Source organism: Rhizobium sp. BK529 (genome assembly GCF_014194105.1).
In the GTDB taxonomy this organism is placed as follows: Bacteria; Pseudomonadota; Alphaproteobacteria; order Rhizobiales; family Rhizobiaceae; genus Rhizobium.
Window position 1 is genome coordinate 3248686 of the sequence record NZ_JACIAU010000001.1, and the last position, 114706, is coordinate 3363391.

At 60.5% G+C, this 114706-nt stretch carries 105 protein-coding genes, 2 tRNA genes, 1 other RNA gene and 2 pseudogenes (2 of these 110 running past the window's edge); 63 read left to right on the forward strand and 47 right to left on the reverse strand.

From position 1 onward, the window contains the following. The 4 genes from FHX08_RS16310 to FHX08_RS16325 all read right to left on the reverse strand — a co-directional run. Positions 1-1018: the 5' portion of an ABC transporter permease gene (locus tag FHX08_RS16310; RefSeq protein WP_132653046.1), read on the reverse strand. The gene continues 86 nt to the left of window position 1, outside the view; only the first 1018 of its 1104 coding nucleotides appear in the window; its start codon is at positions 1016-1018; its stop codon lies off the left edge, out of view. Positions 1019-1025: 7 nt separating this feature from the next. Beyond that, positions 1026-2537 carry an ABC transporter ATP-binding protein gene (locus FHX08_RS16315; protein WP_132653047.1) on the reverse strand — a complete coding sequence of 504 codons (1512 nt, stop codon included), beginning with the start codon at positions 2535-2537 and terminating at the stop codon, positions 1026-1028. 72 nt (positions 2538-2609) lie between these two features. Next, positions 2610-3602: a BMP family protein gene (locus FHX08_RS16320; protein WP_132653048.1), complete on the reverse strand. Its 993-nt coding sequence runs from the start codon at positions 3600-3602 to the stop codon at positions 2610-2612. Between the two features lie 334 nt (positions 3603-3936). After that, positions 3937-4254: a hypothetical protein gene (locus FHX08_RS16325; RefSeq protein ID WP_132653049.1), complete on the reverse strand. Its 318-nt coding sequence runs from the start codon at positions 4252-4254 to the stop codon at positions 3937-3939. A 222-nt stretch (positions 4255-4476) separates the two neighbouring features. Between FHX08_RS16325 and FHX08_RS16330 the strand changes: the two genes are divergently transcribed. Together FHX08_RS16330 and FHX08_RS16335 are read left to right on the forward strand one after the other, a co-directional pair. After that, positions 4477-4566: transfer RNA gene (locus tag FHX08_RS16330), tRNA-Ser, on the forward strand. Positions 4567-4901: 335 nt separating this feature from the next. Continuing rightward, positions 4902-5108: a hypothetical protein gene (locus FHX08_RS16335; protein ID WP_132653050.1), complete on the forward strand. Its 207-nt coding sequence runs from the start codon at positions 4902-4904 to the stop codon at positions 5106-5108. Between the two features lie 184 nt (positions 5109-5292). On the opposite strand, the gene chrA is transcribed toward FHX08_RS16335, so the two are convergent. The 3 genes from chrA to FHX08_RS16350 form a co-directional block, all read right to left on the reverse strand. Beyond that, positions 5293-6699 carry a chromate efflux transporter gene (chrA, locus tag FHX08_RS16340; RefSeq protein ID WP_132653051.1) on the reverse strand — a complete coding sequence of 469 codons (1407 nt, stop codon included), beginning with the start codon at positions 6697-6699 and terminating at the stop codon, positions 5293-5295. 5 nt (positions 6700-6704) lie between these two features. Next, positions 6705-7517 (reverse strand): chromate resistance protein ChrB domain-containing protein, encoded by an 813-nt coding sequence (locus FHX08_RS16345; protein WP_132653052.1) that lies wholly within the window; start codon positions 7515-7517, stop codon positions 6705-6707. A gap of 524 nt (positions 7518-8041) precedes the next feature. Further along, entirely contained in the window at positions 8042-8299 is a 258-nt protein-coding gene (locus FHX08_RS16350; protein ID WP_132653053.1) for a hypothetical protein, read from the reverse strand. Between the two features lie 13 nt (positions 8300-8312). On the opposite strand from FHX08_RS16350, the gene FHX08_RS16355 reads away from it, so the two are divergent. Continuing rightward, complete coding sequence (locus tag FHX08_RS16355; RefSeq protein WP_184327325.1) at positions 8313-9293, forward strand: DUF72 domain-containing protein; 981 nt, start codon at positions 8313-8315, stop codon at positions 9291-9293. A gap of 1 nt (position 9294) precedes the next feature. Here the strand turns inward: FHX08_RS16355 and pncB are convergent, their stop codons facing one another. The 8 genes from pncB to FHX08_RS16395 all read right to left on the reverse strand — a co-directional run bounded on the left by pncB (position 9295) and on the right by FHX08_RS16395 (position 18724). Further along, positions 9295-10599: a nicotinate phosphoribosyltransferase gene (gene pncB / locus FHX08_RS16360; RefSeq protein ID WP_132653055.1), complete on the reverse strand. Its 1305-nt coding sequence runs from the start codon at positions 10597-10599 to the stop codon at positions 9295-9297. A 176-nt stretch (positions 10600-10775) separates the two neighbouring features. After that, positions 10776-11069 carry a hypothetical protein gene (locus FHX08_RS16365; protein WP_132653056.1) on the reverse strand — a complete coding sequence of 98 codons (294 nt, stop codon included), beginning with the start codon at positions 11067-11069 and terminating at the stop codon, positions 10776-10778. Positions 11070-11157: 88 nt separating this feature from the next. Further along, a complete protein-coding gene (locus FHX08_RS16370; protein WP_132653057.1) occupies positions 11158-12117 on the reverse strand; it encodes a 2-hydroxyacid dehydrogenase in 960 nt (319 codons plus the stop codon). A 23-nt stretch (positions 12118-12140) separates the two neighbouring features. After that, entirely contained in the window at positions 12141-13769 is a 1629-nt protein-coding gene (locus FHX08_RS16375; RefSeq protein ID WP_132653058.1) for an ABC transporter ATP-binding protein, read from the reverse strand. After that, complete coding sequence (locus FHX08_RS16380) at positions 13766-14911, reverse strand: ABC transporter permease (protein WP_132653059.1); 1146 nt, start codon at positions 14909-14911, stop codon at positions 13766-13768. The genes FHX08_RS16375 and FHX08_RS16380 overlap by 4 nt, the downstream gene beginning before the upstream one ends. Further along, positions 14911-15999, reverse strand: a complete 1089-nt coding sequence (locus FHX08_RS16385) for a microcin C ABC transporter permease YejB (RefSeq protein ID WP_132653060.1) — start codon at positions 15997-15999, stop codon at positions 14911-14913. The genes FHX08_RS16380 and FHX08_RS16385 overlap by 1 nt, the downstream gene beginning before the upstream one ends. A gap of 149 nt (positions 16000-16148) precedes the next feature. Then, positions 16149-17981 (reverse strand): extracellular solute-binding protein, encoded by a 1833-nt coding sequence (locus FHX08_RS16390; protein WP_184327326.1) that lies wholly within the window; start codon positions 17979-17981, stop codon positions 16149-16151. A gap of 107 nt (positions 17982-18088) precedes the next feature. Next, positions 18089-18724: a TetR/AcrR family transcriptional regulator gene (locus tag FHX08_RS16395; RefSeq protein ID WP_132653062.1), complete on the reverse strand. Its 636-nt coding sequence runs from the start codon at positions 18722-18724 to the stop codon at positions 18089-18091. A 39-nt stretch (positions 18725-18763) separates the two neighbouring features. On the opposite strand from FHX08_RS16395, the gene FHX08_RS16400 reads away from it, so the two are divergent. The 7 genes from FHX08_RS16400 (at position 18764) to FHX08_RS16430 (ending at position 25718) form a co-directional block, all read left to right on the forward strand. After that, positions 18764-19336, forward strand: a complete 573-nt coding sequence (locus FHX08_RS16400; RefSeq protein ID WP_132653063.1) for a hydrolase — start codon at positions 18764-18766, stop codon at positions 19334-19336. A gap of 96 nt (positions 19337-19432) precedes the next feature. Further along, positions 19433-20521: a penicillin-insensitive murein endopeptidase gene (gene mepA, locus FHX08_RS16405; RefSeq protein ID WP_132653064.1), complete on the forward strand. Its 1089-nt coding sequence runs from the start codon at positions 19433-19435 to the stop codon at positions 20519-20521. 99 nt (positions 20522-20620) lie between these two features. Further along, positions 20621-21001 carry a methylglyoxal synthase gene (locus tag FHX08_RS16410; RefSeq protein WP_132653065.1) on the forward strand — a complete coding sequence of 127 codons (381 nt, stop codon included), beginning with the start codon at positions 20621-20623 and terminating at the stop codon, positions 20999-21001. 28 nt (positions 21002-21029) lie between these two features. After that, on the forward strand, positions 21030-22046 hold the full coding sequence (locus FHX08_RS16415; protein WP_132653066.1) for a glucokinase: 1017 nt from the start codon (positions 21030-21032) through the stop codon (positions 22044-22046). A 383-nt stretch (positions 22047-22429) separates the two neighbouring features. Beyond that, positions 22430-24217 (forward strand): ABC transporter ATP-binding protein, encoded by a 1788-nt coding sequence (locus FHX08_RS16420; protein WP_132653068.1) that lies wholly within the window; start codon positions 22430-22432, stop codon positions 24215-24217. Positions 24218-24235: 18 nt separating this feature from the next. Next, on the forward strand, positions 24236-25060 hold the full coding sequence (dapB, locus tag FHX08_RS16425; RefSeq protein WP_132653069.1) for a 4-hydroxy-tetrahydrodipicolinate reductase: 825 nt from the start codon (positions 24236-24238) through the stop codon (positions 25058-25060). A 22-nt stretch (positions 25061-25082) separates the two neighbouring features. Then, positions 25083-25718, forward strand: a complete 636-nt coding sequence (locus tag FHX08_RS16430) for a 2,3-bisphosphoglycerate-dependent phosphoglycerate mutase (RefSeq protein WP_132653070.1) — start codon at positions 25083-25085, stop codon at positions 25716-25718. Between the two features lie 55 nt (positions 25719-25773). Here the strand turns inward: FHX08_RS16430 and phnF are convergent, their stop codons facing one another. Continuing rightward, positions 25774-26511, reverse strand: coding sequence for a phosphonate metabolism transcriptional regulator PhnF (gene phnF, locus FHX08_RS16435; RefSeq protein WP_132653071.1), 738 nt, complete (start codon positions 26509-26511; stop codon positions 25774-25776). Positions 26512-26629: 118 nt separating this feature from the next. Between phnF and phnG the strand changes: the two genes are divergently transcribed. The 15 genes from phnG to FHX08_RS16510 all read left to right on the forward strand — a co-directional run bounded on the left by phnG (position 26630) and on the right by FHX08_RS16510 (position 39360). Next, the gene (phnG, locus tag FHX08_RS16440; protein ID WP_132653235.1) at positions 26630-27106 is read left to right on the forward strand and encodes a phosphonate C-P lyase system protein PhnG; all 477 of its coding nucleotides are present in this window, start codon (positions 26630-26632) and stop codon (positions 27104-27106) included. After that, complete coding sequence (gene phnH, locus FHX08_RS16445) at positions 27106-27714, forward strand: phosphonate C-P lyase system protein PhnH (protein ID WP_132653072.1); 609 nt, start codon at positions 27106-27108, stop codon at positions 27712-27714. The genes phnG and phnH overlap by 1 nt, the downstream gene beginning before the upstream one ends. 4 nt (positions 27715-27718) lie before the next feature. Beyond that, entirely contained in the window at positions 27719-28825 is a 1107-nt protein-coding gene (locus tag FHX08_RS16450) for a carbon-phosphorus lyase complex subunit PhnI (RefSeq protein WP_132653073.1), read from the forward strand. Next, positions 28822-29697, forward strand: coding sequence for an alpha-D-ribose 1-methylphosphonate 5-phosphate C-P-lyase PhnJ (locus FHX08_RS16455; protein WP_132653074.1), 876 nt, complete (start codon positions 28822-28824; stop codon positions 29695-29697). Before FHX08_RS16450 ends, FHX08_RS16455 begins: the two co-directional genes overlap by 4 nt. Further along, positions 29694-30470, forward strand: a complete 777-nt coding sequence (gene phnK / locus FHX08_RS16460; RefSeq protein ID WP_132653075.1) for a phosphonate C-P lyase system protein PhnK — start codon at positions 29694-29696, stop codon at positions 30468-30470. Before FHX08_RS16455 ends, phnK begins: the two co-directional genes overlap by 4 nt. 12 nt (positions 30471-30482) lie before the next feature. Continuing rightward, positions 30483-31193, forward strand: a complete 711-nt coding sequence (gene phnL / locus FHX08_RS16465) for a phosphonate C-P lyase system protein PhnL (protein ID WP_132653076.1) — start codon at positions 30483-30485, stop codon at positions 31191-31193. Next, positions 31190-31807: a DapH/DapD/GlmU-related protein gene (locus tag FHX08_RS16470; RefSeq protein ID WP_132653077.1), complete on the forward strand. Its 618-nt coding sequence runs from the start codon at positions 31190-31192 to the stop codon at positions 31805-31807. Before phnL ends, FHX08_RS16470 begins: the two co-directional genes overlap by 4 nt. A 118-nt stretch (positions 31808-31925) precedes the next feature. Then, entirely contained in the window at positions 31926-32771 is an 846-nt protein-coding gene (gene phnC, locus FHX08_RS16475) for a phosphonate ABC transporter ATP-binding protein (protein ID WP_132653236.1), read from the forward strand. Between the two features lie 87 nt (positions 32772-32858). Further along, complete coding sequence (gene phnD, locus FHX08_RS16480; RefSeq protein ID WP_132653078.1) at positions 32859-33767, forward strand: phosphonate ABC transporter substrate-binding protein; 909 nt, start codon at positions 32859-32861, stop codon at positions 33765-33767. A 165-nt stretch (positions 33768-33932) separates the two neighbouring features. Continuing rightward, a complete protein-coding gene (gene phnE, locus FHX08_RS16485; protein ID WP_132653079.1) occupies positions 33933-34898 on the forward strand; it encodes a phosphonate ABC transporter, permease protein PhnE in 966 nt (321 codons plus the stop codon). 7 nt (positions 34899-34905) lie between these two features. Further along, the gene (gene phnE / locus FHX08_RS16490) at positions 34906-36252 is read left to right on the forward strand and encodes a phosphonate ABC transporter, permease protein PhnE (protein ID WP_132653080.1); all 1347 of its coding nucleotides are present in this window, start codon (positions 34906-34908) and stop codon (positions 36250-36252) included. A 138-nt stretch (positions 36253-36390) separates the two neighbouring features. Further along, complete coding sequence (locus FHX08_RS16495; protein ID WP_132653081.1) at positions 36391-37086, forward strand: DUF1045 domain-containing protein; 696 nt, start codon at positions 36391-36393, stop codon at positions 37084-37086. Positions 37087-37098: 12 nt separating this feature from the next. Beyond that, entirely contained in the window at positions 37099-38238 is a 1140-nt protein-coding gene (locus tag FHX08_RS16500; RefSeq protein ID WP_132653082.1) for an alpha-D-ribose 1-methylphosphonate 5-triphosphate diphosphatase, read from the forward strand. Further along, on the forward strand, positions 38235-38834 hold the full coding sequence (phnN, locus tag FHX08_RS16505) for a phosphonate metabolism protein/1,5-bisphosphokinase (PRPP-forming) PhnN (protein WP_132653083.1): 600 nt from the start codon (positions 38235-38237) through the stop codon (positions 38832-38834). The genes FHX08_RS16500 and phnN overlap by 4 nt, the downstream gene beginning before the upstream one ends. 19 nt (positions 38835-38853) lie before the next feature. After that, on the forward strand, positions 38854-39360 hold the full coding sequence (locus FHX08_RS16510; RefSeq protein ID WP_132653084.1) for a GrpB family protein: 507 nt from the start codon (positions 38854-38856) through the stop codon (positions 39358-39360). A 15-nt stretch (positions 39361-39375) separates the two neighbouring features. Here FHX08_RS16510 and FHX08_RS16515 read toward each other — a convergent pair whose 3' ends face one another. Next, on the reverse strand, positions 39376-41742 hold the full coding sequence (locus FHX08_RS16515; protein ID WP_132653085.1) for a DNA translocase FtsK: 2367 nt from the start codon (positions 41740-41742) through the stop codon (positions 39376-39378). Between the two features lie 174 nt (positions 41743-41916). Further along, the gene (gene polA / locus FHX08_RS16520; protein WP_132653086.1) at positions 41917-44916 is read right to left on the reverse strand and encodes a DNA polymerase I; all 3000 of its coding nucleotides are present in this window, start codon (positions 44914-44916) and stop codon (positions 41917-41919) included. A 437-nt stretch (positions 44917-45353) separates the two neighbouring features. On the opposite strand from polA, the gene FHX08_RS16525 reads away from it, so the two are divergent. Next, positions 45354-45770: a MarR family winged helix-turn-helix transcriptional regulator gene (locus FHX08_RS16525; RefSeq protein WP_132653087.1), complete on the forward strand. Its 417-nt coding sequence runs from the start codon at positions 45354-45356 to the stop codon at positions 45768-45770. Here the strand turns inward: FHX08_RS16525 and FHX08_RS16530 are convergent. After that, positions 45767-48166 carry an EAL domain-containing protein gene (locus FHX08_RS16530; protein WP_184327327.1) on the reverse strand — a complete coding sequence of 800 codons (2400 nt, stop codon included), beginning with the start codon at positions 48164-48166 and terminating at the stop codon, positions 45767-45769. The two genes, FHX08_RS16525 and FHX08_RS16530, sit on opposite strands and share 4 nt — an antisense overlap. 186 nt (positions 48167-48352) lie before the next feature. Here FHX08_RS16530 and FHX08_RS16535 point away from each other — a divergent pair, with 186 nt between their 5' ends. The 6 genes and pseudogenes from FHX08_RS16535 to FHX08_RS16560 all read left to right on the forward strand — a co-directional run bounded on the left by FHX08_RS16535 (position 48353) and on the right by FHX08_RS16560 (position 57367). Then, complete coding sequence (locus FHX08_RS16535) at positions 48353-49741, forward strand: dipeptidase (protein ID WP_184327328.1); 1389 nt, start codon at positions 48353-48355, stop codon at positions 49739-49741. Positions 49742-50205: 464 nt separating this feature from the next. After that, positions 50206-50628: pseudogene (locus tag FHX08_RS16540) on the forward strand (SH3 domain-containing protein); the annotation flags it as partial. A 588-nt stretch (positions 50629-51216) separates the two neighbouring features. Beyond that, entirely contained in the window at positions 51217-53523 is a 2307-nt protein-coding gene (locus FHX08_RS16545; RefSeq protein WP_184327329.1) for a transglycosylase domain-containing protein, read from the forward strand. Positions 53524-53828: 305 nt separating this feature from the next. After that, positions 53829-55739 carry a molecular chaperone DnaK gene (gene dnaK / locus FHX08_RS16550; RefSeq protein WP_132653091.1) on the forward strand — a complete coding sequence of 637 codons (1911 nt, stop codon included), beginning with the start codon at positions 53829-53831 and terminating at the stop codon, positions 55737-55739. 79 nt (positions 55740-55818) lie between these two features. Further along, on the forward strand, positions 55819-56952 hold the full coding sequence (dnaJ, locus tag FHX08_RS16555; RefSeq protein WP_184327330.1) for a molecular chaperone DnaJ: 1134 nt from the start codon (positions 55819-55821) through the stop codon (positions 56950-56952). Positions 56953-57160: 208 nt separating this feature from the next. Continuing rightward, positions 57161-57367 (forward strand): hypothetical protein, encoded by a 207-nt coding sequence (locus FHX08_RS16560; protein WP_184327331.1) that lies wholly within the window; start codon positions 57161-57163, stop codon positions 57365-57367. A gap of 30 nt (positions 57368-57397) precedes the next feature. Here the strand turns inward: FHX08_RS16560 and FHX08_RS16565 are convergent, their stop codons facing one another. Continuing rightward, a complete protein-coding gene (locus FHX08_RS16565) occupies positions 57398-57763 on the reverse strand; it encodes a helix-turn-helix domain-containing protein (protein WP_132653238.1) in 366 nt (121 codons plus the stop codon). An 829-nt stretch (positions 57764-58592) separates the two neighbouring features. On the opposite strand from FHX08_RS16565, the gene recF reads away from it, so the two are divergent. From recF to FHX08_RS16580, 3 genes are read left to right on the forward strand one after another with little or no spacing between them, the layout of a single operon-like run. After that, on the forward strand, positions 58593-59723 hold the full coding sequence (recF, locus tag FHX08_RS16570) for a DNA replication/repair protein RecF (protein WP_184327332.1): 1131 nt from the start codon (positions 58593-58595) through the stop codon (positions 59721-59723). Next, positions 59713-60537 (forward strand): molybdopterin-synthase adenylyltransferase MoeB, encoded by an 825-nt coding sequence (locus tag FHX08_RS16575; protein WP_184327333.1) that lies wholly within the window; start codon positions 59713-59715, stop codon positions 60535-60537. Before recF ends, FHX08_RS16575 begins: the two co-directional genes overlap by 11 nt. Next, a complete protein-coding gene (locus FHX08_RS16580; RefSeq protein WP_184327334.1) occupies positions 60534-61007 on the forward strand; it encodes a GNAT family N-acetyltransferase in 474 nt (157 codons plus the stop codon). Before FHX08_RS16575 ends, FHX08_RS16580 begins: the two co-directional genes overlap by 4 nt. Positions 61008-61028: 21 nt before the next feature. Here FHX08_RS16580 and FHX08_RS16585 read toward each other — a convergent pair whose 3' ends face one another. Next, on the reverse strand, positions 61029-62030 hold the full coding sequence (locus tag FHX08_RS16585; protein WP_132653096.1) for a 2-hydroxyacid dehydrogenase: 1002 nt from the start codon (positions 62028-62030) through the stop codon (positions 61029-61031). Between the two features lie 176 nt (positions 62031-62206). On the opposite strand from FHX08_RS16585, the gene FHX08_RS16590 reads away from it, so the two are divergent. Further along, positions 62207-62749, forward strand: a complete 543-nt coding sequence (locus tag FHX08_RS16590) for an SH3 domain-containing protein (RefSeq protein WP_132653097.1) — start codon at positions 62207-62209, stop codon at positions 62747-62749. On the opposite strand, the gene FHX08_RS16595 is transcribed toward FHX08_RS16590, so the two are convergent. Further along, entirely contained in the window at positions 62742-63734 is a 993-nt protein-coding gene (locus FHX08_RS16595; RefSeq protein WP_132653098.1) for an adenosine kinase, read from the reverse strand. The two genes, FHX08_RS16590 and FHX08_RS16595, sit on opposite strands and share 8 nt — an antisense overlap. 407 nt (positions 63735-64141) lie before the next feature. On the opposite strand from FHX08_RS16595, the gene FHX08_RS16600 reads away from it, so the two are divergent. Continuing rightward, entirely contained in the window at positions 64142-65089 is a 948-nt protein-coding gene (locus tag FHX08_RS16600) for an AEC family transporter (protein WP_132653099.1), read from the forward strand. A 56-nt stretch (positions 65090-65145) separates the two neighbouring features. Here FHX08_RS16600 and FHX08_RS16605 read toward each other — a convergent pair whose 3' ends face one another. Next, positions 65146-65718, reverse strand: coding sequence for a cytochrome c family protein (locus FHX08_RS16605; RefSeq protein WP_132653100.1), 573 nt, complete (start codon positions 65716-65718; stop codon positions 65146-65148). A gap of 154 nt (positions 65719-65872) precedes the next feature. Between FHX08_RS16605 and FHX08_RS16610 the strand changes: the two genes are divergently transcribed. Next, positions 65873-66628: a 3-deoxy-manno-octulosonate cytidylyltransferase gene (locus FHX08_RS16610; protein ID WP_132653101.1), complete on the forward strand. Its 756-nt coding sequence runs from the start codon at positions 65873-65875 to the stop codon at positions 66626-66628. Between the two features lie 12 nt (positions 66629-66640). Next, positions 66641-67495, forward strand: coding sequence for a prephenate dehydratase (locus FHX08_RS16615; RefSeq protein WP_132653102.1), 855 nt, complete (start codon positions 66641-66643; stop codon positions 67493-67495). Positions 67496-67568: 73 nt separating this feature from the next. Here the strand turns inward: FHX08_RS16615 and FHX08_RS16620 are convergent, their stop codons facing one another. From FHX08_RS16620 to FHX08_RS16635, 4 genes are all read right to left on the reverse strand, one after another. Further along, the gene (locus FHX08_RS16620) at positions 67569-67937 is read right to left on the reverse strand and encodes a VOC family protein (RefSeq protein WP_112542837.1); all 369 of its coding nucleotides are present in this window, start codon (positions 67935-67937) and stop codon (positions 67569-67571) included. 432 nt (positions 67938-68369) lie between these two features. Continuing rightward, a complete protein-coding gene (locus FHX08_RS16625; RefSeq protein ID WP_132653239.1) occupies positions 68370-69065 on the reverse strand; it encodes a YafY family protein in 696 nt (231 codons plus the stop codon). A gap of 61 nt (positions 69066-69126) precedes the next feature. After that, on the reverse strand, positions 69127-70086 hold the full coding sequence (gene nudC / locus FHX08_RS16630; RefSeq protein WP_184327335.1) for an NAD(+) diphosphatase: 960 nt from the start codon (positions 70084-70086) through the stop codon (positions 69127-69129). Continuing rightward, positions 70083-70493 (reverse strand): HIT domain-containing protein, encoded by a 411-nt coding sequence (locus FHX08_RS16635; RefSeq protein WP_132653104.1) that lies wholly within the window; start codon positions 70491-70493, stop codon positions 70083-70085. The genes nudC and FHX08_RS16635 overlap by 4 nt, the downstream gene beginning before the upstream one ends. Positions 70494-70582: 89 nt before the next feature. Here FHX08_RS16635 and ffs point away from each other — a divergent pair. The 4 genes from ffs to FHX08_RS16655 all read left to right on the forward strand — a co-directional run bounded on the left by ffs (position 70583) and on the right by FHX08_RS16655 (position 73584). After that, positions 70583-70680: signal recognition particle sRNA small type (gene ffs, locus FHX08_RS16640), an RNA gene on the forward strand. Between the two features lie 43 nt (positions 70681-70723). Further along, the gene (locus FHX08_RS16645) at positions 70724-72592 is read left to right on the forward strand and encodes a DNA polymerase III subunit gamma/tau (RefSeq protein ID WP_132653105.1); all 1869 of its coding nucleotides are present in this window, start codon (positions 70724-70726) and stop codon (positions 72590-72592) included. Positions 72593-72611: 19 nt separating this feature from the next. Further along, the gene (locus FHX08_RS16650) at positions 72612-72935 is read left to right on the forward strand and encodes a YbaB/EbfC family nucleoid-associated protein (RefSeq protein ID WP_132653106.1); all 324 of its coding nucleotides are present in this window, start codon (positions 72612-72614) and stop codon (positions 72933-72935) included. A 37-nt stretch (positions 72936-72972) separates the two neighbouring features. Beyond that, positions 72973-73584 carry a LysE family translocator gene (locus tag FHX08_RS16655; RefSeq protein WP_132653240.1) on the forward strand — a complete coding sequence of 204 codons (612 nt, stop codon included), beginning with the start codon at positions 72973-72975 and terminating at the stop codon, positions 73582-73584. A 1-nt stretch (position 73585) separates the two neighbouring features. On the opposite strand, the gene FHX08_RS16660 is transcribed toward FHX08_RS16655, so the two are convergent. Further along, complete coding sequence (locus FHX08_RS16660) at positions 73586-74203, reverse strand: MOSC domain-containing protein (protein WP_245508247.1); 618 nt, start codon at positions 74201-74203, stop codon at positions 73586-73588. Positions 74204-74260: 57 nt separating this feature from the next. On the opposite strand from FHX08_RS16660, the gene recR reads away from it, so the two are divergent. Both recR and FHX08_RS16670 read left to right on the forward strand, forming a co-directional pair. Further along, positions 74261-74866 carry a recombination mediator RecR gene (gene recR, locus FHX08_RS16665; RefSeq protein ID WP_132653108.1) on the forward strand — a complete coding sequence of 202 codons (606 nt, stop codon included), beginning with the start codon at positions 74261-74263 and terminating at the stop codon, positions 74864-74866. Between the two features lie 230 nt (positions 74867-75096). After that, complete coding sequence (locus FHX08_RS16670; RefSeq protein WP_245508255.1) at positions 75097-76311, forward strand: lytic murein transglycosylase; 1215 nt, start codon at positions 75097-75099, stop codon at positions 76309-76311. 14 nt (positions 76312-76325) lie between these two features. On the opposite strand, the gene FHX08_RS16675 is transcribed toward FHX08_RS16670, so the two are convergent. Both FHX08_RS16675 and FHX08_RS16680 read right to left on the reverse strand, forming a co-directional pair. Beyond that, positions 76326-76781, reverse strand: coding sequence for a GNAT family N-acetyltransferase (locus tag FHX08_RS16675; protein ID WP_132653110.1), 456 nt, complete (start codon positions 76779-76781; stop codon positions 76326-76328). Positions 76782-76789: 8 nt separating this feature from the next. Next, positions 76790-78421 carry an MFS transporter gene (locus FHX08_RS16680; RefSeq protein WP_132653111.1) on the reverse strand — a complete coding sequence of 544 codons (1632 nt, stop codon included), beginning with the start codon at positions 78419-78421 and terminating at the stop codon, positions 76790-76792. A gap of 245 nt (positions 78422-78666) precedes the next feature. Between FHX08_RS16680 and rimP the strand changes: the two genes are divergently transcribed. From rimP to FHX08_RS16730, 10 genes are all read left to right on the forward strand, one after another. Further along, positions 78667-79272 (forward strand): ribosome maturation factor RimP, encoded by a 606-nt coding sequence (rimP, locus tag FHX08_RS16685; RefSeq protein ID WP_112564901.1) that lies wholly within the window; start codon positions 78667-78669, stop codon positions 79270-79272. A gap of 60 nt (positions 79273-79332) precedes the next feature. After that, positions 79333-80937, forward strand: coding sequence for a transcription termination factor NusA (nusA, locus tag FHX08_RS16690; protein WP_132653112.1), 1605 nt, complete (start codon positions 79333-79335; stop codon positions 80935-80937). Next, entirely contained in the window at positions 80937-81623 is a 687-nt protein-coding gene (locus FHX08_RS16695) for an RNA-binding protein (protein WP_132653113.1), read from the forward strand. The genes nusA and FHX08_RS16695 overlap by 1 nt, the downstream gene beginning before the upstream one ends. 102 nt (positions 81624-81725) lie before the next feature. Beyond that, positions 81726-84497 (forward strand): translation initiation factor IF-2, encoded by a 2772-nt coding sequence (infB, locus tag FHX08_RS16700; protein ID WP_132653114.1) that lies wholly within the window; start codon positions 81726-81728, stop codon positions 84495-84497. A 75-nt stretch (positions 84498-84572) separates the two neighbouring features. Continuing rightward, entirely contained in the window at positions 84573-84974 is a 402-nt protein-coding gene (gene rbfA, locus FHX08_RS16705) for a 30S ribosome-binding factor RbfA (RefSeq protein ID WP_132653115.1), read from the forward strand. An 11-nt stretch (positions 84975-84985) separates the two neighbouring features. Next, the gene (gene truB, locus FHX08_RS16710) at positions 84986-85918 is read left to right on the forward strand and encodes a tRNA pseudouridine(55) synthase TruB (RefSeq protein WP_132653116.1); all 933 of its coding nucleotides are present in this window, start codon (positions 84986-84988) and stop codon (positions 85916-85918) included. A gap of 91 nt (positions 85919-86009) precedes the next feature. After that, positions 86010-86861 carry an alpha/beta fold hydrolase gene (locus tag FHX08_RS16715; RefSeq protein ID WP_132653117.1) on the forward strand — a complete coding sequence of 284 codons (852 nt, stop codon included), beginning with the start codon at positions 86010-86012 and terminating at the stop codon, positions 86859-86861. A 153-nt stretch (positions 86862-87014) separates the two neighbouring features. Further along, positions 87015-87284, forward strand: coding sequence for a 30S ribosomal protein S15 (gene rpsO, locus FHX08_RS16720; RefSeq protein ID WP_132653118.1), 270 nt, complete (start codon positions 87015-87017; stop codon positions 87282-87284). Between the two features lie 334 nt (positions 87285-87618). After that, complete coding sequence (gene pnp / locus FHX08_RS16725; RefSeq protein ID WP_184327336.1) at positions 87619-89769, forward strand: polyribonucleotide nucleotidyltransferase; 2151 nt, start codon at positions 87619-87621, stop codon at positions 89767-89769. Between the two features lie 131 nt (positions 89770-89900). Further along, entirely contained in the window at positions 89901-90917 is a 1017-nt protein-coding gene (locus FHX08_RS16730) for a class I SAM-dependent methyltransferase (protein ID WP_132653120.1), read from the forward strand. 45 nt (positions 90918-90962) lie between these two features. On the opposite strand, the gene fabI is transcribed toward FHX08_RS16730, so the two are convergent. Genes fabI through fabA form a run of 3 tightly spaced genes read right to left on the reverse strand, consistent with a single transcriptional unit; the run spans position 90963 to position 93568 of the window. Continuing rightward, entirely contained in the window at positions 90963-91769 is an 807-nt protein-coding gene (gene fabI, locus FHX08_RS16735; protein WP_132653121.1) for an enoyl-ACP reductase FabI, read from the reverse strand. A 4-nt stretch (positions 91770-91773) separates the two neighbouring features. Then, positions 91774-93006 carry a beta-ketoacyl-ACP synthase I gene (fabB, locus tag FHX08_RS16740; RefSeq protein WP_132653122.1) on the reverse strand — a complete coding sequence of 411 codons (1233 nt, stop codon included), beginning with the start codon at positions 93004-93006 and terminating at the stop codon, positions 91774-91776. 46 nt (positions 93007-93052) lie between these two features. Next, on the reverse strand, positions 93053-93568 hold the full coding sequence (gene fabA / locus FHX08_RS16745; RefSeq protein WP_112564876.1) for a 3-hydroxyacyl-[acyl-carrier-protein] dehydratase FabA: 516 nt from the start codon (positions 93566-93568) through the stop codon (positions 93053-93055). Between the two features lie 302 nt (positions 93569-93870). On the opposite strand from fabA, the gene irrA reads away from it, so the two are divergent. Then, positions 93871-94290, forward strand: coding sequence for an iron response transcriptional regulator IrrA (gene irrA, locus FHX08_RS16750; protein ID WP_132653123.1), 420 nt, complete (start codon positions 93871-93873; stop codon positions 94288-94290). A gap of 3 nt (positions 94291-94293) precedes the next feature. Here irrA and FHX08_RS16755 read toward each other — a convergent pair whose 3' ends face one another. Then, a complete protein-coding gene (locus FHX08_RS16755) occupies positions 94294-94929 on the reverse strand; it encodes a trimeric intracellular cation channel family protein (protein WP_132653124.1) in 636 nt (211 codons plus the stop codon). Positions 94930-95042: 113 nt separating this feature from the next. Between FHX08_RS16755 and FHX08_RS16760 the strand changes: the two genes are divergently transcribed. Beyond that, positions 95043-95513, forward strand: coding sequence for a hypothetical protein (locus tag FHX08_RS16760; RefSeq protein WP_132653125.1), 471 nt, complete (start codon positions 95043-95045; stop codon positions 95511-95513). A gap of 3 nt (positions 95514-95516) precedes the next feature. Here FHX08_RS16760 and FHX08_RS31460 read toward each other — a convergent pair. The 4 genes and pseudogenes from FHX08_RS31460 to FHX08_RS16775 all read right to left on the reverse strand — a co-directional run. Continuing rightward, positions 95517-95723, reverse strand: a pseudogene (locus tag FHX08_RS31460) (YdcF family protein); the annotation flags it as partial. A gap of 68 nt (positions 95724-95791) precedes the next feature. After that, a complete protein-coding gene (locus FHX08_RS16765; protein ID WP_132653126.1) occupies positions 95792-96514 on the reverse strand; it encodes a YoaK family protein in 723 nt (240 codons plus the stop codon). 148 nt (positions 96515-96662) lie between these two features. After that, a tRNA-Ala gene (locus FHX08_RS16770) sits at positions 96663-96738 on the reverse strand. 148 nt (positions 96739-96886) lie between these two features. Further along, positions 96887-97267 (reverse strand): TIGR02300 family protein, encoded by a 381-nt coding sequence (locus tag FHX08_RS16775; RefSeq protein WP_132653127.1) that lies wholly within the window; start codon positions 97265-97267, stop codon positions 96887-96889. A gap of 276 nt (positions 97268-97543) precedes the next feature. Between FHX08_RS16775 and aroA the strand changes: the two genes are divergently transcribed. The 4 genes from aroA to rpsA all read left to right on the forward strand — a co-directional run bounded on the left by aroA (position 97544) and on the right by rpsA (position 102068). After that, on the forward strand, positions 97544-98896 hold the full coding sequence (gene aroA / locus FHX08_RS16780) for a 3-phosphoshikimate 1-carboxyvinyltransferase (RefSeq protein WP_132653128.1): 1353 nt from the start codon (positions 97544-97546) through the stop codon (positions 98894-98896). 1 nt (position 98897) lies between these two features. Continuing rightward, positions 98898-99539 carry an FMN-binding negative transcriptional regulator gene (locus tag FHX08_RS16785; RefSeq protein ID WP_132653129.1) on the forward strand — a complete coding sequence of 214 codons (642 nt, stop codon included), beginning with the start codon at positions 98898-98900 and terminating at the stop codon, positions 99537-99539. Between the two features lie 4 nt (positions 99540-99543). Continuing rightward, on the forward strand, positions 99544-100188 hold the full coding sequence (gene cmk / locus FHX08_RS16790; protein ID WP_132653130.1) for a (d)CMP kinase: 645 nt from the start codon (positions 99544-99546) through the stop codon (positions 100186-100188). A gap of 176 nt (positions 100189-100364) precedes the next feature. Next, positions 100365-102068 (forward strand): 30S ribosomal protein S1, encoded by a 1704-nt coding sequence (rpsA, locus tag FHX08_RS16795; RefSeq protein ID WP_132653131.1) that lies wholly within the window; start codon positions 100365-100367, stop codon positions 102066-102068. A 75-nt stretch (positions 102069-102143) separates the two neighbouring features. Here rpsA and FHX08_RS16800 read toward each other — a convergent pair whose 3' ends face one another. The 3 genes from FHX08_RS16800 to FHX08_RS16810 all read right to left on the reverse strand — a co-directional run bounded on the left by FHX08_RS16800 (position 102144) and on the right by FHX08_RS16810 (position 104851). Next, positions 102144-103679, reverse strand: a complete 1536-nt coding sequence (locus FHX08_RS16800) for a hypothetical protein (protein ID WP_132653132.1) — start codon at positions 103677-103679, stop codon at positions 102144-102146. 224 nt (positions 103680-103903) lie between these two features. Then, complete coding sequence (locus tag FHX08_RS16805; protein ID WP_132653133.1) at positions 103904-104530, reverse strand: ribonuclease D; 627 nt, start codon at positions 104528-104530, stop codon at positions 103904-103906. Positions 104531-104641: 111 nt separating this feature from the next. Then, entirely contained in the window at positions 104642-104851 is a 210-nt protein-coding gene (locus FHX08_RS16810; protein ID WP_132653134.1) for a SlyX family protein, read from the reverse strand. Between the two features lie 168 nt (positions 104852-105019). Here FHX08_RS16810 and uxaC point away from each other — a divergent pair, with 168 nt between their 5' ends. Continuing rightward, a complete protein-coding gene (uxaC, locus tag FHX08_RS16815) occupies positions 105020-106435 on the forward strand; it encodes a glucuronate isomerase (RefSeq protein ID WP_132653135.1) in 1416 nt (471 codons plus the stop codon). Continuing rightward, positions 106432-107889 carry a mannitol dehydrogenase family protein gene (locus FHX08_RS16820; protein WP_132653136.1) on the forward strand — a complete coding sequence of 486 codons (1458 nt, stop codon included), beginning with the start codon at positions 106432-106434 and terminating at the stop codon, positions 107887-107889. The genes uxaC and FHX08_RS16820 overlap by 4 nt, the downstream gene beginning before the upstream one ends. Positions 107890-108010: 121 nt before the next feature. On the opposite strand, the gene FHX08_RS16825 is transcribed toward FHX08_RS16820, so the two are convergent. The 6 genes from FHX08_RS16825 to FHX08_RS16850 all read right to left on the reverse strand — a co-directional run. After that, positions 108011-110461, reverse strand: a complete 2451-nt coding sequence (locus FHX08_RS16825) for an FAD-dependent oxidoreductase (RefSeq protein ID WP_132653137.1) — start codon at positions 110459-110461, stop codon at positions 108011-108013. Further along, the gene (locus tag FHX08_RS16830; RefSeq protein WP_132653138.1) at positions 110462-111337 is read right to left on the reverse strand and encodes a phosphotransferase; all 876 of its coding nucleotides are present in this window, start codon (positions 111335-111337) and stop codon (positions 110462-110464) included. Between the two features lie 70 nt (positions 111338-111407). Next, on the reverse strand, positions 111408-112484 hold the full coding sequence (locus tag FHX08_RS16835) for an ABC transporter ATP-binding protein (RefSeq protein WP_132653139.1): 1077 nt from the start codon (positions 112482-112484) through the stop codon (positions 111408-111410). A 16-nt stretch (positions 112485-112500) separates the two neighbouring features. Beyond that, positions 112501-113574, reverse strand: coding sequence for a Gfo/Idh/MocA family protein (locus tag FHX08_RS16840; protein WP_132653140.1), 1074 nt, complete (start codon positions 113572-113574; stop codon positions 112501-112503). Between the two features lie 35 nt (positions 113575-113609). Beyond that, a complete protein-coding gene (locus tag FHX08_RS16845) occupies positions 113610-114497 on the reverse strand; it encodes a carbohydrate ABC transporter permease (RefSeq protein WP_132653141.1) in 888 nt (295 codons plus the stop codon). Continuing rightward, positions 114490-114706: the final stretch of a carbohydrate ABC transporter permease gene (locus FHX08_RS16850; RefSeq protein WP_165911866.1), read on the reverse strand. Its footprint extends 743 nt past the window's final position; only the last 217 of its 960 coding nucleotides appear in the window; its start codon lies off the right edge, out of view; it ends in the stop codon at positions 114490-114492. Before FHX08_RS16850 ends, FHX08_RS16845 begins: the two co-directional genes overlap by 8 nt.

Genomic DNA, 114706 nt, shown 5'->3' on the forward strand with positions numbered 1-114706 from the left:
CCTGAATGACGAGGATCATCTCGCGGGTGATGTTTGGCATTTCGAAAGAGATCCAGTCGCCGCCCTGATAGAGGACGCCGAAGAGGATTGCGGCGAAGATGATGCCGAGCGGATGGTTTCGTCCCATCAGCGAGACGGCGATACCGACGAAACCCGCGCCACCGACGAACTCCACCTGCAGGCGCGCCGACGAGCCCATGACCGGGTTCAGCGCCATCATGCCGGCCAGCGCTCCAGAGAGCAGCATAGCGATAATGACGATACGCGCATAGGGAATCCCGGCATAGGAGGCCGCTGTCGGGCTGACGCCGAGCGTGCGCATCTCAAAGCCGAGCTTGGTGCGCCAGACCAGGACCCAGACGAACCAGGCCGCGACCAGCGCAATGATGAAGGAGACATTGAACGGAGCAGCACCGAGTTTGCTGCCGAACATCGCCATGACCCAGCCGAGTTTCGGAAGCTGCCCGCCCTCCAGGAAGGTGCGGGTTTCCGGCGCCATCTTGCCCGGCACGATCAGCACATGCACCAGCAGATAGACCATCAGCGCTGCGGCGATATAGTTGAACATGATCGTGGTGATGACGATGTGGCTGCCGCGCTTCGCCTGCAGGAAGGCAGGAATGAAGGCCCAGGCAGCGCCGAAAAGGCCGGCGCCGACGACGGCAACCGGCATGGTCACATACCAAGGCACATATTTGTCGAGCGCCAGCGCCGCCAGCGCACAGCCGAGGCCGCCGACATAGGCCTGGCCTTCCGAGCCGATATTGAAGAGGCCGGCATGGATGGCGACGGCGACCGACAGGCCGGTGAAGATGAAACTCGTCGCGTAATAGAGCGTGAAGCCGATGCCTTCACCGCTGCCGAAGGCGCCTTCGATGAGCAGCGAGAGCGCGGCCAGCGGGCTTTCGCCTATCAGCCAGACGACGAAGCCTGATATCAGGAAGGCGACGATCAGGTTCAAAAGAGGGATCAGGCCGTAATTGATCCATCTCGGTAGGGGTACGGAAGCAGTGCTCATCAAGGCCTCACGCGGCAATGCCGGCCATCATCAGGCCGAGGGTCTGTTCACCGGCATCGGGCGCCTTCTCGCCGACGACATGGCCGGCGAACATGACAAGGATACGGTCTGAAAGGGCACGGATTTCATCGAGTTCGACGGATACGAGCAGGATCGCCTTGCCCGCGTCGCGCATCTCGATGATCCGGCGATGGATGAATTCGATGGCGCCGATATCGACGCCGCGGGTCGGCTGGCCGATGATCAGCATTTTCGGGTCACGCTCGATTTCGCGGGCGACGACGATCTTCTGCTGATTGCCGCCGGAGAAATTCGCCGTCTTCAGCCGCGGGTTCGGCGGGCGGATGTCGTACTTCTCGATCTTCTCCATCGCATCCTTGCGAATGGCTTCGAGATCGAGCAGCGGTCCGCGGCTGTAGCCCTTATGGCGATGATAGCCGAGCACGGAATTCTCATATTCCTCGAATTTCAGGACCAGCCCCATGTGATGGCGGTCTTCGGGAATATGGGCGAGGCCGAGCTCGCGAAGCCGGGCCGGATCAGCCTTGTCGATTGGCTGGCCGTCGAGCAGGATTTCGCCTGACGCCGGCTTGCGGATGCCGGCAATCGCCTCCAGCAGTTCCGATTGGCCGTTGCCGGCAACACCGGCAATGCCGACGATCTCGCCGGCGCGGACATCGAAGGAGACGTTGTCGACCATCGTCACGCCCCTGTTATCCTTGACCGTAAGGTTGCGGATGGACAGAACGACATCGGCGGGCTTTGCCTCGCCCTTCTGGACGCGCAGCAGCACGCGGCGGCCGACCATGAGTTCGGCCAATTCCTCGACTGTAGTCTCGCTCGTCTTGCGGGTGGCGACCATCTCGCCGCGGCGCATGACGGAAACCGTATCGGTGATCGCCATGATCTCGCGCAGCTTATGGGTGATGAGGATGACCGTCTTGCCCTGATCGCGCAGCACGCCAAGGATGCGGAAAAGGTGATCGGCTTCGGCCGGCGTCAGCACGCCTGTCGGCTCGTCGAGGATCAGGATTTCGGCGCCGCGATACATGGCTTTGAGGATTTCCACGCGCTGCTGCAGGCCAACCGGGAGCTGCTCGATCAGCGCATCCGGATTGACCTCCAGGCCGTACTCGGTTTCCAGCCGCTTGAGTTCGGCGCGGGCGGAAGCAACGCCCTTCGCCAGCAGCGCGCCGCCTTCCGCACCGAGCATGATGTTTTCGAGGACAGTGAAATTATCGACCAGCATGAAGTGCTGGTGCACCATGCCGATGCCGGCTGCGATGGCGGCCTGGCTGTCGCGGATGGTGACCGGCTGGCCGTTGACGCGGATCTCGCCGCTATCGGCATGGTAAAAACCGTAGATAATGGACATCAGCGTCGATTTACCCGCGCCGTTTTCCCCGATGATCCCGTGGATCGAGCCCTTGGCGACGGTGAGGTTGATGTCCTTGTTGGCGTGAACGGCGCCGAATTTCTTGTCGATGCCGACAAGTTCGATAGCAGGCTGGTCTGTCACAGCAGGCTCCAAATAAGAAAAGGGCGTATGGCGAAAATCCTTGTCCGCCATACGCCCGATCTCAGTTTCGACTCACTTCGGGCAAGCGTTGTCCGTGGTGTAATCGTGGACCTTGACGGTGCCTGCGACGATGTCGGCCTTGGCCTTGTCGAGGGCAGTCTGCATTTCGGCCGTGATCAGCGGCTTGTTGTTGTCGTCCATAGCAGCGGCAACGCCGTCTTCCTTGATGCCGAGGGCCAGGACGCCGGGCGTGAACTTGTCGTTCTTGGTGTCGTTGAAGGCATTGTAGACGGCCAGATCGACGCGCTTGACCATCGAGGTCAGAACGGAACCCGGATGCAGGTGGTTCTGGTTGGAATCGACGCCGATCGACAGCTTCTTGTTGTCGGCTGCCGTCTGCAGAACGCCAAGACCGGTTGCACCGGCTGCTGCGTAAACGACGTCTGCACCCTGATCGATCTGGTTCTTGGCGAGCTCGCCGCCGCGAACCGGGTCGTTCCAGGCTGCACCGGTCGTGCCGGTCATGTTCTGGAAGACTTCGATGTCGGACTTGACGGAACGAGCGCCCTGCTCATAGCCGCATTCGAACTTGCGGATCAGCGGAATATCCATGCCGCCGACGAAACCGACCTTGCCGGACTTGGAAGCGAGGCCAGCGAGAACGCCAACGAGATAGGAGCCTTCCTCTTCCTTGTAGAGGACGGAGCGGACATTCGGCTTGTCGACGACGGAGTCGACGATGATGAACTTGGTATCCGGGAATTCAGCGGCAACCTTCTCGACAGCCGAGGTCCAGGCGAAGGAAACGGCAACGACCGGGTTGAAGCCGCGGCTTGCAAAGTTGCGGATAGCCTGCTCGCCCTGGGTGTCGCCGGTGGGTTCGAAGTCACGGTAGGCGATGCCGGTTTCCTTCTTGAACTTTTCGGCGCCGTTGAAGGCCGCTTCGTTGAAGGACTTATCGAACTTCCCGCCGGTGCCGTAAACGAGAGCCGGCTTGATGTCGGCGGCAAGCGCCGTCGTCGACATCGCTGCCACGGCAAGGAGGGTGAGAAGGGATTTTTTCATGAGTTTGCAGCCCTGTTGTTACTATTTGTTTGGGGTCCTCCCGCAAGCCTTTTGAGGCATGTCTGCGGAACCACCGACCTCCCCCCGGAGGCCTGGCTGCGTGCATCCTTGCATGGCTCAGCGAAAAATTCACCAGAAATTTTTCGGTTGGTAAAGATTTGCCATCATTGCTGAAAATCAGTCCTCGGGTGCTGAATTCTGGGCAAATCTGCCGCTAAAGTGCGGATTTTCTGATCAACGGCGCCTCGTCATCAGCACCAGAATCCCGCTGCTTCAGTACCGGCCGATCGTGCCCGTTCCACACCCTGCAGATAGTGCTGGCTGGCGTCAGCGGTCAGGCGGTAAAGCGGCCAGCCACCGGCGGCTTCTTATAGCCGATCATCCAGAAGAGGAGCGACAAGACCAGAAACACGGCGAAGGCCGGCTGCAACATGAGCCACTGGAAGATAAAGGCATAGAAGCGCGGGTGGATATAGTAGGAGAGGGACGACTGGAGCGCCGTCAGCGTCGTGGGGCTGACATCCTGCCAGGCATCGGCCATCGGGGTCATGATCACTTGCGAGGATGCGACGGATTGAATCGAATCGATGGTTCCGGCAATGACCGCCGCTGCCAGCGCAAACAGACTGGCGAGACGCAACAAGAAACGCATCAAATCCTCCGACGACGGTAATGCCTTGATATCCGGCGAGCCGCGCCATTGTCTACCCAAACCAGACATAGGTTTGCGGCAGACACGGCGCAATGGACGGCATGCGCGCAGTTTTATCAGAAGAAGTCAAAAAACTGTTAGATTTGGGTTGATCGGCAAAAATTCATCGGTATATATCGCGCCGTTCCGACGATTTGCTCCTCTCCGGTGCGAAACGCAAATGGACAGGTGGCCGAGTGGTTGAAGGCGCACGCCTGGAACGCGTGTGTACGTGAAAGCGTACCGAGGGTTCGAATCCCTCTCTGTCCGCCATTTTTCCTTACGTTAATGTTCTGAAATTTTTGCATTATTTAATGCCGACTCGCCTGCCTCCGATCGCTGAGAGTTCTGTGCGGCGAAGCATTCCCAGCCGCAATCATCCTCGGAAAGGCGCTTGGCCACGAGCGATGGTGACTGTGCAGATAACTAACGCGCAGGCAAAGCAAAAGCTAATGGACCAAGCGCGTCCTATGTGGCAGCCAGCCATTTAACAAGGTAGCGACGAATTTCTTCGGGCTGGTCTACAACGCCATCGTAAGACGATAAGCTGCTCCGGACTTTCAGCACAGAACCACTTCATTGCCAACGACGGAGAGGGGAGACCAGCGATGACGAATTTCAAGGCTGAGGACGAAGCGATCGGAACGATCATCCTGATGGAGGAACTGTTTCAATCCCTGGTCAAGTCTGGCATCGTGCCTGCAGCCGTCATGGCGGATGTCGTGCGTGGCGCGGTTGCGAGGCTGGATACGACCGATCATTTCGGCGCCGGCGCGGCTGTTCGCCATTACTTCGAAAGCTGGCTGTCGAAGTAGATACCTTTCCGGAAGCAATCACGCCGAAATCAGCAGAGTGCGATGAGCTGGATCTCAGATCCGGCGGCGTAGGATGCATAGGCAATTTTCAACACTCTCTGGGAAATGTCGGATTCAATAGCTGTCATGTCATCGTCTGACATTTCCCACACGGCGTATGCATCCTATACAGGCGACAGAACTTCTAAGAGGAAAAAAGCACTGTCCACGCAACGCCCAAAGCAGCTGTCGTCGCCAGGATCGGTATCACCGACATCCTCAGCCGGAAGATGGCGACTGCGGCGAAGATGGTCAGCGCCAGAGGCGGCAAGGCGATGGACGTCAGGACGGGCAGATCCATCGTCCACGCCCTATAGGTAAAGCGCGTCGTCTCGCGGAACAGCACATGCAGCCCGAACCAGACGGCGAGATTGAGGATCACGCCGACGACGGCGGCGGTGATTGCCGACATCGCACCGCTAAGTGCCACATTGCCGCGCATCTTCTCGATGAAGGGCGCGCCTGCGAAGATCCAGAGAAAGCTCGGGATGAAGGTGACCCATGTCGTCAGCATGGCGGCGAGCGTTGCGGCCGTGAGTGGGCCTAATGGTCCCGCTGAACGATAGCCTGCCAGGAAGCCGACGAACTGCGTCACCATGATCAGCGGCCCGGGAGTGGTTTCCGCCATGCCCAGACCATCGAGCATTTCGCCCGGCTGCAGCCAGCCGAAATGTTGCACCGCCTCCTGTGCGACATAGGCGAGCACCGCATAAGCGCCGCCGAAGGTCACGACGGCCATCTGGCTGAAGAACAGGCCGATCTTGGAGAAGGTATTGTCGGGACCGAGTGTGAGGAGAAGGAGAGCGACCGGCAGAAGCCATGCGGCGGCAAGCGCGCCCGAGGTCTTCAGCGACCACGCCAGATTGGGGCGGGCGTGGGCGGGGATCTCCTCGCCCAGAAGCGAATCCCTGTCTTCCAGGATTTTGCCGGCGCCGGATTTGTGCCCGCCGCCGAGCTTGAATGCCGTCATACCGGCGCGCGCACCGAAATAGCCGATCAGCCCGGCCGCAAGGATGATCGCCGGGAACGGAACATGCAGGAAGAAGATTGCAACGAAGGCGGCGGCTGCGAGCCCCACCATGACATTGTTCTTCAGCGCCCGGCTGCCGATGCGGAAGACCGCCTGGACCACGATCGCCAGAACCGCGCATTTCAGGCCGAAGAACATGCCCGCGATGACGGTCACGTTTCCGAAGATGACGTAGACATAGCTCAGCGCCAGGATCGAGAAGAGGCCCGGCAGGACGAAGAGGATGCCGGCGATCATGCCGCCCAGAGTCCTGTTCAGCAGCCAGCCGATATAGATTGCCAGCTGATGGGCTTCAGGCCCGGGCAGCAGCATGCAGTAGTTCAGGGCATGCAGGAACCTGTGCTCGCCGATCCACCTTTTTTCGTCGACGAGGATGCGATTCATGACGGCGATCTGTCCTGCCGGGCCGCCGAAGCTGAGGGCGGCGACGCGCGCCCAGACCTTTACGGCCTCGGAGAGCGGCACGACATCCTTTTGGGCCGAGCCGGGCTGCTCGGCCGCGTCTTTTGCAAGGTCGGTCATGGGCTCTACCCCTTCCTGGGATTGGGCCAGTTGTGCGTCTCGTCGGTCGCATCGCGGCACCAGCGATAGAAGGCGTCATAAAGCAGCATTCCGGCCTCGAGCTGCGCAAGGTCATCGTTGAACATGCGGGAAAGGCCGAGCGATGCCGCCAGGAGGCCGGGCGCTTCAGGTGCAAGGTCCGGCCGGGCGGTGTCAGCGCCGCGAACGATCGTCGCAAGGTGCAGAAGCGGCTCGGTTTTGAGGCCGAACTCTTCGATCATAGTGTCGAAGGTGCAAAGCTCCCCTCGGTGGCTCCAGAAGACGTTTTCAATGTCGAACGGCACCGCGTTGAAGCGATCGGCGACATCAGGAACCTCGGCGGCCGGCACGAATAGGAAAACGGCCGAGGGATCGACGAAACGGCGGATCAGCCAGGGGCAGGCAATGCGGTCGATCTTCGGCCGCGCCCGCGTGACCCAGACAGTCCGCCCCCTGGCATCGCGCGGCGGCAGCTTGACGTCGGGCACCAGAATGCCCTTTGCATCGCGCCAGCCTTCGAAACCGCCTTCGAGAACCTCCGCTTCAACGCCGAGGGCGCGAAGGTGGGCGGCAGTCCCATGCGCGAGCTTCTGGCCTCGCTGGCAGAGCACGATGACCGGACCGGCCACTTCGCCCGCCCAATCGGCCACGGTGCGATAGTCGCGGCGAGTGGAGCCGGGAACAAGGCGCGGATCGGCGGCAAAATCCTCGTCGTTGCGCACATCGATAATCGTCGGCAGGTTGGGCGTGCCGATGATACGGTTCAGCTTATCGGAAGAAATTTCAAGAAATGACGGCATAGCGCGTCCCTCCGTTTGTTCGGGTTCAAAGGACGCGATTCTTTGGCCTTGGCCTCGTGGGGTGATCGCAACCCCATATCTAATCCTCTGCTCTTCGTGGTCTAAAAGTCAAGCCTCGTGGCGCATCACCGCTGCTACGCCGGCCGGCTCCATCGTTTCCACTTTCCAGAGCGTCGCATTCAAGCGGTTTTTCCGCGGTGACGACTATCTGGCCGTTGACGATGAGTCCCGAGTACTTGCGTAAAAATCCGCCGAAGCGAGCCGGTTCCATGGAGATCGGGAAGCGCTTCCCTCAGCGTTCAGTCAGGTTGATTGTCTAAGGGATCAACCGTCCCCTCCTGCCAATTTCGGCTGTTGTCCAGGACCTGCCGGTCGGCAAAGCCGCGATCACTCCTTCGTTAGCGGACGGAACCTTATCTAATATCTGCGGTTCTTTAATGGACCGCTTGACGTTTGTTCCTCAACCTTAGATCAGATCGCCGGCGGTCTACCTTCCGCCCGCGTCAGCGGGCGTCTTTTTGCCCTTAAAAGCGACGTAAAAAACGCACCACTTCTTGCGTCCGGCGCCATCGGGTGCGGGAATCGACATCGACGAATGGAAGCTGGCAGGCCCAGCAAATGCTGGCGCGGCTGATGCCGGCCGCCTCTTTGATTTGCCTGATGCCCAGCAGGATTATAGGGTCCTGACGTACCTGACCGTATCCGTGAAGGCCCTGCGAGGCGCTGGCGGCAAGGCAGCGCCTTTTGGGAACAAGCATGCGCCGGCTCAGTTTCCTTTCCATGGCAAAAACCTCCATGGCAAAAGCGGGCACGATCCGCATCGGCATATCGGGATGGACCTATGCGCCCTGGCGCGGTGTCTTCTATCCCAAGGGGCTGGTGCAGAAGCGCGAGCTTGCCTATGCCTCGCGGCAGTTTCCCTCCATCGAGATCAACGGCACATTTTACGGGCTGCAGAAGCCGGACGCTTTCGCCAGCTGGCGCGATGAAACCCCTGATGGTTTCGTGTTTTCGGTCAAGGGCTCGCGCTACATCACCCATCTCAAGCGCCTGCGCGACATCGAGAAGCCGCTTGCCAATTTCCTCGCCTCCGGCCTCTTGCGCCTGGGGCCGAAGCTTGGGCCGATCCTCTGGCAGTTTCCACCACGGCAGAAATTCGATGCCGAGCTCTTCGAGAACTTCCTGTCAATGCTGCCCAAGGATACGGATGATGCGGCCGATATGGCGAAGGGGCATGACGAGCGGCTCGACGGCCGCGCCTGGACGAAGAGCGAAGCGGCGCAGCCGATGCGGCATGCGCTGGAAATTCGCCACGACAGTTTCTGTGCGCCCGAATTCATCGAACTGCTGCGCAAGCACAAGGTCGGGCTGGTGGTTGCCGATACGGTGGAATGGCCGTTGCTGATGGATGTGACGGCCGATTTCGTCTATTGCCGCCTGCATGGATCGGAGCAGCTTTACGTCAGCGGCTATAGCGATGAGGCGCTTCATCGCTGGGCCGGGCGCATCGATGCCTGGACACATGGAATCGAACCCGAAGATGCCAACCGCATCAAGCCGCCGCTGAAACGATCGGCAAGGGGACGCGATGTCTATGTCTATTTCGACAATGACGTGAAGGTGCGTGCGCCAGTCGATGCCCGATCGCTTGCCGAGCAGCTCGGCGTCGCTCTGCCGCCTGACGACAGTCTCGCCGTCAAGCCGAAACGCCGCGGCGGGAAAACAATGGTCGAGGAGCCACGCCGGCACTGGCCAGCTCTGCGCACTTCACCTTAGTCTAAACCAGCACCGCCTGATCGGTGCGATCCTCGGTGCCGAAGAACTTCAGATAGCGCTCGACCTCGGCCGGTTCGCCAGTCGCCTTTTGCGGGTTGTCCGAGAGCTTGACCGCTGGGCGGCCATTGGCGTCGCTGACCTTGCAGACGATGGAGATCGGCAGGAAGTCGGACGTATCGGTTGGTGCACAGCCGGCAAAATCGTTCGTCAGGTTGGTGCCCCAGCCGAAGCTCATGCGCACCCGGCCCTCGAAATGCTTGTAGGTATCGATGATCGCATCGACATCGAGCCCATCGGAGAAGATCAGGAGCTTCTGGCGCGGGTCGCGGCCCATCTTCTTCCACCAGTCGATGATCTTCTCGCCGCCTTCGATCGGTGGGGCGCTGTCCGGGCGGAAGCCGGTCCAGTCAGCCACCCATTCCGGCGCATCGCGCAGGAAGGCGGCCGTTCCGAAAGCATCCGGCAGCACGATCAAGAGGTTGCCGCCGTAAAGCTTGTTCCAGTCGCGCAGCACCTTGTAGGGCGCGTTCCTGAGCTGCTCGTCCGTCTCGGCAAGAGCGGCGGCCACCATCGGCAGCTCATGCGCATTGGTGCCGACGGCTTCCAGATCGGAATCCATAGCCAGCAATACATTGCTGGTGCCGGTAAAGGCCGGGCCGATGCCTTCCTTCAGCGCTTCCACGCACCAGCGCTGCCAGAGGAAGCTATGGCGGCGGCGGGTGCCGAAATCGGAAATGCGCAGGCCCGGCAGCTCGCGCAGCTTCTCCACCTTGGCCCACATCTTGGCCTTGGCGCGGGCATAGAGCACATCAAGCGTGAAGGGACCCATCGCCTTCATGGCGGCGCGCGAACGCAGCTCGTTGATGATGGCAAGGGCGGGGATTTCCCACATGGTCGTTTCCTTCCACGACCCATGGAAATCGAGCACATATTGCCCGTCCTTCTTGGAAAGCTCGTATTCCGGCAGCTGGAAATTGGAGAGCCAGGCGAGGAATTCCGGCTCGAAGATCTGGGCGCGGCCATAGAAGCTGTTACCGGCGAGCCAGATCATCTCTTTCTTGGCGAGCCGCAGCGTGCGCGCATGGTCAAGCTGCTCGCGCAGCTCGCCCTCATCGATCTCCTCGGCGAGACGCACGCGCTTGGTGCGGTTGATGAGGGTGAAGGAGGCCTCGACGTCAGGATAGAGCTTCCAGATCATCTGCAGCATCAGGAGCTTGTAGAAATCCGTATCGATCAGACTGCGGATGATCGGATCGAGTTTCCAGGTGTGATTGTAGACGCGCCTTGCTATATCGGTCCTGGCCATGAAACTCCTGCCTGTCCGTCAATCCGGTCAGGTGCGGCCGTTTGCGACCAGCGCACGAAACCGGCTCGTGCGCCTTCTTATCGAAAAATAGATCGGCAAAGTCCAGAAAAAACAACACGCGAGTTACCTCAGCGGAGTGGCTGCAGGACGCGCTTCAAATGTATGGTATCAACCCGTCATCGTGCCGGTGCGGCAGGCTGGGCGGGCGCTGTGCCGCCATTCTGCGGCGGAGGCTGCGGAACCTGGGACTGCATCTGCTGGCCGGGCTGCTGCGGGGCGACATCATTGGCTTCCTTCTGACCCCAGATCTCGACGGGGATCCAGACGAGGAAGGCCAGCACCAGCGCAGCAATCAGCACGGCCAGGATGCGATAACCCGTACGGCCCTGCTTGGCCTTGACAGGCGAAATCTGTTCTTCGGCGTGAAGCTTTTGATCGGACTTTTCCCAACGCGTTTCCGTATGGGTCATGATCGTCTCCTTCCGGTAATCCGCAGGTTTCGGCTTGCGGAGCTCCTGCCAGGAAAACGACATGCGGCGGGGATGGTTCCGAGGCGGCTCAGTATCCCGCTTTGCGATCGACGACGAACTGCAGCGGCTCGCCACGTTCGAAGCGGGCGATCTGCATTTCGACATGACGAAAAAGCGCGTTCTCTTCGGAGATCGCGGCGTCATGCGGCGTGATGAAGACATTCTCCAGCTGCCAGAGCGGGTCGTCCGCCGGCAGAGGCTCGACCTCGAACACATCGAGCGAGGCGCCGCCGAGCACGCCGGCCTCGATCGCCGCGACGATATCGGCCTGGACCTGGCTCTTGCCGCGGCCGGCATTGATGAAGACGGGCTTGCCGAGCGCGCCGCCCTGGCGCAGCCTGGCGAAGAAGGCCTTATTGTATAGGCCTGTCGTATCCGGCGTCAGCGGCAGAAGGCCGACGACGATATCGGTCTTTGCCAGGAAGGCGTCGAGCTCCGGCCCGCTGAAGGTTTCGATGCCATCGACCTCTTTCTTCGAGCGCGACCAGCCGATGACGTTGAAGCCCATGACACGCAGCTTGGCGACGGCATCCTGGCCGAGAATGCCGAGGCCCATGACGCCGACGGTGATTTCGGCAGCTTCCGGCGGCACGAGCTTGCCCCAGATACGGTTGCGCTGGTCCTTGTCATGCTGGCGCTGCAGGCGCAGATGCATGAGGCACTGCATGACCACCCATTCGCTCATGCGCGTCGTCAGGCTGCGATCGACGAAGCGGACGATCGGCAGATCGGGCAGATCGGGAATGGACAGGATGCTATCGACCCCGGCGCCGCCGGAAAAGAGCACCTTGAGGTTCGGGGCGCGCTTGAAAATATCCGCATCCGGCTTCCAGAGCAGCGCGTAGTCGATGCCGGTTAGGTCCAGCGCCTTGCTGTCCGGGTCGGCGGCATTGATGCTGCCGCGGTCGGCAAAGGCGGTCTTCAGGATACGGGCGACGGTTTGGGGATCGAACTTGAGGTCGACGACAACGGGAGGTTTTGCTGACATGATTTTCTTTGCTGCTGTCCGTCTTATTGCTGGACCGCTGCGGTCGGCACCGCCTCGATATTGAAGGCGGCGGCCATCAGCGCCCTGGTATAGTCATGTTTCGGCGCCCGGAAGATCTCCGCCGATGGCCCCTGCTCCACCACCTTGCCGAAGCGCATGACGATGACATCGTTAGCCAGCGCTTTCACCACTTTCAGGTCGTGGCTGATGAAGAGATAGGCGAGATCGTGCTTCTTCTGCAGGTCTCGCAAGAGGTCCACCACCTGCGCCTGCACGCTCATGTCGAGCGCCGAGGTCGGCTCGTCGAGCATGACGAAACGCGGCTTCAGCACCATGGCGCGGGCAATGGCGATGCGCTGGCGCTGGCCGCCGGAAAATTCATGCGGGAAGCGCCAGCGGGTCAGTGGATCGAGCCCGACCTCCTCCAGCGCCCAGCAGACGCGCTGGTCGCGCTCCTCGGCAGAAAGCGAGCGCTCGTGCACCTTCAGGCCTTCGGCGACGATATCGCCGACCGACATGCGCGGGCTGAGCGATCCATAGGGATCCTGAAAAACGACTTGCAGCTGGTTGCGCAGCGGCCGCATTTCCGTGAATGAATAGTTCGCTATATCTTTTCCGACGAAGGAAATGCGGCCCTTCGAGGAGATGAGGCGGGTCAACGCCAGGCCAAGCGTGGTCTTGCCGGAGCCGGATTCGCCGACGACGCCGAGCGTCTGGCCGGAGCGCAGCGTCAGATCGATGCCATCAACCGCCTTCACGTGATCGACGACCTTGCGCATGAAGCCGGCCTTGATCGGGAACCAGACCTTGATGTCGCTGCCTTCCATGACGACAGGCCTGGAAGGATCGGTGACCGGCGGTTCGCCGCGCGGCTCGGAGGCGAGCAGGTGGCGGGTATAATCGTGCTTCGGATTGGCGAAGACCTCTTCCACCGTGCCGGTCTCGACGATCTTGCCCTTGGTCATGACGCAGACGCGGTCGGCGAACTTGCGCACGATGCCGAGATCATGAGTGATGAAGAGCATGGACATGCCATGCTCACCCTTCAATTTGCGCAAAAGTTCGAGGATCTGCGCCTGGACGGTCACGTCGAGCGCTGTCGTCGGCTCGTCGGCGATCAGCAGTTCCGGCCGGTTGGCGAGCGCCATGGCGATCATCACGCGCTGGCGCTGGCCGCCCGAGAGCTCGTGCGGATAGGCCTTCAGGCGCTTTTCCGGCTCGCGGATGCCGACCTGGTTCAGGAGTTCCAATATGCGGGTGCGCGCAGCCTGCCCCGTCATGCCCTGATGCAGCGCCAGAATCTCGGCGATCTGCTGCTCGATCGTGTGGAGCGGATTGAGCGATGTCATCGGCTCCTGGAAAATCATGGTGATGTCGTTGCCGCGCACTTCGCGCAACTCGCGATCGGAGGCCTTCAAGAGATTCTTGCCCTTGAAGAGGATCTCGCCGCCCGGATGGCTGGCCGAAGGATAGGGCAGAAGCCGCAGGATCGAATTTGCCGACACCGACTTGCCGGACCCGGATTCACCGACAAGCGCCAGGACTTCGCCCTTGCCGATATCGAAGGAGATGCGGTCGACGGCGAGCGAGGTTTCGCCGCCTTGATGGAAGGCGACCGAGAGATCGCGGACGGAGAGCAGGGATTCACTCATTGGAACGTCTTTCTCGGATCGAAAGCATCGCGCACTGCTTCGCCGATGAAGATCAGCAGCGAGAGCATGATCGACATGGTAAAGAAAGCCGTCAGGCCGAGCCATGGCGCCTGGAGATTAGCCTTGCCCTGGGCGATCAGCTCACCGAGCGAGGGAGAGCCCGGCGGCATGCCGAAGCCCAGGAAATCGAGCGAGGTCAGCGTGGTGATCGAGCCCGAAAGGATGAAGGGCAGGAAGGTCAGCGTCGCTACCATCGCATTCGGCAGCATATGCCGCCACATGATGGTGCGGTTGTTGACGCCGAGCGCGCGGGCGGCCCGGACATATTCGAAATTGCGGGCGCGCAGGAACTCGGCGCGCACGACGCCGACGAAGCCCACCCAGGAGAAGAGCAGCATGATGCCGAGCAGTACGAAAAAGCCGGGGGGCAGGATGGCGGCGATGATGAGCAGGATATAGAGCACCGGCATCGAGGACCAGATCTCGATGAAGCGCTGGAAGAGCAAGTCCGTCCAGCCGCCGAAATAGCCCTGGACGGCGCCGGCCGTGACACCGATGACGGCCGAGCAGATGGTGAGCGCCAGGCCGAAGAGCACGGAAATGCGGAAACCGTAGATGACGCGGGCGAGGACATCGCGCGCCTGATCGTCCGTGCCGAGCCAGTTGAGATTGCCAAGCCTGCAATCGGGATCGTTGGCACCCTGCGGATAGGCCGAGCAGCGCTCCTCCTTCGACATCAGCCAGAACGGCGGCGTCGGGGCCGAATGCGGAATATTGGAATTGACCGACTGGTAGGAATAGCGGATCGGCGGCCAGATCATCCAGCCATTGGCATTGATCTCATCTGCTATGACGGAAGAGCGATAGTCCGTCTCGGCCAGGAAGCCGCCGAATTTCTCCTCAGGATAATTGATGATGACGGGGAAAAGGATTTCGCCCTTGTAGGAGGCGATGATGGGCCTGTCATTGGCGATAAACTCGGCAAAGAGGCTGAGCACGAAGAGGATAAGGAAGAGCCAGAGCGACCAGTAGCCGCGCCGGTTCGCCTTGAAGTTCCGCCAGCGGCGGATGTTGGTCGGCGACAGCAGGCCCTTGCGGGGCGGGCGTACGGGCGTCGTCGTCGGGTTTGCGGCGGCATCCATCAGACGTCCCTCCGCTCGAAGTCGATGCGCGGATCGATCCATGTATAGAGCAGATCCGAGATTAGGCTGACGAACAGGCCGAGCAGCGAGAAGATGTAGAGCGTCGCAAAGACGATCGGATAGTCGCGGTTGACGACCGAGAGATAGCCGAGGCGGCCGAGACCATCGAGCGAGAAGATGTTCTCGATCAGGAGCGAACCGGTGAAGAAGGCGGAGATGAAGGCGCCGGGGAAGCTCGCGATGATGATCAGCATGGCATTGCGGAAAACGTGGCCGTAGAGCACCTGGCGCTCGGTGAGGCCCTTGGCGCGCGCGGTGATGACATATTGCTTCTTGATCTCGTCGATGAAGGAATTCTTGGTCAGAAGCGTCGTCGTGGCGAAGGATGCGAGCGACAGCGAGATCAGCGGCAGCGTGAGGTGCCAGAAATAATCGAGCGGCTTCTGCCACCAGGCCAGCTGGTCGAAATTGTCCGAGACGAGACCGCGCAGCGGGAACCAGTCATAGAAGGAACCGCCGGCGAAGAGCACGATCAGCAGGATGCCGAAGAGGAAGCTCGGCACTGCATAACCGACGATGATGACGCCTGAGGTCCAGACATCGAAGGAGGAGCCGTCCTTGACTGCCTTGCGGATGCCGAGCGGAATGGAGATGGCGTAGGAAAAGATCAGGATCCAGATGCCGAGTGAGATCGAAACCGGCAGCTTTTCGGCAATCAGATTGAGCACGGTCGTGTTGCGGAAGAAGCTTTCGCCGAAATCGAAGCGTATGTAATTCCACATCATTTCGCCGAAGCGGGTCAGCGGCGGCTTGTCGAAACCGAACTGCTTTTCCAGCTTGGCGATCAGCTCCGGATCGAGGCCCTGGGCGCCGCGATATTTGGAATTGGCGTCATCTCCCGCGCCGCCCAGGAGATCGCCGCCCCCGGAGATGCGCTGGTCGGCGCTGTCGGCCTGACCGGTCAACTGGGAGATCACCTGTTCGACCGGACCGCCGGGCGCGAATTGAACGACGATGAAAGAAATCGCCATGATGCCGATGATGGTCGGGATCATCAGAAGCAGGCGGCGAAGAATATAGGCGCCCATCAGTCTCGGGCCTCCAGGAATATCGTCGCCTGCGCGCCGTCCAGTCTATTGCCGTTCAATCTGCCAGCCTTCCTTTGCCGGATTATGCCGGCATTTCGTGATTCGCGGATGCCATTTGGAGCGCAGGCCCCCTCGCATTGCAAGCCTGCTCATTTCGCCGCGGTGGACCACCAGGCATCGGGGAAGCCAAGGCTGTACGTCGGAAACTCCGCCGGAGGCGTCACCGTATTCCAATAGGCAATCGAATAGGTGTCGCGGTAGAACAGCGGAATGACATAATGGTTGGCGAGCAGCACACGGTCCATCGCCTTGATGGCGGCGACCTGTTCATCGCGGTTGGGGGCGAAGATGATCATGCGAACAAGCGCATCGACGGCCGGATTGGCGATGCCGGCATAGTTGCGCGAGCCCTGCTGGTTGGCGGAACCCGAGCCCCAGTAATCGGCCTGCTCGTTGCCCGGGTTCATGGTCTGCGCCCAGACATTCCAGATCATGTCGTAATCGAAGCTGCGGGCACGGTTGGTATATTGCGCCGCATCGACGGTGCGCACCCGCGCATCGATACCAATCTTCTTCAGATTATTGGCATAGGGTACTGCCCAACGCTCCAGCATCGGGCTCGACAGGAGGATTTCGAAACTCATCGGCTGGCCGCTCTTGGTATTGACCATGCGGTTTCCCTTCAATTCCCAGCCGGCCTCCTTCAGCAGTGCGATGGCCTTGCGAAGATTGTCCCGGCTCTTTTGCGGATCGCCGCCGACGGGATTGCTGTAGGGCGTGGTGAATACCTCCTGCGGCACCTGATCCTTCAAGCCCTGAAGGATTTCCAGTTCCCTGCCCTGGGGTAGGCCGGACGAGGCGAGATCGGTATTCCAGAAATAGCTGTCGATGCGTTTGTAGCTGTTGAAGGCGACGGTCCGGTTCAACTCCTCGAAGTCCAGGCCGTAATTCAGGGCCTCGCGAACCCGCTCGTCCTTAAAAATGTCGCGGCGCATATTCGGCACGAGAGCCTGCATGATCCCGGTGGAACGCAGCGGATTCGGAACGTCCTGCTTCTTGACGCGCCCGTCCTTCACGGCCGGAAAATCATATCCCGTCGCCCAGCGCGCCGCGGTCGTCTCCTGCCAATAATCGCTGTTGCCGGCCCGGAAAGCCTCGAACTCCACGTCCCGATCGCCATAATAGGTGTAGAGGATGTTGCGGAAATTGTTCTGGCCGACATTCACGTTGAGGTCCTTGCCCCAATAATCGTCGCGCAGCTCGTAGCGGATCGTCGCGCCGGGCGAGAAGGCGGCAATCTTGTAAGGTCCCGAACCCATGACAGGCTCGAGCGTCGTCTTCGAAATGTCGCGCGGCTTGCCGTCCGGTCCCGGGGCTTCCCACCAATGTTTGGGCACGACAACCAGCTGGCCGAGAATGTTTGGCAGCTCGCGATTATTCTTTTCATCGAAGGTGAATGTGACGTCCCGCTCGCCCGTCTTTTCGGCCTTGACGACGTGACGGTAGTAGTTCCCGGCGAGCGGATTGAGCTCCTTGGTCTTGTCGAGGCTGAAAATCACGTCTTCGGGCGTGACCGACTGGCCGTCTGCCCATTTCGCTTCCTTGCGGAGTCGGAAGGTCGCGCTGGAAACATCCGTCGGATAGGAAAGACCTTCGGCAAGCAAACCGTAGGAGACGAGGAGTTCGTCGTCTGCCGATTTCATCAGCGTGTCGTAGACAAGCGACAGGCCGACAGCCGTCTCGCCTTTCGCCAGCAGCGGATTGAAAGTGTCGAACGTGCCACTCGAAGACAGGCGCAGGTCACCGCCTTTCGGGGCACCGGGATTGACGTAGTCGAAATGAGTGAAACCCGGCTTGTACTTCATTTCGCTGATGACCGAGCTGCCGATCTGGAACTGCTGGTCCTCAGCCAACAGAGTCACAGGCGCGAGCGCCCCCGCCAAAACCACCAGCAGACCGATTTTCGACCACGAGGCCATCATTCAGCATTTCCCTGTTTATTAGCTTTCGCCGACAATACGAAAAATGCCGGCGAAAAACAGGTGAGAGTTTGTTTTTTGCCGGGCTCGCAATATTTTGACCTGACCGTTTACGTGCAGGGCGTCACTTCCTCGAGACGCTTGCGCAACATCCGCCGCAGTTCGCCAACGAGACGTGGATCACCAGAGCCATCGGGGTCATTGGCGGCTGCGACGACGATGCGCAGCAGCTCGAGGACGAGAGCGCCCAGAAGATCGACATCACGCTCGACCGAAGGCTCGGCATTCTTGAGGAGTGCGGTGATGCTGACGCGAAGCTCCGCGCGCGATTTTGCCTTGCGCTCCTTGGGTACATCGCGCCTGGCGGCGAGAACGGGAAATTCCGGATGTTCCTCGAGAAAGCGGCCGAACCGCGTGAAGATCGCATCGCCGATCTCGGCCGCACTCCCGCCGCGGGTCTTCTCCGCGAGCTCGGTGAGGCAGCCGTTCAACTGCTGCAGGCGGTCGATGTGTAGCGCTTCGGCAAGCAGGAGCTTGGTCGGGAAGAATTGATAGAGTGAGCCGATAGAGGAATTGGCGGCTGCGGCAATCTCCGTCATGGTCGCGGCGTCATAGCCCTTTTCGAGAAAGACCCTGGCCGCTGCTTCGAGGAGGACGGCGACGCGGTCGTGGCCGCGCTGACGTTTCGGCACGCGGGTCTGCGGTTCGGGGCTTGATTTTTGTGAGGTTATCCTCGTATCTGTCATTGTGAGGATACCCTCATATTTTCTTCCCCGGAGATTCCCATGTCCCTCTACGATCCCAAGACCACAGCACTCATTTCCATCGACCTGCAGGGCTTCATCGTCAGCCGGCAACTTGCGCCGCATTCGGCCGAGCAGGTGGTCGAGAATACCGCCGCGATCGCACGGAAGTTGAAGTCCGAAGGCGGCACGGTGATCCTCGTTACCGTCGGATTCTCCCCGGACTATGCCGATGCTGTCAACCAGCCGGTGGACGAGCCGGCGGTTTTCCCTCAAGGCGGCCTTCCGGCCGAAGCGCTTGCGGCTCCTGCGGAAATCGCCGCGCTCGATGTCGACGTCCATATCGTCAAACAGCAGTGGAGCGCCTTTTATGGTACGGCGATGGATCTCCAGCTTCGCCGCCGCGGCATCAAGACCGTGATCCTGACGGGCATCGCAACGAATTTCGGCGTCGAGGCAACGGTCCGCGATGCCTTTGCCCATAACTACGCCGTCATCGCCGTCGAGGATGCGATGGCGACCTTCACCGCCGAAATGCATGCGCTTTCCTGCGGGCGCATCCTGCCTCGGCTCTCGAGGGTGCGCAAAACGGCCGATGTTCTTTCCAACGGCTAAAGCCTTTCCCGTGCCACCCGCCAATCATCGATTCACCAAAATTGCTTTTCACGGTAGATTCGATTGCAAATCACTCTGGCGCAATATGGGAACGGCATGGCTTTCGGCTTAATTCGGGCTTTCGGGACTCAAGCTTTCGGGACTTTCGGCAAGCTGATATTCGCTGGCGCAATGGGCGCAAGCCTTGTCGCCGGCGATGTCGGCGCTCAGCAGAAGACACCGAGCCCCGGCAGCGCCAAGGCGGTTTTCGGCGCGATGAAATTGCCGACGCAGGGACCGGCGCAGCCGATCGGTTTCTATGCCAAGGGCTGCATGACAGGCGCCGAAGCGCTGCCGGCAGACGGGCCGACCTGGCAGGCGATGCGGCTTTCGCGCAACCGGCGCTGGGGTAATCCGGCGATGATCGCGCTTCTGGAGAAATTCTCGCAGGATGCGCATGACAGGATCGGCTGGCCGGGCATCCTCGTTGGCGACATCGCCCAGCCGCGCGGCGGGCCGATGATCAACGGCCATGCTTCGCATCAGATCGGCCTTGATGCCGACGTCTGGCTGACGCCGATGCCCTCGCACCGCATGAGCTACGAAGAACGGGAGAACCTGCCCTTCATCAGCATGCTGCAAAAGGACAAGTTCCTGACCATCGATCCCAAGGTTTGGAGCGAGCAGCGGGCAGCGCTTCTCATGCTGGCTGCGAGCTATCCGCAGGTCGAGCGCATCTTCGTCAATCCGGCGATCAAGAAGAAGATGTGCGACACCTGGACGGGTGATCGCACCAATCTCGGCAAGCTCAGGCCCGAATACGGGCACGATTCGCATTTCCATATCCGCATCAAATGCCCGCCAGGCGTCAAGAGCTGCACGCCGCAGCCGCCCGTCGCCGCCGGCGACGGCTGCGACAAGTCGCTTGCCTGGTGGTTCACTAGGGAACCCTGGGCGCCGCCGAAACCGCCGAAGCCCGGTGTAATACCGAAGCCGCCGCGTGAAGTCATGGTCTCCGACCTGCCGAAGGCCTGCTCTGCCGTTGTCGATGCCCCGTCCATCGCCTCTGCCGAAGCTGGAACCTATGGCGGCCCTTCTGCGGCGAGTGCACTGGCGGCGGCACCGGCTACCGCATCCGCCATCGATGCTGGCACTGCACTGCCTTCCGTCGGCCCGCTTCCGAGCGACAAGCCCGTCGGGCCATAGGCCTGTGCAACAAGGCTGCCGGCGGCTGTCTTTCAAATCGCAAACGGCTGGTGTAGAAGCGGCCAAACCGATTGAATTACTCGCGCGGAGGTTCCGTTCATGGCCGGCGACAAATGCCTCGCATTGATTGCGCATGACCAGAAGAAGGACGAAATGGCGGAGTTTGCCCGCCGCAACAGAGACCTCCTCGCCAAATGGAAAATCGTCGCCACCGGCACGACCGGCGGGCGCGTGCTTGACGCGGTTCCCGACCTTCACGTGACGCGGCTGAAGAGCGGCCCGCTTGGCGGCGACCAGCAGATCGGCGCCCTGATCTCGACCGGCGAAGTCAGTGCCCTGATCTTCTTCGTGGACCCGCTGACGCCGATGCCGCATGATGTCGACGTGAAGGCGCTCATGCGGCTTGCGATCGTCTACGACATTCCGATGGCGCTCAACGAGTCGACAGCCGAAAAGCTTCTCCCTACCCTTAACGCCTGATATCTCGGGCTACAGCACGGAACCGGCCATGACTGCATCCTCCACTCCCTTGCCCTTTCCGATCCTGATCGGCGATATCGGCGGCACGAATGCCCGCTTTTCCATCCTGTCGGATGCCTATGCCGAGCCGAAGCAGTTTCCGAATGTGCGCACGGCCGATTACGGGACGATCGACGAAGCGATCCAGAAAGGTGTCCTGGACAAGACGTCCGTGCAGCCGCGCGCCGCAATCCTTGCCGTCGCCGGCCCGATCAAGGCCGATGAAATCCCGCTGACCAACTGCCCTTGGGTGGTGCGGCCGAAGACGATGATCGAGGGGCTTGGCCTCGTCGATGTGCTCATCGTCAACGATTTTGAGGCCCAGGCGTTGGCGATCGCCGCACTGTCCGACGAAAACCGCGAGCGCATCGGCTATACTTCTGACGACATGGTGGCGTCCCGCGTCGTGCTCGGGCCCGGCACCGGCCTCGGCGTCGGCGGCCTGGTTCACGCTCAGTCGACCTGGATCCCAGTTCCCGGCGAAGGCGGCCATGTCGATCTCGGACCGCGCAGCAGGCGCGACTATGAGATCTTCCCGCATGTCGAAACCATCGAGGGCCGGATTTCGGCCGAGCAGATCCTCTGCGGCCGCGGCATCGTCAATCTCTATCGCGCCATCTGTGCCGCCGACGGTCTCAAACCGACGATGTCCGATCCGGCCGATATCACCTCGCATGCACTCGCCGGCAGCGACAAGGTTGCCGTCGAAACGGTCTCGTTGTTTGCGACCTATCTCGGGCGCGTCGCGGGCGACATGGCGCTCGTCTTCATGGCCCGCGGCGGCGTCTATCTCTCAGGCGGCATCTCGCAGAAGATTCTTCCGGCGCTGAAAGGGCCGGAATTCCGCGCCGCCTTCGAGGATAAGGCGCCGCATTCCGCGCTGCTGCGAACGATCCCAACCTATGTCGTGACGCATCCGCTCGCCGCTCTGGCCGGGCTTTCCTCCTATGCGCGCATGCCCGGAAACTTCGGCGTTTCGACGGACGGCCGACGCTGGCGGCGTTAGAGCCTTTCCTGATTAGATTGAAGCATTCTGTTGGCTCAAACGGAGTCGGATGGTCGACCGGCCGGCACGCGTCGTAGCCCAGATCTACGGCCAAGCCGGCCGGTCGATCAGCCGGCCCGTTTCAGCCAACCCCGGTGGTTTGCTTGCAAACCAGCTAGGGCCGGGCATCGTTGCGCCAGGAGAAGCGATCGGCTCGGACGTATCTAGAGGTATGCCCGTCGCCAATCGCTTCCGCCCTGACACAAAACTGCTCCGGCAGAATGCTTCAAGCTAACCAGGAAAGGCTCTAAGTCAGCTAGCCAAAGCTCCTCCAACTCTTTATAGAGCGCGCGAATATGCGTGCCGCGCCTGCGGCATGCGGCCCTGAGACAGGAAGCCTATTTTTGGAAGCCGCCGAAAGCAGAAAGCCAAACGTCAACAGCGATACCGTGACCGGCGTCCTGAAGCGTATCATTGCCGAAAACGGCCGGGACCATCTCTGGGGCTATGTCTTCGCAATCGCCTGCCTTATCGTCGTGGCGCTTTCGACAGCGTTTACCGCCTGGATCATGCGGGCGATCATCGACGAGGCCTTCGCCAACCGGCGCGCCGACGTCGTCTGGATCATCTGTCTTTCGATCTTCATCGCCTTCATGCTGCGCGGCTTTGCGAGCTACGGGCAGGGCGTCGCGCTGTCGCGGATCGGCAACGATATCGTCGCGCGCTATCAGCGGCGCATCTATTCACATCTGATGACGCTCTCCGTCGGCTATTTCAACGAGGCACGCTCGGCCCATATCGCCGCGCAGGTCAGCCAGAACGTGACCGGCATCCGCGACGTGCTGAACCTCACGATTACCTCGACGGTGCGCGATCTCCTAACCTTCGTCTCGCTGATCGGCGTCATGGTGCTGCAGGATCCGCTGCTCAGCCTCGCCGTGTTCATCCTGGCGCCGCCGCTGCTCTATGCGCTGCGCTATGTTTCCAAGCGACTGCGCTCGGCCACCCGGGAAGCGGTCAACCTCAACAGCCATGTTCTCGGCGCCATGCAGGAAACAATCCAAGGCATTTCCATCGTCAAGGCCTTCACGATGGAAGAAGCGCTGGAGAACAAGGTCAACAAGCTGATTTCCGCTGCCGAAGGCCGGGCAAACCGTATCGCGCGGCTTTCGGAGCGTACCTCGCCGCTGACGGAAAGCTTTGCCGGCTTTGCCGTTGCAAGCGTGCTTGCCTATGCCGCTTATCGGTCCATCTATCAGGGCGTGCCGCCGGGCGCCTTCTTCTCTTTCGTCACGGCCCTCCTGCTCGCCTATGATCCGGCCCGCCGCCTCGCGCGCCTACAGGTGCAGATGGAGCGAGCCGTGGTCAACGCCCGGATGATCTACGAGCTGCTCGACATGGAGCCGCGCCAGCGCGAACTGCCGGATGCAAAGCCGCTTGTCGTGTCCGAGGCGAAGATCGAGCTGCGCAACGTTTCCTTCGCCTATGGCAACGAGAGCGTCCTGAACGGCGTGACGCTGACGGCTGAGGGCGGAAAAACGACTGCCCTCGTCGGCCCTTCGGGCGCCGGCAAATCCACCGTCATCAGCCTCATTCCGCGCTTTTACGATCCGAAGGAAGGTCAGATCCTGATCGACGGACAGGATATCGCCCATGTTACCAAGCAGTCGCTGCGCCGCCAGCTCGCCTATGTCTCGCAGCAGCCCTATCTCTTCGAAGGCACGATCCGCGACAATATCCGCTACGGCCGCCCCGAAGCGACGGACGACGAAATCGAAAAGGCAGCGCGGCTTGCCTATGCGCATGACTTCATCGTCGCACAGCCGCAGGGCTACGATACGCCCGTCGGCGAAAATGGCGTGACGCTGTCCGGCGGCCAGCGCCAGCGGCTGTCGATCGCCCGCGCGCTGGTGCGCAACGCACCGATCCTGCTGCTCGACGAGGCAACCTCGGCACTCGATACGGAATCGGAAGCGGCCGTACAGAAAGCACTCGACGAAGCCATGACCGGCCGCACTGTCGTCGTCATCGCCCACCGGCTTTCGACCGTGGTACGCGCCGACAAGATCATCGTCATGCAGCAGGGGCGCGTCGTCGAAGAAGGCAGTCACGAGACGCTTGCGAAGGTCAGCGACGGACTTTACGCTCGCCTCAACAATCTGCAGAGGCCTTCGGCTTCTGATTCATTTTAATCGGGATGACGGACTGACATGAGCGACGCTGCGATGAAACTGGTTGTGGTCGGAGCGGCGGGACGCATGGGACAGACGCTCATCCGTCTTATTCATTCCATCGACGGCGTGACGCTGCATGCAGCGGTCGCGCGGCCGGGCTCGCCCTTCGTCGGCAAGGATGCCGGTGAGGTCGCCGGTCTCGGCGCCAATGGCGTCATCATCGGCGACGATCCCTTGACAGCGTTCCTGCACGCCGAGGGCGTGCTGGATTTCACATCGCCCGCCACGTCAGTGGAATTTGCCGGATTGGCAGCGCAGGCGCGTATCGTTCATGTCGTCGGCACGACCGGCTGCTCCGACGAGGACAATGCCAAGATCGCGGCCGCCTCCCGCCATGCCCGCATCGTCCAGTCGGGCAATATGAGCCTCGGGGTTAATCTGCTCAGCGTGTTCGTGCAGCAGGCTGCTCAGGCGCTCGACCCTGCTGACTGGGATATCGAAATTCTCGAAATGCATCACAAGCGCAAGGTCGATGCGCCCTCCGGCACCGCATTGCTGCTTGGTGACGCCGCTGCAAGCGGCCGCAATATCGATCTTGCCTCGAAATCCGTGCGTGTGCGCGACGGCCATACTGGCGCGCGGGACGCCGGCACTATCGGCTTTGCGACGCTGCGCGGCGGCTCCGTCATTGGCGAGCATTCCGTACTCTTTGCCGGCGAAGGCGAGACCGTCACGCTTTCGCACAGCGCAACCGACCGTTCGATCTTTGCGCGCGGCGCCATCAAGGCGGCCCTTTGGGCGCGCGACAAGAAACCGGGTCTCTATTCCATGCTCGACGTTCTCGGGCTTTCTTCTCATTGACCATCTCTCGGAGGCATTTTTCATGAGCGGTACCCTCGTCCTCGTTCGCCACGGCCAGAGCGACTGGAATCTCAAGAATCTCTTCACCGGCTGGAAAGATCCTGATCTGACCGAGCTCGGCATCCAGGAAGCCACGACTGGCGGCCAGGCGCTTGCCGACTACGGCATCAAGTTCGATGTCGCCTTCACCTCCGCACTCGTGCGCGCCCAGCACACACTGAAGCTGATCCTCGACAAGGTCGGCCAGCCGGGCCTGGAAACGATCCGCGACCAGGCGCTGAACGAGCGCGACTATGGCGATCTCTCCGGCCTCAACAAGGATGATGCCCGTGCCAAATGGGGCGAAGAGCAGGTGCATATCTGGCGCCGCTCCTACGACATCCAGCCTCCGGGCGGCGAAAGCCTGCGCGACACCGGGGCTCGCGTCTGGCCGTACTATCTCACGGAAATCCTTCCACGCGTGCTGCGTGGCGAAAAGGTGCTCGTTGCCGCGCACGGCAATTCGCTGCGTTCGCTCGTCATGGTTCTCGACCGCCTCAACCGCGAACAGGTTCTGTCGCTGAACCTGGCGACGGGCGTGCCCATGGTATACAAGCTGAACGCAGACTCGACGGTCGCTTCCAAGGAAGTACTCGGCGACATGTCTGGCGCGCACTGAGCGCGGTCAGGCACCAGTAAAGCTAGGCCGGGCGTGAGTCCGGCCTTTTCCGTTTTCAGTTTTCGATGGTGAACTGAACGCGATCGGCCGCAAAACGGCTGATCGAATATTGCACCGGCACGCCTTCCAGATCGGTGTTCATCGCCTTGGTGATCAAGAGCACGGCGCCCGGCGTCAGTTCCAGATCGGCAATATCTCCGGAATCGGCATGGGCGGCGGTGATCTCCGTCGTGGCACGCACATAGTCCGACAGGCCGAGTGCGGCAAAGGCCTTGGTGATGGACTCCGTCTTCCGATAGATCTCGCCGATGCCGGCAAAACGAGCGGCCGGGAACCAGCTCGTTCCGCGCGCGACGGGCCGTTTATCCGCGTCGCGCACCGTTTCTAGACGAATGACCGGCGTGCCCTGTTCCACGCGCAGCCAGCGGGCCACCTCGGCATCGGCCGCTTCCTCCGCATGGCCGAGCAGGAGCGCATGTGTCTCGCGCGCCTGGTCCCTCAGGCCGTCGGTAAAGCGGGTACGGCGGCTGATCGGAAAATTCAGGCGCTCCTTGCGCTCGATCAACGTGCCGCGGCCTTGCACCGCACGCACGATGCCTTCCTGGGCAAGTGCGGCAAGTGCGCTGCGAACAGTATGCCTGTTGACCCCGAATTGAAGCGCAAGGACCGTTTCCGGTGGCACCATGCCGGTTTGATCGTAAACGCCACTGCTGATCGCCTCGCGGATCCTGTCGGCGATCTGGCGCCAGAGCGCCACACCCGTCTGCCGCTGCACCTGCTTTATTCCTGCCATTACACCCCATCCAGCCAATTCGGACGCGCCTTGTCACACGCTTGTCACGTCGCCGATTTAGGGATAGGTATAGCTTGTACGGTTGTCTATATCAATAGACATTTTCGAGGAAAAGATGATGACGGCAGCGGAGAAGACGGAAGCTGCGGCGCGGACGGAGGGCGGGCGCAAGCGTACCGTCGATCTGCTCGCGCGCGCCGAAAAACAGGAATTGCTGGCGGCGTGGGACGCGCTTGCCGAACAGCCGGTGGTGCAGCCGGTGCGCGGCCCGGAAACCGGTCTCGTCATGGTTCGCGGCCGCATCGGCGGCGGTGGTGCGCCCTTCAATCTCGGCGAAGTGACCGTGACGCGCGCGACGGTACGGCTTGCATCCGGCTCGGTCGGTCACGCCCAGGCGCTCGGCACCGACCGCGAGAAGGCACGGCTTTCGGCGATCTTCGACGCACTCTGGCAGGAAGAGGCAACCATGCGCTTCGTCGAGGAAAAACTGCTTTCGCCGATCGCCCGGCGGATCGCCGATGACAACAACCGCAAGGCTGAAGAAACGTCCGCGACCCGCGTCGACTTCTTCACCATGGTCCGGGGAGAAGACTGATGAACCTCAAGACCGACGTTTTGACCGGTGGCTTCACTGAGCCGGTTTTCCACGCACAGAGCGTGTTCAAGATGCTGATGGATGGCATGGCCCGCCCCGGCACGATCCAGTCCGTCACGCCCGATGTGACGCCGCCCGCACCACTCGGCATTGCCGCTGGCGCGATCGGCCTGACGCTCTGCGACCACGACACCCCCGTCTGGCTCTCCGCCGAGCTTGCCAAGTCGGCCGTTCCGGAGTGGCTCGGCTTCCATGCCGGTGCGCCGCTGACGGCGGAAAAGGCGGAAGCGCGATTCGCCTTCGTCGAAGCCGGTATGGCGCTTTCTACTTTCGGCCTCTTTGCGGCCGGTACTCAGGAATATCCCGACCGTTCGACGACCGTCGTGATCGAGCTTGCCGATCTCGAAGGCGGGCGCCGTCTCGCTTTGATGGGGCCGGGCATCCAGAGCGTAATCGAGATCGCCCCTATCGGCCTACCGGAAACCTTCCTGCGTCTCTGGACGGAAAACCGCGCACTTTTCCCACGCGGCGTAGACATCGTGCTGACGGCGGGCAAGCGTTTCCTCTGCCTGCCGCGCACCACCAAGATCACAGCAACGGAGATCTGAGCTCATGTATGTTGCCGTCAAGGGTGGCGAGGCCGCCATCGCCAATGCCCACCGCCTGCTCGCCGACCGCCGGCGCGGCGATCGTTCCGTGCCCGCTATCGGCATCGAGCAGATCGTCGAACAGCTCGCTCTCGCCGTCGACCGCGTCATGGCCGAAGCTTCGCTTTACGACCGCACGCTTGCCGCACTTGCCGTACGCCAGTCGCGCGGCGACATGATCGAGGCGATCTTCCTGCTGCGCGCCTATCGCACGACGCTGCCGCGCTTCGGCTACTCCAGGCCGCTCGATACGGCCGACATGCAGATCGAGCGCCGCATCTCGGCTACCTACAAGGATCTCCCGGGCGGACAGCTGCTCGGCCCGACCTTCGACTATACGCACCGTCTGCTCGATCCGACGCTTCTGACGGATGAGGCTGTGGAAGAGCCTGCCCAGCGTCCGGCCGAGACCGGCCGCGTCATGCGCGTCTCCGAAATCCTCGGTCAGGAGGGCCTGATCGAAAACGACGGTGAGCTTCCCGAAGACCACGAGACGGGCGACCTGACGCGCGAACCGATGGAATTCCCGATGACTAGGGATCTCCGCCTGCAGGCGCTTGCCCGCGGCGACGAGGGCTTTCTGCTGGCGCTCGGCTATTCCACCCAGCGCGGCTATGGCCGCAACCACCCTTTCACCGGTGAAATCCGCATCGGTGAAGTCGAGGTGGAATTCGACGTGCCAGAGCTTGGCTTTGCTGTATCGCTCGGCACGATCCAGCTCACCGAATGCCAGATGGTCAACCAATTCAAGGGTTCGGCCAAGGCTCCGCCGCAATTCACGCGCGGCTACGGCCTCGTCTTCGGCCAGAGCGAACGCAAGGCGATGGCGATGTCGCTGGTGGATCGCGCGCTGCGCGCCGAAGAACTCGGCGAGGATATCACCGCGCCGGCGCAGGACGAGGAATTCGTCATTTCCCATTCCGACAACGTCCAGGCGACCGGCTTTGTCGAGCACCTGAAGCTTCCGCACTATGTGGACTTCCAGGCCGAACTCGACCTCGTCCGCCGCATGCGCCGCGAATTCGAAGCCGCGCGCAGCAGCGGCGAGACCCAGAAGGAGGCCGCCGAATGAGTGATCTCGCCACCTACAATTTCGCCTATCTCGACGAACAGACCAAGCGCATGATCCGCCGCGCCATCCTGAAGGCGATCGCCATTCCCGGCTATCAGGTGCCTTTCGCCAGCAGAGAGATGCCCATGCCCTACGGCTGGGGTACGGGCGGCGTGCAGGTAACGGCCTCGATCATCGGGCCCGAGGACGTTCTGAAGGTCATCGACCAGGGCGCCGACGACACGACGAACGCCGTCTCCATCCGCGCTTTCTTCCAGAAGGTCGCCAATGTCGCCGTCACGACGCATACCAAGGACGCGACGATCATCCAGACGCGCCACCGCATTCCGGAGGAAAAACTCGGCGAAGGCCAGGTGCTCGTCTATCAGGTGCCGATTCCGGAACCGTTGCGCTTCCTCGAACCGCGCGAAACCGAGACCCGCAAGATGCACGCGCTCGAGGAGTACGGCCTCATGCATGTGAAACTTTACGAGGATATCGCCCGCAACGGCCGCATCGCCACGACCTATGCCTACCCGGTCAAAGTTCATGGCCGCTATGTCATGGATCCCTCGCCGACGCCGAAATTCGACAATCCGAAGATGCACAGATCGGAAGCGCTACAGCTCTTCGGCGCCGGTCGCGAAAAGCGCATCTATGCCGTGCCGCCCTATACCGATGTCGTCAGCCTGGACTTTGAAGACCATCCCTTCGAAATCCAGCGGTTCGGCAAGCCCTGCGCGCTCTGCGGCGCCGAGGACGTCTATCTCGACGAGGTGATCCTCGACGACAAGGGCGGGCGGATGTTCGTCTGCTCCGATACCGACCATTGCGAAGACCGCCGGGCACACGGACATGCCGGCGAAATGCTGGCCCGGGAGGCTGCAGAATGACCGACACGCCGCTTCTTAAAGTCAACGACCTCTCTAAGTTCTACGGCAACCGTATCGGCTGCCGGAACGTTTCCTTCGAACTCTGGCCGGGCGAAGTTCTCGCCATCGTCGGCGAATCCGGTTCGGGCAAGACGACGCTGCTGAACTGCATCTCAACCCGGCTGATGCCGACCACCGGCACTGTCGAATACCATATGCGCGACGGTACCTACCGCGACCTCTATCACATGAACGAGGCCGAGCGCCGCTTCCTGATGCGCACCGACTGGGGCTTCGTGCACCAGAACCCGGCCGACGGGCTGCGCATGACGGTCTCTGCCGGCGCCAATGTCGGCGAGCGCCTGATGGCGATCGGCGATCGGCACTACGGCAAGATACGCTCCACCGCCATTGATTGGCTGGAGCGCGTCGAGATCGATGCCGGCCGCATCGACGACCAGCCCCGCGCCTTTTCCGGCGGCATGCGCCAGCGCCTGCAGATCGCCCGCAATCTCGTGACCGGCCCACGTCTCGTCTTCATGGACGAGCCGACCGGCGGTCTCGACGTCTCCGTGCAGGCGCGTCTCCTCGATCTGGTGCGCACCCTTGTCAACGATCTCGGCCTCTCGGCCATCATTGTTACCCACGATCTCGCCGTCGCCCGCCTTCTCTCTCATCGCATGATGGTGATGAAGGATGGCCTGGTCATCGAGCAGGGCCTCACCGACCGCGTGCTGGACGATCCGCGCGAGCCCTACACCCAGCTCCTCGTTTCCTCGATCCTGCAGGTTTAAGAAAGAAGAACCATGGCAACGCCTCTCGTCGTTTCAGAAGTGGCCAAGAGCTTCACCATGCACCTGCGCGACGGCATCAAGCTGCCGGTCGTCTCCGATGTCTCCTTCTCGGTGGCCTCGGGCGAATGCGTCGTGCTCGGTGGCCCCTCGGGCATCGGCAAAAGCTCGCTGCTCAAGATGATCTACGGCAATTACGCCGTCGATACCGGCCAGATCCTCGTCAACCATAAGGGCAAGGTTGTCGATCTCGCCTCCGCCGACCCGCGCACCATTCTCGACGTGCGGCGCCAAACGCTCGGCTATGTCAGCCAATTCCTGCGCACCGTGCCGCGCGTGGCGGCAATCGATGTGGTCGCAGAGCCGCTGCTCGCGCGCGGTGAAGCTGCCGCCAGCGCCAGACAAAAGGCTGCCATCTTGCTCGAAAAGCTCAACCTGCCGGAAGCGCTCTGGCAGTTGCCGCCCGCCACCTTCTCCGGCGGCGAGCAGCAGCGCGTCAACATCGCCCGCGGCTTCATCACCGATCATACGATCCTGCTGCTCGATGAGCCGACGGCCTCGCTCGACGCGAAGAACCGCGCCGTCGTCGTCGGCATGATCGAGGAAAAGAAGAAGGCGGGCGTCGCCCTCCTCGGCATCTTCCACGATGAGGAAGTGCGCGAGGCAGCTGCCGACCGCATTCTCGACGTTCAGCAATTCTCTCCCCGAAAGGCAATCGCAGCATGAGCCGCAATCTGGGCATCGAACCCTATGTCCACGCGACCGCCTCCGTCTCCAAGTCGACCTTCGGCCGCTATACAGAAGTCTCCGAGCGCTGCCGCATCAGTGAGGTGGAGTTTGGCGACTATTCCTACATCATGCAGGACGGCTCCATCTGGTGCGCGACGATCGGCAAGTTCGTCAACATTGCCGCCGCGGTGCGCATCAATGCCACCAACCATCCGACCTGGCGCGCGACGCTGCATCACTTCACCTACCGCGCCGTCGACTATTGGCCGGATGCCGACATGGAGACGGAATTCTTCGAATGGCGCCGCTCGAACCGCGTCGTGATCGGCAATGATGTCTGGATCGGCCATGGCGCGACGATCCTGCCCGGCGTCACGGTCGGCAATGGTGCGGTCATCGGTGCTGGCGCCGTCGTCTCCAAAGACGTCGCTCCCTACACGATCGTCGGCGGCGTGCCGGCCAAGCTCATCCGGGAACGTTTCCCAAAGGAGGTCGGCGAGCGCATGGACAGGCTTGCCTGGTGGGACTGGGACCATGCTCGCTTGCGCGATGCACTGGCGGATTTCCGGGCGCTTGAGGCCGAAGATTTCCTCTCCCGCTACGGCGGGTGAGCTGAATGCCGCGACGCGGAGTTTTGTGACAGGACTTACACAAAACTGACATGCGAGCTTCATGAAGCGGGACTAATGCGATCCCTTAAACAAGCCTGAAATACGAAGGAAGAGCATGATGTTCGAGCTGAAGAATGTCACACGCCGTTTCGGAAAGAAGCTCGCTGTCGATTCCGTAACGCTGGACATTCCCCAGGGCCAAATGGTCGGCATCATCGGCCGCTCCGGCGCCGGCAAGTCCACCCTGCTGCGCATGATCAACCGCCTGCAGGAACCCTCCTCCGGCACCATCCACTTCGGGGGTGTCGAGGTTTCCGGCCTTCACGGCAAGGCGCTGCGCAACTGGCAGCGCGACTGCGCGATGATTTTCCAGCAGTTCAACCTCGTGCCGCGCCTCGACGTTCTCACCAACGTCATGCTCGGGCGTCTGAACCACCGCTCGACGATGCTGAGCCTGCTCAACGTCTTCGGCCGTGAGGAACGTATCCAGGCCATCGCCGCGCTCGAACGCCTCGGCATCGAGCAGACCGCGCTGCAGGCGGCCGGCACGCTTTCGGGCGGTCAGCAGCAGCGCGTGGCGATCGCCCGCGCGCTGATGCAGAACCCGAAAATGGTTCTTGCCGACGAACCGATCGCCTCACTCGACCCGCTGAACGCCAAGATCGTCATGGACGCTCTGCGTGACATCAATGAGCGCGAGGGCATCACCGTCATAACCAACCTGCACACGCTCGATACGGCCCGCAACTACTGCGAACGCATCGTCGGCATGGCAGGCGGCCGCGTCGTCTTCGACGGCAAGCCTTCCGAACTGACTACCGAGGCCGTCAAGGAAATCTACGGCACGGACAAGGACGGCGCCGGCATCGACGAGACGATGACGTCGACCGCAATCAACATCGCTCCGGGTGGAGCGGAAAACCAATCCGCCGGCGACCAACCGCTGGCGCTGGCCGGTCTGTGAGAGGGACGGCCGCGATCGAACGCCCGCGTCAAGGGCACATTTCTTCGTAACAAACGACCGGACCCCCGGCCATTCAGGAGAGACCCCATGTTGAAGAAAGCACTTTTTGCTGCAACGGCGATCCTGTCGCTCGCAGCTGGCGCTGCCAATGCCGCTGACCTCAAGGAATTCCGCGTCGGCATCCTTGGCGGCGAAAACGAAACCGACCGCCTGCGCAACTACGCCTGCCTTGCAGACCACCTGAAGCAGGAATTCGGCTTCGAGAAGGTTTCGCTCTTCCCGGCCGCCGATTATGACGGCGTCATCCAGGGCCTGCTCGGCGGCACGCTCGACTTCGCCGAACTCGGCGCTTCCGGCTACGCATCGGTTTACCTGAAGGATCCCAAGGCTGTTACGCCGATCCTGACGACGCAGCAGAAGGACGGTTCGACCGGCTACTATTCGATCGGTCTCGCTCTGAAGTCCTCCGGCATCAAGACCATCAAGGACGCCAAGGGCAAGAAGCTCGGCTACGCAGATCCGGACTCCACCTCGGGCTATCTCGTCCCGCTGACGCAGATCCCGAAGGACACCGGTATGCCGAACGACAAGTTCTTCGCTTCGACGCAGTTCAACGGCGGTCACGAAAACAACCTGCTCGCTGCTTATGACGGCAAGGTCGATGTTGCCGTTGATGACAGCTCGGGCATCGGCGACTTCAAGGATGGCTACACCTCCGGTACCTTCCGCAAGGAAGTCGACAAGGGCGCCGTCGATCCGAACAAGCTCGTTGAAGTATGGCGTTCGCCGCTGATCCCGAACGGCCCGCTCGTCGTTCGCAACGCTCTCGGCGAAGAGTGGCAGAAGAAGCTCACCGCCTTCTTCACAGCCCTGCCGGAGAAGGACCACAAGTGCTTCGCTGCTGTCGAAGGCGGCGATTACAAGGGCTACGCCCCGGTCAAGCACGACTTCTACAATGCCGTTGTAGAAGTTCGTAAGGCTGCTATCGGCGGCTGATTACGCCACTCATGTACGGGGCGGCCGGCAACGGCCGCCCATTTTCTTGTGACTATAGCGCCGTGCGTCAGACGCGCAAAGGGCGCTTTAACACTTTAAATTGCTGCATAATTTCATCCTTAAATCGACCCCGATTTAAGGACCTATGCAGTAGGCGAGGCGTTCATGACTATTGCCGATATACAGCCGCATGTGCCGATGCAGAGCACAAAGGAAATCGCCACCGCTTGGGACAAGATGATCGCCAAGCGGCGTTTCTATACCGCCCTTGGCTTGGTGATCCTCATCGTCGCCTTCGTAAGCTCCGTGCGCTTTGCCGACGAAAGCAATGCCGGTCACTTCTTCGACCGCCTGCCGCATCTTTTCGACTTCCTGAGCTGGCTTATCCCGAAAGACTGGACCGACGTCTGGCGCGCGCTTTTCGATATTGCGAGCCCGAATGACAAGGGGGGCGAGGAGTTCAACTTCGCCAACGGTCGTGTCTATGTCTGGGGCAGCTTCTATATCCCTGAATATTTCGAGCTGATGATCATCACGATCAATATCGCGCTTGTCTCGACCATCATCGCCTTCATCTTCGCCGTTCCGCTCAGCTTCTTTGCTGCCTGCAATCTGACGAAGAACTGGCCGCTACGCATTTTCACTAAGCGCATCATGGAATTCCTGCGCGCCTTCCCGGAGATCGTCATCGCCGGTCTGTTTTCGGCGATCCTTTCGATCGGCCCGGTGGCCGCCATCATTGCCATCACGCTTCATACGATCGGCGCGCTCGGCAAGCTTTTCTACGAAGTCGCCGAAAACATCGACATGAAACCGGACGAGGGTATGCGGGCCGTCGGCGCGAACTGGCTGGAGCGGGTGCGCTTTGCCGCGCTGCCGCAGGTCATGCCGAACTATGCGTCCTATGCGCTGCTGCGTCTCGAGATCAACGTGCGCGCTTCAACCATCATCGGTGCCGTCGGCGGCGGCGGTATCGGTGAAGAGCTCAAGCTCTCCATTTCCCGCGGCTTCGGCGCAAAGACCATGGCTCTGGTGCTGCTGCTCTTCGTGACGATCGTCGCTGTCGACCAGTTCTCCGCCTGGCTGCGCCGCCGACTCGTCGGCGAACATGCCTTCCTCCTGCAACATTGAGGCTGCCATGACGGTCATCGACGCAAACCGCATGCATGAGATCGAAGCGCGCTATCCGGAGTATTTTCACCGATCCTTCCGTCAGCGTTTCGGCGGTCTCCTCATCGTCCTTGCCACGATCCTCTACGGCATCTATGCCGTCTGGTTCTTCGATCTGCCGAAACTCGTCGCCGAAGCGCATTGGGAGCGCTTCGGCATCTATATGAGCCAGTGGATCAGCTATGACGTACAGCCGGAATTCCGTATCCAGGACGATGGCACGATCCAGACGCGCTATCCACGTTTCTCGCCGCTCGGCGACGATCCGCATCCAGACTGGGTGAAGAGCAATGCCGATGGCAGCATCACGGTTCTCGTCAGCGGCAGCGGCCGCACGGTGACCGTCAGCAAGAGCCAGACGACGATCGTCGCTCGGGGCATCACGGTGCCGATCGACGTTTCCAGCGGCGCGCCGAAAGTCGTCGGTCCAGTGCCGAGCTGGATGACAGTCTATGACGATAACGTGCTTGCCGATCTCGGCTTTGCCGGTGATGTCAGCATTTCCGTCGACCGCGTGAAGGTGCGCAAGCGCTTCATCGGCTGGGCGAACTTCGTCTTCGACACACAGTCGCCTTTCTTCGACAAACCGGTCAGCGAAGTCATCAGCCTCATCGTGTCAGGCCCGCGCATCCATCCCGACCAATCGAACCTGTCGCTCGCCTTCGACAATATCTGGAACAACAGCGCGTGGCAGCATGGCGATGTCTGGACCAAGCTGTTCCAGACGATCGTCATGGCCTTCCTTGGCACGCTGCTCGGTTCGATCGCCGCCTTCCCGCTCGCCTTCATGGCGGCGCGCAACATCACGCCGAACAGGTTCCTCAATCAGGCTTTGAAGCGCTTCTTCGATTTCCTGCGTTCCGTCGACATGCTGATCTGGGCGCTCTTCCTGACGCGCGCCTTCGGCCCCGGCCCGCTCGCCGGTTCCGGCGCCATCTTCCTCACGGAGACAGGCACACTTGGCAAGCTCTACTCGGAAGGTCTCGAAAACATCGACAACAAACCGCGCGAAGGCGTGAAGTCGACGGGCGCCTCGACCGTGCTGGTGCATCGTTACGGTATCATACCACAGATCGTTCCAGTCATCGTCAGCCAGACGCTCTATCAGTGGGAATCGAACGTGCGGGGCGCGACGATCATCGGTGCCGTCGGCGCCGGCGGTATCGGCCTCAAGCTCTGGGAAGCCATGCGCACCAATTCCAACTGGGAAAACGTCGCCTACATGGTCATCCTGATCCTGATTGTCGTCTTTCTGTTCGACGCCGCATCGAACGCGCTGCGTCACCGCCTGATGGGCACCAAGGCTGGTCACTAACTCCAGCAAATGATGATGACGGCACTGCCGTCATCATCATTCTGTCATGGAAATCTTTTAGCCGGAGCCTGCTTGCGGTTCGCCGCCAAATCACTGCACATTACGCTCCCCGTGCGGACGATCTCCAGGATAAAAGCTTTGCGCTACGCTCTCTATTTTTCGCCGTCTAAGGATGATCCCCTGACGGGTGCCGCCTCCGTCTGGCTTGGCCGCAATGCCTTTACCGGGGAGACCTATCCTGCGCCCGGTCATGAGACATTGCCGGCTGACGAACAGTTTGAGCTGACGGCTGATCCGCGCCGTTACGGCTTCCATGCGACCATCAAGGCGCCCTTCGAGCTTGCCTCTTCCGTAACCGAAAAGGACCTGATGACGGTCGTCGAGGATTTTGCCGCCAAGACGCCGGCCTTCGACATTCCGGAGCTGGTGCTGGGGCAGCTCGGTCACTTTTTCGCGCTCGTGCCGGGCTCGCTGCATCAGCCGCTTCAGGATTTTGCGGCAACGGTGGTAAAGTCCTTCGAGCCCTTTCGGGCGGCGCTCTCTGAGGCCGATATTCTCAGGCGCAAACCGGAAAGGCTGAGCGAAAGCCAGCGCAGCAATCTCCTGCGCTGGGGCTATCCTTACGTCATGGACGACTTCCGCTTCCACATGACCCTGACCGGCCCGGTGCCGGACGAGCGCGCCGAGGTGATGAAGACGATTCTGACAGAGCGTTTCGCGGATTTCACTGGCAGGCCGCTTCGTATTTCCGGCCTTGCCGTCTTTAGCGAAGAGGCTCGCGGCGCACCCTTCAAAGTCCACACATGGCTGCCTCTCGCTGGCGCCAGAAGCTGAAAGTTTTCTGACATGAGCAAAGAAACCGTTCTTTCAAATGCCCGCATCATTCTCGAGGATGATATTCTTTCGGGCTCCATTCTCATTCGCGACGGCAGGATTGCCGACATTTCGGAAGGCAAGTCCATAGCCGGCGAAGATTTCGAGGGCGATTACATCATCCCAGGTCTCGTCGAGCTTCATACGGACCATCTGGAAGGCCACTATTCGCCGCGTCCGGGCATCCGCTGGAACAAGACGGCAGCAGTCCAGGCACACGACGCGCAGATCGTTACCTCGGGCATCACCACGGTCTTCGACTGCCTGCGCATGGGCGCCGATGAAGACGGCGGCTTCGAACATGGCGAGATGCGCGAAATGGCCGACGCCATCCAGTCGGCCGAAAAGGAAGGCCGCCTGCGTGCCGAACACCTCCTCCATCTGCGCTGCGAGGTTTCTGCCGACAACGTGCTGCAACATTTCGCTGATTTCGAGAACGATCCTTATGTGCGTCTCGTCTCGTTGATGGACCACGCGCCCGGTCAGCGTCAGTTCCAGACGATGGATCAGTACATCTTTTACTATCAGAAGAAGCGCGGCCTTTCCGACGAGGAGTTCGCCCGTTTCTGCGCCCGTCGCATCGCCGAATCCGACCGCAATTCGACGCCGAACCGGGAGGCGATTTCAAAGGTCTGCGCCGAACGCGGCATCACTGTCGCAAGTCACGACGATGCTACATCCGCCCATGTCGACGAAGCGATAGAAAACGGCGTTCGCCTTGCCGAGTTCCCGACCAGCATCGACGCAGCCAGGCTGTCGCATGAAAACGGCATGAGCGTGCTCATGGGCGCGCCGAACATCGTGCGCGGCAAATCGCATTCCGGCAATATCGCCGCCCGCGACCTGGCGCAGCTCGGCGTGCTCGACGTGCTGTCTTCCGACTATGTGCCACTAAGCCTGCTGCATGCGCCCTTCATCCTTGCCGATGAAATTGAAGGTATAACGCTACCGAAAGCGATCGCGATGGTGACGGCAACGCCGGCGCGTACCGTCAGCCTCAATGACCGCGGCCGCATCGAAACCGGATTGCGGGCCGATCTCGTCCGCGTCCATCGTTCGCATGGCGTGCCGGTGACGCGTTCGGTGTGGCGAGAAGGGCGCCGGGTCGCATGACGATGTCGCACGAACCCCATCCAGGCGCTGGCGCCGAACATGGCATCATGGTCGTCGTCGTCGGCCCGAGCGGCGCCGGCAAGGACACGCTGATGAACCTGGCCGCCCGGCATTTCGACCACCGTGAGGACGTGCATTTCGTCCGCCGCGTCATCACCCGCCATGGCGATGCCGGCGGAGAAGATCATCTCGCCGTTTCGGATGCCGGATTCGCATCGATGGAGCAGGCCGGCTCCTTCGCCGTCTGGTGGGAGGCGCATGGCCTGAAATATGGGATCCCGGCTGAGGTCTCCGTGTCGCTCGCCAAGGGCCACATCGTCGTCGCCAACGGCTCGCGCTCGGCGCTGCACCGCTTCCAGGCCGCCTTCCCGCGGCTGAAGGTCATCAATGTGACCGCCCGGCCGGAAGTGCTGGCCGGGCGTCTTGAGGCCCGCGGCCGCGAGACGCATGAGGACATCATGGCGCGCCTGGCGCGCGGCCCGCTGACGGTGCGCGGCGACTACGATGTTGTGGAGCTCGACAACAGCGGCTCGCTGGAAGAAGCCAAGCGCAAGATGATCGATATCCTGGACGGCTTTCTGACGGAAATCGTCTGAACGCGAAAGGGAAATGGGAATGGCCATTCACGTCGTCGACTATGACCCCGAATGGCCGTCTCGCTTCCGTGAAATCGTCGGCGAGCTTGAACCGTTGCTCGCCGATCTCCATCCCGTCTTTCACCACGTCGGCAGCACATCCGTCCCCGGACTGGCCGCCAAGCCGAAGATTGATCTGCACGCCGCCTTTGCAAATGCAGATCCCCTTGCCGATGCGATCGAACGCGTGCAATCGCTCGGCGCCTTTATCTTCCACGGCGACAAATACAAGCAACAGACCTGGACCTTCACCAGCGGTAAAGGCTCCCACGGTGCGCGGCTCTATCTTTGCTCGGCGGATAATGCCGTGCTGAGGGACCGGATCACCTTTCGGGACTATCTGCGGTCACATCCGGAACGAGCAAAAGCCTATGCCGCTCTCAAGCTGAAGCTTATGGGCGAGGCAAATGACGATTGGGATTATTACACCGGCGGCAAGAGCGATTTCGTGCTTGAGACGCTGCGGTTGGCTTCCGAAGGGAGATAACCAGCCGCACTCAGACTATTCGCTGTCGCCGCGACCCGACACGATCTCGCGTTTGCCGACATGGTTTGCCGGGCCGACCAGCCCTTCCTTTTCCATGCGCTCGACCAGCGAGGCGGCACGGTTGTAACCGATGCCGAGGCGGCGCTGGATGTAGGATGTCGAGCACTTCTTGTCGCGCATGACGACCTTGACGGCTTGCTGATAGAGTTCGTCACCATCTTCCGCACCCATGGCGCTCTTATCGAAGACGGCGCTATCTTCTTCATCCTCGGCTTCGTCCTCCTCGCCGGCCGTGACCGTATCGAGATATTCCGGGCGGCCCTGCGTCTTCAGGTGTGCCACGACCTTTTCGACTTCGGCGTCGGAAACGAAGGGGCCATGGACACGGGCGATGCGGCCGCCGCCCTGCATGTGCAGCATGTCGCCCTGGCCGAGCAGCTGTTCGGCACCCTGTTCGCCGAGGATCGTGCGGCTGTCGATCTTCGAGGTGACCTGGAAGGAGATACGGGTCGGAAAGTTCGCCTTGATCGTACCCGTGATCACGTCGACCGAGGGACGCTGAGTCGCCATAATCAAGTGGATACCGGCGGCACGCGCCATCTGCGCCAGACGCTGGATTGCGCCTTCGATCTCCTTGCCGGCGACCATCATCAGGTCGGCCATCTCGTCGACGATGACGACGATGTAGGGCATCGGCGCAAGATCAAGTTCCTGTTGCTCTTCGATCGGCGCGCCGGTGCCCTTGTCGAAGCCAACCTGGACCATAATGTGGATGGTCTCGCCCTTTTCGCGGGCCTGGCTGACGCGGCCATTGTAGCCGTCGATATTGCGCACGCCGAGGCGTGACATCTTGCGATAGCGCTCTTCCATCTCGCGCACCGCCCATTTCAGCGCCATCACGGCCTTCTTGGGATCGGTAACGACAGGCGTCAGCAGATGCGGAATGCCGTCATAGACGGAGAGTTCCAGCATCTTGGGATCGACCATGATCAGGCGGCACTGTTCCGGCGTCATCCGGTAGAGCAGAGACAGGATCATCGTGTTGATGGCGACGGACTTGCCCGAGCCGGTCGTGCCGGCTACTAGGAGATGCGGCATCTTGGCGAGTTCGGCGATCACGGGCTCGCCGCCAATTGTCTTGCCGAGACCAAGGGCCAGCTTGTAGCCGCTTTTGTCGAAATCCTCGCTCTCGATCATCTCGCGGAAATAGACGGTTTCGCGCGTCTGGTTCGGCAGTTCGATACCGATGACGTTGCGGCCGGGAACGACGGCTACGCGCGCCGACAGCGCCGACATGGAGCGGGCGATATCATCGGCAAGGCCGATGACACGGGACGATTTAACGCCAGGCGCCGGCTCGAATTCGTAGAGTGTGACGACGGGGCCGGGGCGGACATGGATGATCTCGCCCTTGATGCCGAAATCCTCCAGAACGCTTTCCAGAAGGCCGGCATTCTGCTCCAGCGTCTCCTGCGACATGATCTCCCCGAGCCGCTCCGGCGGCTCCTGCAACAGGGCGCGCGGCGGGAACTCGTATCCGGAAGCGTCAACCTGATCGACAACAATGCGCGAGGGGCGAACCGGGGATAGTGCGGGTGCGGCAACCGTGACACGCGGCGCGGGCGGCAGATCCGGCTGCGGCGACTGCGGCTGATTCACAGGGGTCTGGGCGACCGGCGCCTCAATGATCGGAGCGACCGGAGGCTGGACCACCGGCGCACCGACTGCCGGCGAACGCGTGGGCCTGACCGCAGCAGCTGGAACAGGTGTCGCCGCACGCGGCGGCGCAACAGATACTCGCGGCATTACCGGCGCCGGGTTATGCCGGCCCGGGCGCCACTCCATGATGCGGAAGCGCGAAGTGATCGATTCCGATTCGGCCTGCGGCAATGCAATGGCTGGAGCACGCGACGGTTCGGCATCGGTTTCCTCGAAAGCCATAACTTCCCAGAAGGCGAAATCCGAGATCGCGGAAAGTTCCGATGCCGCGCGTAGTGCGGTTTCGGCCGGCGTTACGACGATGGGCTGCGGCTGAGGTTCCGGCTGCGGTACGACAACAGGCTCGGCCACTTCGGGCAGATAGATATCGAACGGCACATTGACGGTGATCGGTGCATGCGTGCGCGCAGGTGCTGGCTGCGGAGCGGAAGGTGCGACGACCTCTACGCGAACCGGCTCTTCAGGTGCGCGGCGCTTGCTGATCAGCGTTTCCGGCGTGCGGGTGAAGCGGACGTTCGGGGCGAGCGAGAAATTGCTCTGCCAGAGCGGCGGCACCGGCTTTTCGCCCTCATATTCCACGGGCGCATTTTCCACGGGATGTTCGGCTTCAACTCCGGATGAGAAATCTCCGGCATCCGTCAAATTGGTTCTTGGAAAACGCATGCGACAGCTACTCACTCATGCCTAGTAATTTCTGACATCCTTCCGGATAGAAAACGAAGGTTAATAAGTTCCTTCCAGCCGTCCCGCTGTGGGACGGCCAAAAAGATGAAACATCATCAATTTCAGAGGCTTGAGTCGAAGGGAAAAATCTTTGGGGTAATTTGACGAAACGCCTTAATGCGCTTCGTCCCAATTGGTGGCGGCGCGTGCGTCGACGCGAAGCGGCACGCGCATTTCAAGCGCCGGCGATGCGGCGTTTTCCATGACCGAGACGATGATTGGCGTCGCCTTTTCGACATCCTCGTCTTCAACCTCAAAGATCAATTCGTCGTGCACCTGCAAGAGCATGCGCACCCGATCGGCAAGACCGGCCTCGGCGAGGGCCGGCTCAATCTTGATCATGGCGCGGCGGATGACATCGGCGGCCGAACCCTGGATCGGCGCGTTGATGGCGGCGCGCTCGTTAAAGGCGCGCACCGAAGGATTGGACGAGCGGATGTCGGGATAATTGATTCGCCGGCCGAAGATCGTTTCGACATAGCCCTTGTCACGGGCCATCTGCTTGCGGCTTTCCATGTAATCGCGGATGCCGGGGAAACGCTCGAAATACTTCTTGATGTAGTCGCTGGCTTCCGAGCGCTCGATGGAGAGCTGGTTGGCCAGGCCGAAGGCGGAAATGCCGTAGATAATGCCGAAGTTGATGGCCTTTGCGCGGCGGCGCACCTCGCCCGGCATGCCTTCGACCGGCACGCCGAACATTTCGGAGGCGGTCATGGCATGGATATCGATCCCCTCCTCGAAGGCGCGTACGAGCTGCGGGATCTCGGCGACATGGGCGAGTACTCGAAGCTCAATCTGGCTATAGTCGGCGGAGATCAACTTATGACCCGGCGACGAAATGAAGGCGGTGCGGATCTTGCGGCCTTCGGCGGTGCGAACCGGAATGTTCTGCAGGTTCGGTTCCGAGGAGGAAAGACGGCCCGTCGTCGTCGATGCCAGCGAATAAGAGGTGTGGACCCGCTTCGTTTCCGGATGGACGTAGCCCGGAAGGGCATCCGTGTAGGTCGACTTCAGCTTGGTAAGCTGGCGCCAGTCGACGATCTTGCGGGGCAGCTCGAAGCCGGCTGCCGCCAGGTCTTCCAGCACGCTCGCCGAGGTCGACCACTGGCCGGTCTTGGTCTTGGTACCGCCTGCAAGGCCCATCTTGCCGAACAGGATGTCGCCGAGCTGCTTGGGAGAGCCAATGTTGAACTTCTCTCCTGCAAGCTGATAGATTTCATCCTCGTATCTGGCTGCACCCTGGGCCAATTCGCCCGAGAGGCGCGACAGGATCTGCCGGTCGACTGTAATTCCGCGCTCCTCCATACGCGCCAGAACAGCCACAAGCGGGCGCTCAAGACGCTCGTAGACGCGCGTCAGCTTGGCGGCGGCAAGACGCGGCTTCAGCACCATCCAGAGGCGCAGCGTCACGTCGGCGTCTTCGGCGGCATAGTGGGTCGCGCGGTCGATATCGACGAGGTCGAAGGTGACGTTCGACTTGCCGGAGCCAGCGATATCCTTGTAGGCGATCGGTGTGTGACCGAGGAATTTTTCCGACAACGGGTCCATTCCATGTGCGCCGGTGCCGGCGTCGAGCACATAGGATATCAGCATCGTATCATCGAAACTCTTCGTCTCGATGCCGTACCGCCTCATCAGCAGGTAGTCGTATTTTAGATTCTGCGCCACCTTGAGGATCGATTCATCCTCCAGCAGCGCCTTCAGCCGCGACAGTGCATCGCGCATCGGGATCTGGTTTTCCACAAGGCCGCCGCCGAGCAGATCGCCCACACCGGTCTTGTGGCCGATCGGGATATAGGCGGCGCGGATGCGCGTGCCGGTCGGATCGGCAGCATTGTCGGCAATCGCCATGGAGAAGCCGACGAGCTCGGCCTGCATGGCATCGAGCGAGGTCGTTTCGGTGTCGAAGGCGACGAGGCCGGTCTCCTTCGCGTCGGCGATCCACTGATCAAGGGTCGTAAGGTCGCGGATCGTCACGTAAGAGGAGTGATCGAACGGCAGCGTCGCGAAAGCCTCCGCACGTGCTTTGGCTAGGTCCGCCGGCGCGAAAGTCCCTTCGACTGCGGTCTTCGCCTTTGCGCGCGGCGGGACCGCCACAGCTTCGCCGCCAACATCCGGAACGGCGCCCGCGACAGGCTCCGGCTTGGCCATATCAAGATCCGGGCCGTGCGCGTCCGCACCCCATTCGATTTTGACGAAGGCAGGCTCGATTTCACTGGCGTCGCAATTGCAGAACTCGGCTACACGGCGCGTGAGCGTCGTGAATTCCATGGTCTTCAGGAAGCCGATCAGCTTGGGACCGTTCTGCGGCTCCAGCATGAGCGCGTCGAGGTCAAGCTCCAGCGGCACGTCGGTACGCAGGCGTACCAGTTCGCGGGAAAGCTTTGCCTTATCGATGTTTTCGAGAATCGTGAGACGGCGCTTTTCCTGTTTGATCTCATGGGCACGTTCGAGAAGCGTGTCCAGATCGCCGTATTCGGCAAGAAGCTGGGCAGCCGTCTTGGGACCGATGCCGGGAATGCCGGGCACGTTGTCGACAGAATCGCCGGTCATGGCCTGCAGATCGATCATCTTTTCCGGCGGCACACCCCATTTCTCGATGACGTCGGGGATGCCGATCTGCTTGTCCTTCATGCTGTCATACATGTGGACATTCGGCGTGACGAGTTGCATCAGATCCTTATCGGAGGAGACGATCGTCACATCGGCGCCAACGGCCTCGGCCTGGCGGGCATAAGTGGCGATGATGTCATCAGCCTCGAAACCTTCCGTCTCGATGCAGGGCAGATTGAAGGCGCGCGTCGCCTCGCGGATCAGGCCGAACTGGGGAACCAGCTCTTCGGGCGGCGCCGAACGGTTCGCCTTATAGGCATCGTAGAGATCCTTGCGGAAGGTCTTCGCCGAATAGTCGAAAATGACGGCGAGATGAGAAGGCGTGACACCTACATCCGTATTTCGCGCATCTCGCAACAGCTTCCAGAGCATGTTGCAAAAACCGGAGACGGCGCCGACCGGCAGACCATCCGATTTGCGCGTCAGTGGTGGCAGGGCATGAAAGGCCCGGAAGATGAAACCCGAACCGTCAACGAGGAAGAGGTGATCGCCTTTTTTCATGGCAGCATGGATAGCGCGACGGCCTGGTAAGGTCCATATAAACTTAGATGCGAAAAAAGATTCCGCCTCACCAAACTGTTACTAATTTGTAATAGACGGTTTTTCCTCTTTCCCTTGAAAAACCACAATCTCAATCACAAATCTGGCCTACCGGCGTTTGATCGCGCCGCGGGTCTGATAGCCGGCTTGTCCCCCGCCCGCGTCAGGCTTGGACAAAGGCCTTATCCCCCTCTCCGGGCCTTTGTCCCCATCTTCAAGCCGCCATGGCCTCCCTCCAGGCCGTGGCGGCTTTGTTTTTCAGCCTCTACAAAGTTTTCGAGATATGGCTCTCGAAAATTTAACTGCTTGGTCCGCGTGTTTTGATGCATCGTATGCAATTTGTTGCATTGTCTGCGGCAGGATTTTGAGCCTAACTTGCAATCATGGGATTTAATCGAATGGAATCCGGTGCCTACCTTGCCAGCCAGCTGGCCAAGGGTTTTGCCCGCTCGCTGCATCAGCGTGCGGCGGGACTCGGTTTTTCTCCCGGTCAGTTCCCCATACTTCTGGAGCTTTGGGCCCAAGACGGGCTGACCCAGAAGCAGTTGCTGGAACGCGTCGATATCGAGCAGGCGACCATGGCCAACACGCTCTCGCGCATGGCGCGCGATGGGTTGATCGAGCGCCGTCCGCACCCTACCGACAAACGCGCCCAGCTGATCTTTCTGACGGAGAAAGCCAAGGCGATGGAAGCGGAAGCAATCGATATTGCGCGCGAGGCTGATCTTGCCCTGTTCAAGGGGTTCAGGGCCTTCGAGCGAGAGTTGATGCTCGAATATATCCGGCGGCTGATCGACAACGCCAAGACGCTCTAGAACCGTTCCGCCGCAGCGCGATTGCGTGTGCGCTTGAGCTTTATCACCTGCGCCTCAGGACCCGTCGCCCCCACGGAGTTTTCACGAGCCGCGAGCTTGATGCTCGGCTCGATATCCGGCTTGCCGAGCAGCAGTCCCTGCACCTGGGCACAACCTTCGTCCACGACGATCTGCCGTTGCATTTCCGTCTCCACGCCCTCGGTGACAACAGGCATGCCGAGACTATGTCCCAAGCCGATGATGGCGCGCACGATCGAGCGGGCTCCCGCATCGTGTTCCAGGACGCCGGTGAAGCTGCGGTCGACCTTGATCTTGTCAAAAGGGAAGGAGCGCAGGTTGGACAGTGAAGAGAAGCCGGTGCCGAAATCATCCATGACGATACGCACGCCAAGAGCACGCAGACGCTGAAGCGTGCTCATGACCCGTTTGCGATCCCGCACGAGTGCAGCTTCAGTGATCTCCAGTTCCAGGCGCTGGGGCGCCAGACGGGCTTCTTTCAGGATATCAGTCACGCGCTCGCAGAGATTGGGCAGCAGAAACTGCACTGGAGAGACATTGACTGCAATCGTTAGCGGTTGCGGCCAGCGGGCCGCCTCCATGCAAGCCTCGCGCAGGATCCATTCGCCGAGCTGAACGATGGAGCCACTTTCCTCGGCAATCGGAATGAAGATGTCTGGCTCGCTCATGCCGTGGCCCGGCCTGTTCCACCGCATGAGGGCTTCATAGCCGTTGATCTCACCGCTGCGCGCGTCGAGGATTGGCTGATAGTTGACGTGGAGCTGCCTGCGGAGGATAGCGTGGCGAAGCTCATGCTCGATCTGGCGGCGGGTGCGCACCGACTCGTCCATTTCCGCATCGAAGAAACAGGCGGCGCCGCGCCCTGCATGTTTAACGCGATAAAGGGCGGTATCCGCGTTGTTGTAAAGCTCTTCGGCAGACTTTCCATCCGCGGGATAAAGCGCGATGCCGATGCTGGCGCCGACGGCCGTCGGATCGCGGGCCGTATCCATCTCGGCCGCAAACTCATCGATGATTCGGCTTGCCAGACGACGCGCCGCATCGGGCTGCTTCTTGCCTGGCTGGACGATGGCGAATTCATCGCCACCAAGCCGCGCAATCGTATCGTCCGCATCGACGCAACGTTTGAGGATCACGGCAACCTTGCGCAGGATGCGGTCACCTTCCGCATGGCCGAAGATATCGTTGACGGCCTTGAAGCGATCGAGGTCGATGCAGACGAGGGCAACCTCGGTCCGTTTGCGTTCAGCCACATGTAAGGCCTGGCGAATGCGGGTATCGAAAAGCGAACGGTTCGGCAGGTCCGTCAGAACATCGTGATGAGCGAGATGTTCGATCAATTCTTCGGTGCGCTTCCGCTCGGAGAGGTCGCGAACGACGAGAACGTCGCAGTAACGCCCGCGATAGACGATACTTCGCGTGACGACCTCGACCGGGATTTCCCTCTCATCCTTAGCGATTAACAGCATTTCCTTATGATCGCTCTCCTGCTCCACATGGATGAGCACTAGCACGCTCGAGGGGGTATTGCCGGTGAGCTCGGAGAGCTTCCAGCCGGACAGGGCCAGGAAGCGTTCATTGGTGTCGACGATCCTGCCTTCCCGCAAAATGACGAGGCCGTCCTGCGACACGTTGGCAAGGCCGCGAAGATCGGTCAGATGGCTTTCCAGGAAAACCGCGCCGAAGGACATGAGAATGAGGCCCGTCGAAACGGCCATGACGATCGCAGCAAGCACTTCCGGCGCAAGCACTTTCGCGGCGACCTCGCGCGCTGGATCCGGCACCAGCGCGATGCTGCTCATCGAGATGAAATGCAATGTGCAGATTGCCAGCACGAAGGCGATGGATGATGCGGCAAAGCGTTTCATGCCCTTCAGTTTGAAGAAGGCGAGGAAGGCGACAAAAGAAAGAGCCGCGCAGGAACTGAAAGCGATCACCGTAGCGAAGGCATCATAGACGACGACGGCTTGCGCCTCGATCGCCTGCATGCCGGTCAAATGCATGGCCGTAACGCCGAGCGCCATCAGCAGCCCGCCGAAAGCAAAGGAATAGGCGGCTCGACCTTCCGAGGCGATCAGGATCGCCACCCATGAGCCGAAGATCGAAAGGACAACCGAGAGAGAAGTCAGGCCGAGATTATAGCTGATCGGCAGGCCGCCATCATAGGCGAGCATGGCGATGAAGTGCGTTGCCCACACGCCGACGCCAGCGGCAAAGGCTGAAGTGCCGATCCAGAGCTTGCGCTGACCGACATCGCATTCCTGCGCACGGGAGAGAAGAAGCATCATTGTCAGGCTGCCGACGAGGCAGACGATTGCAGCCGCGATGATCAGCCGCCAATCATGGTTGTCCCTGATGCAGGCAATAACGGAGAACATTTGCTACCTCGAAGATCGACCTCGGGGCGAGATTATTTAGAGTTTGCTAAATAACTGTAAATTGTATTAGACACCTCTACTGCATCCGTTGCCGCATTTGGCGCCACGCGGCGAGTGTAAAATTTGCCGCTCGAAAGCGTCGCCAATTGGGTCTATCGTCCGGCCGAATTTCAAAAGGAGTCGGAAATGACCGAACTAAATCCTGTGCTTGCGCGTGCGGACCAAAATCTCGATTCGAGCCTCGAAAAGTTGTTCGAGCTACTGCGCATCAAGTCGATCTCCACCGATCCGGCCTATAAAGCCGAATGCCGCAAGGCGGCCGAATGGCTCACCGGATATCTGAAGACCCTCGGTTTTGATGCCTCGGTTCGTGACACGCCCGGCCATCCGATGGTGGTCGCCCATCACGAAGGCGCCTCGGCTGATGCACCGCACGTCCTCTTTTATGGTCATTATGACGTGCAGCCGGTCGATCCGATCGAGCTCTGGGAAAACGATCCCTTCGATCCCGCCGTCAAGGACGCTGGGAATGGCCGTAAGATCCTGACCGGCCGAGGCACTGCCGACGACAAGGGCCAGCTTATGACCTTTGTCGAAGCCTGCCGCGCCTACAAGGAGACCAACGGAGCGCTTCCCTGCCGCGTCACCATTCTTTTCGAAGGTGAAGAAGAATCCGGTTCACCGTCCTTGAAGCCGTTCCTCGAAGCCAATGCTGCCGAACTCAAGGCCGATTACGCCCTCGTCTGCGATACCAGCATGTGGGATCGCGATACGCCGGCAATCGCAGCGGCGCTTCGCGGTCTTGTCGGCGAAGAAGTCGTGATAACGGCCGCTGACCGCGACCTGCATTCCGGCCTTTTCGGCGGGGCTGCCGCCAATCCGATCCATATTCTCGTGGAAATCCTTGCCGGTCTGCACGACGAGACCGGACGCATCACGCTCGATGGCTTCTATGACGGCGTCGAGGAAACGCCCTCTAACATCAAGGCATCCTGGGAAGCGCTCGGCAAGTCGGCGGAAAGCTTCCTCGGCGAAGTCGGCCTCTCCGTTCCCTCGGGCGAAAAGGGACGCTCGGTCCTGGAACTCACCTGGGCGCGTCCCACGGCCGAGGTCAACGGCATCTGGGGCGGTTATACCGGCGAAGGCTTCAAAACCGTGATTGCGGCCAAGGCATCGGCGAAGGTTTCCTTCCGTCTCGTCGGCACGCAGGATCCGACAGCGGTCCGCGAAAGCTTCCGCAATTACGTCCGCTCGAAGATTCCGGCCGATTGCTCGGTCGAATTCCATCCGCATGGCGCCTCGCCGGCCATCCACCTTTCCTACGACTCGCCTGTTCTGACCAAGGCGCGCACGGCGCTTTCCGACGAATGGCCGAAGCCCGCCGTCGTCATCGGCATGGGCGGCTCGATCCCGATCGTCGGCGATTTCCAGAAGATGCTCGGGATGGAATCTCTGCTTGTCGGCTTCGGTCTTTCCGATGACCGTATCCATTCGCCGAACGAAAAGTATGAACTTGCCTCCTACCACAAAGGCATTCGCTCCTGGGTACGCATCCTTGCAGCGCTGAAGGCCTGAAACGAAAAAGGCGCGCCCGCGCTCTCGCGCGGCACGCCATCCGAAATCTGCAAACAAAAAGGCCGGGGCAAACCGGCCTTCCGCTATCCACCTCATCTCAGTGCCAGTACATCCGTGGTCAAAGGAGAAGCGGATAGTGCACAGCTAGACTGATCTCGAAAGACTAACGACCGGTTAACGATCGATCCAACCAGATCTCGGAAACGGTACGACTGATAAAGCGCACATCATTTCCGGGCTGCGATTTCTTGGAGAGTATATCGGAAGCCGCCCTCCACATTTCAAGACCCCGTAAAAGCTTGCCGCCGTTCAAGCTGCGTTCATCCGATCGTCTCTATAAGCCTTTGAAAGAGAAAGCGAAACCTGCGATGCGTGACCTGCGCCGCAGGCGCTCTATCTTTGCCTTGCCGGGGAAATGTTGGTTCCGATGCCCGGCAGCCATCATTTATTGCGAGGAGTAAAAGGTGAAACATATTGTTCTGAAAATTGCTGCGGGCGGCCTGTTGCTGATTGCGCCAGCCATTGCCGAAGCAGCGCAGGGGATTTCGACTGCGAACGTGAACATGCGTGCGGGTCCGAGCACCCGCTATCCTGCCGTTGCCGTGATTCCAAACGGTACGCCGCTGCAAATCCGCGGCTGCCTCGCCGATACGCCCTGGTGCGACGTGGAATTCTACGGGGGCCGCGGCTGGGTTTCCGGCCAATATGTCCAGGCGACCTATGAGCAACGCCGGATTTATGTCGGCCCGCAATATTACCGCCCGCTCGGGATTCCGACAGTGACCTTCAGCGTCGGCCCCTACTGGGACCGATATTATCGCAACCGCGACTTCTACCGTGATCGGGACCGCTGGCGCCGCGGGCCGGATTATTATTATCGCGACCGCGGCCCCTATCGCCCCTGACAAAAGGACCCGACGTATCTGGTGATACGCCGGGCATGATATTGATCGGCACGTGTAGAGGGGAGACGAGCCGATCTGAGCGGGACGTGAGGGGTATGCCCCGCTCAGGTAAAACTGCCGCGAAGCCTATTGGTTCCCTTACCCGCCGGAGGATGTGCGATGCTAGGTCGCCAGCAGCTCGCGCATTCCCGCATAGGTGCCGAGCAGCATCTTCAGCCGCCTCCCTGTCGAGCCGTTAATGCTGCGCAAAGGCAGGCACGCTCCAGACTTCGCGGAGGCGGGCTTCGCCTGTTCTGTCAGGATCGATCGTCGTTTTCCGCCTGGCTATGGCGCTCAGCTTCGTTAGCGAGCGGAAGCCGCGGCGATATCTGTCGGTTTTGTGGCGATCCTCACGAATGGCCGCCATTCGGAAAAACAAGGACGGTTAACGGAGAAAAGGTAGGCAACGACAGTACTTGGCCGTATTGGTGTTGTTCTTAACAGCCCGTTAAATCGCCGCATTTACAGTTCAGTCGGATAAAACCGCTGCCGAGGGGTGCGGTCTTTACAGCAAGGGTGCGCCACTCCGCTATGGTAGCCAGACGTAGATCAGACGAGAGGATCGAACCGTCCTTCAACGCCCGTGGCGGCCGCGAGGATGACGAATTCGCGCTCGATGACGACGACCGCATCGACGGCAGACATGGCTCCAAGCGCCAATCGCGATCACCCGCGCCGCGCCGTGCACCGGCAAAGCGCCGTGCCGAGCCGCGGGAACGCGAAGGCGGCGGCCTCTTCTCGTTCCTGCGCAGGCTCGTCTACTGGTGCATCGTGGTCGGCATCTGGGCCGGCATCGGCGTCGCCGGGCTCGTGCTCTATTATGGATCGCGCATGCCGAGCGCCAGCACCTGGGCAATTCCAGAACGGCCGCCGAACGTCAAGATTACTGCGGTAGACGGCAGCGTGATCGCCAATCGCGGTACGACCGGCGGCGAGGCTCTCTCGCTGGAAACCATGTCGCCCTATATCCCCGAAGCTGTGATCGCCATCGAGGATCGGCGCTTCTACTCGCATTTCGGCGTCGACCCGTTCGGCCTTGCGCGCGCCTTCATCAATAATTTGACCGGCCAGCCGATCCAAGGCGGTTCGACGCTGACGCAGCAGCTCGCCAAGAACCTCTTCCTCTCGCCAGACCGCACGCTGGAGCGTAAGGTTCAGGAGGTCCTGCTCTCCTTTTGGCTGGAACAGAAATATACCAAGGACCAGATCCTTGCGATGTATCTGAACCGCGTCTATTTCGGCTCGAATGCCTATGGCGTTGAAGCGGCTTCCCGCCGCTATTTCAACAAATCGGCGCGAGATGTGAACCTCGGCGAAGCAGCACTGCTTGCGGGCCTGGTGAAAGCGCCGTCCCGCCTTTCGCCGGCGCGCGATCCGGAGGCGGCAAATGCCCGCGCCCAGGTCGTGCTGCAGGCGATGCGCGATCAGGGCTATATCAGCGCTGACGAAATCAAGACGGCAATGTCGCAGACGCCCGCTTCAGCCCGCAGCTATTGGTCGGGCGCCGGACAATATGTCGCCGACATGGTGATGGACGAACTGCAGGGCCTGGTCGGCGACGTGAAGGAAGACGTCATCGTCGATACGACGATCGACAAGACGCTCGAAAAGAAGGCCGAACAGTCGCTCGTCGATGTCCTCGACAAGGAAGGCGGCAAGTTCGATGCGTCGCAGGCGGCTCTCGTCTCGATCGACGGTACCGGTGCGATCCGCGCGCTTGTCGGCGGCAGGGACTATGCGACGAGCCAGTTCAACCGTGCCGTCAAAGCCAAACGCCAGCCGGGTTCCTCTTTCAAGCCTTTCGTCTATGCGGCTGCGCTCGAAAAGGGCCTGACGCCGGATTCGGTCTTCAACGACGCGCCGATCCGCATCGGCAACTGGACGCCGGAGAACTACGAGAAGAAATATAACGGCGAAGTGACGCTCCGCACTGCGCTCGCAAAATCGCTCAATACGGTGGCTGCGCAGCTTGTGATGTATGACGGGCCGGATCAGGTGATCAAACTCGCCCATCGCCTCGGCGTCGAATCGGACTTACAGCCCAATGCCTCGATCGCGCTCGGCACCTCGGAAGTCTCGCTCATGGAACTGACGGCCTCCTACGCGGCCTTCATGAACGGCGGTTACAAGGCAACACCGCATGTGATCCGTCGCGTGACGACCACGGATGGCAAGGTGCTCTATGAGAACACCTATGACAGCCCGCCACGCGTGCTCTCCGAGCAGATCGTAGCCGAAATGAACATGATGATGATGGGCGTCATCAACGGCGGCACCGGCTCGAGCGCCAAGCTTCCCGGCTGGCAGGCCGCCGGCAAGACGGGCACGACGCAGAACTCGCGCGATGCGCTGTTCGTGGGCTTCACCAGCAACCTGACGACGGGCGTATGGTTCGGTAATGACGACGGCAAGCCGATGAAGAAGGTGACCGGCGGCGGGCTCCCGGCCAAGGCCTGGAAAGAATTCATGGTCGCCGCGCACAAGGGGCTTTCGCCCGCGCCGCTCTTCGGCATGGGCCAAACCTTTGCCGATCCCGGCATCGATCCCAACAACGGCCAGCCGATGGCGCAGGCCCAGCCTATGCCCGAACAGCCTTCGACCGTCGGCAGTATCATTTCCGGTGTCTTCGGTGGCAATGATGGTTTGAACCGCTATCCGCCGGTACCCGATCAGCCTCGAGCACCGATGCCGGTGAATGGCGGGCCAGTGCCACCTGCCGATGTTGCCGGCGGCGGTTACGACGACATGGTGCCGCCAGGAGATGTCGGCGGACCGCAGGCAAGCTCGGGGGCGCGGCCGCGACACACGACGCTTCTTGACCTCATCATGGGCCAGTAACAGTATTGGAACGGGATTCGGGCGCCTTGCGGCAGCACGGTCCCGCTTTAGGAGAGCCACGCAGGATTTGCACGGTTTGGCTGTGCAAAACAGACCCTTTTCCGGCTACTGTAAAAATTGAATGCAACACATTCGTTTTGCTGGATTCCAAGCTATTTCTCGCCTTGCAGTCCAGAAAACCGCTCCTTATATACGCCGCATCACCGCAATCACGATTGCGTAATCTTAGTAGACCCATCCCGTAAGGGGCTGTCAGGGAAATGCCTTCTCGGGGTTCCGACAGCTTGCTTCAAGGAGAGAATGACATGGCAAAAGTAATTGGTATCGACCTTGGAACGACAAATTCCTGCGTCGCAGTCATGGACGGCAAAGACGCAAAGGTCATTGAGAATGCGGAAGGCGCGCGCACGACCCCTTCCATGGTGGCATTTTCCGATGATGGCGAACGCCTCGTCGGCCAGCCGGCCAAGCGCCAGGCGGTCACCAACCCCACGAACACTCTCTTCGCCGTAAAGCGCCTCATCGGCCGCCGTTACGAGGATCCGACTGTCGAGAAGGACAAGCACCTCGTTCCCTTCAGCATCGTCAAGGGTGACAATGGCGACGCCTGGGTTGAAGCCAACGGCAAGGCCTACTCGCCCGCACAGATTTCCGCGATGATCCTTCAGAAGATGAAGGAAACCGCCGAGGCTTATCTCGGTGAAAAGGTCGAAAAGGCCGTCATCACCGTTCCCGCATACTTCAACGACGCGCAGCGCCAGGCAACCAAGGATGCCGGCCGCATCGCCGGTCTTGAAGTGCTCCGCATCATCAACGAGCCGACCGCGGCTGCGCTCGCTTACGGCCTCGACAAGAAAGATGGCAAGACGATCGCCGTTTACGACCTTGGCGGCGGTACCTTCGATATCTCGATCCTCGAGATCGGTGACGGCGTCTTTGAAGTGAAGTCCACCAACGGCGATACTTTCCTCGGCGGTGAAGACTTCGACATGCGTCTCGTCGAATATCTCGTTGCCGAGTTCAAGAAGGACAATGGTATCGACCTGAAGAATGACAAGCTCGCCCTGCAGCGCCTCAAGGAAGCTGCCGAAAAGGCAAAGATCGAGCTGTCCTCTTCGCAGCAGACCGAAATCAACCTGCCATTCATCACGGCTGACGCTTCCGGCCCGAAGCACCTGACGCTGAAGCTGACCCGCGCCAAGCTCGAAAGCCTGGTTGACGACCTCGTTCAGCGCACGATTGCTCCGTGCAAGGCAGCCCTCAAGGATGCCGGCGTCACTGCAGCCGAGATCGACGAAGTCGTTCTTGTCGGCGGTATGAGCCGCATGCCGAAGGTCCAGGAAGTCGTCAAGCAGCTGTTCGGCAAGGAACCGCACAAGGGTGTCAACCCGGATGAAGTCGTTGCTCTCGGCGCAGCCATCCAGGCCGGCGTTCTGCAAGGCGACGTCAAGGACGTTCTGCTCCTCGACGTAACCCCGCTGTCTCTCGGTATCGAAACTCTCGGCGGTGTCTTCACCCGTCTGATCGAACGCAACACGACGATCCCGACGAAGAAGAGCCAGACCTTCTCGACCGCCGACGACAACCAGCAGGCCGTCACCATCCGCGTCTCGCAGGGCGAGCGTGAAATGGCTGCCGACAACAAGCTGCTCGGCCAGTTCGACCTCGTCGGCCTGCCGCCGGCACCGCGTGGCGTTCCGCAGATCGAAGTCACCTTCGACATCGACGCGAACGGCATCGTGCAGGTTTCTGCCAAGGACAAGGGCACGGGCAAGGAACAGCAGATCCGCATTCAGGCTTCCGGTGGTCTCTCTGACGCCGACATCGAAAAGATGGTCAAGGATGCCGAATCGCATGCCGCCGAAGACAAGAAGCGCCGCGAGGCCGTGGAAGCCAAGAACCAGGCCGAGAGCCTGATCCACTCCACGGAAAAGTCGCTCAAAGACTACGGCGACAAGGTTTCCGAAGCCGACCGTACCGCGATCTCCGATGCGATTGCCGCTCTGAAGTCCGCAACCGAGGCAACCGAGGCCGACGCCGAAGACATCAAGGCCAAGACCCAGACGCTCATGGAAGTTTCCATGAAGCTCGGCCAGGCGATCTATGAAGCCCAGCAGGCAGAAGGCGGCGCAGCCGAGGCTTCTGCCGAGGACGACAATGTCGTTGATGCCGACTACGAAGAAGTCAAGGACGACGATCGTAAGAAGTCCGCTTAATCGGTGGGCTCGCGTACGCTAGACGATAGACATCCGGCTGCTCACCATGGCAGCCGGAAATCCATTTCCGGGGCTTAAATTGGCAAAAGCGGACTTTTACGAAACTCTGGGTGTAGCCAAATCGGCGGATGAAAAAGAGCTGAAAAGCGCCTTCCGCAAGCTGGCAATGAAATTCCATCCGGACAAGAACCCGGATGACAAAGACGCCGAACGGAAGTTCAAGGAAATCAACGAAGCTTACGAAACGCTGAAGGACCCGCAGAAGCGTGCGGCCTATGACCGCTATGGCCATGCGGCCTTTGAACAGGGCGGAATGGGTGGCCCCGGTGGCGGCGCCGGATTTGCCGCCGGTGGTTTCTCCGATATTTTCGAGGACATTTTCGGTGAGATGATGGGCGGCGGCCGTGGACGGCAGCGCTCTTCAGGTGGCCGCGAACGTGGCGCCGACCTTCGCTACAACATGGAAATCTCGCTGGAAGAAGCCTTCTCGGGAAAAACGGCGCAGATTCGCGTGCCGACGTCGATCACCTGCGATGTCTGTTCCGGTTCCGGGGCCAAACCAGGCACGCAGCCGAAGACCTGCGGTACCTGCCAGGGCTCGGGCCGCGTACGCGCAGCACAGGGTTTCTTCTCGATCGAACGTACCTGCCCGACCTGTCATGGCCGCGGCCAGATCATTCCCGATCCATGCCCGAAGTGCCACGGCCAGGGCCGTGTGACGGAAGAGCGTTCGCTCTCGGTCAACATTCCCTCCGGCATCGAGGATGGCACCCGCATTCGCCTGCAGGGCGAAGGCGAGGCTGGCATGCGCGGCGGCCCGGCGGGCGATCTCTATATCTTCCTGTCGGTGAAGCCGCATGAGTTCTACCAGCGAGACGGTGCCGATCTCTACTGCGCAGTGCCGATCTCCATGACGACGGCAGCGCTCGGCGGCACCTTCGATGTGGCGACGCTCGACGGTACCAAATCGCGCGTCAGCGTTCCCGAGGGTACGCAGGCCGGCAAGCAATTCCGTCTGAAGGGCAAGGGCATGCCGGTATTGCGCTCCAGCCAGACGGGCGATCTCTATATCCAGATTCAGATCGAAACGCCGCAGAAGCTCTCCAAGCGCCAGCGCGAGCTTCTGCAAGAGTTCGAGCAGCTGTCCTCCAAGGAGAACAATCCGGAATCGACGGGCTTCTTTGCCCGGATGAAGGAATTCTTCGAGGGCTGATCTCGATATCTCTCAAGGTTACAAAAGCCGGAGGTATTGCCTCCGGCTTTTTTCATGCGCGCTCTGATTTGAAACACATGTCCCAAGTCGGGACGGGCGATGCCATGCAGGCGTTTTGTGTTAACGCAGAGACCTGAACGTGCTTGCAAGCTCCTGAAATTCATACAGTCTGCGGTTCTCAGCCCCTGAACCAATCGAGAGTGTTTCCATGTCGGCGACGAACTTTTCCAATTGCATGCCCGAAGATGTCGATGTGCTTGCAGGTGCGCTTTATACATGGTGCGCGGAACGCAACATCAAGCTGCGCAGCCAGCAGGGCCTTTCGATCGCCAGCATCGCAATCGACCTCTATCATGCCGGCCACCAGACGCAGGATACCCTGCTCTTCGCGCTGCACGAGCGCGAGCTTCACTGACTTCCTAGCATTTCACGGATGTCTAGACGCTCAGGCGGCGTTTTCAGTTGCTTGGCCGCACATGAGGTTCAGGATCGTCTTGACCGCCTGCTTGCCTGCAGGCGAGTTCAGCCTGTCATAATTGATGGCCAGCTCATAGGCTTCCGGGCTCAGCTCGACGCGATTACTGAACTGGGAAATGCCCGTACCCTCGAAGAGTTCGGAAATATCGACGTCCAGGAAAACTGCAATCTGGTGCAGCTTGCTCGCAGAGACGCGGTTCGTCCCCTTTTCGTATTTCTGGATTTGCTGAAAAGTCAGGCCGAGTGCTTCGCCGAGTTCAAGTTGAGATACACGCCGGCGAGCGCGAAGCTGTCTCACGTTGCGACCGACAATGATATCAATCGGATCCGGCACTGCCACTCTCTCTCCCGAAAAACCCTTCATTTACCATATAGCGTCAGCCGAATATCTCAACCGAGAAGTTGCAAATTTCAACCGACTTTTTTTGGGCGTTAGGCTGATGCGTCAGTTGCTGTCGGGCAAATTCTTCAACTACCGTTTGTCATTCGCTCACTTAGCGGCGATGTTACAAAAAATTGAACAGCTTCCGGTTGACTTCATCTTGGGCGACGATAGTTAGTCGCGCCGGACCCTATAGCGCCATCTGACGAGAGGCTTCGAATACTGCCATGACATCCGCTCCCACCGGGAAACATGATGCCGACAGTATCATCATCGATATGCGCCGCCAGCAGCTGATGATGATCCTCGACTCGTTAAGATCCTTGCGCGGTTCGATAAAGAACCGGCCCGACCTCCTCTATTGGATAGAAAGGGCAATTGCGGAGGCCGAGGCCCAGCTCGAAATTCCCCCTCCCAGCATGCATTAGGGACATAAGCCGCTCCCAGCCTTGATATCCGTGCAGCTTCGGCTTAGAGCCTTTCCTGACCAGATTGAAGCTTTCTGTTGGCTCAAACAGAGACGGGTGGTCGACCGGCCAGCGCGCGTCGTAGCCCGGACCTGCGGCCAAGCCGGCCCGTTTCAGCCAACCGCGGTGGTTTGCTTGCAAACCAGCTAGGGCCGGACATCTTTCCGGCAGGATCAAAGGCGATCGGCTCGGACGTACCAGGGAGTATGTCCTTTGCCGATCGCCTTCGGCCTGACGGAAACCTGCTCCGGCAGAATGCTTCAATCTAGCCAGAAAAGGCTCTCACTGTCAGCCTTGATGATTCCGGATATCCGATGCCGCATAAGGTTGCCCTTTCCCGTCTGAAGCTGACCGATTTTCGCAATTATGCATCGGCCTCGCTTTCGTTCGATGGACGGCATGTGGTGCTGACCGGCGACAACGGCGCCGGCAAGACCAACCTCATGGAAGCCGTCTCCTTCCTGTCACCCGGACGAGGGCTGCGCCGCGCCGCCTATGGCGATATCACCCGTGTGAATGCGGCGGGCGGGTTGTCGATCTTTGCCGAGCTCGATGGCATGGAAGGTAATGTCGAGATCGGCACCGGGATCGACACCAGCGACGAAACCACCACACGCCGGCTGCGCATCAATGGAACGACCGCGAAAACAGTCGATGAACTGACGGATCACCTGCGCGTGCTCTGGCTGACGCCGGCCATGGATGGGCTCTTCACCGGCGGCTCATCGGATCGAAGGCGATTCCTCGACCGGCTCGTCCTGTCGCTCGACCCGGACCATGGCAGGCGAGCGAGCGATTTCGAGCGCGCGATGCGCAGCCGCAACAAGCTGCTCGACGAAGGTCGTTTCGATCCATCCTGGCTTTCCGGTATCGAAGAGCAGATGGCAAGCCTCGGTATCGCCATGGCGCTCGCGCGGCAGGAAATGCTTGGTCTATTGACGCGCCTGATAGAGGAGAGCCGCGAGACTTCCCCCTTCCCATCGGCATCGCTACAGCTCTCGGGCTTCATGGACGGCCAGTTCTCCAGGCCGTCGGTCGACCTGGAAGACGAGTATGCGGCGACACTCCTCGCCAACCGTTACCGCGATGCCGGCGCCGGACGTACGCTGGAGGGGCCGCATCGCGCCGATCTCATCGTGCATCATCGCGAGAAGCAGATGGAAGCGGCACGCTGCTCGACCGGTGAACAAAAGGCTCTGCTGGTTGGCCTCGTGCTTGCCCATGCGCGGCTCGTCGGCAATCTCACGGGCCATGCTCCGATCCTGCTTTTGGACGAGATCGCCGCGCATCTCGATGAAGGACGCCGTGCCGCACTGTTCGACCTGATAGACGGGCTCGGCGGCCAGGCCTTCATGACGGGAACGGACCATCAGATGTTTGCGGCATTGGGGGAGCGGGCGCAGTTCTTTACCGTTGCCGACGGGAAGATTTTGAATGAGCGATAACACTTCTCCTGCCAGTTCGGGGCGTGATAGCATCATGCCCATGGAACCTCTCAGCCCGGACGAAATTGCGCGTTATCATCGCCATATCCTGTTGCCGGAAATCGGCGGCGCGGGTCAGCAGAAGCTGAAGGCCGCCCGCGTGCTGGTGATCGGCGCCGGCGGGCTCGGCGCGCCGATCCTGCAATATCTGGCGGCAGCAGGCGTCGGCACGCTCGGCATTGCCGATGACGACCATGTTTCCCTGTCCAATCTGCAGCGGCAGGTTATTCACGATTCCGGCACGATCGGCGAGCTGAAGACAGAGAGCGCAGCTCAAGCGATTGCGCGGCTGAACCCTCATATCAAGGTCATCCGGTTCACGGAGCGCTTTTCGGCAGACGTTGCGCGCCGATACCTTTCCGGCTTCGATCTCCTGATTGACGGCTCTGATAATTTCGACACGCGTTATACCGCTGCCGATGCGGCCGAGGAAGCACGCATCCCGCTCGTCACCGGTGCCGTCGGTCGCTTCGACGGCTCGCTGACCGTACTGAAACCCTATGAGGTTGCCGAAGACGGCATAGCCAATCCCGGCTATCGCGATCTCTTTCCGGAAGCGCCGCCGGCCGGACTGATCCCTGCCTGTGCGGAAGCCGGCATCATTGGCGCGCTGACCGGTGTAATCGGCACGCTGATGGCTATGGAGGCGATCAAGCTCATTACCGGTGCCGGCGATCCGTTGATCGGCCGTTTGCTGCTCTACAACGCGCTGTCGGCCCGCTTCGACACGATCCGCTACAAACGTCGGCGCGCGAAAGAGAGCAGGACTGCATGACTCCTTTCCGCATCGATGGGAGCTTTGCGCGCTGGAGCGAGCTGCTTCATCTCATTCGAGCGTCCTTCGCCTATATGGACGGCCGCATCGATCCACCCTCCTCGGCAATCCGTCTGACGGTGGAATCGCTCACGGAAAAAGCAAAGGCAGAAATCGCCTATGCCGTGGAGAATGACGGATGGCTCACCGGCTGCATGTTCCTGCGTCCTGAGGCGGACTGTCTCTACATCGGGAAGCTTGCGGTATTGCCATCCGCACAAGGCAAGGGCATCGGCCGCCGCCTGCTTGATATTGCCGAGGAGACGGCGCGCGACCTCGACCTTCCGGCATTGAGGCTCGAGACGCGGGTAGAGCTCGTCGACAATCACTCGACCTTTTCCGCCTGGGGTTTTGCCAGAACCGCAGAGAAGTCGCATCCGGGCTTTACGCGCACGACATTTGTCGAAATGCGGAAAACGCTTACCGGCTAAGGATGTGAGCGCCTCGGGCCCCTATCGTCCGGGCAGCACACGGTTTGGCGGCCGGTGGCCATCAATGAAGGCGCGGATATTGATGATGACTTTGTCGCCCATTTCCGCACGTCCCTCGATCGTCGCCGAGCTCATGTGCGGCAGCAGGACGACCTTTCCCTCATTGGCGAGCTTTACCAGTTTCGGATTGACCATCGGTTCATTCTCGAAGACATCGAGCCCGGCACCGGCGATCCTTCCTTCTCGCAGGCTTTTGATCAACGCAGCCTCATCGATCACGTCGCCACGGGCGGTGTTGACGAGATAGGCTGTCGGTTGCAGCAGCGCCAGGCGGCGCGCCGAGAGCAGATGGAAGGTCGCTGGCGTCGAAGGGCAGTTGACTGAGACGATATCGACGCGGGCAAGCATCTGATCGAGGCTTTCCCAATAGGTCGCCTCCAGCTCATCCTCGGTCGCCGGATTGACGCGTTTGCGGTTGTGATAATGAATCGACAGGCCAAAAGCCTTGGCCCGCCGTGCGACGGCCGTGCCGATGCGACCCATGCCGACAATGCCGATTCGCTTTCCATGAATACGGCGACCGAGCATCCAGGTCGGGGACCAGCCTGCCCATTCGCCGGGTCTGTCGGTCAAAACGCGGGCGCCCTCGCCGATCCGCCGCGGCACGGCGAGGATCAGCGCCATGGTCATGTCGGCGGTATCCTCGGTCAGTACGTTCGGGGTGTTGGTGACCGTGATGCCTTTACGCGCAGCCGCATCGACATCGATATGGTCGGTGCCATTCGAAAAGCTGGCGATGAGCTTCATCTGCGGCCCGACCTGCTCGATGAGCGCTGCGTCGATGCGGTCGGTGACGGTCGGCACGAGCACGTCGCAGCTCTTGACGGCTTCGGCAAGCTCAAGGGCGGATCGCGGCGTATCGTCGATATTCAACTCGGCGTCGAAAAGCTCGCGCATCCGGGTTTCGACGACGTCAGGCAGCTTGCGGGTTATATAGACCTTCGGTTTTTTCTTCGTTGTCATAGCGGCTTGCGGTGCCTTGTTCAGAGGTCTTTAACCAAGTTGGACGATCATTTCCCATAACGGGCATTTTCTACCAGACCCGCACGCGAAGACAAACAAAACTCGCGAGGCGCGCGGGGAATCCCGGAAAGCGAGCAGGCAAGGCCTGCTTCGAATTCGAGCCAACGGAAGCTTCCATGCGTCGCACTGTTCTAAAGCCCTGCCTCGTCCTGGCGGTCGCCCTTGCCGTATCGGCAGGCACAATTGAGTTTGCGCAAGCCCAGGCGGCAGCCAAGGGGCCGAGCGGCCTGCCACTGCCGCGATTCGTGACGCTGAAGTCCAAGCGCGTCAACCTGCGTATCGGCCCGGGAACGGATTACGCCGTTTCCTGGCTGTATCTGAAGTCTGGGTTGCCGGTCGAAATCATCCAGGAATATGATAACTGGCGCCGTATCCGCGATGCCGACGGCACTGAGGGCTGGGTCAACCAGTCGCTGCTGTCAGGCCAGCGCGCGGCCATCGCCGCGCCGTGGATGAAGGGCAAGGGCAAGGGCGTCTATGTCAACCTCCGCCGTGAAGCGCAGCCGTCCTCCAGCATCGTTGCAAAGCTGGAGCCCGGCGTGATGATCACCATCGGTGAATGCAGCGGAGAGTGGTGCTTCGCAAAGACCGACGGCGCCGAGGGCTGGGTGGCGCAGTCGGAAATCTGGGGGGCCTATCCGGGCGAGGCCTTTAAATAAGGCCTGCCTCCTTTGCGGCTTCGGATAGGGATTTCATCGGCCGCGGGCCGATCTGCTGGATGACGATGCCGGCCGCAAGGCAGCCGAGCTTGCCGCAATCTTCCAGCGTACGGCCCTGCGTGTAGCCGTAGAGGAAGCCAGAAGCAAAGAGGTCGCCGGCGCCCGTGGTGTCCACGAGTTCGTCGATCTTGATCGCGTCGACGTAATGGCGCTCGTTACCCTTCAGGATCACGGCGCCGTCCTCGCTCACTGTCACGGCGGCAATCTTGCAATCCTTGGCGATTTTGTTCAGTGCCTCTTCGAAATCGTCGGTCTCGTAAAGCGACAGCGCCTCCTGACGATTGGCGAAGACGATGTCGACTTTGCCGGACCGCATGAGATCCAGGAACTCGCCACGGTAACGATCGACACAGAAGCTATCCGACAGCGTCATGGACATTTCACGGCCGTTTTCATGGGCGATGCGGGCGCAATCGAGGATCGCTTCCTTGGCGCGCGGCGGATCCCAGAGGTAGCCTTCGAAATAGGTGACCTTAGCTTGCGCCACGACATCCGCTTCGACATCCTCGGGCCCAAGTTCGACGCAGGCGCCGAGATAGGTGTTCATCGAGCGCTCGCCGTCATCGGTGACGAAGATCATCGAGCGCGCGGTCGGCGGAAACGTGCCCTTGGCCTTCGTCTGATAGTGAACGCCCTGGGCGCGGATATCATGCGCGAAGATCTCGCCGAGTTGGTCTTCCGCGACCTTGCCGAAATAGGCAGCCTTGCCGCCGAGGCTGGCAATACCGGCGGCCGTATTGCCGGCGCTGCCGCCGGAAGCTTCCAGTGCCGGTCCCATGCGGGAATAGAGCAGTTCGGCGCGATCGGCATCGATGAGGTTCATCGCCGCCTTGGTGATCTTGTTGTCAATGAGGAACTGGTCGTCGCAACGGGCGATGATATCGACGATTGCGTTGCCGACTGTCAGAACATCGAATTTGGTCATGAAATGGGAAGTCCCGGATTTGTGATAGCCGGTAATCGGTCTTAGCGAAATTTATTGGTATTGGAAGGATAAACCGCACACAGGTTTATAAGTCTTCGCAAAACTGCCGCTTATTCGTCATGCCGCTGTCACCTTACCTGCCTAAAAATCTCCTCGGAAAGACCGGCATGCAGTATTTTCGTAGAGCTGGTTACCGGGAGGGATGATCCCTTCTGTCTTACCGGAACGGCGCTGACCACGGATGAACTGGCAGTGTCGGATCTGGGTATCCGGCAGGACCGGATGCGGAAAAGCGGGCTTAGCCCGCTTTTTTATTGCGACGCGAAAAGAAATGCATGCCGTGCATTTGTCATGGCCGGCAATATGCTGCTAGACCTCGGGACCTTCCCCGCGCAGAGCAGCAGTTCATGTCAGCCATCATCTTCGACGTTCTTCCGATCTTCCTTCTCATTCTCATCGGTTGGCTGATCGTCCGCATCGGCGTGCTGACGGCAAGCGTCGGCGATGCCTTGAGCGAGTTCGTCTTCAAGATCGCCGTGCCCCTGTTGCTTTTCCGCACGATCGCCGAAGCCGATTTCCACGGCGCATCGCCGTTCCGGCTCTGGACCGTCTATTTTTCCGGCGTCGCAGTGACGTGGGCAGCCGGGCACATCGTCGCTACGCGTTTCTTCGGCCGCGACGAGCGGATCGGCGTGCTTGCCGGCGTATCCTCGGCCTTCGCCAACAACATTTTCATCGGCCTGCCGCTGGTCGAACGCACTGTGGGCAGCGAAGGGCTCGTCGCCCTTTCCATCCTGCTTGCCATCCATCTACCTATCATGATGGTGGCCGGCACCATCATGATGGAACATGCCGAACGCAAGATTTCAGGCAAGAGCGAGCGCAGCATGGCTCAAGTGCTCAAGCAGATCGGCTTGAATCTGCTGCATAATCCACTTGTCATCGGCATCGCCGCAGGCGCCGCCTTTCATGTCTCGGGCCTGACAATGCCGGCAACGGTCGGAACCGTCGTTGGGCAGATCGCCGGCACCGCCGGCCCGGCGGCGCTGATTTCGCTCGGCATGGCACTCCAGAAATACGGCGTCTCAGGGAATATCGGGATCGCCAGCGTGACCTCCGCATTCAAGCTGCTGCTGCTGCCAGGGTGCGTGTGGGCGGCAAGCCACCTGTTCGGCCTCAGCAACGAATGGGCGGCGGCGCTGGTACTGACTTCATCGGTTCCGACGGGGGTAAATGCCTGGCTGATCGCCAATCGCTTCGGTGTCGGCCACAGCCTGGCCGCCTCTACGATCTCGGTGACCACGGCGCTCGGCGCCATCACAGTTTCCTTCTGGGCTTATATCCTCGGCACCTAAGGCAACAAAAAACCCGGCGCGAGGCCGGGCTTCTTCTTAAAAACGCTCGACGGCTCTTACTGCGTTGCAGCCGGAGCATTCGGATCCGGCAGCGCAACCGGCGAATCAGCCAGCGTGTGCAGGTAGAGAATGACGTTGGCGCGATCCTGATCCTTCGGCAGGCCGGCAAAGCCCATAGCCGTGCCCGGAACGTCCTTCTTCGGCGCCGTCAGGAACTTGTTGAGGTTTTCGAACGTCCAATGTTCGCTGCCGCCCTTGGAGAAATCCTTCATGGCAGAGGAATAGGCAAAGCCTTCATGTGAGGCGATCGGGCGATCTACGACACCAAAGAGATTCGGACCAACCTTGTTCGGTCCGCCCTTGGTGCCGTCATGACAGGCCTGACACTTCTTAAATACGGTTTCGCCGGCCTTGGCATCGGCGCTTGCAAGAAGTTTCGCAATCGGAACAGCAGCGGCTGCAGGTGCGCTCTCACCGCCGGCGGCGGGTGCTTCCTCGGCGACGATGGCAAAACCTTCCTTTTCCGGCGCCTCGGAATGGAAGATCCCCTCGGACGCGATGGAAACCGACATCAGAACGAAAACCGTTCCAAGCAGTGCCCCCACGGCCGTATTGACGTATGAATTCATCTGCAATGCTCCCCTTGCAGCCGGCAGACCAGAAACCGGACCATCTTGAAATTGCGCGGAACCTATGTCTTTTGGCTATTCGTTGCAACTGTCTAAATGGTCTTGTGCGTGAGACTTTTTGCCACTTTTCTGCCTGGATTAGAAGGCCCGAACAATGACTGATTCAAAATTAGATGACGTGCTGGTGCTGATCCCAGCTCGCCTGGCCTCCACCCGCCTTCCGGGCAAGCCGCTGGCCGATATTTGTGGTTTGCCGATGATCGTGCAGGTCGCAAAACGGGCCGCCGAAGCGGCCATCGGGCGCGTCATCGTGGCGGTCGACGAGCAGGAAGTTTACGACGTCGTGGCTGCAGCCGGCTTCGAAGTGATCATGACAAGCAAGGACCATCAGGTCGGTTCGGACCGCATTTTCGAAGCGCTCACCAAGGTTGATCCAGACGGAAAGGCGAAAATCGTCGTGAACGTTCAAGGTGATCTTCCGACGATCGACGCGGAAACCGTGCGCGCAGCATTGCGCCCCCTGGAGAACCCGCAGGTCGATATCGCTACGTTGACGACTGTAATCGACAACGAGGAAGACAAGACGGCACCACACATCGTCAAGGTTGTCGGCACCCCCCTTTCGGCAAGTCGCCTGCGCGCGCTGTACTTCACCCGCACGAGCGCGCCCTATGGTGAGGGACCGCTTTACCACCATATCGGGCTTTACGCCTATCGGCGTGCCGCACTCGAGCGCTTTGTTTCTCTTGAGCGCGGTACACTCGAAAAGCGCGAATCACTGGAGCAGTTGCGCGCGCTCGAAGCCGGCATGCGCATCGATGTCGAGATCGTTGACACGGTTCCGCTCGGTGTCGATACTCCCGCCGACCTCGAAAAGGCGTGGCGCATTCTCTCCGCGAAGGCCAACTGACGGATTTTCCTCATGAACATCAAGACCAACAGGATCGCCTTCCAAGGCGAGTTCGGCGCCAATTCCGACATGGCGTGCCGGGACATGTTCCCGACGATGGAGCCGTTGCCTTGCCAGACCTTCGAGGACGCTTTTACCGCCGTCGACAATGGCGACGCCGATATCGGCATGATCCCGATCGAGAACACGATCGCAGGCCGTGTCGCCGACATCCACCATCTGCTGCCGGAATCGCGCCTGCACATCATCGGCGAATATTTCATGCCGATTCGGTTTCAGCTCATGGTATTGCCGGGTGTTACAAAGGACGAGATCCGCACCGTGCACAGCCATATCCATGCGCTCGGCCAGTGCCGCAAGATCGTTCGCGCCAACGGCTGGAAGCCCGTGATCGCCGGCGATACGGCAGGGGCTGCGAAGCTCGTCAAGGAAACCGGCGACCGCTCCATGGCAGCGCTTGCGCCGCGTCTTGCGGCTGATCTCTATGGGCTCGACATCGTCGCCGAGAATGTCGAGGACACGGAAAACAACGTGACGCGCTTCGTGGTGCTGTCGCGGGATGAGGAGTGGGCACAGCGCTCCGTCAGCGACGAGAAAATCGTCACCACCTTCGTCTTCAACGTCCGCAATATTCCGGCAGCGCTCTACAAGGCGCTCGGCGGCTTTGCGACGAACGGCATCAACATGACCAAGCTCGAGAGCTATCAGCTCGGCGGCAAGTTCGTAGCGACGCAGTTCTACGCCGATATCGAAGGCCATCCAAACGACCCGCATGTGCGCCGCGCGCTTGAAGAATTGCGCTTCTTCTCCGAGAAGGTCCGCATCCTCGGCGTCTATAAGGGCCATCCGATGCGCGGACTTCTTTAGGCGCTGCAGCTAGCAACGAATATGGCCCCTCCGGCATGGGGGCCGGAGGGACTTCTCGGGTGCGATTTGCCAGTTATTTATCCGGCTCACAAACGCGCAACCGGTGTCCGTCCGGATCCAGCACGACGAAGGTGGGACCGAAGTCGAGTTCGGTCAGCTCCTGGGCGACGGGCAGCCCGCGGCTGCGCCAGTCTTCGTAATGCCTTGCGACTGCGTTTTCGCCATCAACCATGAAGGCGACCTCGCCGCGATTGCCGATGGCGGAAGGCTGCGGTTCGACCTTGCTGCGGCGCCAGAGGCCGAGGGTGAAACCGCCATCCAGCGGGAAAGCGACGAAATTCGGTGCTTCCACGGCCGGCTCACGGCTCAGGATATTGCGGTAGAAAGCGGCACTTTCAGCGGGATCCTTGACATAGAGGATAATGAGATTGGGGCTGGCCATTTCAGTTCTCCGATTACGGTTGAAAAGTATCCCCGGCCGAAAGCTACTGCCATTTTATGGCAGTAGCTTTCGGATTACAGCGCTATTGGCAGCGCCGCTTCGTTACCGGGAGGAATATCAATGAGGCAGGCGCGCGGCGCTACCGGAAGAGATCGTCGCCGACGCGCCAATCCTGACCATCTATGAGGCCGAGATCGCGTTTACGCCATTGCGGGATCGTCTCAAGATCAAGGCGCGGACGGCGTGATGACGCTCTGGTGAATCTATCTGCGAATAAGCGCACCAGACGAGAGCGAAGGGTCCTTCCGGCTTCCTTGGAAGTACGACGGCCGGCATATTGAACGACTTGAGGCATTCCCATGATCAGTACTCCTTTCCTGCTGGACTGGTACTGATAATAGCGCCACCTGCTGACAGTTTATGGCAGCAGCGTCACTGCTCGACAGGAATATCCTGCGTGTCCCGCCACTCCTTCAGGAGCGCCGTGCGGCGGCGTGGATACCGTGTCTCATGGACTGTCATATCGATGATGCGATCGGTGCGGAAATGGCGGAAATCCTGGCGCAGCTCGCACCAGGCCATGATGATGCGCACATGCTCGAAATAGCCGAGCGCGAAAGGCCAGACACGGCGGCGCGAGACACGACCCTGCTCGTCGCCGTAATGCAGTTCGAGCACACGCTCCAGGCGGATTGCCTTGCGGATGGCCGAGACATCCGCCTTGTCCTCGTCCTGGCGCTTGCGGCCAACGAAGAGCGTCGCCGAATCGACCATTTCACGCATGTCGGACGGCAGGACGGCGGCAATCTTTGCCAGTGCATCGGCGCCGGCGTTCGCAAGCCGCGGCTCGGCGGCGCGAGCCACCCAGCGGGAGCCAAGCACCAGCGCCTCCAGCTCTTCTTCGGAAAACATCATCGGCGGCAGCATGAAGCCCGGTTTCAGCACGTAACCTATGCCCGCCTCACCCTCGATCATCGCCCCCTGCGACTGCAGGCTTGCAATGTCGCGGTAGAGCGTGCGCAGGCTGACGCCGGTTTCTGCAGCAAGCACGGTGCCGGTGACCGGCCGCCGATAGCGCCGGAGCGTCTGAAGCAGGGTCAGCAGCCGTTCCGAGCGGGCGACCATGATTATACCCTCATGCAAGCTGACCAGAGACGAACGACGATCGCCCCCACATTACAGCCTCTGCCTAGCGTTTCCACTCCACCCAGTCGCGCATCAGCCGATGGGCAATCGCACCCTTCGGCGGCGGCGCCTTGCCGTTGGCGCCGGGGCGCTCCAGCATTTCGATGGTCTCCTCGCGGGTGAACCAGCGGCAATCCTCGAGCTCGGCTTCATCCCGGTGGATCTCGCGCGACTTCGCTTCGGCATAACAGCCGATCATCAACGAATGCGGCATCGGCCAGGGCTGCGAGGCATGATAGCGGATACGGCCGGTCTTGATACCGGATTCCTCCAGCGTTTCGCGACGAACGGCATTTTCGATTGTCTCACCGGGCTCCACGAAGCCGGCCAGACAGGAATACATACCCGGCGCAAAATGCGGGCTGCGACCGAGCAGGCAGAGATCGCGCTCTTCATCGATCGTCAACATGATGACGACGGGGTCGGTGCGCGGGAAGATCATGTGCTCGCAGGCGGTGCAGACGCGCTTGTAGCCACCGATATGGATTTCCATGACCGAGCCGCAGCGGCCGCAAAACCGGTTGTCGCTGTTCCAGCGAATGAGACTTGCAGCCTGCGCGAATTCGCCGAGCAACATTTCATCGACCAGCTGGTCGCGAAAGAGCGAGCGGCCGTCCACGGGTTTATATTGGCTCGCCATATCCTCGACGTCGATGCCGACGGGCACAGCAAGGCGCGGTTCGCCGGTCTTGCGGTAACCGAGCAGAACGGTCTCGTCCCAATTCGGCTTCAGCTCCTGCAGCTCGTAACGGACAAAGAGCGGATCAAGCACCTGACCGTCATGCTTCAGCACGAGCTTGTCCTTGGCGAAGGCAAAGATATGTGTGCCTTCGCGGGCAAGCGCTTTTTCGACCGAGCCTTCATCGCGATGTTCGCTGTCGCGGCTCAGGTCGTTGGCGGCGAAGGCCGTGAGATTGCTGGGTTCCGGATGCGGCACATCCGAATCGAAAAGCGAATGACTCATGGTGAAAGGGCTTCCCGCAGCTTTGCTATGAATTCGTCTCTGGTTGCGTCCTCATAAGGCTCAGCCTTGCCGAAGCCCCAGACAGGGCCCGGCCAATTCGCATCACCTTCGGAACGCGCAATAACATGAACATGAAGCTGGCGGACGATGTTGCCAAGAGCCCCTATATTGATTTTTGTGGCACCAGTGACCTTCTTGAGCGCTGAGGAGACAAGCTCGGTTTCGAAAGTGAGCAGCACCTGATCGAGCGGCGTCAGCTCGAAGATCTCGGTGATGCCTGCCCGGCGCGGCACCAGGATGAGCCACGGCCAGCGGGCATCCTTGGACAGCCGGACATCGCACAGGCCAACGACCATGATACTGGTGCTGTCGCTTTCGAGCCTGAGGTCGAGCACGAAATCACTCAAGGGCATTCTCCTCATGTTTTCCAATGGACTAGCAGTTTTTTTGGAGCTTGGCTTGCATTTGATGACGATTTTGCCGATATGTGCATCCGGGAGGTTGGTGGTGGACGAGCCACTCGCCAACCGGGTCAGGTCCGGAAGGAAGCAGCCCTAACGAGCCCCGGCACGGGTCATCGTGCCAGCCTCCCACCTTCTCTTCCAAGAAGCCCGGGCTTTCGGGCGCAAGCAGGGCGATGAGCGACACCGAGCGACAGTCACAAGATGCCGCCTCGACGGGCACCGGATACCGGGTGCTGGCACGCAAATACCGCCCCAAGGATTTCACGGACCTGATGGTCGGCCAAGAGCCGATGGTCCGCACCCTCACCAACGCCTTCGAGACCGGCCGCATCGCGCAGGCCTATATGCTGACCGGCGTTCGCGGGGTGGGCAAGACGACGACGGCGCGCATTCTTGCGCGAGCGCTGAACTACAAGACGGCCGATATCGACAAGCCGACGATCGACCTTCGCGTGCCTGGGGAACATTGCCAGGCGATCATGGAAGGCCGCCATGTCGATGTGATCGAGATGGACGCCGCCTCGCATACCGGTATCGACGACATCAGAGAGATCATCGAACAGGTGCGCTATCGGCCGGTTTCAGCGCGCTTCAAGGTCTATATCATCGACGAAGTGCACATGCTTTCGACGGCAGCGTTCAACGGGTTGTTGAAGACGCTCGAGGAGCCGCCGGAACATGTGAAGTTCATCTTCGCGACAACGGAAATCCGCAAGGTTCCGATCACCGTTCTCTCCCGCTGCCAGCGCTTCGACCTGCGCCGCATCAGCGCTTCGGATCTCGTCGGCTTGTTCTCGACGATCGCCGCCAAAGAAGGCATCGAGGCGGAGCCGGATGCGCTCGCGATGATTGCGCGCGCCGCGGAGGGCTCGGCCCGTGACGGCCTGTCGCTGATGGACCAGGCGATTGCCCACGGTGGCGGCGTAGTGCAGGCGGAGGCTGTGCGCGGCATGCTCGGTCTTGCCGACCGTGCCCGCATCGTCGATCTCTTCCAGCATATCGTGCGCGGCGAAGTGGCCAGCGCGCTCAATGAATTCCAGAGCCAGTACGAGGCGGGCGCAAACCCGGTCGTAGTGCTGACGGATCTTGCCGATTTCACGCATCTAGTCACGCGGCTGAAATATGTGCCCGATGCCGCAAACGATCCTTCGCTTAGCGAAGTGGAGCGCACCAAGGCAGCAGAATTTGCGCAAGGGATTGCCGTCACCACGCTCTCGCGCATCTGGCAGATGCTGCTGAAGGGCATTCCGGAAACGGAAAATTCTTCGCGTACGGCAGGCGCGGCCGAAATGGTGCTGATCCGGCTGGCACATGCCGCACATCTGCCGGCTCCCGAAGACGCGGCACGGCGGCTTGCGGAATTCTCCAATGACGACGGAGTGTCCCGCTCCTCCTCACCGGCACCTTCCGGCGGCGGCAGCGGGACGCGCGTTCCCTATCAGACGAACGTGACGGCGCGAGCGCCCGAACCTGCACTGCGGCCGCAGCCGTCAGGCCCGACCGCCATGCTGCGTGCCGTGCCCAATCCGGAGCCTCAGGCTATCGGACGCACCGAGGTGAGGCCCGCGGAAGCGCCGAAACCGCTCGTGCGCGTCAATTCGATCGGCGATATCGTCGATCTTGCCGGCGAGAAGCGCGACGTCAAGGTGAAGGCGCTGGTGCGCAATTTCGTACGACCTGTGCGCATCGAGCCGGGCCGGCTGGATGTGAACCTTACCGAAGGCGCACCCGGCACGCTGCTGAACGAGCTCGCCGTCAAGCTCAAGGAATGGACGGGCATCCACTGGATCGTCAGCCTCAGCCGCGAGGAAGGCGCGCCGACAATGGTGGAGGCGGAAGCCAGGGCGCAGGAACAGCGCGTCAGCGATGCGCGTCAGGATCCCGATGTCGCGGCGATCCTCGCCCAGTTTCCGGGCGCCAAGATCATCGACGTGCGTGTGAGGGCGCCGACGCCGGAGGAAGAAGCCGAGGAGGTTGCACTGCCTGCCGCCGCGGAATCCGAAGAAGGCGACATTCTGCCGGGCGACGACATAGAATTCTGAGTTCAAGAAGGAGAAGACGATGCGCGACATCATGGGCATGATGGGCAAAGTCAAGGAAATGCAGGCCAAGATGGAGCAGATGCAGGCTGAGATTGCCGAGCTGACTGCCGAAGGCAAGGCAGGCGGTGGCCTCGTGACCGTCATCATTTCAGGCAAAGGCGAGCTGAAGAGCCTGAAGATCGACCCCTCTCTCTTCAAGGAAGACGATGTGGAGATCCTCGAAGACCTGATCGTTGCCGCCCACAAGGACGCCAAGGATAAGGCCGAGGCGATTGCCGCCGAAAAGACCAAGGCGCTGACAGCCGGCCTGTCGATCCCGCCCGGCTTCAAGCTGCCGTTCTGATTTTACCGCCTGGTCCCGGAGGAGGAGACGGGAGATGATGACGCTCACGACATTGCTGGCTTTTGCCGGCGCTCTTTTCATTGCCGCCGGCACACCCGGACCAAGCATTGCGGCGCTCGTGGCCCGCGTCATTTCGAAAGGCGCGCGTGACGTGCTGCCCTTCCTCTTTGGCATGTGGGCCGGAGATGCGATCTGGCTCACCTGCGCGATTGCCGGCCTCTCGGCCATTGCCGAGAGCTTCTACCATGTTTTCGTCGTCATCAAATGGCTCGGCGTGCTCTATCTTCTTTATCTCGCCTGGCGGATGTGGTTCGCCAAAGCCGATGTCGAGGAAGAGGAGCTGCCGCAGGAGCGCTCGCGCGGCCGGATGTTTTTGACCGGCCTGGCGATTGCCCTCGGCAACCCAAAGATCATGTTGTTCTACGTGGCCCTTCTGCCGTCAATCATCGACATCCCCTCGGTGTCTCTCGCCGGCTGGGCCGAACTCGTCGTCACCCTGTTCGTCGTCCTTGCTATCGTCGATTGCAGCTGGATGTTCCTTGCCGCCAAAGCGCGCGGTTTCCTGAGGAGCCGTCGCGCAGTACGGATCGCCAACCGGGTGAGCGCGGGAACAATGGCCGGGGCTGCCGTCACGATTGCGATGCGCTAAGCTAGGCCTCGGCCTGCAGGATCGCCCGCAATTTATAATGAATCGGAGACGCGAGGTATCGCACCCGGTCGCCGTCCGAAAGCCGGCGGCCGAAGGTTTCCATCATTTCCGGCATCATCACTCTCGCACCCGCATAGGCTTGATGACGCACTGGCGTGCCGGCTTCGACAATGCCGACGTGAATAACGCGGCAATAAATGCCGGGACGAGCGGCCGTTGTATAGCGCTTGACGAATTTCGGGTCGTTCATCCTGGCGGCGAATGTGGCGCAGGGGATGCGGCAGGAAGTGACCTCGAGGATCAGTTTGCCTGTCGTGAAACGGTCGCCAACCGCGACCTGTCGGTTGTCGAGGCCTTCAATAACGAGGTTCTCCCCGAATGTTCCAGGAGTGACGGGTTCGCCGAGTTCCCTCGCCCACCAGTCGAGCGTCAGCGATCCTTCGATATAGACAGCCTGATCGGCCCCGCCATGATGTTTCCTGTTGCAGATCGCGTCGCCCACGATACCTTCCGCATCGATCATGACGCCGCCGCTGACGGCGTGCTTGAAAATACCGGTCTTGTAGCTCTTGCCGGGCAGCTTTTCGGCTGTGCCTCGGCAGACGGCGAGGATTTTCATGGTTGCAGCGATTCTTCCGCGATTCCGTTTTCGTTCCATATCAGTTAAGAACGGCGCATGGCAAAGCGAGTCACCGGCCCCGAAATCGAAAAACTGATCCAGCTTCTGGCGAAAGTGCCGGGCCTTGGGCCGCGCTCGGCGCGGCGGGCGGCACTGCATCTGATCAAGAAGAAGGACCAGCTTCTAGGTCCTCTTTCGCATGCGATGGGCGAGGCCTATGACAAGGTGAAGATCTGCTCGCGATGCGGCAATGTCGATACGGTCGATCCCTGCACGGTCTGCACTGATGCGCAGCGCGACCAGTCCGTCATCATCGTCGTCGAGGATGTCTCCGACCTCTGGGCTCTGGAGCGTGCCGGAGCGCTGAATGCCGCCTACCATGTGCTCGGCGGCACGCTCTCGCCGCTCGACGGCGTCGGGCCTGACGACCTCAATATCCGCGGACTGATCAATCGCGTTAGCGAAGGCGGCATCAAGGAAATCATCATCGCGGTCAATGCCACCGTCGAGGGGCAGACGACGGCGCATTACATCGCCGACCAGCTTGCCGATCTCAATGTGAAGATCACGCGGCTGGCCCACGGCGTGCCTGTGGGCGGCGAACTCGACTATCTCGATGAGGGTACGCTGTCGGCGGCGCTTCGAGCGCGGACGGCAATATGAGGGAATTGAGGATGCGGCGAGCTACCCCTCTCTGCCCTGCCGGGCATCTCCTCCACAAGGTGGGAGATCAGAAGCGGCTTTGGTTTCCCGCCTCACTAACTGCTTGCCAGGTTGAGACGTCGGTAGCTGGCGGAAAACAGTGCATCCAATCAATCTCCCGACCTATGGGAGAGATGCCCGGCAGGCCAGACGGGGGTATTTTGCGGCGGTTGCTGATATTGACGCTCATCATGCTAACGGCGCTTTTCCCCTCCCCCGTCCTTGCTGGCCCATCAAAGGCCGATGTCGAAGCGCAATTCGACAGATGGCTACAGGCCAATCTCTGGCCGGAGGCGAAAAAGAACGGCATTTCGGAGAAGACTTTTCGGGCCGCCTTTTCCGGTGTTGAACTCAATTGGACCCTCACTGATCTCGCCCCTCCCGGCTTTCCGCCACCGAAGGAGCAGAAGCAGACGCAGGCGGAATTTTCCTCACCCGGTCCCTATTTCAACGAGGATCGGCTGAGACGGCTCGCCATGACCGGGCGCGGCTTTGCCTCGCAATATGCCTCGACGCTCAGCCGCATTGAAAAGATCTATGGCGTGCCGGGGTCAATCGTGCTGGCGATATGGGGCCGCGAGACCGGCTTTGGTGCAGCAAAGATCCCCAGTTCGGCAATCGAGGTATTGGCGACCAAGGCCTTCATGTCGACCCGCAAGGACATGTTCCGCATGGAGCTGATCGCTGCTCTCCATATTCTCGACGGTGGCGACGTAACACCTGCAGATTTCAAGGGATCGTCGGCAGGGGCACTCGGCCAGCCGCAGTTCATGCCGACCAGCTACCTGAAATATGCGGTCGATTTTGACGGCGACGGTCACCGCAACATCTGGACCTCGGTTCCTGACACGCTCGCCTCGATCGCGAATTTCCTCGTGAAGAAGGGGTGGCAGCGTGGTCGCGACTGGGGATTCGAGGTGACGATCCCGCAAGCCGTCTCCTGTGCGCAGGAAGGGCCTGACCTTGCCAAGCCCCTGTCCCACTGGGCGTCGCTTGGCGTCGACCGCATCTCCGGCAAGGGCTTTCCGTCCGGCGAATTAAAGGCGCAGGGCATGATGCTGGTGCCGGCCGGGCGCGACGGGCCACAATTCATCGTCACGCCCAATTTCTACATCATCAAGGAATATAACAACTCCGATCTCTATGCGCTCTACATCGGCAATCTCGCCGACCGCATTGCCCTCGGTTCTGGTGCCTTCCAGGGGCAATGGGGTGACGTTGGCAAGATGCTGCGCTCGGATGTCGCCGCCATGCAGCACGCGCTGGAGCGGCAGGGTTACGATGTCGGCGGCACCGACGGGTTGCCAGGCTACAAGACACGCCGCTCGATCGGCCAATGGCAGGAAAGGAACGGCATGAAACCGACCTGCTTTCCAGAGGAGTCGATGAAGGGCAAACTGAAGTAACGCCACACGCCATGTCATAGACTGCGCTTCAGCCCTTCATGGCTCGCCACGAAGCCGAGCTTTTCATAGAAACGGATCGAATCTGCGCGCGTTTTGTCTGTGGTGAGCTGGACGAGACCGCAGCCGCGCTCGGCGCAGCGGGCGACCGCCCATTCGACGAATTGCGAGCCAAGTCCGGAACCGCGACGGTGGCTTGCAATACGCACGCTCTCAATCTGGCCGCGCCACATGCCCGTTCTCGAAAGACCTGGAATAAAGCTCAATTGCAGGCAGCCGATAACCCGGTCCGTCTCGTCACTTGCAACGGCAAGCAACTGGTTGGGGTCCACGTCGATTGCGGCAAAGGCGGCGAGATAGCGTGCGTCGATTGGGTCGGAGACGACCTCGCGCGTGCTGCCGAGGTCATCATCGGCGAGCATGCGGACGATGTCAGGAAGATCGGACAACCGCGCGGTTCTGAACATGTGCATGCCTGGTCTCAATGATGCAGATCGATCGGGGCTTTGTGGAAGACGTCGTCGACGGGCGGTATGGCCTGGCGCTCGATCATGCGGCGAACACCCGGTGGGCTTTCGCCGCGGTGCAGCGCGCGAAGCCGGTCGGTATTTTCGGCATCGGCCTGCGTTCGGCGCAGATTATGCCTTATATACTCGACCCAGGTCGGCGTGTGATAGGTTTCCGTCCAGAGCCCGGGATTTTGGAGATCGCGCATCAGAGCCCAATTGCGGGCGCCATCACGGATACGGATGCGGCGGCGCTCGCCCATCAGCGTCATGAATTCGGCCAGATCGTCGTCGGCAATCTGGTAATCGACCTGGACGACAATCGGGCCGCTGCGTGGCGTGATGTCCAGGCCGAGAGCCGGCTCGATGAAGCGGTTGAGCGGATCGAGATTGAGCGAGGCGAAAGCGGGCATGGAAAATCGCAGGCCAATGACGATGCCAAGCAGCAGGACCGCAGCCGACATCAGCAATGCGTTGGAAAGACCGTAATTGTTGGCGACAACGCCCCAGAGCCAGCTGCCGCCGGCAATGCCGCCGAAAGTGACGGTCTGATAGAGCGAAAGGGAGCGGCCGACCACCCAGCGCGGCGTGGATAGCTGGACGATGGTGTTGAAGAGCGAAAGCGCAAAAACCCAGCAGGCGCCGGCAATCAGCAATCCGGCGGAGGTGAGCACGGCGCTTGGGCTCAGAGCCGCGATCACGGCGCTCAGCGCAAAACCAAGGAAGGCGAGACGGATGATCGTCTCGCTGGAAAACATTTCGCGCAGTTTGGCGCTGAGCACCGCGCCGGCTATCGCGCCGATGCCGAAGGCGCCGAGCATGAAACCATAGGTCAGCGGCCCGCCGGAAACGAGATCAAGCGCGACGACAGGCAACAGCGCTTGGATGGAGCTTGCGCCGATTCCGAACACCAGTCCTCTCAGGAGGATCTTTTCGAGATTGGGGGACATGGAGACATAGCGCATGCCGGCAAAGATGGCGCTGCCAAGTGTTTCCCGCGGCAATGTCGAGGCCGGCGTGTTCGGCCGCCAGCGAAACAGTGCATAGATCAGGGCGACATAGCTCAGCGCGTTCACCGCAAAGGCCGCGGCCGCACCGGCGGCGGCCACGATGGCACCACCGATCGCCGGACCGACGCTGCGGGTTATATTGAAGCCCATGCTGTTCAGCGTGACTGCATCCGGCAAATCGGCGCGCGGCACCATGTCGCCGACCGAGGCCTGCCAGGAGGGATTGTTGAGCGCCGTGCCGCAGCCGATGAGAAACGTGAAGAACAGAAGTAGACCGGGTGTAATCCATCCAAGGATGGCGCAAGCCGTCAACAGGATCGAGACCACGAGCATTGCCGATTGCGCCGTCAGCATGATCCGGCGTCGATCATAATTGTCGGCGAGTGCGCCTGAGATCAGCGAGAAGAGCATGACTGGCAGCGCCGTCGAGGTCTGGACCAGTGCAACCATATCCTCGGATGACGTGATGCTCGTCATCATCCAAGCGGCACCGACGGCCTGGATGAGGCCGCCGAAATTCGAGGCGAGACTTGCAAACCAGATGGTGCGATAGGTCTCGTGCCGCAAAGGCGCAAATGTCGATGTCGTACTGGCCACGCTTCCCCCGTTTTTATCGCATGCCTTGATAAGCAATATATGCGGAAGATAAATGCTCGCCATAGGTTAGCTTGCGCTTGAGAGGCCAAAGAGACGGAATCGCGTTCGACCTTGCAATTTCTATAGAACGGGACTATATGGCACTCAAATTCTTGATCGTACGATGAAGAGTGGGCCGCGAGGACCCGCTCTTTTTTGTTAGCGCGATCATCCCGAATGCCAGAAAATCGCAGGGAGCGCACCGCTTGTCGGATCTGACAAACGCAGACAACGAACGCGAGCCGCGGCTGATCACCGAGACCGGGCTTGACCAGCGCCTCGCCGATATCATCGAACCTGTGCTCGTGGACATGGGCTTCCGCCTCATTCGCGTGCGCATGCTCAATCAGAACGGCATGACGATGCAGGTCATGGCCGAGAAGAACGATGGCACGATGACCGTCGAGGACTGCGAGCAGGTCTCCATGGCGATTTCTCCGGTGCTCGATGTGGAAGATCCGATCGATAAAGAGTATCATCTCGAGGTGTCTTCGCCGGGTATCGACCGCCCTCTGGTGCGGAAATCCGATTTCACTCGCTGGCAGGGCCACCTCGTGAAGTGCGAAACGTCGATCATGATCGGCAATCGCAAACGCTTCCGCGGCAAGATCGTCGAAGCGGACGCCGACGGGTTTACGATCGAACGTGATCAAGTTGCCTACGGCGAGGAGCAGAAGGTCGTCATCCCCTTCACAGCGCTCAGCGATGCCAAACTCATTCTGACCGACGATCTGATCCGCGATGCGCTGCGCGCCGACAAGCTGGCGAAGGCGCAGGCTGCGAACCAGAACGAAGCGGACGACGAAGAATAACCGATCAACGTAAGCTCCAGGGACGGGAACCCGGGTAGTCAAGGACGGAGAAACAGAACAATGGCAGTCAGCGCAAACCGGCTCGAACTTCTGCAGATCGCAGATGCAGTGGCGCGCGAAAAGGTCATCGACCGCGAAATCGTGCTTGCCGCGATGGCCGATGCCATCCAGAAGGCGGCGCGCTCCCGTTACGGTACCGAATCCAATATCCGCGCCGACATTAACCCGAAGACCGGTGAAATCCGTCTGCAGCGCCTGCTCGAAGTCGTCGAGAAGGCTGAAGACTATTCCACCCAAATCCCGCTGGAATTGGCCCGCGACCGCAACCCGGACGCTGCCATCGGCGATTTCATTGCCGATCCGCTGCCGCCGATGGATTTCGGCCGTATCGCCGCGCAGTCGGCCAAGCAGGTCATCGTGCAGAAGGTGCGCGAAGCCGAGCGTGACCGCCAGTTCGACGAATTCAAGGATCGCGTCGGCGAAATCGTCAACGGCACGGTCAAGCGCGTCGAATATGGCAACGTCATCGTCGACCTCGGCCGTGGCGAAGGCATTATCCGCCGCGACGAAATGATCCCGCGCGAGAACGTCCGCTATGGCGATCGCGTCCGCGCATACGTATATGATGTGCGTCGCGAGCAGCGCGGCCCGCAGATCTTCCTGTCGCGCACGCATCCGCAGTTCATGGTCAAGCTCTTCACCATGGAAGTGCCCGAGATCTACGACGGCATCATTCAGGTGAAGTCGGTCGCCCGCGATCCGGGTTCGCGCGCCAAGATCGCCGTGATCTCGAACGATAGTTCGATCGATCCGGTCGGTGCCTGCGTCGGTATGCGTGGTTCTCGCGTTCAGGCCGTCGTCGGCGAGCTCCAGGGCGAGAAGATCGACATCATTCCCTGGTCGCAGGACCCGGCGACCTTCGTCGTCAACGCGCTGCAGCCGGCCGAAGTCGCCAAGGTCGTTCTCGACGAGGACGCAGAGCGCATCGAAGTGGTCGTACCGGACGAGCAGCTTTCGCTCGCCATCGGCCGCCGCGGCCAGAACGTTCGTCTCGCTTCGCAACTGACGGGCTGGGACATCGATATCATGACGGAAGCCGAAGAATCGGAACGCCGTCAGAAGGAATTCAACGAGCGCACCAACCTCTTCATGGATGCGCTCGACGTCGACGAGATGGTCGGACAGGTTCTGGCTTCGGAAGGCTTCGCTGCCGTCGAAGAACTGGCCTATGTCGATCTCGACGAAATCTCATCGATCGACGGCTTCGACGAAGATACCGCGCAGGAAATCCAGACCCGCGCCCGCGAATTCCTCGAAAAGCTCGAGGCAGAAATGGACGAGAAGCGCAAGGCTCTCGGCGTTTCCGACGAGCTGCGCCAGATCGATGGCATGACTGCCCAGATGATGGTCGCGCTCGGCGAGGACGGCATCAAGACGATCGAGGATTTCGCAGGCTGTGCAGCCGACGACCTCGTCGGCTGGACCGAACGCAAGAACGGCGAGACGAAGAAGTTCGAGGGCCTGTTCTCGAAATTCGACATTTCGCGTGTCGAAGCCGAACAGATGGTCGTGCAGGCCCGCCTGCTGGCCGGCTGGATCACAGAGGAAGACCTTGCGAAGGACACAGAGGCTGTTGAGGCCGATGCTGCCGAGCAGGACGCATAATGACGCTAACGCCGGACACATCTCCTGAGGACGACGATCTTGCAGGTTACGACGTGAACGGCCGCATGTGCATCGTGACACGCGAGAGCGGATCGCCTGATGAGCTGATCCGTTTCGTGGCCGCCCCTGACGGGACGGTGGTGCCGGATCTTAAGCGCGAGCTGCCGGGACGCGGCTGCTGGGTGAAGATCGATCGGTCACTGGTGGAAAAGGCGGTGGCGAAGAAGCTCTTCGCCCGCGCCCTGAAGGCCGATGTGAAGGCCGCCGATGACCTCGGCGAGAGATTGGAGCGGCTGTTTTTGCAGCAACTCCTGCAGATGATGAACATGGCGCGCAAAGCAGGCCAGCTCGTCACCGGCTCCGCCAAGGTGGATGCAGCAATCCGCAGCGGAGCTGCGCTTGCGGTGTTCCACTCGACGGATGCGGCAGCCGACGGTGTCAGAAAAATAGACCAGGCCCGCAAGGCCTGGCACCTCGGAATGGAAACCGAGGAGGAAATACCTTCCTTCCGTCTCTTCTCGGAGAACGAAATGGAAGGGGTGATGGGCCAGAATACTTTTATCCATGCCGCAGTGCTTGCAGGGCAGGCAGGTGAGGGTGTAGTGAAGCGCGCAAAGATGCTCGAACAGTACCGTAACGGCGGTCAGTCCCGGGCACCGGGCGGCGCTGGCCAGCAAAAACAATGATGCGGTCACCGGCGGAAGCCGGCCCCAATATCATTGATCGATTGTATGTGATTGACAGGGTATGATGGTTTCATCGTTCCCTGTCCGAAGGAACGGGAACGAATGACCGACAGCAACGACGACAAGACACTCAGCGTAACGGGGAAGAAGACCCTCACCTTGAAACCATCAGGGATGAGCCAGGGTACCGTTCGCCAAGATATGGGTCGCGGTCGCACCAAGGCGGTCGTCGTCGAGACCCGCAAGCGGCGCCCGATGCGCCCTGAAGACGAAAAGCCGATCACGCCTGCTCCCGCTGCTCCGGCGCGCGCGCCCGAACCAGCACCGGCGCCCGTGCAGGCTCGCCCGCAGCAGCCGGCGCCAGCCCCGCGCGTCCATCAGCCCGGCGGCCAGAACAACCAGCGCCCGCAGCAGAGCAACCAGCGGCCGCAGCAATCCTACCAGCCACCGCGCCAGCAGGATCGTCCGCGCCCCGTTGTGCTGAACCACCTTTCGCCGGAAGAAATGGATGCCCGCCGCCGCGCGCTTGCCGAAGCGCAGGCCCGTGACGCCCAGGATGCCATCCGCCGCGCGGAGGAAGAAAAGCGCCGTGCCGTCGAAGAGGCTGCACGTCAGGCTGCCGAAGCGGAAGAGGCCAAGCAGCGCGCTGCAGAAGAGGCTGCACGCCAGGCCGAGGCGGCAGCAGCCGCCGAGGCCGAAGCTCCGGCACCTGCTGCTCCCGTAGCGGAAGCGCGCGTTGAAACTCAGCGTCCGCAGCAGCCGACACCGCCATCCGCACCGGCCGCTCGCCGTCCGGAAGCCACTCCGTCGCCCTCAACGGCCCGGCCTGCGCCGGGTGCGCCGGCAGGCGCCCGTGGTCGCCGTAGTGAAGGCGAAGATGATGAACGTGGCACTTCGCGCGGCGGTCCGGTCCGTGGTCGCCCGGTTCGTCCGGAGCCCGCAAAGCCAGTGACGACCCGCCCGAAGAGCGAGGAAGACCGCCGCCGGGGCAAGCTGACCGTGACGACCGCAGACGTCGATGACGAAGGCAATGCACGCGGGCGTTCGCTTGCCTCCATGCGTCGCCGCCAGGAGAAATTCCGCCGCAGCCAGATGCAGGAAACGCGTGAGAAGATTTCGCGCGAAGTCGTCCTGCCGGAGACCATCACCATTCAGGAACTGTCGCAGCGTATGTCTGAACGTGCGGTCGACGTCATCAAGTTCCTGATGAAGGAAGGCCAGATGATGAAGCCGGGCGACGTCATCGACGCCGACCTTGCAGAACTCATTGCCGGCGAATTCGGCCACACGGTCAAGCGCGTCTCCGAATCCGACGTCGAACTCGGCATCTTCAATGTCGCCGACGTCGAAGGCGATCGTGTTTCGCGTCCGCCCGTCGTCACCATTATGGGGCACGTCGACCACGGCAAGACCTCGCTGCTCGACGCCATCCGCCATGCCAACGTGGTTGCTGGCGAAGCAGGCGGCATCACGCAGCATATCGGTGCCTATCAGGTGGAGCAGAACGGTCAGAAGATCACCTTCATCGACACGCCCGGCCACGCAGCCTTCACGGCCATGCGTGCCCGCGGTGCGCAGGCGACCGATATCGCGATCCTCGTCGTAGCGGCCGACGACAGCGTCATGCCGCAGACGATCGAATCGATCAATCACGCCAAGGCGGCCGGTGTTCCGATCATCGTGGCGATCAACAAGATCGACAAGCACGAGGCTGACCCGCAGAAGGTTCGCAACCAGCTTCTGCAGCATGAAGTCTTCGTGGAATCGATGGGCGGTGAAACGCTTGACGTCGAAGTATCTGCCAAGACCGGCAAGAACCTCGACAAGCTGCTCGAAGCCGTTCTGCTGCAGGCGGAAATCCTTGATCTCAAGGCCAATCCGAACCGCACCGCGGAAGGTACTGTTATCGAAGCCCAGCTTGACCGCGGCCGCGGCTCGGTTGCAACGGTTCTCGTTCAGAACGGTACGCTCAAGCCCGGTCAGATCATCGTCGCCGGCGATGTCTGGGGTCGCGTCCGCGCCCTAGTCAACGACAAGGGCGAGCACATGAAAGAGGCGCCACCGGCCATGCCGGTCGAAGTGCTCGGTCTCTCCGGTACGCCGCAGGCCGGCGACAAGTTCGCCGTCGTCGAAAACGAAAGCCGTGCCCGCGAGATCTCGGAATACCGTCAGCGTCTTGCCCGCGACAAGGCCGCTGCCCGCCAGTCGGGACAGCGCGGTTCGCTGGAACAGATGATGACGCAGCTCCAGACGACCGGCGTCAAGGAATTCCCGCTGGTCATCAAGGGCGACGTGCAGGGTTCGATCGAAGCGATCGCCGGTGCTCTCGAAAAGCTCGGCACCGACGAAGTGCGCGCCCGTATCGTCCACTCGGCGGTCGGCGGTATCACGGAATCGGATCTTTCGCTCGCCGAGGCCTCCGGTGCTGCCATCATCGGCTTCAACGTCCGCGCCAATTCGCAGGCTCGTACGCTTGCCGAACGCCAGGGTATCGAAATCCGCTACTACAACATCATCTACGACCTCGTGGATGACGTGAAGGCGGCGATGTCGGGTCTTCTGTCGCCGGAACGGCGCGAAACCTTCCTCGGCAATGCCGAAATCCTGGAAGTGTTCAACATCACCAGGGTTGGCAAGGTTGCTGGTTGCCGCGTCACCGAAGGCAAGGTCGAACGTGGTGCGGGCGTGCGCCTCATCCGCGACAACGTCGTCATCCACGAAGGCAAGCTCAAGACGCTCAAGCGCTTCAAGGACGAGGTTTCCGAAGTGCCGATGGGCCAGGAATGCGGCATGGCCTTCGAGAATTACGAGGATATCCGCGCCGGCGATACGATCGAGTGCTTCCGCGTGGAACATATCACGCGCACGCTCTGATCGGATCACGATTGAAATCTTGGACGGGCGCCGGATGATCCAGTCCGGCGCCCGATCCTTTTGGGATAAAGAACAATGGCAACAAGACCCACATCCTCGGCACCTTCGCAGCGCATGCTGCGCGTTGGCGAACAGGTTCGCGCAGCAATAACCCAGGTGCTGCAGCGTGGCGAAGTGCGCGACGACATCATCGAGGCGACAGTGATCTCGATCTCCGAGGTGCGCATGTCGCCCGACCTCAAGATCGCCACGGCCTATGTGACGCCGCTCGGCGTTTCCGACCACAGTGTCGTCATCGATGCGCTGAACCGCAACGCGAAGTTCATTCGCGGCCGACTCGGGCCGCAGCTGCGGCAGATGAAATACATGCCGGAAGTGCGCTTCCGCGACGATACCAGCTTCGACAATTATAAGAAGATCGACGACCTCTTGCGCTCGCCCGAGGTGAGTCGCGATCTCGACAGCGACGACGAATAACAGAAGAACAGATGTCCAAACCACGCAAACCCAAGGGCCGCCCGGTTTCCGGCTGGCTGATCCTCGACAAGCCGGTGGATTTCGGCTCGACGGAAGCCGTTTCCAAGATCAAGTGGCTCTTCAAGGCTCAGAAATGCGGTCATGCCGGCACGCTTGATCCGCTCGCATCCGGGATGCTGCCGATCGCGCTCGGCGATGCCACCAAGACCGTTCCCTATGTGATGGACGGCCGCAAGATCTACGAATTTACGGTGACTTGGGGCGAAGAGCGGGCGACCGACGACCTCGAAGGCGAGGTTACGCTGAGCTCCGACAAGCGGCCCAGCGAGCAGCAGATCCGTGACATCCTGCCGAAATATATCGGTACGATCAGCCAGGTCCCGCCGCAGTTCTCAGCCATCAAAATCGCCGGCGAGCGGGCCTATGATCTGGCACGTGATGGCGAGGTGGTCGAGATACCCTCGCGCGAAGTCGCGATTCATCGCCTGACGCTTCTCGCCTGCCCGGGTTCCAATACGGCGCATTTCGAGGTGGAATGCGGAAAGGGTACCTACGTGCGGGCGCTTGCACGCGATTTCGGCCGCGAGCTCGGCTGCTACGGCCATATTTCCGGCCTGCGCCGGACTTTCGTTGCGCCGTTCGCCGAAGAGACGATGGTGCCGCTTGTCAAGCTCACCGCGCTTGAAGAGATCGAGGACATGGATGAGCGCCTTGCCGCGCTCGATGCCCTGCTGATCGATACCTGCGAAGCGCTGTCGGCCCTGCCACATCTTGTTATCAGCGACGACCAGGCGCACCGGCTGAAGATGGGCAATCCCATCCTGGTGCGCGGCAGAGATGCTCCGATTGCCGAAAGCGAGGCCTATGCGACGGCACGCGGCAGGCTGATCGCTATCGGCGAGATCGGACAGGGCGAATTCCGGCCGAAGCGCGTCTTCGGCTGACGGGCAACCGCGAGCATCGCGGCAATTGCCAGACAATGACGATGCGGTATGTTTCCTGGCGGACCACAAAGGCCAACCAAAGGGGAAGAATATGCGCAGAATTACACTGGGAATACTGACGTTCTTTTCGCTGTTTCTGACCGTTGCCAGCGCTCAATCCGCCGAGCGCTGGGCCGGCCTTCCTGCCTTTCCTGCGATGCCGACGCCCAAAACGAGCGGCATGGCGGATGTGAACGACATCAAGATGTATTACGCCGAGTATGGCGAAGGGGACCCTATCCTCTTCATCCATGGTGGACTTGGAAATGCCGACGTCTGGGGATATCAGGTCGCCGATTTTGCTAAGGATCATCTTGTCATCGTTGCCGATAGCCGCGGCCACGGGCGCTCGACGCGCAGCCAACAGCCTTTCGGTTATGATCTGATGACGTCCGACTATGTCGCGTTGCTCGACTATCTGAAGATCGGCAAGGTGACGCTGGTCGGATGGTCGGATGGCGGCATCATCGGCATCGACATGGCAATGAAGCATCCGGAAAAGCTTGTACGCGTCATCGCACAGGCGGCCAATGTCACGACCGACGGCGTAAAATCCGATGTGATGAACAACAAGACGTTCAACGATTACATCAACGTCGCCGGCGAATATTACAAGAAACTGTCGCCGACGCCGAACGAGTACGATGCCTTCGTCAACCAGATCTCCGATATGTGGGCAACACAGCCCGCCTGGACGGCAGCCGACCTCGGAAAGATCACAGTGCCGGTCACGCTCGCCATCGGGGACCACGACGAGGCCGTGAAGCTCGACCATACCGAAATGATGGCAAAGGAGATTCCGGGCGCAAAACTCGTCGTACTGAAGGATGCAAGCCATTTCGCCATGCTGCAGGATCCCGAGGGGTACGACGCGATGATCCGGAACGCCATTGCAGGGCCTTGAAACCCGCTGCGGGAGAGCCTCTTTCCATCGCTGCATAATTGGTTTATAGGCAGCGCCAGCATAGGGGCTATCCCCGATTGCATTCGCGGCCAAGGCTGGACGACATCCCGGCTTTTGGCGACTTGAAACTCCTCTCATAGAAAGGATTGTCCGATGTCGATCACTGCTGAGCGCAAGGCTGCGCTGATCAAGGAATACGCGACCGCCGAAGGCGATACCGGTTCCCCGGAAGTCCAGGTTGCGATCCTCACCGAGCGCATCAACAACCTGACCGAACACTTCAAGGACCACAAGAAGGATAACCATTCCCGCCGTGGTCTGCTGACGCTCGTTTCCAGCCGCCGCTCGCTTCTTGATTATCTCAAGAAGAAGGACGAAGGCCGCTACACCAAGCTGATCAATAGCCTGGGTATCCGCCGCTAATGATTTTCCGGCGGGCGAAGCACTTCGCCCGCCGGATATCTTTTCGGGAGTGCATTTCCCGGTGACATTTTCCAGGCGCGCGCTATCTGCGTGAATGGAAAGACGGCAGGCCCGGATGGGCCGGTTCTGCCAGACCAACCGTTGACCTGTCATGGGGCAGGATTGCCGGATGCTTTCGGCCAGAGTTTCTCAAGAGCTTTGGCCCGATTTCCCTTAGGGGAAATCGTCCGCTCAAAGCTTCCCGTTGTCTTGCCCGTGATACGTCACACTGATTGCGGTCGACCTGCGCTGCTCCTGATGGAGAAGGCGCGATGGCTGCATTGAAGGACAGGACATGTTCGATACACATACCGTAGAAATCGAGTGGGCGGGCCGCCCACTCAAGCTCGAGACCGGCAAGATCGCCCGTCAGGCTGACGGCGCCGTACTCGCCACCTATGGCGAAACCGTCGTTCTCGCGACCGTCGTTTCTGCCAAGGCTCCGAAGCCCGGCCAGGACTTTTTCCCGTTGACGGTCAACTACCAGGAAAAGACCTACGCAGCCGGCAAGATCCCCGGCGGCTACTTCAAGCGTGAGGGCCGTCCGAGCGAAAACGAAACCCTCGTTTCCCGCCTGATCGACCGTCCGATCCGTCCGCTCTTTCCGGAAGGCTACAAGAACGATACGCAGGTCGTCGTCACCGTCGTCCAGCATGACCTCGAGAACGATCCGGACATCCTGTCCATGGTCGCCACTTCTGCTGCTCTGACGCTCTCCGGCGTTCCCTTCATGGGCCCGGTCGGCGGCGCGCGCGTCGGCTATATCAACGGCGAATACGTCCTGAACCCGCATCTCGACGAGATGGACGAGTCGACCCTCGACCTCGTCGTTGCCGGCACTTACGATGCCGTTCTGATGGTTGAATCCGAAGCCAAGGAACTGCCGGAAGATGTCATGCTCGGCGCCGTCATGTTTGGCCACAAGGGCTTCCAGCCGGTTCTCGACGCGATCATCAAGCTCGCCGAAGTCGCCGCCAAGGAACCGCGCGACTTCCAGCCGGAAGACTATTCCGAACTCGAAGGCGAAATGCTGAAGCATTTCGAAGCCGAACTGCGCGAAGCTTACAAGATCACTCAGAAGGCTGATCGTTACGCCGCCGTCGACGCCGTCAAGGCAAAAGTCAAGGCTCACTTCCTGCCGGAAGGCGTTGAAGCCAAGTATACGGCCGAAGAAGTCGGCGCAATCTTCAAGCACCTGCAGGCCAAGATCGTTCGCTGGAACATTCTCGACACCAAGAGCCGCATCGACGGTCGCGACCTGGAAACGGTTCGCCCGATCGTTGCCGAAGTCGGCCTGCTGCCGCGTACGCACGGTTCGGCCCTCTTCACCCGCGGTGAGACGCAGGCGATCGTCGTTGCCACGCTCGGCACCGGCGAAGACGAACAGTATGTCGACAGCCTGACGGGCATGTACAAAGAGCAGTTCATGCTCCACTACAACTTCCCGCCCTACTCCGTCGGTGAAACCGGCCGCATGGGTTCGCCGGGCCGCCGCGAAATCGGCCACGGCAAGCTCGCGTGGCGCGCCATCCACCCGATGCTGCCGTCGGCTGAGCAGTTCCCCTACACGCTGCGCGTCGTGTCCGAAATCACCGAATCCAATGGTTCGTCTTCGATGGCGACTGTCTGCGGCACCTCGCTGGCGCTGATGGATGCCGGCGTTCCGCTGGCAAAGCCGGTTGCCGGTATCGCCATGGGTCTGATCCTCGAAGGCGATCGCTTCGCCGTCCTCTCGGACATTCTCGGTGATGAAGATCACCTCGGCGACATGGACTTCAAGGTTGCAGGTACCGCCGATGGCATCACCTCGCTGCAGATGGACATCAAGATCGCCGGCATTACCGAAGAGATCATGAAGGTCGCCCTTAAACAGGCGCAGAGCGGTCGTGCCCACATTCTCGGCGAAATGGCGAAGGCCATCACCGAAAGCCGCGGCCAGCTCGGCGAATTCGCTCCGCGCATCGAAGTCATGAACATTCCGGTCGACAAGATCCGCGAAGTCATCGGCTCCGGCGGCAAGGTCATCCGCGAAATCGTCGAAAAGACCGGTGCGAAGATCAACATCGAGGACGACGGCACCGTCAAGATCGCCTCTTCCTCGGGCAAGGAAATCGAAGCGGCCCGCAAGTGGATCCACTCGATCGTTGCCGAGCCGGAAATCGGCCAGATCTACGAAGGCACTGTTGTCAAGACAGCCGACTTCGGCGCCTTCGTCAACTTCTTCGGTGCCCGTGACGGTCTCGTCCATATCTCCCAGCTCGCTTCCGAGCGCGTCGCCAAGACGACCGATGTCGTCAAGGAAGGAGACAAGGTCTGGGTCAAGCTGCTCGGCTTCGACGAACGCGGCAAGGTTCGCCTCTCCATGAAGGTCGTCGACCAGGCCACCGGCCAGGAAATCCCGGCGGCCGAAAAGGGCGACAAGAAGAAGGACGAAGCGGCCGAATAAGCTGCGCCTTCTCCTCTGATATCGGGCGCGGGACTGTTTCCGCGCCCTTTTTGTATTCGAGCTTTGCGCAATTGCGGACGGAAGCCCACTGCGCATTTTCCTGGAATTGCTCCAGATGACGGGACCAGACGATGAGCCGCGAGACGCTTAAGACCCTCTTTCATCCCTTTGCCAGTGAAACCATCGCGCCGCCCGGCGAAGGCCAGCGTGTGCTCTTCCTCGGCGCTGAGGCGGGCTTTGCGCTTCCCGAAGGCTTTGCCGCCTCGCTCGAGGCCGTACAGGGCTTCAAGCCGCTCTACAGGCAGCTTCTGGCGCAGCGTATCGAGGCCAAGCCCGAAATCGACGGCAACGATTACGACGCGGCGCTGGTGCTCTGCACCAAGCACAAGGGTGAGAACGAGGCCAATATCGCCGCGGCCGTTTCGCGCGTGAAGGCAGGGGGACTCATCCTCGTTGCCGGCGGCAAGGAAGACGGTATCCAGCCGCTGCGTAAACGCGTGGAAAACTTCGGCCTCGATATCGAACACATGCCGAAATATCATGGCGTTGCCCTCTGGTTCGGCCGGCCGGCCAATATCAGCGAGATCGTTTCGAAATTCGGGACGTCGCCCGTGCGTGTCGAGGGCCGCTTCATCGCCTCGCCCGGTATGTTCTCGCATGACCGGCTCGATGCCGGGTCGCAGCTTCTCGCTTCTCGTCTGCCGACGGATTTTACCGGCGATGCGGCCGATTTCGGTGCCGGCTGGGGGTATCTTGCGGTCGAACTAGCTGAGAAGTCTCCAAATCTTGCCCGCCTTGACCTCTATGAGGCCAACTACGAGGCGCTGGAGGCCGCCAAGGCCAATCTGGCGGAGAACTGCCCGAACGCGCCTGCGCGCTTCTTCTGGCACGATCTGGCGGGTGAGCAAGTGCGCGACAAATACGACCTCGTCATCATGAACCCCCCTTTTCACGAGGGCCATGCAGCCGAGCCCTCGCTCGGCCAAGCGATGATCAAGACTGCCGCTTCTGCACTGCGCGGGGGCGGGCGGCTGATGCTGGTCGCCAATCGGGGCCTGCCCTATGAGCCGGTGCTCGCAGAGCACTTCAAGGAGAGCGGCGAGACCTGCCGCAACGCGCGTTTCAAAGTGCTGTGGGCAAGGAAATAAAAAAGGCAGCCCTTGGCCGCCTTTTCTTTGAAGCTCTGCCCCGCCTTATTCGACGTCTGCCTTGCGCAGCGTCTCCAGCGTCGGCATCGACGTGATGTTGTAGCCGGCATCGACGAAATGGATTTCACCGGTCACGCCGGTCGACAGATCCGAAAGCAGGTAGAGCGCCGAGCTGCCGACCTGATCGATGGTGACGGTCTTGCGCAGCGGCGCATTGCGCTGGTTCCACGATAGGATGGCGCGAGCGTCCGAGATACCAGCGCCGGCGAGCGTGCGAATCGGGCCTGCGGAGATGGCGTTGACACGGATGCCGCGCGGGCCGTAATCGGCGGCCAGATAGCGCACGGACGCTTCCAGGGCTGCCTTGGCGACACCCATGACGTTGTAGTTGGGGATGACGCGCGTGGAACCGTTATAGGTCAGCGTCAGCATCGCACCGCCATCTTCCATCAGCGGCGCACAGCGCTTGGCGATCTCCGTGAAGGAGAAGCAGGAAATGACCATGGTGCGGCTGAAATTCTCACGCGTCGTATCGGCGTAAAGGCCCTTAAGCTCGTTCTTGTCTGAAAAGCCGATCGCATGAACGATGAAATCGAGCTTGCCCCAACGCTCCCTGATCGTATCGATGACCGTATCGACCGAAGCGATATCCTCGACATCGCAAGGCAGGAGAAAATCGGATCCGAGTTCGGCTGCAAGCGGCTTGACGCGCTTTCCGAGGGCCTCGCCCTGAAACGTGAAAGCCAGTTCGGCGCCCTGGGCAGCAAGCGCCTTAGAAATCCCCCAAGCGATCGAATGATTGTTTGCGACGCCCATGATGAGGCCGCGCTTACCCTGCATGATTCCCGTCATGTTATTATCCGTTGTAGCGCTGGAATACGAGCGTGGCGTTGGTGCCGCCGAAGCCGAAAGAGTTGGAGAGAGCAATATCGATTTTGGCATTGTCGATGCGCTTGCGGACAATCGGCACGCCTTCAAATTCAGGGTCGAGTTCTGTGATATGCGCGCTTTCGCCGATGAAGCCTTCCTGCATCATCAGCAGCGAATAGATTGATTCCTGCACGCCGGCAGCACCAAGCGAGTGACCAGTCAACGATTTAGTGGACTGAATGTGCGGCAGCTTATCACCGAAAACCTCGCGGATGGCGCCGATTTCCTTGCTGTCGCCGACCGGCGTCGAGGTGCCGTGCGTATTGATGTAATCGACGTCACCCTTCACGGTCGCCAGCGCCTGGCGCATGCAGCGGATGGCACCTTCGCCCGAGGGAGCGACCATGTCATAGCCGTCCGAGGTGGCACCGTAGCCGATGATCTCGGCATAGATCTTGGCGCCGCGCGCCTTGGCATGTTCCAGCTCCTCAAGGACGAGCACACCCGCACCGCCGGCGATGACGAAGCCGTCACGGCTGACGTCATAGGCGCGCGAAGCGCTCTCCGGGGTATCGTTGTACTTCGAGGACATGGCACCCATGGCGTCGAAGAGGTTCGACATGGTCCAGTCGAGGTCTTCGTGGCCACCGGCAAACATCATGTCCTGCTTGCCCCACTGGATCATTTCCACGGCATTGCCGATGCAGTGCGCGGATGTGGAGCAGGCTGACGAGATCGAATAATTGACACCATGGATCTTGAACCAGGTGGCGAGCGTTGCCGATGCGGTGGACGACATGGCCTTCGGCACGGCGAAGGGGCCGATGCGTTTCGGGCTGTTGTTCTTGACAGTGATCTCCGCCGCTTCGATGAGCGTGCGCGTGGACGGGCCGCCGGAGCCCATGATGATGCCGACGCGCTCGTTCTCACTGTATTCCTTTTCGTCCAGGCCGGAATCGGCGATCGCCTGTTTCATGGCGACATGGTTCCAGGCGCCACCCTGCGACAGGAAGCGCATGGCACGGCGGTCGACCAGTTCGGCGAGCTTGTCGGCACCGAGCTTGGGGCTGCCCCAAACCTGGCATTTGAAGCCGTGCTCGGCGAAATCGCTGGAGAAGGAAATTCCCGACTTTGCCTGCCGCAAGGATTCGGTGACTTCGGCTGCGTCGCTCCCGATCGAAGACACGACACCTAGACCCGTGACAACTACCCGTCTCATCTGATCAAACCCTTGTTGTTTTCGTGAGCCGCTCGCAATGCGGTTTTCAGGCCGTCTTGTCTTTCGAGAGACCGACGCGAAGATCGGTCGCCTGATAAATGGTTTCGCCGTCCGCCTTCAGCCAGCCATCGGCAGTGCCGAGCACCAGACGGCCGCGCATGACACGCTTGAAGTCGATACCGTATTCTATCAGCTTCGTGTGCGGACGAACCATGCCTTTGAATTTCACTTCACCGGTCGAGAGTGCCATGCCGCGACCTTCCTCTCCGAGCCAGCCCAGGAAGAAGCCCGTGAGCTGCCACATGCCATCGAGGCCAAGGCAGCCCGGCATGATCGGATTGCCTTCGAAGTGGCAGGGGAAATACCAGTCGTCCGGGCGCACATCATATTCGGCACGCAGATAGCCCTTGTCGAAGGCGCCGCCCGTCTCGGAAATATCCGTGATGCGGTGAACCATGAGCATGGGCGGCAACGGCAGCTGTGCATTGCCAGGCCCGAACAGTTCACCATGTGCGCAGGCGATGAGTTCTTCGTACGAGTAACTAGACTGTCTGGTTGTCATAAATCTCTGTTTCCCCCCGCGTTCTTGCGATGGATGTGTGTCTTTAGTCCAAGTTCCTAAGAAAATGAAGCGCAAGCATGGCGGCTTCTTTTCTGAGTTCCCGACTGGGCCTGAGCCAATATTTGGTGGTCGCATACAGGAAGGCCAAGGCCGCGACCAGACCTAATTGCGTCAAAAGCCCGTTTTTGCGGCCTTTTGAGCCTCCTTGTCCCCATTGAACTATTGAAAGGCTTTTGCGCAAAAGTTATATCGCATTGAGGAAACCTGATTGCTTTATGCCAGAATAACTGGAGTTGGTGTTGATGACGGGTCAAGCCCCGATCGCCATAGAGGTAAGGCTGCGTGCCGCCGGCCTGCGCCCCACCCGGCAGCGCGTCGCGCTTGGCGATCTCTTGTTTGCCAAGGGTGACAGGCATCTGACCGTCGAAGAACTGCATGAGGAAGCGGTCGCCGCCGGCGTGCCTGTCTCGCTCGCGACCGTTTACAATACGCTGCACCAGTTCACCGAAGCAGGGATGATCCGCGTTCTCGCTGTCGAGAGCACCAAGACCTATTTCGACACCAACGTCTCCGACCACCATCACTTTTTCGTCGAAGGTGAAAACCAGGTGCTCGATATCCCGATCAGCAATCTGACCATCGACAATCTGCCGCCGCCGCCCAAGGGCATGGAAATCGCCCATGTCGACGTGGTGATCCGCCTGCGCCCGAAGCAGAGCTGATTTTCACATCACGTCATCAGGGTGTCGGCCGGGCTTGTGCTTGTAGGTCGGAAATGTCCATCCGAACCATAGGGCGCCGGCGCGTACTGCAAAGGCGGCTGCAACCCCACAGGCCGACGCGATATAGAGCTCCGCCCCAAGCGCATTGACGCTGGTAAACACCCCTGCCCCGACCAGAGCCGCCGTCACATAGATTTCCGGCCGCAGCAGCACCGAAGGCTCATTTGCCAGGAGATCGCGCAGGATGCCGCCGAAGGTCGCCGTCAAGGCACCGGTGACGATGGCAATCGTCGGTGAGCCGGTGGCGGCCAGTCCCTTGGCGGCACCAAGCACACAATAGGCAGCCAGACCGACTGCATCGAGCCAGATCAGCAGGCGATAGCGCGATTCCAGGAGATGGGCGGTAAAGAAGACAACGACGCCGACAATGCAGCAGATGACGATATAGAGCGGATTCAACACCCAGAAAACCGGTACGCGGCCGAGAATGATATCGCGCACCGTGCCGCCGCCTGTTCCCGTCACGATCGCGAAGAACAGGAAGCCGATCAGATCGAGCTGCTTGCGTGAGGCAGCCAGCGCGCCGGTAGCGGCGAAGAGGGCAATGCCGGCGTAATCGAGATAATTGAGCAATGACATCGAAGCCTCCGACCGGCGAAATGAGGCATTACTGAATCATCGCGGCAAGGGCGGCGCAAGGCGGCGCGCGCAGAATAGAAGGCCAGAAAGCCTTTATCCATAAGAGGAAAGCCGTGAAGCTGCTGCCCGTACTCCTGAACGTCGTTGTGCTGCTGGTCGAGCCGGTTGCGGCCTTCGCTCAGCAATCGCTGATCTCCGACCCCGAGATTTACGAGAAGAAACATTTCCAGGAGCAATGCACGGAAGCCTCCTTCGGCGATGGTTTCCTCATCCGTCAGGATATCAACAATGACGGGTTGATGGATGCCGTCATCAACGAGGGCGAACTCACCTGCGATGGTCATAAGGGACCGCAATGCAACGAAGATGGTTGCACCTATAATTTCTATCTGCAGGTCGCCGAAGGCGGTTACTTCATGATCGCGACCGCGCAGATCTTCGGCTATGATTTCGTGAAGCGGTTTGGCAATATGGTTCTCGCGATGAAGATGAATCCCCGCTTCTGCGACCGCACGAGCGGCGATCCCTGCGTAGTGACCACGCGTGTGCGCGGCGCAAAATTCGTCACCATCTCCAAGAAATAGGTTTCAGCGCGGAAAGAGCGCCGAGGTGCGGCCGGCGAGGTAGTAACCGACGAGGCCGTACCATTCGCGAAAGGCAGTCCCAGGTTCTGGCCGTTCCGGCTCGGCTGCGTAAGATCGAGACCAAGCGTGACATTGCCGGTGGTGCGGTAATCCATTGGCCAAGCACGATTCGATGCCGAGCTTGCGAAACAGGCCAATCGAACGCGGCATGGCTCAACTTCTCGCTAGGTACCGTTCGGTCTTCCTGCCCGCTTCGAAAGCGACCGCAATGGTCGGCATCACCTCGCGCGTACCGGATGCGGTTGAGGAGATGCAATCTTTTGATTAAACCGACGTTGCAGCGGGCGCGGAATGAACAAGGCTACAATCGCCAGCGCCATCGCGAAGATGGAGACCAGCCACAGCGCCTGCGCGCCCACAAGACGTGTCATGAGGGCACCGCTGACGGCACCAAGCATCATGCCGCCCCAGGGCACGATCTGAATGGTCCAGTCAACGCGCCGGTCACCAATGATCCAGCGGCCTATGCCGCGGCCGAAGCGCGACAGCGCACCAGTCACATAGGTCAGACCGATCGGCAATCCTTCTACATGCTCGACCGCCGCATTCACCATGCCCATTGCGAGAACGATCGTATAGAACCGTGCCATCAACAGATCCTGCAGTGTCATCATCGAGGCCAATGCAAGCAAAAGGCTGACGCAGCAGAGCACGACGAAGATGCGCCGTTCGGCCCGGTGCGCGACGACGATCCCGGCGGCATTGCCGAGCACGAAGACGATGATGGCGGACAGCAGCACGGCGGCGTGCCTTACATCGCCGCTACTCAGAGCAAGAGCCCCCCGTGTCGTATTGCCCGTCATGAAGGAAACGAAATCGCCGGTCAGAAGCAGTCCGGTTGCATCCGTCATTCCCGCAAGAAAGGAGATCGCGCCGACCAGCGCCAGTCCGGTCGCAGTCCTGCGGGTTCTGATAATGCGGCGGCGTCTTGCTCGTGTCATGGTGTCCGGGTCCAGGAGGCGCCGAATCGGGTGACCTCAACCGATATAAAAACCCGCTTTCAGCCTTCGACAATACGACAACTGGCTAATGACGGAAAAATGCCAGTTATGTTGACCTGAAATGCCCGCTGAACTGCATTAGGAAATTTGGTGGAGCTAAGCGGGATCGAACCGCTGACCTCTTGCATGCCATGCAAGCGCTCTCCCAGCTGAGCTATAGCCCCATTAGGGTGGTCCGGACTGGCCGGTCCTGGGATACTCGGGAGGGCGTTCCCTCAGGAGTGGCGGCTTATTACTTGCGGTTTTCGCAGATGGCAAGCCTAAAAAATCCGGCCCGGAAAATTTTTGTCATCCGGGCCGCCGTTCGTCCTGTCAGACGTCGTCTTCGTCACCGGTGACGCCGATGATGTCGCTCATGTCGTCATCTTCATCGTCTTCATCGGCTTCGAGGAAGGTATCGTCATCATCGCCTTCGATTTCGACATCATCATCACCGATATCAGGGATATCATCGCCGGAAGCGCCGTCTTCAGCGTCTTCGAGCGAAACCAGTTCGACTTCGGTGTTTTCGGTATCGACCTCAGCAACCTCATCCTCGTCCTGAACTTCGGCGGTTGCCGAGGTTTCTTCGAAGAAGGACAGGGGATAGGACTTGCCCGTGTAAGGAGAAACGATCGGATCCCGGTTCAGGTCGTAGAACTTCTTGCCGGTTTCCGGATCGGTGCGCTTGGTTCCAAGTTCCGCTTTCGCCACTATAAGCCTCGTGAGAATGGCCGAATTCAACATTCGGCAAATGCCGTCAAATCGGCGTTCTGTTCGGAATTTATAAGCCGGTCCCCTTAATCGCTACGGCTTCCCGTGTCAAAGCTAAACTTCACAGGGCACTTCAGCCTTTTGCCCGGCATTCCGGATGACCGCTCGGCGAGTTTGTGCTAACCAGCCGCGATTGCCGCGGGGCTCGCTGGAAAAAATATGCTGGCACTGAGCTGTGAGCGGATTGAATATGTTGCCTTTGCAAGGGATTAACCCATGTCCCAAGGTTCCACACCGAAGCCGGCCATCGCTCGCAAATCTTCCGGGCTTTCCGGAACCGTCCGTATTCCCGGCGACAAGTCGATCTCGCATCGCGCGCTCATGCTCGGCGGGCTGGCATCGGGAGAAACGCGCATCACCGGCCTCCTCGAAGGCGAGGATGTGCTCAATACCGGCAAAGCGATGCAGGCGATGGGCGCCGTGATCCGCAAGGACGGCGGCGAATGGATTGTCAACGGGACAGGTAATGGCGCCTTGCTGGCATCGGAATCCCCGCTCGATTTCGGCAATTCAGGCACCGGCGCGCGCCTGTCCATGGGCCTTGCCGGCGTCTATGATTTCGACACCGTCCTTGTTGGCGACGCTTCGCTGTCCCGTCGCCCAATGGGCCGCGTGCTCGACCCGTTGCGTCGTATGGGCGTGCAGGTGAAGGCCGTAGAGGGCGATCGTCTGCCGGTCATGCTGCGCGGACCGGAAACGCCGGCCCCGATCCATTACACCTTGCCCGTCGCCTCGGCGCAGGTGAAATCGGCGGTGCTGCTTGCCGGCCTCAATATACCGGGTGTGACGACGGTTATCGAGCCGGCGATCACGCGTGACCATACCGAAAAGATGCTGGTCGGTTTCGGCGCAGAATTGTCGATCGAGACTGACAAGGACGGTACACGGACGATCCGGCTGCAGGGGCGCGGCAGGCTGACCGGCCAGGTAATCGAGGTGCCCGGCGATCCCTCTTCTGCCGCCTTCCCGCTTATCGCAGCTTTGCTGGTGCCCGGCTCCGACATCACAATTTCCAATGTGCTGATGAATCCGACACGAACGGGGCTGATCCTGACGCTGCAGGAGATGGGCGCCGATATCCAGATTCTCAATCTCCGCCTGGCAGGCGGCGAGGACGTGGCGGATCTGCGCGTGCGCCACTGCGAACTGACAGGCGTCAGCGTACCGGCAGAGCGTGCGCCGGCGATGATCGACGAATATCCTGTGCTTGCGGTTGCCGCCGCCTTTGCGAAAGGCAAGAGCATCATGAACGGCCTGCAGGAATTGCGGGTCAAAGAATCGGATCGTCTCTCTGCCGTTGCGGACGGACTCAAGCTCAACGGCGCCGAATGCGAGGAGGGCCAGGACTGGCTTTCCGTAACCGGTCGGCCTGACGGCAAGGGGCTTGGCAATGCAGCGGGTGAGCGGGTCGTCACGCACCTCGACCATCGTATCGCTATGAGCTTCCTTGTCATGGGGCTGGCTTCGGAGCATCCTGTCGGGATCGACGACAGCAATATGATCGCCACCAGCTTTCCGCAGTTCATGGATCTGATGAAGAGCCTCGGGGCAAGGATCGAGCAGGCCTGACATGTATCAGCCACCGCATTTCCGTGAAGACGATCTTGGCGTGCAGCACGCGTTGATGCGCGCACACCCGCTTGGTCTGCTGATTACGGCAGGCGCCTCCGGGTTGATCGCCAATTCCCTGCCGTTCCATCTCGATGCCGACGCATCGGAGAAAGGTACGCTTCGATTGCATCTGGCACGAGCGAACGAGCAGTGGCGCGATATCGCCGCTGGTGCACCAGTGCTTGTCGTCTTCCAAGGCGCCAATTCCTATGTCACGCCTTCCTGGTACAGGACGAAGGCCGAGACCGGCAAAGTGGTACCGACTTGGAACTATGCGATCGTACAGGCGCGCGGCCCGGCCCGGGTGATCGAGGATAGCGGCTGGCTGCTTTCACAGATCAACGCGATTACCGGCGAACATGAGGGCCAGCGCGAAAAACCGTGGTCCATCGGCGATGCGCCTGATGATTTCATCCGCTCCCAGCTCAAGGGCATCATCGGCATCGAAATCGAGATCACCGAGATCGAAGGCAAGTGGAAGGTGAGCCAGAACCGGCCGATTGCCGACCGGGAGGGTGTTGCCAAGGGCCTAGGCGAAATGGCAGAGCAGGCGGAAATGCAGGAATTGGTGCGCCGCTACGGCGGCCTCGGCACGGAATGATTTTATGACCGACAGCTTCGTCATCGCTATCGACGGCCCCGCCGCGGCGGGCAAGGGTACGCTTTCGCGAGGGATCGCAGAGCACTACGGCTTTCACCATCTCGATACCGGCCTCACTTACCGGGCGACCGCCAAGGCGCTGATCGACGCCGGACTGCCGCTCGATGATGAAACCATTGCCGAAAAGATAGCGCGCGAGGTTGAACTGGGCGGTTTGGATCGCGATATATTGTCCAAACACGAGATCGGCGAAGCTGCCTCGAAGATTGCCGTGATGCCGTCGGTCCGACGGGCACTGGTCGAGGCGCAGCGGCGGTTTTCGGAGAAGGCGCCGGGGACGGTTCTCGACGGCCGCGACATCGGCACCGTCGTCTGCCCCGCGGCCCCGGTGAAACTTTTTGTGACGGCATCGCCGGAAGTGCGTGCAAAACGCCGCTACGACGAGATTATCGGCAAGGGCGGCTCGGCGGATTTCGATGGCATTTTCGAAGACGTCAAGCGACGCGACGATCGGGACATGAACCGGGCGGACAGCCCGATGAAGCCGGCAGTCGATGCACACTTGCTTGACACGTCGGAAATGAGTATAGAGGCCGCGTTTCAAGCTGCTAAGTCGTTTATCGACGCTGCCTTGAGCCGAAATGCCTAAAACAGCAATTTCCGTGCTTCGTGCGCGGGACGCCATGCGAAAGCAAGCCTGAAATTCCGTCCAAGCGCCGGATTGCCTTCTTGAAAGAGGGGCGGACTGGGTTCAGGCCCATTCAACTCGAACCAACCGGCGCATACGTGAGCCTTGACGCTATCGAAGGCCACGCAGGAGATTTTATGTCAGTAGCAACTCCCTCTCGCGAGGATTTCGCGGCCCTTCTCGAAGAGTCCTTTGCCAAGAATGATTTGGCTGAAGGCTATGTTACCAAGGGTATCGTCACGGGCATCGAAAAGGATGTCGCCGTTGTTGACGTTGGCCTGAAGGTCGAAGGCCGCATTGCGCTCAAGGAATTCGGCGCACGTGCCAAGGACGGTTCGCTGAAGGTCGGCGACGAAGTCGAAGTTTACGTTGAGCGCATCGAAAACGCCCTGGGCGAAGCTGTTCTGTCGCGCGAGAAGGCTCGCCGCGAAGAAAGCTGGATCAAGCTCGAAGCCAAGTTCGAAGCTGGCGAGCGCGTCGAAGGTGTTATCTTCAACCAGGTCAAGGGCGGCTTCACGGTCGATCTCGACGGTGCGATCGCCTTCCTGCCGCGTTCTCAGGTCGACATCCGTCCGATCCGCGACGTTACGCCCCTCATGCACAACCCGCAGCCCTTCGAAATCCTCAAGATGGACAAGCGCCGCGGCAACATCGTGGTTTCGCGTCGTACGGTTCTGGAAGAATCCCGTGCCGAGCAGCGTTCTGAAATCGTTCAGAACCTCGAAGAAGGCCAGGTTGTTGACGGCGTCGTCAAGAACATCACCGATTATGGTGCGTTCGTTGACCTCGGCGGCATCGACGGCCTGCTGCACGTCACCGACATGGCGTGGCGCCGTGTGAACCATCCGTCGGAAATCCTGAACATCGGCCAGCAGGTCAAGGTTCAGATCATCCGCATCAACCAGGAAACCCACCGTATCTCGCTCGGCATGAAGCAGCTCGAGTCCGATCCGTGGGATGGCATTCAGGCCAAGTATCCGGAAGGCAAGAAGATCTCCGGTACCGTCACGAACATCACCGATTACGGTGCGTTCGTCGAGCTGGAGCCAGGCATCGAAGGCCTGATCCACATCTCGGAAATGTCCTGGACCAAGAAGAACGTCCACCCCGGCAAGATCCTGTCCACGAGCCAGGAAGTCGAAGTCGTCGTTCTCGAAGTCGATCCGTCCAAGCGCCGTATCTCGCTCGGCCTCAAGCAGACGCTGGAAAACCCGTGGGCAGCATTCGCCCGCAGCCATCCGGCCGGCACTGAGGTTGAAGGCGAAGTCAAGAACAAGACCGAATTCGGCCTGTTCATCGGCCTCGACGGCGATGTCGACGGCATGGTCCACCTCTCCGACCTCGACTGGAATCGTCCGGGCGAGCAGGTTATCGAGGAGTACAACAAGGGCGACGTCGTCAAGGCTGTCGTTCTGGACGTCGACGTCGAGAAGGAGCGCATCTCGCTCGGCATCAAGCAGCTCGGCAAGGACTCGGTCGGCGAAGCTGCAGCTTCCGGCGACCTGCGCAAGAACGCCGTCGTTTCGGCTGAAGTCATCGCTGTCAACGACGGCGGTATCGAAGTGAAGCTCGTCAACCACGAAGACATCACTTCCTTCATCCGTCGCGCCGACCTCGCTCGCGATCGCGACGAGCAGCGTCCGGAACGCTTCTCGGTCGGCCAGACTGTCGATGCCCGCGTTACCAACTTCTCCAAGAAGGACCGCAAGATCATGCTGTCCATTAAGGCTCTGGAAATCGCGGAAGAGAAGGAAGCCGTCGCACAGTTCGGTTCGTCCGACTCGGGCGCTTCGCTCGGCGACATCCTCGGCGCGGCTCTGAAGAACCGCGGCGGCGAATAATCCTTCGCTGATCCCTTAGAATTGAAGAACCCGCCGGAGCGATCCGGCGGGTTTTTCGTTTAGATTACTGGCTGGCTACTCCCATCCGACCATGCGCTGGTAGAGGGCATAGACCGGGTCGGCGACCGTTACCGGCGCGGTGGACGGGTCGGGATCAAACATCTTCGGCTGGCGCCGCTCCTCCCGCGGAGCTTCCCCGTCGCCGGCCTGCTGTTCATCGCCGCCCCGACCGGATTGCGCCTGCTGTTGCTGCTGATCCTGCGAACCATCGTTCTCATGATGGCGACGAGGAGGCTCGTCGGCCTTGGCCGCCTTATATTCATCGCGGGCGAACTGATATGGCGTCTGCGCATATGGGAGACCGTCCGGCATACGTGCCGCGAGCGGAACATATGAGGGCAGCTCGGCGACTGCGCCGGGAACCGGTTGCGGCTGGGCGGCGATTTCCCTGTCAGGACGAGGCGCCTGGGCGACCGCGGCAATTTCTGCCTGGGACGGACGAGAGGCCGGGGGGGCTTGGGCAGATGCGGGCTCGGCCACGTCGTCCGGTCTTGTGCGAACCAGGCTCTCCGTCGCCTCCATCATGACGGCCTCGTCCAGCATCGCATCGATTTCGACGGCTGCCTCGACAGGGACATCCATCAACAGAGCAGCGGCTTCCTGCTCGTGGATGATCGTCGCGATCATCTGCGAAACCTGTTCGGTCATGGAGCTGACAATGCCGGTCCAGTTACGCGGGATGACCGGATCAGCCTTGGCAGAGATCGCCTGCTGTTGAAGCTGCGGCAGGTCAACGGATTCGATCTGCTCCGCCGCTATGGTTTCCTGTTCGTTCGGCAATGAGACAGCCGGTGTCTCGTTGGTGTCCCGCAATGTGGCCGACTGTGGAGGAGTTTCACGCGTAACAGCCACAGAGCCAGCCTTCTGGGTTTCGGCGGCAATGTCGGTCATGTCGGCTGCAGCGACAAGGGCTTCAGCTCGCGTGGTCTCTTCGGCTGCCACGGGCAGGGCCACATTTTCGGCAGGCTTTGCTGTCGGCAGACGAGTGCCGGATTCCTGAAGCTGGATTTCCGGCCGCGCTTCGGCGCGCGGCGGTGGCGAGGCGTCATTCTGACCATATGAGCGCACGACGGCGCGGGCCGCGAGATCGCGGTCCTTGTAACGGACGGTCTCAAGATAGGCGATCACGCGGGCGGCCTGCAGGCCAGTGGGGTCTTTGAGGGCCGCGGCGACCATCCTCAGGGGCAGGCTGTGGCCGTCTTCGGAAAGCTGACGCTCGACTTCGTCGATCTCGGCGTCGGGCAGGCGGCGGATGGCATCAGCAACACGAGCGGCAAAAGCCTGATCGGTCTCACCTTCGCTTCGCTGCAGCGAGATGGTCCGCCCCGTGGCATTGATGATGTCGAGAAGCGCTTCGATCATGCGCTGCCGCGCGGCAATGAGCAGAATATTGAGCTTGCCCGCAATCGCGGCGTTCAGGTCGGCTGCTTCAACCGCATTCACCGGGGCGGGGGCGACCACCGAACGGTCGAGGCCACTGGCAACGACTGCCGCCGTCTGGCCTTGAGAAGAAAGGCTTGCATTGGACGCTGAACGAATGGGAGACAACACAGGCATGCTCCTTTCGCAAAGTGGCTATGAAAGCAGGTTCACAAAAGGACCGTGCTCATCCGGTCCCCAGCATCCTGGCAGATCCTCCTGTCCGCGTCGGCGCAATTTTCCGCGCTATCGAATGCATAAAAATTGATAATAATGTTAACGAAAACGTCTTAACGAATAGCTAACGGCCGCAGACGATATCCGCGGCCGTACCGGCATGTCCGAAGAAATGCGTCTCAGCTATGGGCGAAGATATCGGCCTCTTCCCAGCCGAGAAGATCGAGCTTAGCGCGCGTCGGCAGGAACTCGAAGCAGGCCGTCGCATGCTCCAGGCGGCCATCTCGGATAAGGCGCTGGTTCAGCTTGTCACGCAGCGCATGCAGATAGAGCACGTCGGAGGCAGCATATTCGAGCTGCGCCGGGGACAGCGTTTCGGCCGCCCAATCGGAGGACTGCTGAGCCTTGGAAATATCGACTTCCAGCATTTCCTTGAGAATATCTTTCAGGCCATGACGATCCGTGTAAGTGCGGGTCAGGCGTGAAGCGATCTTGGTGCAGAAGACTGGTGTCGTCGTGACACCGAAGGTATGGAAGAGCACAGCGATATCGAAGCGACCGTAATGAAAGATCTTCTGGCGCGACGGATCGGCAAGCAGTGCAACGAGATTCGGCGCCTCTTTCTGGCCGGCCGCAATACGAATCACATCGGCTGATCCGTCGCCGGGCGAAAGCTGCACGACGCAGAGGCGGTCCCGGCGCGGCACGAGGCCGAGAGTTTCAGTATCGATCGCGATGGCGCCGGTATAACGGGCGGCATCCGCTGCAGAAATATCGCCTTGATGAGAACGGATGGTGACAGCCATGGAATGTCTCTCGGTCAGCTTTGTCTTTCCGGGGCTATATCGCAAAGGGCGGACGCGCGAAACCGCTTTCCTGCGTAGCCGGCCACGAGGTGGCCGCGCTACAGGCCCCGCTCAATAATGTGGCGGTTTGGTGATCGCCGGCGCTTCCAGCGATTGTTCTTCGAGGCTCAGGAAACGCTCAGTCAGCCGATCGAGCTTCGCTCGCGTCTGCTCGACGACCTTCCATTGTTCTGCAAGCTGATCGGAAAGCTCCTCGATCGTCCTTGCCTGATGCGCCAGCATTTCTTCCAACTTAGTGACACGGGCTGTCTCGTCGGACATCGGTTTTCTCCCTGATATCAGGGGCATTCCAAAGCCCAAATAGGCCGGAACGTCAATGGTTCGAAGGCCAACGAAAAACGAATCCGAATGTGAACCGTCTGGTTACTAAAAGCCCTTGCCGCATCCGTTCTTGTGGGGTAGGGCCTTATCCATCAGGGAGGATTACTAATGGATGTAGGTAACGGCTTTCTTCATCCGGACCGGCTCTTTCCCGCCGATCCGGCAACGCGGGCAATCGCGCGCGATCTTTACGAGACGGTGCGCAGCCTCCCAATCCTCAGCCCGCACGGACATACCGAACCATCCTGGTTTGCAGACGACAAGGCCTTCGAAGATGCCGCCTCGCTGCTCGTCATTCCCGACCACTACCTCTTCCGCATGCTACACAGCACCGGCACCAGGCTCGATGAGCTTGGCGTGCCGCGGCTTGACGGCAAGCCAGTAGCAAGCGGGCGGGATATCTGGCGCGCTTTCGCTGCAAAATACCACCTTTTCCGCGGAACGCCTTCCAGCCTCTGGGTCGATCACGCCATGTCGGCCGTGCTCGGTTGCACCGAGCCGCTGACACCTGAGAATGCCGACTCGCTGTACGACCACATCAACGCGCAGCTGAAACTTCCGGAATTCCGCCCGCGGGCGCTGCATCAGCGCTTCGGCATCGAGACGATTGCCACGACCGAAGGCGCGCTCGACCCGCTTCCGCACCACCAGAAGATGGCAGCTGACGGCTGGATCGGCAAGGTGCGCACCACCTATCGGCCGGACAGCGTCACCGATCCTGATGCCGTTGGCTTCCGTGACAATCTCGTCAAGTTCGGCGAGATCACCGGCTGCGACATCACTAAATGGGATGGGTTGATCGACGCGCACCGCAAGCGGCGCGCCTATTTCCGCCAGTTCGGCGCGACGGCGACCGATCACGGCGTACCGACCGCCTTTACCGCCGACCTGCCGCTGGCCGAGAAACAGGGGCTGCTTGATAAGGCGCTGAAGGGACCGCTTTCAGCTTCCGACGCGGAGCTTTTCCGCGGTCAGATGATGACGGAAATGGCTGGTTTGTCCGCCGAAGACGGCATGGTGATGCAGATCCATGCCGGCGCGCGCCGAAACACCGACCGCGAACTTTTCGAAAGCCGCGGACCGAATATGGGCGCCGATATTCCGACGCGGACCGATTGGGTCGGCGGTCTCAATGCCCTGCTGTCGAAATACGGCCATGCGCCAGGCCTGCGTATCCTGCTCTTTACGCTCGACGAGACAACCTATGCCCGCGAACTCGCCCCGATGGCGGGCCACTGGGCTTGCCTGATGATCGGGCCGCCCTGGTGGTTCCACGACAGCCCGCTCGGCATCCGCCGTTATCTCGACCAGGTGGTGGAGACGGCCGGTTTTGCCAATCTTGCCGGTTTCAACGATGACACGCGCGCGTTGCTGTCGATCCCTGCCCGCCACGACGTCTGGCGCCGCGAGATCTGCCGCTTCCTGGCGCAGCTTGCAGCTGAGCATCGGATTTCCAGGAAGGATGCCGAAATCGTCGCGCGCGAACTCTCCTATGACAATGCGAAGAAGGCCTACAAGCTGTGAGTGACAGGCTGCAAACCACAACCGGCCTTGCGCCGACGGCAAAGCTTCCCGCCTATGACCGGGGTACACTGAGGGCCGGCATTTTGCATCTCGGCCCCGGTGCTTTCTTCCGCGCGCATTTTGCGCCTTTCACGGATGCTGCGCTCGCAGCTGCAGGCGGCGACTGGGGCATTGAGGTGGCGAGCCTTCGCACACCCGATGTCGCGGACAATCTCACCGCCCAGAACGGGCTCTATACGATGCTGATCCGCGACACCTCGGGCACGACGGCACAAGTGGTCGGCTCAATTCTTGGAGCGTATGTCGCGCCACGCGATCCGGCCGGCCTGCTGGCGCGGCTCGAAGACCCTGATATCCGCATCGTCAGCATGACGGTGACGGAAAAGGCTTACGGTTTCGATCCGGCAACGGGCGGGCTCGACCTCAAGCATCCCGATATCGTCGCCGACCTTGCCAACCGGCATGCGCCGCGCGGCGTTATCGGCTATTTGGTTGAAGGCCTCGCGCGCCGCCGGCAGAAGGGCATCGCGCCGTTTACGCCACTCAGCTGTGACAACCTGCCGAGCAATGGCGCGGTGTTGAAGCGCCTCGTCCTGGAATTCACTTCCCGCATCGATACCGAGCTGCATGACTGGATCGAAGCGAACGTACCCTTCCCGTCCACGATGGTCGATCGCATCACACCGGCAAGCACTGATGCGACCTATGCCGATGCCAAACGGCTGACGGGCCGCAGCGATCTCGCGGCGATCGAGACAGAACCTTTCACGCAATGGGTGATCGAGGATCATTTCGTCAATGGCCGGCCAGCCTGGGAAAAGGTGCATGGCGCGCTGATGGTCGAGGAAGTCTCGGCCTATGAGAAAATGAAGCTACGGATGCTGAATGGCGCGCATTCGCTGCTTGCATATCTGGGCTATACAGCAGGCTATGAATTTATCCGTGACGTGATGGATGATTCCGGTCTTGCGGCACTGGCTCGCCGACACATGAATGCTGCGGCCGCAACACTCGATCCGGTTCCCGGCATCGATCTCGATACCTATGCGGACGAGCTCATAGCGCGCTTTGCAAATAAGGCGATTGCCCACCGGACCTACCAGATCGCAATGGACGGTACGCAGAAACTGCCGCAGCGCCTGCTAGAGCCGGCGACCGAAGCGCTCGCAAAGGGCGGCAAGGCGGAGACTTACGCGATCGCCGTCGCAGCTTGGATGCGCTACGCAATGGGCGTCAACGGCAATGGCGACCGCTACGAACTGCGCGATCCGCGAGCGGCAGAGATTGCAACGCTTCTCGCCGATGTGCCGCGCAATGGCGGGGCAATTTCAGCGGCGTTGTTCAAGCTCCCGGGGCTGTTTCCGAAGGCGCTGACCGGCAATATAGCCTGGACTGAGGATGTGGCGAACAAACTGGAGATCCTGATTCAGGACGACAGACTACCGCTATATTGATGTTTTCTAACCATCTCCGTTCGCCGCGGGGATCGATCAGGCCCAGATCCCTGGACCTGCTCGGATGTGAAACCGCCGCAGAGTTCTGCTCGAATTGTGTCAATCCAGCCAGTCGTGAGACTCAGGCCTTCACACGGTTCATCTCCGGATCGTAGAGCGGCTTTAGGCTGACCCTGCAAGGCACACGCGCACGGGCGACATCGAGTTCATACGTGCCGGAGAGAATAAAATCCTCCGTCACGCCATCTGGATTGCGCACATAACCATAGCCGATCGGTTTACCGATCGTGTAACCGAAGCCGCCACTGGAAAGCCAGCCGACCCGCTTGCCGTCACGATAGATGGTTTCACGGCCGAGCAGCACGATATCGGGATCTTCGGGCACGAAGCAGGCGAGCATTTTCCTCACGCCGCCTTCGAGTTGGCGCTTGATCGCCTCCCGACCTTTGAACGGCGTGTTCTTTCGCACCTTTACGGCCCAACCGAGACCGGCTTCGATAGGCGTATGGTCGGGACCGATATCGGAGCCCCAGGCACGATAGCCTTTTTCCAGACGGCAGCTTTCAATGGCGCGGTAACCGGCATTGACGAGACCGACCCGGGCGCCTGACGCCATCAGCGCGTCGTAGACGGTCGTCGCATATTCAATCGGCACATGCAATTCATAGCCAAGCTCGCCGACATAGGTGATGCGCAATGCCCGGACAGGGCAGCCGGCTATGCCAATGGTCTTGACCCGACCGAACGGGAACGCGGCGTTGGAGACATCGCTGGTCGTGACCTTTTCCAGGACCGAACGGGAATTCGGCCCCATCAGCGAGAGCACGGTATAGGACGAGGTGACGTCGACCAGTTCGGCATGAAGGCCATCGGGAATGTTGCGCGAGATCCAGTCGAAATCATGCGTGGCGAAGCCCGTGCCGGTGACGATGTAATATTCGTTCTCGGCGATGCGGGCGCAGGTGACGTCGCATTCGATGCCGCCCTTGTCGTTCAGCATTTGCGTGTAGATCAGTGAGCCCAAGGGCTTTGCGACATCGTTGGCGGCAATCCATGATAAGGCAGCCTCGACATCCCTGCCCTTGAGCACGAACTTGGCGAATGATGTCTGGTCGAAGATGACAGCAGCTTCGCGCACGGCCTTGTGCTCACGGCCAACGGCATCGAACCAGTTCTGGCGGCCGTAGGTGTAGACGTCCTTTGGTTCTTCATTGGCGAAGAGATCGGCAAACCAGTTGGGCCGCTCCCAGCCGAGCTTTTCGCCGAAGCAGGCACCCTGCGACTTCAATCGGTCATAGAGCGGTGACTTCCGGCAGGGTCGGCCGCTTGCATATTCTTCAAAGGGGAAGGCGAGCGTGTAGTGCTTGCTATAAGCCTCCAACGTGCGGGTGCGCACCCAGTCCGTATCGAAATGCGGACGGCCGAAGCGGCGGATATCGACCGGCCAGAGATCATAAGGTGGCTCGCCCTTCGTCACCCATTCGGCAAGCGCCATGCCGGCGCCACCGGCGGATGCAATGCCGAAGGCGTTGAAGCCAGCGCCGACGAAGAAATTCTTCAGCTCCGGCGCTTCGCCGAGAATGAAATTGCCATCGGGCGTAAAGCTCTCCGGCCCGTTCAGAAGCTGCTTGATGCCGGCGTTTTCCAGTGCCGGCACGCGGCCGAGCGCCTGCTCCATGATCTGCTCGAAATGATCGAAGTTGCTGTCGAGAAGGGTGTAGTGAAAACCCTTGGGAATGCCATCCAGAGCCCAGCCGATAGGATTCGGCTCATAGCCACCCATGACGATGCCGCCGACCTCTTCCTTGTAATAGGTCAGGCGATCGGGATCGCGAAGCGTCGGGAGATTGGAAGGCACGCCGAAGGATTCGGTGATGATATATTGATGCTCGACCGAGACGAGCGGCACGTTCACGCCGAAGCGGGCAGCGAAACTGCGGGTCCACTGGCCAGCGCAAATCACGACGCGCTCGCATTCGATCCGGCCTTGCGCCGTGATCACGGCGCGGATTCTGCCGTTGTCGATGTCGATATCGAGAACTTCGGTATCCTCGAAAATCGATACACCGGCCATACGGACGCCTTTTGCCAGCGCCTGGGTGATGTCGGAAGGATTAGCCTGGCCGTCCGTTGGCAGGAAAGCAGCCCCGACGAGATCGTCCGTCGTCATCAGCGGCCAGAGATCGAAGGCTTCCTGGGGGCTTAGAAGATGCATTTCGAGGCCGAAGGACTGTGCCGTCGTCGCCTGGCGCTTGACTTCGGTCCAGCGCTCCTGATTGCAGGCAAGACGCAGGCCACCATTCATCTTCCAGCCGGTGCTGAGGCCAGTTTCGGCTTCCAGCTTCTTGTAGAGATCGACCGAGTATCCCAGAAGCTGGGTGATATTGGCGCTTGTGCGCAGTTGACCGACGAGACCGGCGGCGTGAAACGTGGTGCCGGATGTCAGTTTCTTGCGCTCCAGGAGCACAGTATCCGTCCAACCGAGCTTTGCCAGGTGATAGGCGGTCGAGCAGCCGATGATGCCGCCACCGATGACTACGGCTTTCGCCGTTTTCGGTAAATCCTTCGTCATTCAATGATCCTGTTCAAATGCCCGGTAGACGCGATCGAAACGGGCGAGATTTTCGGCGGTGTAGGCGGCGTAATCGAAATCGATAGTCGAATGGATTTCGGAGATCATGCTCCAGAGGGTTTCACGCAACAGCGAGGCGCATTTCATGGCCTGGTAGCGACGGCTGAGATCATCCGTCAAAGACCGGTCGAAATAGGTCTCCAGCATCAAGCGCTCGACCTTCTCGGAAAACTCATTGTTGGAGGCGAGGCCACCGAGATCGAAAAGCGGCGTGTTGAAGCCTGCATAGTCCCAGTCGATCAGCCAGAGCCGCCGGCCGTCGTCGAGGAAATTGGCGGCCAACAGATCATTGTGGCCGAAGGCGATGTCGAAAGGACCGGCTGCCTGTTCGAGTTGCTCGGCTTTCTCAAGCAGGCTGCCCAGCAACGGCGCATGAGGGCTGTTGGCGGCTTTCAGGTTCGCCACATAATCGCGGATCACATGGAAAACCCAGAAGATCATGGCCTGCCCGCGAAAATGGCGGGCCATATCGTGGTGGCAGGTGCGGATCAGCGGGATCAGACGAGCAAGCGTTTCCGGCTTTCTGACATCGTTGGGCGACAGCGGCGCGGCATCGATAAAATCAAGGATCAGCACGCCCGGCACGTGATGGATTACAGCAGGCGAAATGCCGGCAGCATGAGCGGCGCAGCTTGCTGCAAATTCATTCTGCCTGTTGATGTGGTGAACCGGAATGTCGTCGCCGAGGCGAACAACGCGCCGTACTGCGCCATCCCTTACGAGATAGTTCCGGTTGGTGATACCACCGGTGATCGGCGCTATGTCGATCGGGCCATGCCAGATGCCAAGCGCATGAATCCTTTCTTCAGGCGTCACGCATGTCCCCCTCGTAACCCTCAAGGAAATGATGGGCTTGTGAGGGATCGGCTGTCAAGTTTCGGCTGATTTAGATCGTCTTGCCGGTGTCATCAAAGACGTGACAACGCGCCGGATCGAAGGAGGCCTTCACATTGGTACCACGCTCGACCTTCTGCTGGCCGTCGAGCGCGATGGTCAGCGCCTGACTGTCGGGCGTCGTGGTGTAGAGCATCGTGGCGCCGCCGAGATTTTCGACGAGGTCGACATTGACGGTCGAAAGAACTGTGCCGCCTTCCGTTAGAGAGAGATGCTCGGGACGGATACCGAAGGTGACGCTCTGGCCAGCCTGGCCGGCAAGCCTGCGGCCGAGCTGAATGGAATTGCCGCAGACATTGACGGTCGAGCCGGCTTCCGTGACGCTCTCGATGTTAGCGCTAACGAAATTCATCTTCGGGCTGCCAATGAAGCCAGCGACGAAGCGGTTGGCGGGATTGTTGTAGAGGTCGAGCGGTGCGCCTACCTGCTCGATGCGACCGGAATTCAGTACGACGATCTTGTCCGCCATAGTCATGGCCTCCACCTGGTCGTGGGTCACGTAGATCATCGTGTTGCCGAGGCTACGGTGCAGGCGGGAAATCTCGACGCGCATCTGCACGCGAAGCTCGGCATCAAGGTTCGACAGCGGCTCATCGAAGAGGAAGATGCGCGGCTCGCGCACGATGGCGCGGCCGATCGCGACACGCTGGCGCTGGCCGCCTGAGAGTGCCTTCGGCTTGCGCTCGAGCAGCTTCTCGATCTGCAGGATCTGCGCGGCACGGCGTACTTTCGGTTCGATTTCGGCCTTCTTGTAACCTGCGGTTTCCAGACCGAAGGCGAGATTCTTGTAGACGGACATATGCGGATAGAGGGCATAGGACTGGAAAACCATGGCGATGCCGCGCTTGGCCGGCGCCACTTCATTCATGCGCTCGTTGTCGAGCATCAGTGCGCCGCCCGTGATCTCTTCGAGCCCGGCGATCATGCGCAGCAGCGTGGACTTGCCGCAGCCCGAAGGGCCGACGAAGACGGCGAATTCGCCGGGATCGATCGTCAGGTCGATGCCGTGGATGACGTCGAGCGAGCCATAACGCTTCTCGACTTTCTGAAGAACGACACTCGTTGCCATGTTCCGAAATCCCCTCTTATTTGGTTCTTGCACGCCATTCGGCGTATTTCGGGCTGTCAGGACCGATCGGCAGGGCGACATCAGCGCCGCTATCGGAGGATTGATAGATGGCTGTGACCAGCTCCAACGCGCGCCGTGCATCGGCGCTCGTCACCGGAAGCGGGCCTTTGCCCATCAGATAGTCGTGGAAGCGCAGCATCTGAGTGTTGAAGCGCAGCGGCACGGGCTGCCAGTCCGCGATGACGGCATCGATCTTCGCCTGTACCTCATCATCGGCAGCAATGATCTGCCAGGGATCTTGGCCAGGCGCATAGGCCTCGTGGTTGCTTTCGAAGGTGATGTTTTCGAAATGGAGCCTCAGCCGGCTGATTTCGTTCTGCGAGCCGAGCGTGCAGGACAGCGAGACAAACGCGCCGTTCTGCATCTGCAGGCTGACCGAAGCACAGTCTTCGACCTCGATCTCGTTAACGCGGGTTGCCACGCGGCCGAAGACGCGGGCAGCAGGACCGGCAAGATAGAAGAGCATGTCATGCAGGTGGAGCGCATGGGTGACGAGCACGCCGCCGAGCTCGGTTGCCCATTTGCCGCGCCAGGGAACGGCATAGTATTCCGGCTTGCGGCGCCAGAATGTTTCGACCGAGCCCATGTAGAACTTGCCGGCAAGACCGGCATCGATGATGCGCTTGGCCTTTTCGACTCCGTCGCCATACCGATACTGGAAGATCGGCATCAGCGTGCCCTTGGCGGTCTTTTCGGCCTTGATGATTTCATCGGCACCGGCGAGCGAACCGGTGAGCGGCTTTTCGCAGACGACATGCTTGCCGGCGGCGAGAGCCGCGATGACCTGTTCCTTATGGATGCCTGGCGGTGTGCAGATATCGATAATGTCGATGCTGTCGTCTGCGAGCAGCTCGTCGAAAGAGGTCGTGCGCCGTTCGATGCCGAATTCATCCCCGATCGTCTTCAGGCGTTCCTCGTTCAGGTCGCAGATTGCGGCGACCTTGAACTTGTCCGGATGCGGCAGGTAGCCCTCGACGATATGAGAGCGGCCGATACCGCAGCCGATAATCGCGACTGTCTTGATGCTCATGTCATTCATCCTGTCTGGCTTTTCCGTCTCACCCGTCAACGCTTCATGCCGGTCGTGGCGATGCCTTCGATCAGCAGACGCTGGAAGAACAGGAAGAAGAAGAAGACGGGCACGAGAGTGAGCGTCGACATGGCAAACAGTCCGCCCCAGTCCGATGCACTGGTGGAGTCCACGAAGGTGCGCAGGCCGAGCTGGATCGTGTAGGTATTCATGTCGTTCAAGTAGATCAGCGGACCGAAGAAATCGTCCCAGGTCCAGATGAAGGAGAAGATGGCGGCGGTGGCCAGAACCGGCAGCGACAGTGGCAGCATGATCTTCCAATAGATGCGCCAGGCGCTGCAGCCGTCCATCATCGCCGCCTCATCGAGCTCACGCGGGATGCCGCGGAAGAACTGCACCATGAGGAAGATGAAGAAGGCGTCGCTGGCCAGGAATTTCGGAACGACCAGCGGCAGGATGGTGTTGACCCAGCCGAGATCGAGGAACAGCACATATTGCGGGATCAGCGTCACGTGATAGGGGATCATCAGCGTGCCGAGCATGATCGCGAACCAGAAGTTCCGGCCCGCAAACCGCAGCCGCGCGAAGGCGAAGGCCGTCAGCGAACAGGCGATGACATTGCCAGCTACGACCAGCAGCGAGATGACGAGCGAATTCCAGAAGAAGCGGCCGAAGGTAATATCGAGGCCGGTCCAGCCGCGCACATAGGACGAGAAATCTACCGATGACGGAATGAGCGAGGTCGAGGAGAAGATCTCGTTTTCCGGTCTGACCGATGCGGACACCATCCACAAGAGCGGATAGAGCATCAGCAGCGAGGCGGCAATCAACAGCGCGTGGATGATAATCGAAGCGGGCAGGCTGCGTTTGGTGATATCCGACGGCGGCCGGGGCGCGGTGACGGAAGCGGTCATCTCAGTCATCGTAATGTACCCAATAGCGCGAGGTCAGGAAGGAGAAGGCGGTGAAGATCGCGATAATCACCACGAGAATCCAGGCGAGCGCCGAGGCATAACCCATGCGGAAATTGCCGAAGGCTTCCTGATAGAGATAGAGCGTATAAAACAGCGTCGAATTGATCGGGCCACCCGTACCGCCTGATATGATGAAGGCCGGCGTGAAGGCCTTGAAG

Excerpts from the sequence above, each read along its gene's own strand:
- FHX08_RS16320 (WP_132653048.1), bottom strand. The coding sequence starts at position 3,602 with ATGAAAAAATCCCTTCTCACCCTCCTTGCCGTGGCAGCGATGTCGACG.
- FHX08_RS16325 (WP_132653049.1), bottom strand. The coding sequence starts at position 4,254 with ATGCGTTTCTTGTTGCGTCTCGCCAGTCTGTTTGCGCTGGCAGCGGCG.
- FHX08_RS16335 (WP_132653050.1), top strand. The coding sequence starts at position 4,902 with ATGACGAATTTCAAGGCTGAGGACGAAGCGATCGGAACGATCATCCTG.
- chrA (WP_132653051.1), bottom strand. The coding sequence starts at position 6,699 with ATGACCGACCTTGCAAAAGACGCGGCCGAGCAGCCCGGCTCGGCCCAA.
- FHX08_RS16345 (WP_132653052.1), bottom strand. The coding sequence starts at position 7,517 with ATGCCGTCATTTCTTGAAATTTCTTCCGATAAGCTGAACCGTATCATC.
- FHX08_RS16350 (WP_132653053.1), bottom strand. The coding sequence starts at position 8,299 with ATGGAAAGGAAACTGAGCCGGCGCATGCTTGTTCCCAAAAGGCGCTGC.
- FHX08_RS16355 (WP_184327325.1), top strand. The coding sequence starts at position 8,313 with ATGGCAAAAGCGGGCACGATCCGCATCGGCATATCGGGATGGACCTAT.
- pncB (WP_132653055.1), bottom strand. The coding sequence starts at position 10,599 with ATGGCCAGGACCGATATAGCAAGGCGCGTCTACAATCACACCTGGAAA.
- FHX08_RS16365 (WP_132653056.1), bottom strand. The coding sequence starts at position 11,069 with ATGACCCATACGGAAACGCGTTGGGAAAAGTCCGATCAAAAGCTTCAC.
- FHX08_RS16370 (WP_132653057.1), bottom strand. The coding sequence starts at position 12,117 with ATGTCAGCAAAACCTCCCGTTGTCGTCGACCTCAAGTTCGATCCCCAA.
- FHX08_RS16375 (WP_132653058.1), bottom strand. The coding sequence starts at position 13,769 with ATGAGTGAATCCCTGCTCTCCGTCCGCGATCTCTCGGTCGCCTTCCAT.
- FHX08_RS16380 (WP_132653059.1), bottom strand. The coding sequence starts at position 14,911 with ATGGATGCCGCCGCAAACCCGACGACGACGCCCGTACGCCCGCCCCGC.
- FHX08_RS16385 (WP_132653060.1), bottom strand. The coding sequence starts at position 15,999 with ATGGGCGCCTATATTCTTCGCCGCCTGCTTCTGATGATCCCGACCATC.
- FHX08_RS16390 (WP_184327326.1), bottom strand. The coding sequence starts at position 17,981 with ATGATGGCCTCGTGGTCGAAAATCGGTCTGCTGGTGGTTTTGGCGGGG.
- FHX08_RS16395 (WP_132653062.1), bottom strand. The coding sequence starts at position 18,724 with ATGACAGATACGAGGATAACCTCACAAAAATCAAGCCCCGAACCGCAG.
- FHX08_RS16400 (WP_132653063.1), top strand. The coding sequence starts at position 18,764 with ATGTCCCTCTACGATCCCAAGACCACAGCACTCATTTCCATCGACCTG.
- mepA (WP_132653064.1), top strand. The coding sequence starts at position 19,433 with ATGGCTTTCGGCTTAATTCGGGCTTTCGGGACTCAAGCTTTCGGGACT.
- FHX08_RS16410 (WP_132653065.1), top strand. The coding sequence starts at position 20,621 with ATGGCCGGCGACAAATGCCTCGCATTGATTGCGCATGACCAGAAGAAG.
- FHX08_RS16415 (WP_132653066.1), top strand. The coding sequence starts at position 21,030 with ATGACTGCATCCTCCACTCCCTTGCCCTTTCCGATCCTGATCGGCGAT.
- dapB (WP_132653069.1), top strand. The coding sequence starts at position 24,236 with ATGAGCGACGCTGCGATGAAACTGGTTGTGGTCGGAGCGGCGGGACGC.
- FHX08_RS16430 (WP_132653070.1), top strand. The coding sequence starts at position 25,083 with ATGAGCGGTACCCTCGTCCTCGTTCGCCACGGCCAGAGCGACTGGAAT.
- phnF (WP_132653071.1), bottom strand. The coding sequence starts at position 26,511 with ATGGCAGGAATAAAGCAGGTGCAGCGGCAGACGGGTGTGGCGCTCTGG.
- phnG (WP_132653235.1), top strand. The coding sequence starts at position 26,630 with ATGACGGCAGCGGAGAAGACGGAAGCTGCGGCGCGGACGGAGGGCGGG.
- phnH (WP_132653072.1), top strand. The coding sequence starts at position 27,106 with ATGAACCTCAAGACCGACGTTTTGACCGGTGGCTTCACTGAGCCGGTT.
- FHX08_RS16450 (WP_132653073.1), top strand. The coding sequence starts at position 27,719 with ATGTATGTTGCCGTCAAGGGTGGCGAGGCCGCCATCGCCAATGCCCAC.
- FHX08_RS16455 (WP_132653074.1), top strand. The coding sequence starts at position 28,822 with ATGAGTGATCTCGCCACCTACAATTTCGCCTATCTCGACGAACAGACC.
- phnK (WP_132653075.1), top strand. The coding sequence starts at position 29,694 with ATGACCGACACGCCGCTTCTTAAAGTCAACGACCTCTCTAAGTTCTAC.
- phnL (WP_132653076.1), top strand. The coding sequence starts at position 30,483 with ATGGCAACGCCTCTCGTCGTTTCAGAAGTGGCCAAGAGCTTCACCATG.
- FHX08_RS16470 (WP_132653077.1), top strand. The coding sequence starts at position 31,190 with ATGAGCCGCAATCTGGGCATCGAACCCTATGTCCACGCGACCGCCTCC.
- phnC (WP_132653236.1), top strand. The coding sequence starts at position 31,926 with ATGTTCGAGCTGAAGAATGTCACACGCCGTTTCGGAAAGAAGCTCGCT.
- phnD (WP_132653078.1), top strand. The coding sequence starts at position 32,859 with ATGTTGAAGAAAGCACTTTTTGCTGCAACGGCGATCCTGTCGCTCGCA.
- phnE (WP_132653079.1), top strand. The coding sequence starts at position 33,933 with ATGACTATTGCCGATATACAGCCGCATGTGCCGATGCAGAGCACAAAG.
- phnE (WP_132653080.1), top strand. The coding sequence starts at position 34,906 with ATGACGGTCATCGACGCAAACCGCATGCATGAGATCGAAGCGCGCTAT.
- FHX08_RS16500 (WP_132653082.1), top strand. The coding sequence starts at position 37,099 with ATGAGCAAAGAAACCGTTCTTTCAAATGCCCGCATCATTCTCGAGGAT.
- phnN (WP_132653083.1), top strand. The coding sequence starts at position 38,235 with ATGACGATGTCGCACGAACCCCATCCAGGCGCTGGCGCCGAACATGGC.
- FHX08_RS16510 (WP_132653084.1), top strand. The coding sequence starts at position 38,854 with ATGGCCATTCACGTCGTCGACTATGACCCCGAATGGCCGTCTCGCTTC.
- FHX08_RS16515 (WP_132653085.1), bottom strand. The coding sequence starts at position 41,742 with ATGCGTTTTCCAAGAACCAATTTGACGGATGCCGGAGATTTCTCATCC.
- polA (WP_132653086.1), bottom strand. The coding sequence starts at position 44,916 with ATGAAAAAAGGCGATCACCTCTTCCTCGTTGACGGTTCGGGTTTCATC.
- FHX08_RS16525 (WP_132653087.1), top strand. The coding sequence starts at position 45,354 with ATGGAATCCGGTGCCTACCTTGCCAGCCAGCTGGCCAAGGGTTTTGCC.
- FHX08_RS16530 (WP_184327327.1), bottom strand. The coding sequence starts at position 48,166 with ATGTTCTCCGTTATTGCCTGCATCAGGGACAACCATGATTGGCGGCTG.
- FHX08_RS16535 (WP_184327328.1), top strand. The coding sequence starts at position 48,353 with ATGACCGAACTAAATCCTGTGCTTGCGCGTGCGGACCAAAATCTCGAT.
- FHX08_RS16545 (WP_184327329.1), top strand. The coding sequence starts at position 51,217 with ATGGTAGCCAGACGTAGATCAGACGAGAGGATCGAACCGTCCTTCAAC.
- dnaK (WP_132653091.1), top strand. The coding sequence starts at position 53,829 with ATGGCAAAAGTAATTGGTATCGACCTTGGAACGACAAATTCCTGCGTC.
- FHX08_RS16560 (WP_184327331.1), top strand. The coding sequence starts at position 57,161 with ATGTCGGCGACGAACTTTTCCAATTGCATGCCCGAAGATGTCGATGTG.
- recF (WP_184327332.1), top strand. The coding sequence starts at position 58,593 with ATGCCGCATAAGGTTGCCCTTTCCCGTCTGAAGCTGACCGATTTTCGC.
- FHX08_RS16575 (WP_184327333.1), top strand. The coding sequence starts at position 59,713 with ATGAGCGATAACACTTCTCCTGCCAGTTCGGGGCGTGATAGCATCATG.
- FHX08_RS16580 (WP_184327334.1), top strand. The coding sequence starts at position 60,534 with ATGACTCCTTTCCGCATCGATGGGAGCTTTGCGCGCTGGAGCGAGCTG.
- FHX08_RS16585 (WP_132653096.1), bottom strand. The coding sequence starts at position 62,030 with ATGACAACGAAGAAAAAACCGAAGGTCTATATAACCCGCAAGCTGCCT.
- FHX08_RS16590 (WP_132653097.1), top strand. The coding sequence starts at position 62,207 with ATGCGTCGCACTGTTCTAAAGCCCTGCCTCGTCCTGGCGGTCGCCCTT.
- FHX08_RS16595 (WP_132653098.1), bottom strand. The coding sequence starts at position 63,734 with ATGACCAAATTCGATGTTCTGACAGTCGGCAACGCAATCGTCGATATC.
- FHX08_RS16600 (WP_132653099.1), top strand. The coding sequence starts at position 64,142 with ATGTCAGCCATCATCTTCGACGTTCTTCCGATCTTCCTTCTCATTCTC.
- FHX08_RS16605 (WP_132653100.1), bottom strand. The coding sequence starts at position 65,718 with ATGAATTCATACGTCAATACGGCCGTGGGGGCACTGCTTGGAACGGTT.
- FHX08_RS16610 (WP_132653101.1), top strand. The coding sequence starts at position 65,873 with ATGACTGATTCAAAATTAGATGACGTGCTGGTGCTGATCCCAGCTCGC.
- FHX08_RS16615 (WP_132653102.1), top strand. The coding sequence starts at position 66,641 with ATGAACATCAAGACCAACAGGATCGCCTTCCAAGGCGAGTTCGGCGCC.
- FHX08_RS16620 (WP_112542837.1), bottom strand. The coding sequence starts at position 67,937 with ATGGCCAGCCCCAATCTCATTATCCTCTATGTCAAGGATCCCGCTGAA.
- nudC (WP_184327335.1), bottom strand. The coding sequence starts at position 70,086 with ATGAGTCATTCGCTTTTCGATTCGGATGTGCCGCATCCGGAACCCAGC.
- FHX08_RS16645 (WP_132653105.1), top strand. The coding sequence starts at position 70,724 with ATGAGCGACACCGAGCGACAGTCACAAGATGCCGCCTCGACGGGCACC.
- FHX08_RS16650 (WP_132653106.1), top strand. The coding sequence starts at position 72,612 with ATGCGCGACATCATGGGCATGATGGGCAAAGTCAAGGAAATGCAGGCC.
- FHX08_RS16655 (WP_132653240.1), top strand. The coding sequence starts at position 72,973 with ATGACGCTCACGACATTGCTGGCTTTTGCCGGCGCTCTTTTCATTGCC.
- FHX08_RS16660 (WP_245508247.1), bottom strand. The coding sequence starts at position 74,203 with ATGAAAATCCTCGCCGTCTGCCGAGGCACAGCCGAAAAGCTGCCCGGC.
- recR (WP_132653108.1), top strand. The coding sequence starts at position 74,261 with ATGGCAAAGCGAGTCACCGGCCCCGAAATCGAAAAACTGATCCAGCTT.
- FHX08_RS16670 (WP_245508255.1), top strand. The coding sequence starts at position 75,097 with ATGCTAACGGCGCTTTTCCCCTCCCCCGTCCTTGCTGGCCCATCAAAG.
- FHX08_RS16675 (WP_132653110.1), bottom strand. The coding sequence starts at position 76,781 with ATGCACATGTTCAGAACCGCGCGGTTGTCCGATCTTCCTGACATCGTC.
- nusA (WP_132653112.1), top strand. The coding sequence starts at position 79,333 with ATGGCAGTCAGCGCAAACCGGCTCGAACTTCTGCAGATCGCAGATGCA.
- FHX08_RS16695 (WP_132653113.1), top strand. The coding sequence starts at position 80,937 with ATGACGCTAACGCCGGACACATCTCCTGAGGACGACGATCTTGCAGGT.
- infB (WP_132653114.1), top strand. The coding sequence starts at position 81,726 with ATGACCGACAGCAACGACGACAAGACACTCAGCGTAACGGGGAAGAAG.
- rbfA (WP_132653115.1), top strand. The coding sequence starts at position 84,573 with ATGGCAACAAGACCCACATCCTCGGCACCTTCGCAGCGCATGCTGCGC.
- truB (WP_132653116.1), top strand. The coding sequence starts at position 84,986 with ATGTCCAAACCACGCAAACCCAAGGGCCGCCCGGTTTCCGGCTGGCTG.
- FHX08_RS16715 (WP_132653117.1), top strand. The coding sequence starts at position 86,010 with ATGCGCAGAATTACACTGGGAATACTGACGTTCTTTTCGCTGTTTCTG.
- rpsO (WP_132653118.1), top strand. The coding sequence starts at position 87,015 with ATGTCGATCACTGCTGAGCGCAAGGCTGCGCTGATCAAGGAATACGCG.
- pnp (WP_184327336.1), top strand. The coding sequence starts at position 87,619 with ATGTTCGATACACATACCGTAGAAATCGAGTGGGCGGGCCGCCCACTC.
- FHX08_RS16730 (WP_132653120.1), top strand. The coding sequence starts at position 89,901 with ATGAGCCGCGAGACGCTTAAGACCCTCTTTCATCCCTTTGCCAGTGAA.
- fabI (WP_132653121.1), bottom strand. The coding sequence starts at position 91,769 with ATGACGGGAATCATGCAGGGTAAGCGCGGCCTCATCATGGGCGTCGCA.
- fabB (WP_132653122.1), bottom strand. The coding sequence starts at position 93,006 with ATGAGACGGGTAGTTGTCACGGGTCTAGGTGTCGTGTCTTCGATCGGG.
- fabA (WP_112564876.1), bottom strand. The coding sequence starts at position 93,568 with ATGACAACCAGACAGTCTAGTTACTCGTACGAAGAACTCATCGCCTGC.
- irrA (WP_132653123.1), top strand. The coding sequence starts at position 93,871 with ATGACGGGTCAAGCCCCGATCGCCATAGAGGTAAGGCTGCGTGCCGCC.
- FHX08_RS16755 (WP_132653124.1), bottom strand. The coding sequence starts at position 94,929 with ATGTCATTGCTCAATTATCTCGATTACGCCGGCATTGCCCTCTTCGCC.
- FHX08_RS16765 (WP_132653126.1), bottom strand. The coding sequence starts at position 96,514 with ATGACACGAGCAAGACGCCGCCGCATTATCAGAACCCGCAGGACTGCG.
- aroA (WP_132653128.1), top strand. The coding sequence starts at position 97,544 with ATGTCCCAAGGTTCCACACCGAAGCCGGCCATCGCTCGCAAATCTTCC.
- FHX08_RS16785 (WP_132653129.1), top strand. The coding sequence starts at position 98,898 with ATGTATCAGCCACCGCATTTCCGTGAAGACGATCTTGGCGTGCAGCAC.
- cmk (WP_132653130.1), top strand. The coding sequence starts at position 99,544 with ATGACCGACAGCTTCGTCATCGCTATCGACGGCCCCGCCGCGGCGGGC.
- rpsA (WP_132653131.1), top strand. The coding sequence starts at position 100,365 with ATGTCAGTAGCAACTCCCTCTCGCGAGGATTTCGCGGCCCTTCTCGAA.
- FHX08_RS16805 (WP_132653133.1), bottom strand. The coding sequence starts at position 104,530 with ATGGCTGTCACCATCCGTTCTCATCAAGGCGATATTTCTGCAGCGGAT.
- FHX08_RS16810 (WP_132653134.1), bottom strand. The coding sequence starts at position 104,851 with ATGTCCGACGAGACAGCCCGTGTCACTAAGTTGGAAGAAATGCTGGCG.
- uxaC (WP_132653135.1), top strand. The coding sequence starts at position 105,020 with ATGGATGTAGGTAACGGCTTTCTTCATCCGGACCGGCTCTTTCCCGCC.
- FHX08_RS16825 (WP_132653137.1), bottom strand. The coding sequence starts at position 110,461 with ATGACGAAGGATTTACCGAAAACGGCGAAAGCCGTAGTCATCGGTGGC.
- FHX08_RS16835 (WP_132653139.1), bottom strand. The coding sequence starts at position 112,484 with ATGGCAACGAGTGTCGTTCTTCAGAAAGTCGAGAAGCGTTATGGCTCG.
- FHX08_RS16840 (WP_132653140.1), bottom strand. The coding sequence starts at position 113,574 with ATGAGCATCAAGACAGTCGCGATTATCGGCTGCGGTATCGGCCGCTCT.
- FHX08_RS16845 (WP_132653141.1), bottom strand. The coding sequence starts at position 114,497 with ATGACTGAGATGACCGCTTCCGTCACCGCGCCCCGGCCGCCGTCGGAT.